Source organism: Flavobacterium sp. CR10 (assembly GCF_055814415.1).
This window is the reverse complement of record NZ_CP185985.1, coordinates 1,266,549-1,381,891: the sequence shown is the minus strand read 5'-3', so window position 1 is coordinate 1,381,891 and position 115,343 is coordinate 1,266,549. Positions and strand designations below refer to the sequence as shown.

The following is a 115,343-nucleotide window of genomic DNA, read 5'->3' as shown; positions in this document are numbered from 1 at the left end:
GTTGCGAGCAGCGTTCCATACGTAACGCACATCGCAAACTGCAAATCTTCTGGTTCAATATCCAGAAAACTCGCCGCATACGTTACGTTTGACGTATAAACTCCCAATAAAATCATGGAATGCAACAAACAGACAAACAAAATAATAATGATTGCCCATCTTGGAACCCATGATTTAAAAATACTTTTATCTTCCATTTTAGTGTGCTGCGATCACAGTAATATTCATTCCCGCTCTTAAAAAGTCGGCTTGCTTGTCGCTGTCTTTTAACTGAATTCTAACCGGAATTCTTTGTTCGATTTTTACAAAATTACCCGTTGCATTGTCTGGAGGAAGCAATGAAAATCTTGCCCCGCTCGCTGGCGATAAAGATGCAATTGTTCCTGTAAAAGTCTTATCGCTCAAAGCATCGGCTTTTATTTCAACATCTTGTCCAACTTTTAAATATTGCAATTGCGTTTCTTTAAAATTGGCTGTAATCCATTTTTCTTTACTTACAATAGAAAGCAAAGATTGACCTTCTTTTACCAATTGTCCTGGCTGTAGAGTTCGTTTTCCAACCCAACCGTCGTAAGGCGCTGTAATTATAGTGTATGAAAGAAATAAAGCAGCATTATCCGCCACGGCTTGTTTTGCAGCAATATTCGTTTGTGTTGTCGGAACGTTTGCTTCGGCAACAGAAGTGCTTAAAGCCGATGAATGAATTCTATTTTTCATTTCCTGAAAATGCGCCTGTGCTGACTCGTAATCTGCTTTTACTTTTTCTAATTGCTGAGAAGTTGCCGCTTCTTCGCTTACCAAAGCTTTATATCTTTCGTATTCCAATTTGGTTTTCCAAAGATTCGACTTTGCAGCTTCTAATTGCGCTTCGTTAATCGCTGTTGCGCTTGCCATATTTATGGCATTTTTCTCAGCCACAACGCTATTTTGTTTCGCATTCTGAACATCGGCAAGAGCCACATTCAATTTCGATTGATATTCTCTGTTATCAATTACGACCAAAGTATCTCCTTTATGCACAAACTGATTTTCGTTGAAACGAACTTCTTGCACATAACCCGTAATTCTAGACATAATTGGTGTTACATATTGTTCTACCTGAGCGTCATTGGTTTCTTCGTGATTTCGGTTAAATACATAAAACCAAATTCCCAAAATAACACCGCTTATAACAAGCGTGCACGCAATAATTGTTATTAGTATATGAAACGTTTTATTTCTTCTAGTTTCATTTTTAATCTTAACCATATCTTTCTTTTCTCTTTAACTTAGTTCTTTTCTAAAATGTCTTTTCTCTTGCTTCTTTCTTCTAAAAGGCTTTAGCCTAATCTCTCACCATCTAGCTTTGCGGAAGCATTCCCGCCGTATGAAGCAGCTCGTAATGTTTTAAAACCGCATCCAATCGCGTAGAAATTTTGTTGTATTTCGCCTGAAGCAAAGCATTATCGGCATCGACCATTTCGGTAATTAAAACCAATTGGTTTAAGTATTTCAGCTTTACAATTCGGTAATTTTCTTCGGCTAAATCCAAAGCTTTATCAACCACCACAAACTTTTCAAGGATTTCCTGATATTGCGTGTGTTCTTTATACAGCTTATCCTGAATTTCCTCTTTTACAATTTCATTCTGCATTTCCTGCCATTTGATTTTGGTATTGGCCTGCTCCATTTTGGTCTTGTTTTTATATAAAGACGAAAGATCAAAAGTGGCTTCGATCCCCACTTGTCCTAAAGTATACAGATACGGATTTGGCGGAAAGAATTTGTAGTTTGGATAATAAAAACCGTAGTTTCCAAAGAAATGAACGCTTGGCAGATAATTTCCTTTAACCAATTTCAATTCCGTTTTGCTGATGTTTAATTCTTGGCTTGCAATACGCATTTCTTCATTCTGCAAAGCTTTAGTCATATAAAAATCATACGGATCTAGACCGTTCATTTCATCAAGACTTGAAGTTGTATCGATTACAATTTCTTCATTTTCTGGAATTTGGATCAGCGTTTTCAGATCGTGAAGTGCGATTTTAATGTTTTTGGAGTTAGTTAACGCATTCAATTCGCGATCTGAAAGCTGTAATTCGGCACGAATAACTTCGTTTTTCGTAACCGTTCCATGTTTTTGAAGGGATTGCACTTCTTTCAGTCGGCTTTTTTCTTCTTTGATGTTTTCTTCGAATATTTTCTGAAGTTCCATCATTTTATAAATTGCCAGATAGTTTGCCACCACTTCAAGCTCGATATCATTTTCGGCCTTTTCTGTTTTTATTTTGGCGATTTCGTTTTCCTGATTGGCAATTTTGATGGCGTTATTAATCTTATTTCCAGCATAAATTGGCATTTTAAAGGTTGAATTTACCTCATAAATTTCAGGAATTGCCGGAGTTACTTCTTTGTCTTTAAGAAATCCGCTTCCTTTGAATTCGGTAATATTCGTGATGCGAGAATACATGCCGTTTAGCTGTACGTCTGGTAATCGAAGCTCTTTTCTTTCTTTAATGTTTTGCTCTGCGAGCGTGACCTCCAATTGAGATCTAAGGATTTTCTTGTTGTTTTCTTTAGCCAGTTTCAAAGCTTCTTGTAATGAAACCGAATGAACTTCCTGCGCTTGTAAGCCATTGAATGCTAATATCATTAAGATTAACAGCAGGATTCTGGAAAAACAATCGTCTGTAGAATTTGTTGTTTTAAGGAACATAAATACATTAATATTTGATGCTGCAAAGTTCCTTCATTTTTCTCGTGACTGATAATTCTAAAAAGCCAAGAACATATTCATTTCGGACAAACGTTAAAATTCTATTTTCCGAAAACGTTATATTAAAACACTGAAAAACAATTTATTACAAAATAGATTTTGATTGTGATATTTCACGCAGATTTTAATAGATTTTAACAGATGCGTGCAGATTTTTCTTTTTATTCTCGCAGATTCCGCAGATTATGCAGATTATAAAGCATTTAAAAATCTCTGAAATCTGCGGAATCTGCGAGACTTTTTTTTACGCATGGAATAAAAAAGAATCTGCTAAATCAGCTAAAATCTATTAAAATCTGCGTGAAATAAAAACTATTTACTTTCCAAAATCTCTTCACCATTTAAGTAATCTGAAGGTCTTTGGCCCAGAATTTTGAAAAAAGTGTTGCTGAAAGTTGGAACACTATTGTAACCAACTTCTTCGGCTACCTCTTTTACTGAAAGTTTTCTTTCCAATAAAAGTTCGATAGCTTTTAAGATTCTTCTAATGGTATAATATTGAATAAAAGACATTTTAAGATCTTTTTGAAACAAGCGATATAAAGAGCGTTCGCTAAAACCAAATTCGTGAGCTACATCAGCAAACAGAATCGTTTCTCCTAGATTGTTTTCAATATGACGCAGAATTTTTCCAAGACGTTTGTCTTTGGGTTGTGGCAATTCTAAAGGTAAATTATTAGTGCAAATTTGCGGAAGAATCGCTTTTATCGCTTTGGCAATGGTAAAATTTGGGGTTCCTTTTTTAAGATCTCCATTCCATCGATTGGTAAAAAGCATCATTTGCAACAACAAATTGTTTACTGGATAAATTCCTTCCACCTTATAAAAGTCATCTTCTTCTTTTTCAACCGGAAAATACAGATTTCGCATCGTAACACTTTCCGATTTCGGCTCGATACTATGCTCCACTCCACTCGGAATCCATATAAAATGCCTTGCTGGCAAAAAATAAGTTTTGGTTTCTGTAGTTACAAAAACAACATCGCCTTCTGCATAAAGTAATTGTGCTTTATTATGCTTATGTGGCGGAATAAACAATTCACCCATCAAATCGTGGTGGCAGTAAATGCTTTTTTTATCAGCATCTACTTTTTTGATGTAGTATTTATCGAGTTTTTGACCGGAGTGTTCCATAATATAAAGATAGGAAGAAATTTAACCGCAAAGCACGCAAGGTAAAAGCGCAAAGTTCGCAAAGATTAAATAAAACCTTTGCGAACTTTGCGTAAAATCTTAGCTCCCGATAACTATCGGGATTGCGGTAAAATTTAAAAACAAAAAAGCCTTTCCGTGAAGAAAGGCTTTTAACAACTTAGGCGGTCTGGACGGGACTCGAACCCGCGACCCCATGCGTGACAGGCATGTATTCTAACCAACTGAACTACCAAACCCTGCGTTATTGCGAGTGCAAAAATACAACAGATTTTCGTTTCTGCAAGCGTTTTTTCAAATAAAATTTGAGAAATTTTTAATTGGTTAAAATCCAATATTTTAAAAATTCACGTTTTAACCAAAAAGTAGGAACTTTCTTTTACTTAACCGCAAAGAGCGCTAAGATTTACGCAATCCCGATAGCTATCGGGAGCAAAGTTTTTTCGCGTAACATCATTTAGCCCGTTTTTAAACATAGCCCGTGGTTTCAACCACGGAAACGTATTGATTGATATAGATTGTGTCCCCATGGTTGAAACCACGGGCTATATTTTAATATATAAATGAAAAATCTTTGTGGAATTACTTGCGGAGATTTCTCCTTCGTCGAAATGATAAACTGTTCGTTGAAATCAGAATCAAGCAAAAAAATCGCAAAGCTTTCTCAATTGTAAGCTTTGCGAACTTTTCATTCTTAAAAAATATCTTTGCGAACTTTGCGTAAATCTTTGCGCTCTTTGCGGTAAAATTTCATCGGATTTAAGCAAAACCAAAAGTGTCTTAAATCAAAAAAGCCATCCACAAAAGTGGAAAGCTTTTCATTGGTCTAACTACTAAACCAGCTACGAGTTACAAAGTCGTAGCAAAACAACACAACTAATCTTAGATACCGTTTTTGGGCAAAAAAGCCTTTCTGTTAAGAAAGGCTTCTCCCAATATTGCGGTCTGGACGGGACTCGAACCCGCGACCCCATGCGTGACAGGCATGTATTCTAACCAACTGAACTACCAAACCTCTGCGTTATTGCGGTTGCAAAGATATAACAGAATTTCATTTCTGCAAGCGTTTTTATAAAAAAAATGAAATTATTTTTTAAAATATTATCCAAAGTTTTGTTTTTCAACCAAATATGTAGTCAATATTTTTTCAAAATTGTCGCCCACATTTACCGGAACGTACTTAATTTGGTTCTTTGCGCAGGTTAAAGCCAAATTTTTAAAGTACGCCTCTACCCTTTCTTCGTATTGCTCTTTTACGTTATCAGCAAAAATAGAAACCTCATCTCCCGATTCTAAATCGATGAATTTTCTAGGCGAATTATCAAAATCAAACTTCAATTCGGTTTCATTATCAACCACATGAAATAAAACTACTTTATGTTTGTTGTGTTTTAAATGTTGTAATGCGTTGAATAATTTCTCATCATCTTCTGTCTGAAACATATCGGTAAACAAAATAATCATCGAACGGCGATGCATTTTCTCAGCAATCTGATGCAAATATGTAATAGTATCGGTTGTTTTTTTGACTTTTGGCTGAACCAATAATTCTTCCAGTTTGTTTAAAAGCATTCTATGATGACGATCGCTTCCTTTTTCTGGAGCGTAATATTCGTATTTATCTGAGAAAACGCTTAAACCAACGGCATCACGCTGTTTCTTTAAAATATTCATCAAAACTGCCGAAGCCAGAACAGCAAATCCAATCTTTTTTTCGTAAAATGGCTGATTCGATTTTAATTCCGGATAATGCATTGATGACGAATTATCTACAATCAAATGACAGCGTAAATTGGTTTCTTCTTCAAAACGTTTCGTATACAAGCGATCGGTTTTGGCGAATAATTTCCAATCGATATGTTTGGTGCTTTCGCCTGCATTATAGACTTTATGCTCGGCAAACTCAGCTGAAAATCCATGAAACGGACTCTTGTGCATTCCCGATATAAAACCTTCCACAACCTGATTTGCCAGCATTTCCAGATGCTGAAAACTCGAGACTTTCTCTATTTCCGATTCAATTTTCATTCGGTTTCTTTTTTTATGTTTTGTGCTTTATAAAGCAAATCTGTCGCCTGAAACAATTTACGCTTCAAGATCGGACTAAAATTAGGGTTTTCTTTTAAGAATCGCTGCACTTCATCAAAAGCAAATTTCGAAGAATACTTCCCAACAGTATTATCCAACCAATCTTTCGGAAAGAAAATATCTCCCGTGCGCTGAATTTCATCAACCAAATCTAATGAAAATCTAATATACTTTTGCGCACTTTCCTGACGAAGCGGATGATGAATATTGGCCAATCCAACCGAAACCCAAGATTCTTTTTCGCGGTTTGAATCGTCTTTTAAAGATTCCATAAAAGCATTTCGAACCGATTCATCTTTTGATAATGAAGGTAATAAAAACTCAAAACGCTTTTGTTTATCAGGATTTGTAAACGAAGTTCTTGTTTTCTCCAAGATTCCATCAGCCAGTGGATGTTTAAAAATCGCCAGATTCATTGCCATATTGGTATAATCGTCTTCATTTAATTTCAAATTCGGAATCGAAATTTCTCTATTCCAAACCTTGTACAAACTGGCTTTCGCCGAATTAGAATACGCAATCGAACTAAACAATCCGAATAAAGTCTTTTTGATATTAGCCGATAAATTAGCCTGCAAACGTTCATTCAAAACCCCTTCGAGCTGTTTCTGGAATTTGTTTTGCTGTTTTTCCGTCAATAATCTCCAATAAATTGTATTCAAACTTCCTGAAACAATTCGCAGAACTAATTCATTTTGCTCCGTCTCAATTCCTTTTAGAAAACAATCAAAAGCTCTTTCTGGGGAAACATTCCCAATCAAAGTATTTTCGTAAAGATTACTATAAGCTGAAGCTCTTGCCATTTCATCTTTCAAAGAAGCAATATAATTTAAATTATTCCCATCAAGCGGAAAAACGCCGTATCCAAAACCGTTATAATTGTAAATAACAGCTAGCGGTTTTTCGAGTCCTTCAGCTTCTTTTACAACTGTATTTTTGTCATTAACATTAACCGATAAAATCTTTACTTCTTTGGCATAAACTAAACCAATCTGAAAAACCTGAGGCCAGATATTCTCTGATTTATCCTCGGCTTGTTGTTGAATTTCAAAACTTTTAATTCGGTTTTTAGAATCGTATTCAACTTTATCTGTAAAGATGGCTCTTCCAGATTTATTAACCCAGACATCGCTCCATTTTTTCATATCCAAAGGCGTTTCAGCATCTAGAAGTTCTACCAAATTATTCCAATCGGCATTGTCGTTGGCGTATTTCTGAATGTATTTTTGAATTCCTTTTTGAAACGCTTCCTTACCCATCGAAGCCTCTAACTGACGCATCATAATGGGTGCTTTGTTGTAAATAATAGCGCCGTATAGTGATCCCGCATTCTTCAAATTCGCCAAATGCTGTTTGATCGGATGTGTTCCTAAAGATCGATCTTCCGCGTAAGCGCTAGGATAATGCGCTGTAAAAAACTGCAGATTATGATTGACTTTCGGGAAAATCGGATTCATGATTTTATCGGCCATAAAGTTGGCAAAAACCTCTTTCATCCAAACATCGTCAAACCATTTCATAGTTACCAAATCGCCAAACCACATGTGCGAGGTTTCGTGAGCAATCAATTTTGCACGATTTAGTTTTTCGCTGTCGGTTGCGCTGTTATCCAAAAACAAAGTTGATTCTCGGTATTGAATCGCACCAACATGCTCCATTCCGCCATATTGAAAAACTGGAATTGAAGCGAAATCCAGCTTTTGAAAAGGAAATTTATAATTGGTATATTTTTCTAAAAAGTCTAAAGATTGTTGATGCAGATTGAAAATAGTATCAGCGCTTACGCGAAATTTCTCTGGGCTATTTTCACGATATAACATCGTCATTTCTAAACCTGGTTTCTGTGTCGCACTTTTAAATTTTCCTGCAACAAAAGAGAATAAATACGTACTCATTTTATCAGATTCTCCGAAAGTATAAGCCGTAAAATCGCCTTTTTCGAGTTTCTCTACAACATCAGCTCCAGCCAAAACAGACCAATCTTTCGGTACAGAAAGACTCAGTTTATAAGTCGCTTTTAAATCAGGCTGATCGAAACACGGAAACAATGTACTCGCGCGATCTGGAACTAAAAGAGTGTATAGGAAATCATCGTTTCGATTTAAAGATAAATTTCCTGCAATGAATGAAATTAAAACCGTATTTTTTCCAGAAACCAAAGCCGAAACCGGAATTACAATATGTCCGTTTTCGTGAACAATAGAAAGCTTTTTTCCGTTTGCTTCAACTGTTTTTATGTTGGAAGTTTTCTCTTTAAAATCTAAAATTAAGGGCTGACTTAAATCAGATAAACTCAAATTTACAATCAAATTAGAATTTATATTTTCTGATTTCTTATACGGAATTTCGAAAGACAAAATGTATTGAAGATCTGAAATCTGCTTTTTACGAAATTTCGCCAGCTGTTCTAAAACACCATTTTCTAATAATTCATTTTCTTTTACCTGAGAAAAACTATTGAAAATCAATATAAAAAAACAAAGAAAGCTGTAGAAAATTTTCATTTTTAAGGAATATAAGATTTGCTAAAATTAGCAAAAGCATTGATTTTTTACAAACAATTATCGCAACAACATTGCATTTAAAAATAAGATTTCTATATTTGCAACACTATTGCATTAATTCTGGTTGAAAATATCAGAAGTAATCTTAACGAATGAAAAAGAAGCTTAAATTTATAAATCTCTTCATGCCTTTGATTGTATTGTTCGCAATACTTTTTCCGGCTGTCCATTCGTATGAGCATATTTTGGATACTCATTCGGCAAAAGAGAAATTAGAATTTTCTGTCTCCGAAAAACCGCAATTCAAAGCCAAACTGCATTCGTTTCATAAATGTTCGATTTGCGATTTTAAGTTCAGCGCTGTTGGCACATTTGAGTTCCATGTTTTTCAGTTTTTCATGAATAATCCTGTTGTAAAACACACTAGTTTTTACAGCAAACCGCATTTTGCATTTTTTAAAGGGGCGCTTTTCTCACTTCGAGCCCCGCCTTTTACATTTTAGTATTTTTTGTGCTCTGTTTTGCTTTGGCAATTCGGCTATTTCATTGATTTTAAGCAACTAAACAAGATTGATATTGTAATTGTCATTGATTTCTGCTTTTTCCGCACAAGAAATTCTCTTTTCAACTTTATCGATTACAGCATTTGAACTAGACCGCTATTCAGGTTTTTAGTTCTGTTCTGTCGTTTTTCATTCATTTAAAAGATGTTTCACCCCGCTGGTGCTTTCTTCTAAATGATGAATTTATTTCTATAAATATTTCGTCCCTCTGGGACTTGAATATTGAAATCACAATGCTTTCGTAACCCAAATACTCTTTATAAAATGATCAAAATCAAATCAGAAAAAATGAAAACAACAAAACTCATTCTGGCTTCGTTTTTCGCGACAATTGCTTTTACAAGCTGTAGTAACGACGATTCAGAAAAAGAACAGGCCATTCCAGCTATTGACAAAATCGAACTGGGTCTTGGCAACAACGAAACGGCTACTATCGGACAAGATTTCCATTTTAATGCTGAAGTCACGGCCTCAGATAAAATTGAAAATGTACAGGTAAAAATTGTGCAGAAAAGTACCGAAACGTATTCAAAAGTTTGGTCGCATGAAATTACCTGGACACAATATGCAGGCGCAAAAAATGCCACAATTCACAAGCATTTTGACATTCCCGAAGATGCCGTTGAAGGTAAATACGATTTCATCATCATCATAAACGATCAAAACGGAACGAAACTAGAAATCAAGAAAAACCTAACGATTTACAAATTAGAAAATATTCCTGTAAACCCAGTTGCCTCAGTATTTACACTTTTTATAAATGATGCTTTTATGTACAGAAAAGGCAAATTTTCTGATGAAACTGCTAAATACAAAAACAACGATATTTTCAGTTCGCAGGTTACGCTTGAAGGTGTAAAAGGAGACGGAATTATGTATCTGCTTTTGATTAATAAAAATACCAAACACAATCCGGAAAGTGTGGATCAGATTGATTTTAGCAAAGTGATTGTGTATGATGTTTTCGAACATAAAAATATGGCCGAAGCTGGTCAGTTTTCGAACATTCCGTGGGACGGGACAAAGTTTTTGAGAGAGACACCAAAGCTTACAATTGGCGCATCAAAAGACAATAATTTACCTGTTCCGCAGGATTTGGTTGCTAATAAATCTTGGGCAACTGGCAATTATACTTTTCTGGTTTTGTATAAAAACACGACTTATAACATCAATTTTTCGCAATCTCTTGAGGTTCCATTTGCACTTTAATTCCAATCAAAAAATATGAAAAATTTAAAGTCTCTACTAGGCGTTTTTGCCCTTGTCTTTATAACATCTTGTTCAAGCGACAATGCTGAAATCGATACCGAATATCCTGTGATTGATATTACACAAAATGCTTTTCCGATTCAGTGCAGTACGATTGAACGCGGTCAGACGATCACTTTTAAAGCTTCTTTTAGCGATAACGTTGAGTTGGGTTCTTACAGTCTGGACATTCATCACAACTTCGATCATCACACGCATAGTACAGAAGTGACAACTTGTGAAATGGAAGCGGTAAAAAAGCCTGTAAAACCAATGCTTTTCATTAACAATTATACTATTCCGAACGGAATGAAAAGTTACGAAGCAACAGCACAAATCACCATTCCTGCTGATGTTGATCCTGGAGATTATCATTTTATGATTCGCTTGACGGACAAAGAAGGCTGGCAAACGCTGAAAGGTTTAAGTATTAAAATTTTATAAGATCAGATTAATGAAGAATGTCCTATCCAAGTATTGGAAATATTGTTTTTTACTCATCAGTTTATTGTTTTCAGCCGAAGCTTTTTCTCAAAATCAGCCTTCAGAAAAAAAATCAGAAATTAAAGAGCTAGAGGAAGTTTTAATCAGCAATAATACTGTTCAGAAACGCAAAAAAGAAGAATCGCTGAATGTTGAAACGGTAAACAATAGTTTTATTCAGCGTAATCTTGGCGGAAGTTTGATGCAGTCTTTGCAGAAATTGCCTGGCGTTAAAACCATTTCGATTGGTTCTGGAGGTTCTAAACCGCTTATTCGTGGTTTGAGTTTTAATCAGGTTATTGTGGTTGAGAATGGTTTGAAACACGAAGGTCAGCAATGGGGTGCCGATCACGGACTGGAAATCGATCAATATGCTGTCAATCGAGTAGAAATTATAAAAGGCCCTTCTTCATTTATTTACGGATCTGATGCTGTCGGCGGTGCGATAAATATTAAACCGCTTCCACTTCCGTTGCAAAATACTTTTGGCGGAAGCGTTGATCTTACAGGAAAAAGCAACAATGCGCAATTTGGAAGTTCAATTAATTTATTCGGAAGAAACAAAAACTGGTTCTTTGATTCGCGTGTTACCACAATGGATTACGGCGATTATCGCGTTCCGACAGATGTGGTTCATGTGTATAGTTACGCTGTCCCGTTGTACAAAAATCATTTGCGAAATACGGCTGGAAAAGAACTTGATTTTCATTTGAGCACGGGTTATTCTGGCGAGCATTTTAAATCGGTTTTCTATTTCAGTAATGTGCATACCAAAAGCGGATTTTTCGCGAATGCGCATGGACTTGAACCTCGAAATGTAGATCTTGAATTACACGACAAATCGAGCCGTGATATTTTGATGCCGTATCAGCAAGTCAATCATTTAAAGGTTAGCAATACAACTTCTTTTCAATTGGAAAATCATGATTTTGAAACGCAGATTGGTTTTCAAAATAACTTTAGAAGAGAATATAGCCATTATGTCAATCACGGTTATATGCCGCCAATTTATCCTGAAGATATGTACGCTCCGCAAGATTTGGAACGTCAATATAATAAAGATGTTTGGTCATTTTCGGCTAAAGATGAATTCCGATTGAATCGCCATCAGATTACTGTCGGAACCAATATTATTGGACAAGAAAATGCCATCGGCGGATGGAGTTTCCTTATTCCTGCTTTCACGCAATTCAACGCTGGCGCATTTGTTTATGATAAAATTGAACTGAATGAAAAATGGTTTCTGCACGGCGCTATTCGTTACGATTACGGAAAAATCAAAATGAAATCATATTACGATTGGTTTCAAAGTCCAGTTTCTGAAAACAATCAGACGGAATTGGAATATTTACAGCGTTCTCAAGATTTAACCAAAACCTTTGACAGTTTTACGTGGTCGGTTGGAGCAAATTATAATCCTGAAAATCTTTCGCTAAAAGCCAATTTAGGATCAAGTTTCAGAATGCCGATTGCCAAAGAACTGGCCTCAAACGGTGTAAATTATCATTATTTCCGATTCGAGAAAGGAAATCCAAATCTGGATGCTGAACGTTCGTATCAATTGGATTTGGGAATGGAATGGAATCAGCAAAACTGGTCTTTTCAGCTGACTCCGTTTGTGAACTATTTTCCGAATTTCATTTATCTGAATCCAACCTCAGCGCATGATATTTATTATGGAGCAGGAAATCAGGTTTTTGAATATGAACAAAGTAAAGTCTTTCGTTACGGTGCCGAATTACAAACGAGATATTATTTCCTAAAATCTTTAAGTGCAGAAATCGGCGCCGAATATCTTTATTCGGAACAAAAATCAGGAAGCAAAAAAGGCTATACGCTTCCGTTCTCGCCTCCGCCTTCTGTTTTGTTCGGATTGAATTATGAACCGCAAATTTCCTTTTTAAAAGAACCTTATTTCGGTGTTGATTATCGTTTTACGGCACAGCAAAATAATATTGTTCCGCCTGAGAAAAAAACGGCTGAAAGTCATGTTTTTAATGTGGCTTTTGGTTCAAAAGTAAAAACAGGAAAACAGGATATCAGCATCAATATTCAGATCCAGAATTTATTCAATACAAGATATTTAAATCACACCAGCTTTTACCGTCTTATCGAGCTTCCGGAAGCGGGAAGAAACATTATTGTTTCTATGAAGATTCCGTTTTTGATTTCGCGATAAGCAAACCATTCAAAACTCAATTATTTACAAATTTTAAATCCTTTATTACAATGAAAAACAAGTTTTACAAACTACTATTTTTATTCGCTGTATCGCTTTTTGCAGTTTCTTGCAGCAACGACGATGACAACCATGACGATCATGATCATGATCACGACACTTCAGAAGAACACACTTTTGTTCGAGTTTTACTTTCTGACGAAAAAACTACGGAGCTAACGCTTTTTGATCCGCATGAAGATAAAATCAGTTCTTTTACGGCAAAATTTGCAAAATCGTCTTTGTACACAACAGAATCTGGACGTTATGCAGGAATTGTTCACAGAGACAATAATTTCGTAGAAACTTTCGACAGCGGATTGGAATTGCACGGCGATCATATTGATGTTGATGATGTTCCGAAATTTGGAATTTTAGCCACAAGCGCTTTAAAACCAACGCATTTTAAAAGTAAAATTGGAGAAATCCTGACTTTTAACGATGGAGACGGAACGCTTTCTGTTGGTAAAGAAGCTGATGTAAACAAAGCTGGCGCAACATTCAAAACGATAAACGCAGGTTTATTGGCGCATCACGGTGCAATGGCGACTTTTACAAACGGAACTTATGCGATTACAGTAAAAGATAATTCGGTTACAGGAACGCTTCCTGAAAAAGTAAAAATCATCGACAATACCGGAAAAACCCTTTTTGATGCTAAAATTCAAACAAAAGGAATTCACGGAAATGCTTCAGACGGTGTTTATGCTGTTTTTGGTTCGTCAAGCGGCATTTTGGTTGTAGAAAGTAACGGAAACCAAAAACTAATCGATCATCCAGCAGATTTTGGAACGGCTTGGTTTGGGACTATTTTAGAAACGGCTTCTGCTGGAAAATTCATTGGCTACACTGCTGCAAAAGGCGCTTATTTAATTGATGTTGTGGCTAATACCGTAAAACCAATTATTCAGAACACAACCATTATGCAATGCAAAACAAGTTACGATCGTAAAAAACTGGCTGTTTTATTGCATTCAGGAGAATTTAAACTTTATGATATCAGCAGTTTGCAAGCGGTAAAAGAAACTAAAGCGACTGCAGAAACAGCTACAGATGCAACATTAAAACCTCAAATGGCAGTTACAGACCGTTTTGCTTACATTACTTCGCCAACCACTGGAGAATTAGTGCGAGTAAACCTTACTACATTGGAAATTAAAAAGACTAAAGTTTCTAGTACGCCTTATATGATTACGGTTTTGGGTTATGAAAACAGCGAAACTCACAGCCACTAATTAATTTTCGAACAACTATTGCAATTATTTTAACACATAGAAACATAGCTTATCTTTGAGTATAGAGACGTTTCACTTATTTAAAACCACATAGCTATGTGTAAAAACTAGTTTTCTCTAAACTCTTTTACGAGCATAAAATCTATGTTTCTATGTGTTTAAAAAATTCAACACATAAAAAAGGTCCAACTTTCGTCGGACCTTTTTTATATTAATCGCAATCTAAGATTACAATAAAGCGTCTAAACTATCTGCGTAGGCTTGTTTCGGAGCTACTCCTACTTGTTTTCCTACTACTTCACCATTTTGAAACACCAAAACGGTTGGTATGTTACGCACACCATATTTTGCAGCAAATTCTTGGTTAGCATCTACATCTACTTTACCAACAACTACTTTACCAGCGTACTCTTCGCTTAATTGGTCAATGATTGGACCAACCATTCTACAAGGACCACACCATGCTGCCCAAAAATCTACCATTACTGGTTTATCTGATTTTAAAACTACTTCATCAAAAGTAGCATCTGTTATTGCTAATGCCATAATATATTAAGATTAAAATTAGGTCTGAAATATCAACTTTCAAACTACAGTACAAATTTAAAAATTTAAAATAAATCAAACACCATTACTAAATTAGTTTTCATTATAAATGTATTGTCAATAATTATAAACTGTATAACGCTAAATTTACAATTTATTTACCTGAAAATCAAACCAATAAACTTTTTAGCATTTTTTTAGTATCTTTAGTATATCCAAAAACGCGATTCACATGAAAGAAACTCTATCCAAAACAAAATCCTTTCTGCAATCTGATTCTTTTAAAAAATATGCCAAACGCTTTGGATATTTTATTCTTGGCTTAATTGCGATTCTTCTACTTGCCTGCGGAGGACTATCGATATATTTTAACCGAAATAAAGCCGAAATTATTGCCAAAGTCAATACCAAAATCAATGAGAATATAAATGGCAAATTTCATATTGGCGATTTTCATTATAAGTTCCTAACGGGTTTCCCGAACTTCACATTGGCGCTAAATGATGTCGAAATAAAAGATAATCAATGGCAAAGCCACAAACATACTTTGCTGAGAGCAAAAGAAATTGAAGCGCGTTTGAATATTTTGAGTTTATTGAAACACGAAATCAATATTCATAAAATCTTGATCAACGACGCCGATATTTATATCTACAAAGCCGAAAACGGTTATTCTAATGCCAATATTTTTAAACCCAAAAAGAAAAAGCCTCAAACCGATAAAGAAAAACCCGAAACTACAATTGACGAAGTAAACCTCAACAAAGTTCATGTTATTATTGACAATCACTTGGGACATAAATTATTTGATTTTGATGTGGCTAGTTTAGATTCAAAAGTAAATTATGAAGATGACAGCTGGCAAACCAATTTGTTTTTGAAAACTAAAATCAACAGTCTTGCCTTTAATACCGTTCATGGAAGTTTTGCCAAAGAGAAAATTCTCGAAGGCAATTTTGATATTTCGTATGCCGAAGCCAATCAGAAAATAGATATTAAAACCAAAGGACTTAAAATTGGTTCTGATGTTTTTGACATTATCGCTTTCTTTAATATCGGAAAAAACAATTCGCTATTCGGAATCAATATCGGAACGAATATTTTATGGCGAAATGCTTCCAATTTATTATCGGCAAACATTAGTTCGAAACTTAACCAATTTGACATCAAAAAACCAATTAAGGTAAACTGCGATATCAAAGGCGATTTGAATGTTGAAGGCGATCCGAAAATTGTGGTTCAGGCAAATGTTCGCGATAACGAATTAACAATTCCTGACGGTTTGTTTACCAATTGCAGTTTTAAAGGAATTTTTACTAACACTTTTAAACCCGAGAAGGAATCCAGCGATCCGAACTCGGCTATTATTTTGACTAATTTTAAAGCCGAGTACGAAGATGTTCCATTGACAATTGCGCAAGCGGTTATCAATAATTTAGAAAAACCGATTGCAACAGGAGTTGTAAATTCCGATTTTGATATTTCGAAATTGAACGGAATGATGAACGAGAAAATTCTTCATTTTGAAAGCGGTCACGCACAAGCGAATTTGAAATTTCAGTTTGATATTGTTGATTTGTATATCAATAAACCCAAATTTACAGGCGATGTTGATATTGCTGATGCCACATTCGATTATCTTCCGAAAAGAATTCATGCCGAAAAAACTGCAGTTCAATTGTCCTTTACGCAAGAAGCGCTTTACATTAAAAAAATAGCCTACAAACACAAAAAGAACATTATTCGTATTGATGGAAAAATCGATAATTTCTTGAATCTTTATTACGATGCGCCAGAAAAAATGGTGGTAAATTGGAATATTTACTGCCCAAATATTGACGTAAAACAGTTTTTAGGCGTTTTAAAAAATTCTCCCAAACAAAAAGTAGTGGAGAAAAAACCCGTTAAGCAGAATGTCAATTTTACGAACCAATTAAGATCGGTAATCGAAAAATGTACCGCTGTGATTAATCTTAAAGCCGATAAAATCACTTATGGAGCGCTTACTGCAACCCATACACAGGCAACGCTGCAAATGCTAAATTCTAAGATTTTGCTTAAAAACGGAACATTAAATACTTCTGGCGGAAGCATAAACTTTAGCGGTTCTGTTGAGCCAAACGGCAATCGTTACGTTTTTACTTCAAACGCACAGGTAAACCGTGTGGATATTGCTAGCTTTTTAAGATCTTTCAATAACTTCGGAATCAAATCTTTCAGTCCGAAAAACATTCGCGGGCGATTAACTAGCAATGCCAACGTAACCGGTTTAATGAGCAACTCGGGTGATTTGATCATGAATTCTATGAAAGGAAAACTCGATTTTAATGTCAACCAAGGCGCCTTAATCAATTTTGAACCGATTATGAAAGTCGGCAAATTTGCTTTTCCGTTTCGCGATGTAGAGAATATTACTTTCAGCGATTTATCGGGTTCGCTCAATCTTCGCGGCGAACAAGTCGATGTCAATAAACTTACTATAAGTTCCAGCGTTCTTAACCTTGATGCTGAAGGCGTTTATTCTTTCGGCCGAGGCACCAATCTCGCGCTTACCGTTCCGCTAAGAAATTCTAAAAACGACGCCAAACTCGCCACCAAAGAAGAACGAAAAGCCGTTCGCGAAAAGGGTATTGTCCTGCATTTGATTGCTTATGATAATGAAGGAAAAATGAAGGTTAAGTGGGGGAAGAAGGATAAGGGGTAAAAAAAATTCTTGTTTTTTTCATTCCGAGGAACGAGGAATCTTCATTAATTATTCTTTACAATAAATCTCAAATCTCGTGGTTAATATCCAGTTGAAAACTAAATATTTTTGAGGCCAATTGTACGCAGGTCAATTGTACGCACAAAACTATTTTTATACACTATGAATATCAAAGAAAAATTCGGATTCAAGGTCAAAGAACTTCGAGAAAAAAACGGATACTCAATCGAGTATTTAGCCAATATTTCCAACGTTGATAGAAATTATATCTCAGATATTGAAAAAGGTCAACGAAATGTTTCCATAGAAATAATAGAAAAAATAATAACAGCTCTTAATACTGATTTTGGAGCTTTTTTTAACGATAACAATTTTAAGAAATGAAGAAAAAGATATATGCAGAAACCAAAGAAGTTATCAACGAAGAAGTAAACGAACCACAGTTTAATATCTTTTACGAAAAAGAAAACTGGGTTGATAAAAAATTTAGCAATCCCAATGCAACTATACGCTTAGCAACAATGTTTAGTGGAATAGGATCTATAGAACATGCTTTAGAAAGATTAGATTTAAAAAGTGAAATCGTATTTGCTTGTGATAATGATAAACATGTTAAACAAAGTTATTTTGCTAATTATGAAATTTCAGAAAAAAGCTGGTATGAAGATGTAAAACAAATTGACGGATCAAAATATAAAGGAGGCATAGATTTATTGGTTGGGGGAAGTCCTTGTCAATCATTTTCTATGGTAGGTAAAAGGAGAGGATTTGAAGATACGAGAGGTACGCTATTTTACGAATTTGCTAGAGTTGTAAAAGAAAGCCAACCTAAGGTATTTATATTCGAAAATGTAAAAGGATTAGTTAATCATGATAAAGGAAACACTTTTAAAGTTATCAAAGAGACTTTCAAAGAGTTAGGGTATAAAATTGATTACCAATTACTAAACTCAAAAGATTATGGCATTCCACAACATAGAGAACGAATTTTTGTGGTTGGATTTAGAGATACCGAAACTCAATTCCATTTTCCTGAAGCGATTCCATTAGAATATAAAATGCAAGATTTTCTTGAAGATTATATTGACAGTAAATATTATTTAAAAGAAAAAGGGGTAAAATTTGTTACAAGCACAAAAAACAGAAATAAAAGATACACTCAAATAAATGGCGAAATTGCTTTATGCCAAAAAGCAAATCAACAATTTAACTGGCATGGAGATTTTGTTTTTGAAGAAGCAGAAAGTAGTTTTAATGACTTCATTTTTAATGTAAATGATGTTGAAGAAAAATATTATTTGTCTGAAAAAACAAAGGCCTATGTGTTAGCGACTGGCACTAAATCATTTAAAACAACAGTTGGGACTGATTTAGAAATTGCAAGACCTATTTTACAGTCTATGCATAAAATGCATCGTTCAGGCGTGGATAATTATGTAACCCATAATAAAGGAAAAATAAGAAAATTAACCCCTAGAGAATGCCTACGCCTAATGGGATTTAAGGAAGATTTTAAACAAGTTGTTAGCGACACCCAAATGTATCGACAAGCTGGAAATAGCATTGTTGTAAATGTATTTATTGCTTTAATGAAACAAATGGATATAACTAAATTTGGATCTTAATGAAAGAAGAAAGAGGACCTGATCCTATTTGTCGTTGGCGAAATCCTAGTTTTCAAACTGCAAAAGAGTTGATTGAAATTTTACCAAAAGCAATAATGAATTCTGATTTAGCTAGAGAAATTACTAATGAAAATTATGGACAATATTTTTTCGACACACCATATCAGCTAGCTTGTCAATTAGGCCTTTATTATGAATCAAATGAAAATTATTATCCTAGATTTACATACATCCCTTCTGATAAAGAAATCTCTTCTTACTTAGAAAATTGGATTACAAAATATTATGTTCCTAATCCGTATACAAGAAGTTTTAAAAGATTTGATCTCTTTAAAACTCTAGAACCTTTTAGCATCCATAGTAAAGTCTGTGAAAAACTTTACAAATCTAAAACTCCATTACCTTGGCCTGATGCCTATTTTGAAATTTTTCCTGGTCATGTTAAAAACACAGATATAATTAAAAATGCTCTTAATCATTCTGATATAATATTGATTAGCAATGGCCAAATAATGTTGAAAGAATCTTTAAATTATTCAGACCTTTTAGAATACATAATCGATATACCAACCAATAACAGTGAAGATAAAGAATTCTTTTTTTTATATTTTAATTATAATTATCCCATTAAAAATGACATAAATCAAATTTTTTCCGAAATAGAAGAATTTAGCAAACAGGAAATTGAAACAGTTAGAGAGGCAATTATTAAGATACGAATTCGTCAATCAAATTTCCGGAAAAACCTTCTCAATTCAAACAAAAGTCAATGTCTTTTTACAGGAATAAATCATGAAAAATTATTAGTTGCGGGACATATTAAGCCCTGGTCCATATCCAACAGTGATGAACGAGTAGACCCAAACAATGGTATTTTACTAAGTCCGACATTCGACAAACTTTTTGACAAATATTATATTTCTTTCGATCCAAATGGCTATGTTTTATGGTCGAAACGTCTTGATCAAAAAACAATCGATCTTGTATGCAAAGGAATTGACAATTTATCAAGCATAAAAATTGAAATCACAGATAACAATAAAGAGTATTATAAACATCACCTAATAGAATTTTTAAAATTAGAAGAAAGCAGTAATGGCAACTATTAATGTTAATAATAACTTATTTGAAATTGTCGATACAATTGAAAAAATGACAATTGCAGATTCATTTGTAGCTCGATCAAATAAAATTGGAGGAGGGAATGGCGAAGCAAAATTTTATGTCGGAAATGAAAATGCAGAAACAAGAGCTTTCTTTGGAGAAAATGGCTTTCGTCTTAAATGTTTCTTATTAAAAAAAGATTTAAAAGAATTTTTAATTAATTCAGAAGGTGAATATAAAAATCCTGAACAACCTTATCAAAGAAAAGAAAACTTACCTGCTCTTTGGCAAGAAAGAATGAATACTGTAGAACAACTTGATGAGGTATTACCTTTTACTTTAATGGAACAGACACAAATTGCTGGACCAAGAATATACGTTAAAGCTCCTGACAACGATCCTATTTATAAATTAATTCGTGAAATTGCTTTACCAAATATAAGTTATCTCTCTGCAATTAAACTAATTGACCCAAATGGAAATTTCGTTTTTTATTTCAAACCTTTTGTAGATTATTTTGGCGAATATGAAAATCCTTTTGTAATTGAAGAAGAAATTAAAATTCTTGAAGAAGAAGAACTGCCAACAGAAGTTAAAACTCAATTATTAAGAGCAAGAAAAGGTCAAGGAAAATATAGACAAGCTCTTCTAGAAGAATGTCCTTTTTGCCCAATAACTTTAATATCCGATGATCGTTTATTAATTGCAAGTCATATTAAACCTTGGGTAAAATCAGATGATGATGAAAAAATTGATCCAAAAAATGGTTTTATGCTAACTCCAACTTTCGATTTACTTTTTGATCGTGGTTTTATTTCATTTAGCAACGATAAAAAAATTATAATATCTCCCTGGCTTTCAAAGATGACTTGTTCAAAATTAAGTATCTCACCAGAAAAACAATATCCTATGCTTCCTACTGCAGGAAGAGAAAATTATTTAGAATATCATAGAAATAATATTTTTAAAGGATAAGAACAACTCGAAAAAACAAAAAAAGCCACTTTCGTGGCTTTTTCTCATCTCTTACTCAATCCCCAAATAAGGATCAAGAATTTCTGCTAATTCATTTAACCAAAAGAAACCATCTTAAATATTTACGGTTTCAGTTTTCATAAATCCGTCTTCTCGTATGGCATTTAACGCAATTAGGAAATTTACCTGTCTAATGGTTTTTGCCATACTTTTTGAATCAATTGAATTGTTGAAGAATTCTGTTAACCTCAATTCGGTTTCTTTGGAAAGGGTGTTGGTACTCATAAATTTGAAGTTTAGGGAAAATAAAACCCGCACGGGTTAGCTGTCCTACGCCTTCAAATACGCGTTGCAGTTGTTTCCAATACCGCCAGCATTCCGCACGGGCAAAAAGTTTTTTTGTGTTCATTATTTGAAGTTTTAGGAACTCCAAATATATGAAAAACAAAAATAAATTGTAAGTTTTTTCTTTATTTAAAAAATAAGATACTATAAGTATATTTTCTCCAAATCGAAATTACAAAATTGAAAAAATAAATCTTCAGATAATTCATAATATTTCCTTAACTCACTTGCCTTTTTCCGCCAAAATGGATAAGTTTGGGAATGAATCATTAAATTTTATTTGTTATGAAAGTACAAATCAACACCGACAAAAACATTGAAGGAAGTGCAAGATTAGAAAGTTATTTTTCTGGAGAAGTAGAAAAAAGCTTAGACCGTTTTCAAGATAAAATTACTCGCGTAGAAGTTCACTTTGGAGACGAAAATGGAGAAAAGTTTAGCTTGCATGACAAAAAATGTGTGATTGAAGTTCGTCCTGTAAAATTACAGCCTATTACGGTTACAGAACACGCCGAAACACTTGAAAAAGCTTTCAGCGGTGCATTGGCCAAAGCTAAAAAAACATTGACTTCTACTTTCGAGAAAATAAAAGAACATTAATTTTTTTTAAACCATATAAGTGATATAAGTTCATTTTAAGTTTACATCACAAAGCAACGAAGCCGTAAAGTAGTACTTTACGGCTTCGCTTTTTATAGATAACAACAAGTGAAAATCTTAAATTACTTATATCACTTATATGGTTTACTTTATTTAGGCAACGGTGCACCAACTGCAATATCGCAACGGTGACCCGGTTTTCCGTGCGGCGGATTCATTCCGTCTGCAACTGTCGCCTCATTTCCTTCTGTGCTTAACAATGCAGGAACTGGGTTTGATGCTGGAGGAGTAACGCTAAAGTTTTGCGTAACTGTTCCGCTTTGAGCCGTATTTGTCGTTGTTGCAGTTGTTGTTGCTTTAGGCGAGTTTAAAGGCGCTCCGACAGGAATGTCACATCTATGACCTGGTTGTCCGTGTGGCGGATTCATTCCTTTTGCCACTTTAACTGGCGTTGTAGTTGTAGTCGTTACCATTTTCTGCTGAGGCTGATTTACCTGAACCGTTTGCCCTTGAGTTGCTTGAACTTGTTGTGTTGGCGCAGAATTTAAAGGCGCTCCAACCGCAATATCGCAACGGTGGCCTGGCTGTCCGTGAGCAGGATTAATTCCTTTCGTATCGCTTAAAACTGTATTTGGGTTTGCTGCAGGGTTTTGCACCACTGGCGCAGCTGGTTTAGTTGTATCTTTTGCAAGTCCTAACCTTACTAATTCGGAGTTTGCTGTACTTTCCTGCGGTTCTAATTCCTTTTTACAGGAAACGAACAATAGAGAAGTTACAGCGAGTGAACTTATAAGTAATTTTGCCTTCATGACTGGGGTATTTGTATTGATGAATCAAATATAGTAGTTTTTTGAGAGATTAAATGACATGAATATTGTTAATGATAATTTAATGAGGTACAAAGGTACATAGTTGCAAAGGTACATAGTCATTAGGCATCTTAAAATAAACTTTGCGCCTTGGTGCCTTTGTGGCAATAATTGGGTTTTCTTTAGTTTTCTTATATCACTTATATGATTCAAAAAAATTATACCTTTAAAGTCAAATAATATATCTCATGAAAAAAATACTTTTACTTCTTTTATTCGCTGCAACTTTTGCCAATGCACAAACCGACAAAAACAAAATCAATCAAATTCTTGACGCGTGGCATAAAGCTGCGGGCGAAGTAAAATATGATGCTTACTTTAATGTATTGGCAGACAACGCAATCTATATTGGAACCGATGCAACCGAAAATTGGACTAAAAAAGAATTTGCTGTTTGGGCAAAACCATTTTTTGATAAAGGAACAACATGGAATTTTAAAGCTTTAGAACGTCATATCTTTTTTGATAAATCGGGAAAAATTGCTTGGTTCGACGAATTGCTAGACACACAAATGAAAATCTGTCGCGGTTCTGGAGTTTTGGTTAAAGTGGGCAACGAATGGAAAATTCAGCATTATGTTTTATCGATGACGATTCCGAATGACGAAGTTGATGCTGTAACTAAGATAAAAGCGCCAATTGAAGACGCTTTGATTGCAAAACTTCAGAAAAAATAAAACATTTTACGGTTTTCTTATTATAAACGTAACTTTTTGAGCATATTAGAAGCGCTGTTAGCAGATTAATTTTAATTAATTCGGCAAAAACAGCGCTTTTTTGTAACTTTAGAATAAGATACTGTCAAAAAAATGAGCTGTATTTTACAAAATTGATCAAAATAAAACCCATACCTCTATTTTAACAGCCTTTAAAACAAGAATCTTTATTTTTTTCTAACTTTGACCCCAAAAAAAATAGGGTTAAACAAAGTATTTTAAAAATGAAAATAGAAAAACGCTGGATTATCTCCTTTATCATGATAAGCGTCGTATGTACGATAGGGGCATTTTGGCCAACAGTTACAGAAAATAATTATGTTTTATCAGAATTCGGAACTATAGATCATATCGTTCCTGCTGATGTTGCTTGGATGCTTACTTCGAGCTGTTTAGTTTTAATCATGACGCCAGGATTGTCTTTCTTTTATGGCGGAATGGTTGGCAAGAAAAACGTTATTTCGACCATGCTTCAAAGTTTTATCTGCTTAGGCGTCGTTACTCTTTTATGGGTTGTAGTGGCATTTAGTTTGGCTTTTGGAGAACCGGTTGGTTTTGGTTCTGGAGATCATTTTTATAGCTTTTTCGGAAATCCGACGACTTTTGCTTTTATGGATTATGTTGGCGTTCTGCCTCATAAACAATTGGCCAATACGATTCCGTTTATGCTTTTTGCTTTGTTTCAGATGAAATTTGCCATCATTTGTCCTGCCATTATTACGGGTTCGTTTGCTGAACGTGTTCGTTTTATTTCTTATTTAGTTTTCATTAGTTTATTCACGATATTCATTTATGCTCCTTTATGCCACGCGGTTTGGTACCCAACAGGTGTTTTAGGAAGCTATTTTGGCGTTAAAGATTTTGCAGGAGGAACTGTGGTGCACATGAGTTCTGGATTTGCAGCTTTGGCAGGAGTTCTGGTTTTAGGAAAAAGAAAAAACAGCCAGCATATTCCAACCAATATTCCATTTGTGTTATTAGGAACGGGAATGCTTTGGTTCGGCTGGTTCGGATTCAACGCTGGATCTGCTCTTGCTGCCAACGGAACTGCTGCAATGGCTTTTGCTACAACGACAACTTCATCGGCTGCAGCGATGTTAACTTGGATTTTCTTTGATAGAATGAACGGAAGAAAAGTTTCTGCTCTGGGAGCATGTATTGGAGCTGTTGTGGGGCTTGTTGCCATTACACCTGCTGCAGGATTTGTTTCTGTACCAGAAAGTATGTTCTTCGGTTTTATTACGGCTTTGGTTTCTAATACAGCTGTAAACTGTAAATATTCTAAAAAATTCGACGATACGCTTGATGTTTTTGCTTGTCACGGTGTTGGCGGAATTATGGGAATGATTCTAACTGCCATTTTCGCTCACGGCGAAGACGCAAGTTTACTTCACGGCGGATGGAATGTTTTCGGACATCACATGATGGCGTTGGTTTTAGTTTCGATCTTTACTTTCTTCGGAGCTTATTTCTTGTTCAAAGTAACCAATTTCATTATTCCGCTGAGAGTTTCAGAAGAATCAGAACACATCGGATTGGATTTGTCTCAACATGATGAATCTCTTGATCCAAAATTAAAACCAATTACAGAACCTCATTACGGTTAAAAAATATTTTTTTCCGCCACGAATTCACAAATTATTTTTAAAATAAAATTCGTGAATTCGTGGCGGAAAACTTTTTAAACCTAATTACGCTATTTTCATTCGTTTATATTCCTTAATTTTGCCGAAAATTTTTGTAAAAGTGGGAAGTAAAAATAAACTAAAAAGATTCAGAGAAAACGAAACATTTCAAAACGTTTTTCAACCAACCAGAGAAGAAGTTGTAGGCGATTTAATGCCTTTAAAAGGAAAATGGAACTCTGATTTCTTTAAAAATGACAATCCATTAGTTTTAGAATTAGGATGCGGAAAGGGAGAATATTCTGTTGGATTAGCAGAGAAATACCCAGACAAAAATTTTATCGGAATTGACATTAAAGGTGCGCGTTTCTGGCGTGGTGCTAAAACTGCTGTAGAAAACGGACTTCATAATGTGGCTTTCGTTCGTACTCAAATCGAATTGATCAATCATATTTTTGCTGAAGGCGAAGTAGACGAAATCTGGATTACTTTCCCAGATCCGCAGATCAAATACAAGAGAACGAAACACAGAATGACCAATTCTGAGTTCTTAAAACTGTACAAAAAGATTTTGAAAAAAGACGGTGTCGTAAACCTTAAAACCGACAGCGAATTTATGCATGGTTATACTTTAGGATTGCTTCACGGTGAAGGTCACGAAGTTCTTTATGCAAATCATAATGTTTACAAAAACGAAGGAAGCCCAGAAGTTGTGACTTCTATCCAAACTTTCTACGAAAAACAATATTTAGAAATTAATAAGGCAATTACGTATATTCGTTTCAAAATTAAAGACTAACTTTAATTTTGAAACCTTTATCTAACCGATTTTAATAACTAAATGACCTACCTTACTCCTTTACTTTCAGGTTTTATCGCTGCAGCCATTGGGACAATTCCACCAGGATTGCTCAACATGACAGCGGCCAAAATAAAAATGAAAGAGGGAAAAAAGAATGCATTGTCATTTGTAATCGGCGCTGTTATCGTTATTTTCTTTCAGGCTTATGTCGCTGTGTTATTTGCTCGCGTCATAGACAATCGTCCTGATGTTGTAACCTTATTGCGTGAAGCTGGTTTTATCATTTTTTCTATCTTAACCATTTATTTTTTGTTTTTTGCTAAAGATCCGATCGCAAAGAAAAAAACGAAAATAAAAAAGAGCAGCAAAAAAAGCCGTTTCTTTCTCGGAATGCTACTTTCTGGACTGAATTTCTTTCCAATTCCGTACTATGTTGTGGTGAGCGTAACTTTGGCTTCGTACAAACTGTTCATATTCGAAAATTCGATTATCCTAACATTTGTACTGGGTTCTGTTCTCGGAGCTTTTGGAATTTTATATAGTTATATAGCCTTCTTTGGAAGAATAGAAAAGAAAACCGATTACTTCATGCGAAACATGAATACTATTATAGGAACTATAACCGGATTGGTTGCGCTTGCGACACTTTTTAATATCCTGAATTACTACTTTGGTTAATTTTTATAGCCACTCCCGATAGCTATCGGGATAAAAATTAAAATGATTTTTTTACTTTGTGGTAAATAATTTTTCACGCAGATTTTGCAGATTTTAGTAGATAAATAGTAATTTTAAAATCCTTATAATCCTTTTAATCTGTGGCAAAATAATCATGGCAGAAGAGAATTTTTTCGAAAGAGTTTATGTAATCGCCAGACAAATTCCGTTTGGAAAAGTTACTTCTTATGGCGCTATTGCAAAGGCATTAGGCACAGCTCGTTCTGCACGAATGGTCGGCTGGGCAATGAATGCTTGCCATAATATGGACGATGTTCCTGCGCATAGAGTTGTAAACCAAAAAGGACTTCTAACAGGCAAACATCATTTTGACGGAACCAATTTAATGCAGCAACTTTTAGAAAATGAAGGAATCAAGGTAGTCAACAATCAGATTGTAGATTTTGAAAAACATTTCTGGAAACCGGAAGTTGAATCGTAAGAATCATTTTCACCATATAAGTGATATAAGTTCATTTAAAGATTTACGTTGTCATTTAATCTCGCAAAGACGCGAAGTCGCAAAGCTTATTTTAAATTTTCTTTGCGACTTCGCGTCTTTGCGAGCGATATAAACACAATGTTTAAATGAACTTATATCACTTATATGGTTCATTTTTTAAATCAAGCAAATCACGAAACTCGTTTTATCTTCATCCGTTTGATAGCTTAGATAACCTCCATGTGCTTCTATAATGTTCTTAGAAAGCGTTAATCCAATTCCCGCTCCATCTTTTCTAGTGGTAAAAAACGGAAGAAAAACTTTATCTCGAATCTCAGCATCTACTCCTTTTCCATTATCTGCAATCACAATAAAAAAGCGATTGTTTTCAGTATAACTCGAAATTATCAGTTTCTTTTCTTCTTTTTCTTTTAATGCATGAATACTATTGGTAATCAAATTAATAATCACTTGCTCCATCTGATTTTTATCAATCAAAATCGAACGTGAACTATGAATTTCATTTATCAATTCGATTCCTTCGTCTTTCAAAATCGGACTCATAATTCGCAAACAATCTTCAAACAAGGCATTGATGGGAGTCATTTGTTTATTTGGTGTTGGTAGCATCGCTAGTTTTCGATAATTCTCCACAAAAAACTGCAAATGATCGCTCCTATTTATGATGGTCGAAATGCTGCTTTTGATGTCTTCAAAATCATCTTCTTCTAACTCTTCCTGATCAACAATATGAAGTAGATTCTGCGAAAGCGCACGAATAGGCGTTAGCGAATTCATTAATTCATGTGAAATAATCTTCATTAAATTAATCCACGCCTCTTTTTCTTTTTTCTCGATCACACGCTGAATGCTATCCAGTAAAATGATAAAATACTCTTTGTTATACGTTTGAGTATGCGAAGTCTGAAGCATAAAAGTCTGAAGGTCTTGATCTTCAATTTTGATAGAAATGGCAGTCTTAAGTTCTGTAAAACCAACCTTTTCAATTTCATTGCATAAACTCGGAATATAGTTTTTAAGATATTGCCAATGGCTTACTTTTGGCACTTTGAAGAGCTTTGAAAAACAGTCATTCATTATAAAAACAGACCAAGAATCGTTTTCTTTCTCTAAAATTAAGGCTGCTGTATCTATACTGTTCAAAATCGAACGGTAGATTAATTCTTTTGAAGTCTGTTCTTGTCTCTGGTTTTTTAGCGTATCGTACAACAGATACAGACTATTGAAATTATCTCTTTTATGCTCTTCTGGAAAATGGGCAGAAAAGTCATCATGAAGAATTGAGTTTATCGTTTTATCATAAAACAGCAACTGATTTTTGACGAAAAAATACATTTCGAAAAGGAAAATCAAAACGAAAACTCCAGCCAAAATACCATTGAATCGAAATCCTTTATAAAACAATAATGCGCTGGCAAGGAAGAGTACCATGACAAACACGACTCTCAGAAACAAGGCATTATAAAACTTCCAATTCTTCATTATTTTTTTGAATTGCCTCCAGCTTTAGCTGGAGAGATACATTATTTACAGAAATAGGCTTTAGCCAAAACGCGTAAGTTTGGCTAAAGCCCCAATCTTATCTCAAAATAACATCCAGCTAAAGCTGGACGCTACATTTTCTTTAATTTTTTAAATCGTATTTTTCAATCCTTCTATAAAGTGCAGCGCGCGACAATCCTAATTCTTCTGCAGTTTTACTGATGTTCCCGTTGTGTTTGAACAATGCTTTTTCGATTGCGCCTTTTTCCATTTCTGATAATGGATTTTCATCATTTTCCTGAATCTCTTCAAAGTCCAAAATATCCAAATCCATTACAGAAATCGTATTGTTTTCAGCTAAAATCAAAGCGCGTTCGATTTTATTTTCCATTTCGCGGACGTTTCCTTTCCACGGATATTTTTCAAGATATGATGCCGCATTATCCTCAAAACGCCAGTTTTCCTGATTGTATTTTTCGGCAATCTGTTCTAGAATAAAATTTGCCATTGGCACAATATCATCTTTTCTTTCGCGAAGAGACGGGAGATTGATTTCCATTGTATTAATTCGATACAGCAAATCTTCACGAAACGTTTTATTTTTTACCTCAGTTTTAATATCGCTATTTGTAGCCGCTATTACGCGAACATTTAGCGGTCTTGGTTTACTTTCTCCCAAACGTGTTACGGTTTTGGTTTGTAAAACATGTAATAATTTAGCTTGAAGATGCAGCGGAATATTTCCGATTTCATCTAAAAAAATAGTTCCGTTTGAGGCATTTTCAAAACGTCCCGGAGTATCAACTTTAGCATCGGTAAAAGCTCCTTTGGCATAACCGAAAAGTTCGCTTTCGAATAGATTATCACTTAACGAACCCAAATCTACGTGCACAAAAGGCTGGTTTCTTCTTTCAGAATGCTGATGAATATATTCTGCAAAAACATACTTTCCTGTTCCGTTTTCGCCGAGAATCAAAACATTGGCATCTGTTCGGGCTACTTTTTCAGCAATAGAATACGCTTGTTTTATTTTTGCCGAAGTCCCGACAAAATATTTTTTCTCGGTCTTTTCTAATTTTTCTGAAGTTGTTTTTTTACTGTTTTTTCTGCTTTCGGCAACAGCCTTATCAATAACTTCTAATAGTTTTTCGTTGTTCCAAGGCTTTAGAACATAATCAAAAGCACCAATTTTAATCCCTTCTACAGCAGTTTCTATTTTACCAAAAGCGGTCATTAAAATCACAATAGTTTGTGGAGAAAGCTCTTTGATTTCTTTCAGCCAATGAATTCCTTCGCGCCCGTCTTCAAAACCAATTCGGTAATTCATATCCAGCAAAACCACATTTATTTCATTTTCGCTTAAAATTGAAATGATTTTTTTGGGACTATTGGTTGTAAAAATGGTTTCGAAATGCTTTTTAAGAATCATTTTTGCAGAAAAAAGAATTTCTTCCTGATCGTCGACAACTAATATTTGGGCTAGTTTTTTTCTCATGTGGTCTTTTTTCTGTCCGCTTCCGAACGGTCAACTGTTCATTATCGGACACTGCTTTTTTGAAGCGCTTTTTAAAGCTTCTTTAAAATCAACACTTTACAAATAATAAATTTTATGGCACAGTATTTACCTATTGATTATCAGTAAAATAAATTATAAAATGGACACGATAATTCCTCGTAAAAATAAAAAATTTAGATATTTCGCAATAGCAATTGCTGTTTTTTTAGTTTTGCTTACCATCTCGGTTTTTGCTTTTAACACTAAAAGAACTTTAAATGTAAAAGCAGACGAATTGGTAATTCAAAAAGCAGAAAAAGCCTTTTTTGAAGATTTCGTAGTTTTTCAAGCAAAAGTAGAACCTTTGAATGTGATGCTGGTAAACGTTACCGAAGGCGGTTCTGTAAAAGAGATTTTTGTAGAAAATGGCGCAATGGTTACCAAAGGGCAATCGCTAGCTCGTTTGTACAATCCGAACACAGAATTGAATTATCTGACTCAGGAAACTGCTATTATTGAACAAATCAACAATTTGAATACGGGGAAATTAAACATCAGAAATCAGGAATTAAACTTAAATAAAGATTTAGTTTTAATTGAACATGATTACAACGATGCCAAAAGATTGTACGATATGAATGCAAAGCTGTACGAGAAAGATGTAATTTCTAAAAATGACTGGAACACCTTTAAGGAAAGCCTTCGTTTTCAGGAAGAACGTAAAAGAACAATTCAGCAGAGCATTCAAAAAGAGAAACAAAGCAATCAGGTTCAAATTTCTCAAATAAACCGTTCGATCCAGACTATGGAAAAAAGTTTGGATATTCTTAGAAATAACAAAAAGAACTTTTTAATCACAGCACCAGAAACAGGACGATTGACTTCTTTTGAACCTGTTTTAGGAAAAACTTTTCAGGCAGGTGCGAGCATCGGAAAAATAGACTCTAATAAAGGATACAAATTGACTGCTGAAGTAGATGAATTTTATCTGGAAAAACTTAGAGAAGGATTAAAAGGACAAGTAGAATTTAAAGGCAAAAATCTTGAAGTCATCGTGACTAAAGTGATTCCTGAGGTTAAAGGCGGACGTTTTACTGTAGAGTTGGCTTTCGTTTCTAAAGAAAATATTGTGCTTCAGGATGGACTTAGCTTTGGGGTAAAATTGATTTTATCTGAAAAGAATAAAACTTTAGTGATCCCGAGAGGTGCTTTTAATCAGGAAGCAGCCGGAAAATGGATTTTTGTAGTAAACGGAAACAAAGCCGTGAGAAGAAACATCAAATTAGGACGCGAAAATCCTTCTTATTACGAAGTTTTAGAAGGCTTAAAAGAAGGCGAATCTGTAGTCACTTCTTCTTATACCGATTACAAAGACATCGAAGAGCTTTCTCTTGAGTCGCAGTCGCAGTAGATAGTCTCAGTTTTACAATTTACAATTATAAAAGATCAATCATCAATCAAAAAACGATTTTAATAACATTTCAAAACCTTAAAAATTATGATCACAATTCAGAATTTAACCAAAGTTTTTAGAACAGAAGAAATAGAAACTGCTGCTTTGAGCGGTATCAATTTAGAAATAAAAAAAGGAGATTTTTTAACTATCATGGGGCCTTCGGGATGTGGAAAATCGACTTTATTAAATATAATCGGTCTTCTTGACGGCGCTAGCGGCGGAAGCTACAAATTACTAGATCAAGAAATGATCGGGCTTAAAGAAAAAGGAAGAGCGCAGGTGAGAAAAGAAAACATTGGTTTCATTTTTCAGAATTTCAACCTAATCGATGAGCTTTCTGTTTATGATAATATCGAATTGCCTTTGCTTTACAATAATGTAAAAGCTTCTGAAAGAAAACAAAAAATTGAAGCTATTGCTGAAAAATTAAATATCTCTCATCGTTTAAAACATTTCCCGCAACAGCTTTCTGGAGGTCAGCAGCAGAGAGTTGCGGTTGCAAGAGCTTTGGTAAACGATCCGAAAATTATTTTGGCCGATGAGCCAACAGGAAACTTAGACAGTAAAAACGGTAATGAGGTAATGGAACTTTTAACCGATCTACACGCTAAAGGCGCTACCATTTTGATGGTTACCCACTCTGATTATGACGCTTCTTTTTCGCAGAGAACCATTCATATGAAAGACGGAGTTATATTTTCTGAAAAGTTAAATCAACGAAATGTTGATGTTTTTATGGACGCTAAATAATAAAGTGATGATTAAAATTATTGTTACTGCACTTGTGGTTCTGGTAGAACTAGTGTGCAAAATATTTACTATGATATAAACCGAAAGGTTTACCAAAACAGCCATATCAACTATAAAAAATATACATCAAAATGATTTTTAACTGGTTTAAAATATTTATATATCATTTAAAGCAAAGCAAACTGTTTTCGCTTTTAAATGTGCTCGGATTAAGCATCGGGATCGCTTCTGTTATTTTTGCGATTTTATATTGGAATAACGAACATTCTTACGACCAATGGAATCCTGGAAAAGAGAATACGTATATGGTTCTCAACAGAATAAGTTCTGGAGACACTTGGGGCTCTAACTCTATTCCGTTTGGAGAAACTTGTAAAGCCACAATTCCCGAAATTGAAAACATCTGTTTTTTTCACACTTGGTACGATCAAGATATCATTAAATATCAAGATCAAAAACTGATGACTAAAGACATCACTATGAGTGATGAAAATTTCTTCGATTTTTTTCCTTTTGAAATTGTAAAAGGTGCAAAAACCAATATTTTAAAAGAAAAAAATAGCGTTGCTATCTCTGACGAACAAGCCAAACTACTTTTTAAAAACGAAGATCCTATTGGCAAATCTATCTCTTACGGCAATAAAAATTATACTATAAAATCGGTTTACCGCATTATTAAGCCTTCATCTATAGAACCTTCTTATGTTTTTAGTGGCGTAAAAAGAGAAAACGACTTAAATCAATGGGGAAATTTTAATTATGGTTTATTAATTAAAATCAAAAAAGATGCTGCTGTCGCCTCTGTTTTAAAGAAAATGCAGAATGTTTATTTTGTAAACAGAACAGTAAAAGATGCCAAAGAAAGTGGGATGACAGTTGAGCAGTATGTAAAAGAAAATGGCGAAGTAAAAGTCATTTTAGATCAATTAAAAACATCTCGTCTGTACGGAACCAAAAGTTCTGCCGGACAAAATTATCCTGAAGGAGTTGGCAATCTAAAACTGCTTTATATCATGAGCGGTTTATCTATTTTGATTCTAGTTTTATCATTGGTAAACTACATCAATTTGGCAACAGCATCGGCAATAAAGCGTGCAAAAGAAGTCGGTGTACGCAAAATTGTGGGCGCTACAAAAAACCAGATTATTACTCAGTTTATTTTTGAAACTGCTATAATTGTTACGCTGGCTATTTTATTTGCTTTAGCAATTGTGGAGCTTTCCTTGCCTTACTACAATAATTTCTTGAACAAAACACTGACCATGAATGGCAGTGAGTTTTACCTGCAGCTTATTTTAATATTTGGATTAGTAATCATTTTTGCGGGTATTTTCCCTGCCATTTATATTGCAAATTTCGAAACTTTAAAAGTTTTGAAAGGGAATTTCTCAAGAAGCAAAAGTGGTATTTGGATTCGTAATTCGATGCTTATTTTTCAATTCGGAATCGCTGCCTTCTTTATCATTGGAGCACTAATTGTAAATTCTCAAGTGAAGTATATGATGGAGAAAGATTTGGGCTTTAGCGGTGATCAGGTGCTTTCGGTTCCTTACTACACTTTAGACAGAAACAAAAGAACTGATGAATATTTAGTCGCCAAACAAGAAATTAAAAAAATTCCTGGCGTTGTAGACATTTCTACGTTTGCAGGGGTTTTCGGAACAACAAGCGGTTCAAGTTCAGGATTTAAACATAATGGCATTTTTGTACAGCCAAAAAACATCGAAATGGATTTTGGTTTCCTTGACTTGATGAAAATAAAAATAGTCAAAGGACGAGATTTATCTCCTCAATTTGCTTCAGATACTATAAGTAGTATGCTTATGAACGAAACGCTGGTTAAAGCTCTTAACCTGAAAGACCCGATTAATACAGTTATAACTTCTGGATGGAGCATAAACGGCAGCGATAATTTAAAATTTAAGATTGTTGGAGTTGTGAAAGATTTCAATCTAACTGGATTGCAAAATAAAATTCCGCCAATGGTTTTTATTAATCTTAAAACTTTAAAGTGGAATAATTTTAATAATGTACTTATAAAGGTATCTCCAAATAATTTAACAGAAACGTTAGAAAATTTGAAATTGTATTGGGAGAAAAATGTAAACCCAGACTATCCATTTGAATATGAATTTGTTAATAAAGGATTTGCAAAAACATATCAAGAACAAATAAAACAAAAAAATCTATTTTTTATTCTAAATTTAGTTGTGATTATAATTGCTATATTTGGATTGTTTGCTTTGGCATCATTTTCGATGGAGAGAAGACTGAAAGAAATCGCCATTCGAAAAACATTGGGAGCCGAAACAGATATACTCCTAAAAGAATTATCGAAACAATATATTGTTTTCTGTTTAATAGGATTTGGAATCGGAATTGTTCCTGCTTATATATTATTACAGAAATGGCTTGAAGATTTCGCTTTTAGAATTGGAATATCATCAATTCCGTTCCTAATCGCCTTGATTTCTCTTTTGCTCTTAACTTTAATAATTGTTTTAACAAAAGCGTTTCAGGTCACCAAAATCGATGTATTAAAATATTTAAAATACGAATAAGCTTGTAGACCATTTTTTTTTAAAGAAGCCCGACAGATTTCAGTAAAATCCGTCGGGCTTTTATGTTTAATCCCTCATTGTTACAGCATCATTATAAATCAGCTTGTCTAAACTCTGATCTCGATCATATACGTCTGGGAAAAAATTTACTTCTCCATTGTCCTGAACCCAGCACGTAAAATAACCTATATAAACCGGAATTTTACGTTTGAGCATACAGGTTGTTTCTTTTTCGCCGCTCATAGCGCTTTCAATTTTATCTACTGGCCAATCAGGATCGTCTTTCAAAATATGCAATGCAAGCTGTTTGGCTTCTTTTACATTTATGCAACCGTGGCTAAAAGTACGTTTTTCAAATTCAAATAAGCTTTTTGCAGGCGTATCATGCATATAAATATCATTCGGGTTTGGGAACATAAATTTTACTAATCCCAGAGAATTTTTTGGTCCTGGTTTTTGTCGTACTTTCCCACCATTCCATTCCATATTATGATCTGCCAAATAATTTTTATCATTTGCGATCTGGAGTTTTAATTCATTTTGAATAATACTTGTTGGCACGTACCAATATGGACTAAACACAATCCGATCCATATTTCCGCTAAAAATTACTGTTTCACTAAGCCTGTTGCCAACAAAAATATCCGAAACGAGATCATACTTTCCGTCCTTAACATAAAACAGTCTAAATGATGGAATATTAACCATAACATACTCTTCAGCTTTGGCCAATTTGGTAGGAATCCATCTGCATCTTTCCATATTCAACATAATGGTTCTGATTCTTTTACCGATTGGCTCATTCATTTGGTTGATAATATCTCTCGTTAGGGCATAATTAATTTTTAAATTATATCTTTTTTTATAATTCAAAACTCCCGCCATTAATTCTTCATCATAAATATCACTTCCAGAATCTCGTTTTAGATCTCCTACTACATATAAGCGATTTCTAATTTGTTTTATGGCAATAGCTGTGTCATCTGGTCTTAAATCCTTAAAATTAGCACTGTCAATTGTAATTTTCTGCCAAAGATTATCGGTTTCGATTTTACGATATTTTTTCAATGCATCTTTCAGTTTGTAATATTGGCTGAATAAAAGATTATCATCTTTATCTAATCGATCTGTATCAACCATCAATGAATCCAGAATGTGAGCATACGAAATAGATTTTGCAGGCAAGTACCATCCTATTTTTTTTAATGTTGCAGGATCAACTCCAGAATACACATTGCTTGCATAAAATACGTACATACTAGTTAGCAGTAATTCGGTGTCCAGCTGCGATGGTTTATTGGAAGTACTTTCATTAAAAGCCTCATCTATCTGTTCTTTGTAAGGCATTTTATCTTCAATTCCTTGATCTTTCAGAACATTTACTTTCTGATACAATAATGATCCAAATTCGGTAATGCTTTTATCATCATACCAAATAGATTTATACTGTTTGGTTTTATAAATATCCTCAACATCTTTCTGATACTTTTTAAGCTTAGGATATTTTTTAAAAAAGGCATTAATTGATGCTGCATCGATAGTAATAATCGAAACAGTTTTTCGATTTGTTAAGTCAGCTCTGCTTTTGGCATTGTTAGATAATGAATTAAATGAAAATGCAAAAAAACTGACTGTAATAATAATTAAAGAAAAAGTAAAATTTCGCATATTTTTAAAGTTTTAAATTGGTAGAAACAACTTTTAAAAAAAATACCGAAAACCCAATAAATTACTCAAAAACCTTAGTCTTCACATATTTTTTTCATGTCTGGCAATCATCGATTTGGGCTATCAAATATAGCGAAGTTTTGTGAGAATTTTATTTAATTGGAAGAAAAACTTACGCAAAAAATATTCGTTTAAATTGGAAATACTTTTCTCCCAACATTAAATCGATGAATCATTCTTGATTATGATTTTCAATACAAAATACTTTTAAATAATTTTGAATAATCTCAATATCAATAATTACAATTCAAAAACGCTTAATTTCCGAACTTAATCTGTTATCTTTGCACCCTGAAATCAGTTTAAATAAATATAATCTTATAAGATTGATTTTGGAGAATAAAAAAATAGCCCATTACAATGAAACTAGATAGAAAAGAAATTCTAAAAGCTTTAGAGACTATCACTATTGCTGGAGAAGGAAAAAATATGGTTGAAAGCGGTGCCGTAACCAATGTGATCACGTTTGGAGACGAAGCTGTTGTAGACCTTGTATTGCATACACCTGCTATGCACATCAAAAAAAGAGCAGAAGATGATATTAGAAAAACAATCCACGATTTAATATCACCTGACGCGAAAGTAAAAGTAAACATTAAAGTTGAAGCTCCAGAAAAACCGGAAATTAAAGGCCGTGCTATTCCTGGAATCAAAAATATTATTGCAGTTGCTTCTGGCAAAGGAGGAGTAGGAAAATCTACTGTAACTGCAAACTTAGCTGTTACACTTGCAAAAATGGGCTTTAAGGTTGGTGTTTTAGATGCTGATATTTATGGTCCTTCAATGCCAATTATGTTTGATGTTGAGAACGAAAAACCAATTTCTGTAACAGTTGACGGAAAATCAAAAATGAAACCTATTGAAAGCTATGAAATCAAAATGCTTTCAATCGGATTTTTTACGGCGCCAAGCCAAGCTGTAATCTGGAGAGGGCCAATGGCCGCAAAAGCATTAAACCAAATGATTTTTGATGCAGATTGGGGAGAATTAGATTTTATGCTTCTTGATTTGCCTCCTGGAACTGGTGATATCCACCTTTCTATAATGCAATCGCTTCCAATTACAGGAGCTGTTGTAGTAAGTACTCCACAAGCAGTTGCACTTGCAGATGCTAAAAAAGGAGTAGCTATGTTTATGCAAGACAACATCAACGTTCCAGTTTTAGGAATTATTGAAAATATGGCATATTTTACACCAGAAGAATTGCCAGAAAACAAATATTACATCTTTGGACAAGAAGGTGCTAAAAACCTTGCTGAAGATTTAGGCGTTCCATTTTTAGGAGAAGTTCCTATTGTACAATCTATTCGCGAAGCAGGAGATTACGGTCGTCCTGCAGCATTGCAGACCGCCTCTCCAATAGAAAAAGTGTTCGAAGGAATTACTAGAAATGTTGTACAAGAAACAGTAAACAGAAACGAAAGCTTGCCTGCAACAGAAGCTATCAAGATTACAACAATGGCAGGCTGTTCTGCAGTTAAAAAGAATTAGATAATTGAGATAATGAGATAATTAGCTAATTTTAAAGAATTTTCTAATTGGCACATTTTCTAATTGACACATTAATATTATGACAACAGAAGAAATAACAAGCAATGTTTTATTGGCCTTAGACGAGATAAGACCATTCTTAAAATCGGACGGTGGAGATATTTCATTAATCTCTATTGAAGACGACAAACATGTTAAAGTTCGTTTGGAAGGAGCTTGCATTAGCTGCAGTGTTAATCAAATGACACTGAAAGCAGGTGTTGAAACCACTATAAAAAAATATGCGCCACAAATAGAAACTGTGGTAAATGTAATGTAACAAATCGTAGTTTTTCCTCAAAATTAAAGCATCATAGTTTAACAAGAATAGTAAGTGTTTTGTTATTTAATTAAAGAAATAATAAAATAACACCGAAAAAAGGATACTTTTTGCCACATTCACAAAAAACAATACAAAGTTTTAAGAGTTTCTGTTAAGGAATTGTTACATTTTTAACTTAAATTTGTCAGCATAACCCTTAAATCTTAAACTATGAGAAACTTTTACGCTCTTTTTTTATTATTTTTTGTAAGCGCTGTAAATGCACAACAGGGCCAAACACTTTTTGCTGATAAAGCTTGGGTAAATGAATCAGAAGAATGGTCAGATTTCCAGTATTCAGGCCAAATCATTTTTTCTACAAATGGAAAAACTGAAGAAGGTGCTTTAAGAATTGGAAATTATGATTTCCTATATGACCTTTGTGATGGAAAGGCAAAATTCTCAAATAAAGCAACATATAGCTCAGCCGATTTTTCGCATCCGAGAAAACTTAGTGCGCAAACTGATAAACAAGGAATTTTAAACTCTACTTATGAAGGGACCTTAATATTCCAATCTGACAAAGATTACTATTCTGTCATCTCTCTAGTAACAATACTAGAAAAAGGAGGCAACATTATTGGCGTAAAAATGCGCATTAAAGACAATAGTAGAAAAGAATATGCTTTTAGCTTAAAAGAGAAAAGTTAAAATTAATAGAGAATTTGAACACGTTTTTCAAATTCTACACAAAATTCCAATAATTAAAATGGATGTATTAATAAAGATTAAAGATCGTGAAGGAGTTGTACATGAGCTACAAGCTCCAACTGATATGGCAATGAATATAATGGAGTTATGCAAAGCATACGAACTTCCTGTTGAAGGAACCTGCGGAGGAATGGCAATGTGCGCTTCTTGCCAGTGTTATGTTCTAAATGATGTTGCATTACCAGAAATGGGTGACGATGAAGAAGCCATGCTTTCGGAAGCATTTTATGTAAAATCTAATAGTCGTTTAGGCTGCCAGATTCCAATTACTGAAGACTTAGAAGGCTTGGAATTAGAATTGGCACCAGAATACTAAATAATAGAAAAGCGAGAATTTTTGGTTCTCGCTTTTTCTATTTATGAATATTCTTTAATCAAATTATCCAAAGAAAACTCTTTTAATAATTTATCTAAATATTTACCTCTACTGCTTGTTTCACGTTGATAGGGCGCAAACAAACTTGTTGATTTGTTGAATTCTTCATTAAGCTCTTGTAATTCTATTTTTTCATCGTTTGTTAAAAAATTAGATTTCTTTTCTATGAAATTTAAAATTCTTTTTATTGCTATTTCTTTATCGATAATTGCTTCTTCATTATTATTTAAAGTACATATTCCGTAGACGCCTTTCAAAAAATAATTCCATTCTTCTTCTAATGCATTTTCTATTTTTTCATTGTCGATGTTATCATTTCCATCAAAAACATTTCCGTATGCAAAGGCTTTGTAAGCATGATTTTTCAGATTTGACAGTAAATTTTCTATAAATTCAGATTTGAATTTTTCAGGATTTATATTCTGGGCATTATTTTCAATAAGCTGTAAAACACTTGGGTGAAAATACCTCCTTTCAATACTAACTTTATGAGTATCACTTAAGGAAGAACTGATTGTAATATCTGAATTTATAACATAAGAAGGCTCGGGAACAAGTTTATTTTCAATTAATTCATTCAGCTTGTCTGAAGAGATATTTGCCATTTTAGTTACTTCTTCAAACACTATATAATTTTCTACGATGTATTTTAGATTTTGATCCATTTTTAATTTTTTGTTTGATGAAATTAGGGTTTTATTTCCATTTCCAATCTAACTCTGATATAAAATCAATTTTCAAGTTTTCAGCAATTGATTTTAGTTTATTTCGCAATTTTTCAGCATCTTCTATTTTATCTTTTGGAATCATTAAACTTTCACCCGTTTTGAAAGCAATGAAAAAATAATCTTTGATTTCGCTTATATTTTTGAAATTAGAAAAGTTAACGCTTGAAATTCCTACTCCCCCTGTTAATATATCCAAAACTTCTTCATTAAATAATACTTTTATATTAATACCTATTCTATTTTTAAAATTTTCGTTTACATATTTCTTTAAAAAAAATTGATGCCTTTTTTTAAAATATAATGGGAAAAAGAAAAAAAATACAACACTAGCACTTCCAAAGCAATACCCTTCAAATTTATTTTTATTAATATAAAGCCCTAATCCTATCATAAACAATGATAAAATTATAAGTAGTTTAGTTTTCTTCCTTTGTTTCTTGACGAATTCACTTTTTGAAGCAAGATATAATTGTTGCTGTAAATAATCGTTTTCTGTTAGGCTGTATATTAATTCCATGAATTTAATTTAAATTGTGCTAAAATTTCTATTATCCTTTATACTTAAAATATACAACAGCATTCTTCTGTTCATCTGAGGTTATTTTAATTTCATACTTTTTATCTCCAGCTTTTATTTTCATAAGTGATGTATTTGGCGGAATATCTCCTAAATTTTCTGCGACTAGGATTACTTCATGAAAATTGTTATAATCATCCATTTCTAGATTTATAAGTAAAGGCTTCTTTGTAAGCTCTTCTTTCACAAGGACTGGCTCTTTATCTACATAAACTGAAACAATATCGTGATCAATCTGTCCATAATCGTAAATGCTTATTTCAACTTGTTTGCTATTTACTTTGATAGTTTTAAGTGTCTCGTTTTTTCTTGTTTTTATGTCAATTGGAACTGCTTTACTATCTGATATAAAAATGGGTCTTAATGAAGCAATTCCAGATTTTTCAAAATTCAAAAAAAACGGAGCAGATGCACTTGAAACTTGTGAAAGTGAATTTTTGTTTATAAAAAAAGATTGTGAAGGAGTAAGAGTCTCACTTTCTCTTGTTAATCTTATAGACATAATATTTTCATAACCATCATTGCAACCGTTGCTCGTTGTATCGAAGTCATCCATTTTTCCTTTAAATATAATTCCTGAAATACTTTCTTTTTTATTGTGATATGGCGTATTATAATAAAGCACATAATGAACTGGTAGGCATACTTTTTCCCTATCTAGTATCGTACAGGAAATTTGTTTACAATCTGCAATTTTTATAGCTCCGCTAATATCATTGTAACCTATTCTAAACTTTTTTTCCAGTGAATTAAATTCCTGATCCGAAATATCGAAACTATTACATTCAGAAGATGCTATACTTTTTTTTGTCAATTCTGATCCATAATCGCATCCTGTAGCGAACAAGCTGTAAGTTACTAAAGCCTTTATCGATAAATCCGTTTGAATAATCTGCATCTCAAACTGATTTGTTATAAGTTTTCGCTCAACTGTATGCTCATTAATAGTACCTTTCCAGACACCTGTTAAATTCTGTGCATTGCTACTGATACACAATAATACCATAAGAATAAGTGTGTGAAAAAAATTCATAATTATAACATTTCTAGTTCTTCAAAAAATAATTTACTTTACAATCAAGAATACACTTTCTTAATCCACATACTTAAATATAAATACTGCTTTTTTCTTTATTCTTTCAGAAGTTAAGTCGATCTTTTCATTTAACTTCCCAGCTTTTATATCCATTTCTGCTGTATTAGGTAGAACGGTACCAAGATTTTCCGTTACAAAAATTACCTCACAATTAACCGTTTTATCCATTTCTAATACAATTTCAAATGGATCATCCAAAAGTTCTTTATTAAGAAAGACAGGTTTTCTATCAACATAAATTGAAACTCTATCACGATCTACCCTACTGTAATCAGAAAAATTTAATTTTACTTCCTTCGTATTAACAATTACTTTTTTCACCATTTCATAGTCTTCATCTAGTAAAGTATTAATAATCAATTTTTCTACTTCTTTTTTTCTTTTTTTTATACCTGTTGCAGTAATTCTTGCCTTTATTAAAGAAGATTCAGAAGGAATAATTTTATCAACTTTCTCTAATTTTATATATGCATCAGTATATTTATTTTGATAATCATAATAATTACTGAAATTTTTACGAAAAGTCCTGCCTAATAAATACTGTTTACCTTTATTTTTATACCATTTCAGACTGCATCCAAAACCGTTTTCTGAAAATTGTATTCGGCTTAAATGTTCGCTATTATCTTTTGATTCTGGTATTAAATCACAATCACAATTTACACCATCAATAAAATCATCAAAATCTTGTAATGCTATTATTTTTTCTTTTAAACCTCCTTGATAATCAAAATTCAAAGCCGCTCCAATAGCAGAATCATTTTGAATAATTTGCATTTCGAAAAAGTTTGTTAAAGATCTGCCACGTGAATCTTTTATAGTTCCTCTCCAAACACCAGTGAGGTTTTGCGCCGATATAATATTGAAGAAAAAAATACAGACTGAAATAGATAAAAGCCTCATAATAAATTGAATAATTTTCAAAATTAAATTGAAAAAGAAACTCAAGTAGCCCTTATAAGTTTTAAAAACAACATATTAAGTTATTTCATAAATCTAATACTCGTTCAATTATTATTCTTTATACTTAAAATTAATCACAGCATTCTTCTGTTCATCTGAGGTTATTTTAATTTCATACTTTTCTCCAGCTTTTATTTTCATAAGTGCTGTATTTGGCGGAATATCTCCTAAATTTTCTGCGACTAGGATTACTTCATGAAAATTGTTATAATCATCCATTTCTAGATTTATAAGTAAAGGCTTCTTTGTAAGCTCTTCTTTTACAAGGACTGGCTCTTTATCTACATAAACCGAAATAATATCGTGATCTATCTGACCATAATCGTAAATACTTATTTCAACTTGTTTACTATTGACTTTAATAGTTTTTAATTTTTCATTTTTTCTGGTTTTAATAACAACCGGAATTTCTTTTTTATCTTGGAGATATACATTTCGCAATGCCAAATCTGATCTTTCATATTTTACAATTTGTGGCTTAGCTACTATAGATGGAATCTTCTGTAATGTGTTTCTCTTTATAAAAAAACTTTGAGAGGAATTAATTGCACCTATTTTTTTAAGTTTAACAATACCTTCAATTCTTTGATAATTAGTAATTGGAAAAAACTTACCTGTTAGAAATTCATCATTTCCTTTTTTAGACCATTTAAGATTATAATTTATGTAGTTGCAATACTTATGGTTCTCTGACATATTACACCATATATGTTTGTTTTCTGTAAATCGTATATCTTTTGAAGAATACTTTATATTTTCGAAAATTGTACCTGGCATAATAACACATCCACAATCAGAATTATGTGCAAAATTATCGCTTTGAACGGCTATTATTTTGGCTGTCTTTATTACTCCATCACTTTTATACTTATATACAACCAAAGCGTTTAAAGATGATTTTGTTTGCAAAATTTGCATTTCAAAATCATCAATCCATACATTGCCTCTAGAATCAGATAATTCGCCTTTCCCAAACTCCACTCAAATTTTGCGAATTGGTTAAGTTGAAAAACATAACAAAAATTGAAATATAAAACTTCATATCAAAGATTTTGAATAATGCATCAAAACTAATTCAACATAAAAATTCAAATAGCCATTATAAGACTTAAAACTATCACATTAAGTCAATTTAAAAATGTCTTATCATGATATTCTAATATCTTTTAGAGAGCATTAAATAAAAGTCCTAAAATTAATTTTGTCTAATAAATTTTGAATTAAAATGAATAAGACAAAATACTGCTTTAGTTTACTATTTTTATTTACAATATTCGCTTGTGGAAATAAAGACAACACAGTCTATGATAAAGAAACTCAATCAAAAATTGCGAAACCTACCAAATCTGAAAATCAAGTTACAGACAACGAAAGTGTTCCTACAGAAGATTTATGGGAAAACTGGAATCCAAAAATCGAAGCTTATTTCATGAAAAAATTGAAAAACAGTTTAACGCAAAAAGGAATTAAAGACGAAGATGCTTTAAAATTTGCAGAATGTTCAATTTCAAAAATGAAAGAACAAAATCTAAAACCTAAAGCTGTTCGAGATTCTAAAAATGCTGGAAAATTATTATCAATATCGGTTAGCTGTTCACAAAAAATCGAGAAAAAATAGTTTTAAAACCTCTAATAAGAATCTTATCGTATTAGTAATTTGACTTTTACTGGTAATTTAAAAAAGACTTCAAAATACATTTGCAAAAAAATTAAAAGCCCGGATTTCTAATTTCAAATCTAGGAAAATTAATAAAATTATAAAAAATGAACAAATTTTTAAATTACATCACTATTGCATTAATTGCCGTTTCATTATTTTCATGTAAAAAGAAAAATGAATGGACGTCAGAAGTAGAAAAAGAATTTAAAGAAGGCATGAAAGAAAGCATGCTGAAAAAAGCAAACGGTGTACTATCTGAAGAGCAAGTTGTTTTTATAACCGATTGTACAGTTGAAGGCATAAAAAAACAAGGTATAAAACCTTACGATGTTGAAAAGCCCGAAAATTCAGCATTCTTAATAGAAAAAACTAAAGAATGCACACAACAATTGATGACCAATAGCACAACTAAAGAAAATAGTTGGAATGATAAAAATGAAGAACATTTCAAATCTATCTTAAAAGAAACCTTCATTAAAAGTGGAGCAAATAGTAAAGACGCCACTTTTTTAGCTGAATGCGCTATCACTAGTTTTAAAGAAAAAAACATAAGTCCTGCTGATTTAGAAGATCCTAAAAATGGTAATTTAATCCAGAAAATTGGTCTTTCTTGTCGACAGGAATTAGTTAAAAAGAAATAACGCTAAAATGCACAAATTTCTAAAACCTATTTGTTTTTTGTTTTTAATAGCAGCTGCATTTTCTTGCTTAGATAAAAAAACGAAACAAACAGAAATCAAAAATTTATCTCAGTCAAGTATAGATCTGGATAGTACTTGGAGTAATGAAAATGAACAAAACTTTAAAGCAACTTTAAAAAACAATTTTGTTCGAAAAGGAATGTCAAATAAACAAGCTTCAAACTTTGCAGATTGCGCAGTTGCCAAAATGAAAGAACAAAATCTGAAACCTAAAGATTTGCAAAACTCGAGGTATTCTAAACAAATTCTTGATATTTCTGTAAGTTGTGCAAATGATGCAACTTCTAAATAGTTTTTAAAAATGAATAAAATTATAAATTATCTAAGTATTCTAATTATAGTCTTCACATTATTTTCATGTAAAGAAAAAAATGAATGGACACCAGAAATTGAAACAAATTTTAAAGAGCAAGTTAAACAAGTCGTGCTGAAAAACTGGAAATATTCAACAGAAAAGGACGCTGATTATGTAACGAACTGTATTGTAGAAAAATATAAAGCAAGAGGTCTAAAACCTTACGGCGAAAACTCAGAAGGTGTATTAGAAATTACTAAAATCGGCAAAGAATGTTTACAGCAATGGCATAGAGATAATGATATTAAATCTTCTGAGTTAGATAGTTGGAATTTTAAATCCGAAGTATTTATCAAATTAAACTTAACAAAAATCTACCTCAAGATAGGTTTGAAAACAAAAGATATTGATACTCTATCTGATTGTATCATTACTAAAATGAAAACACAAAATTTAAAGCCTAGCGATATAAATAACGCTACAAAAGCGAAAAATATACTTAAAATTGAAAAAAGTTGCGCTCAAGAACTTGATTTGATTGAAAACAAATAATTTTAATCAAAAAAACCGTAATTACATTCCTGTAATTACGGTTTTCTCTTTATAACAATTTTAATTAATCTCTCAATTATACCAAACCTGCTTTAATTAAATATTCAGCGATTTGGATTGTGTTTGTTGCCGCTCCTTTTCTTAAGTTATCAGCAACAATCCACATGTTTAATGTATTTGGCTGGCTTTCGTCACGACGAATTCTTCCTACAAAAACATCATTTTTACCTTCCGCATACAATGGCATTGGGTAAGTAAATGTATCTAAATTATCTTGTACCACTACTCCATCAGTATTATGTAAGATTTCACGAACTTCATTTACATTAAAATCATTTGTAAACTCAACATTTACTGCTTCACTGTGTCCGCCTACAACTGGTACACGAACAGCAGTAGCCGTAACTCTAATAGTATTATCGCCTAAGATTTTTTGAGTTTCGCGAACTAATTTCATTTCTTCTTTAGTGTACCCGTTTTCTTCAAAACTATCACAATGTGGAATTGCATTTCTATGAATTGGATATTTGTAAGCCATATCACCTTGAATTCCTGCGTATTCGTTTTCTAATTGTTTTACCGCTTTAACACCAGTTCCTGTGATAGATTGGTAAGTAGAAACAATGATTCTTTTAATGTTATATTTTTTATGCAAAGGAGCCAAAGTCATTACCATTTGAATAGTAGAACAGTTTGGGTTTGCAATAATTTTATCTTCTTTAGTCAAAACATCAGCATTGATTTCTGGAACTACCAATTTTTTAGTAGGATCCATTCTCCATGCAGAAGAGTTGTCGATAACAGTTGTTCCAGCAGCAGCAAATTTTGGCGCCCATTCTAATGAAGTATCTCCTCCAGCAGAGAAAACAGCAATATCAGCTTTCATATCAACAGCTGTTTGCAATCCTACTACTTTATATTTGGTTCCTTTGTATTCAATTTCTTTTCCAACTGATCTTTCTGATGCAACAGGAATTAATTCTGTAACAGGAAAATTTCTTTCTGCTAAAACTTTAAGCATTACTTCGCCTACCATTCCAGTAGCGCCTACAACTGCAATTCTCATTTTTATATTTTTAAATAATCAATTAATCTAATTTGTTACGCAAAAGTAAGTATAATAAAAGTCTCCACAAGGCGATTCACAAAAAATAACAAATTGTTACAAAATAAACATTTTGTAAAAAAACCGCCTCTTTAGAAGGCGGTTAAATTAGACTTAGTGTAGCGGTATTATATTTTTATTTATTTTTCAATAAATCTCTAATCTGTGTCAATAATTCTTCTTGAGTTGGTCCAGCTGGAGGCGGCGGTGCAACATCTTTCTTTTTCGCGTGATTCATAGCCTTAATTATCAGAAACAAAACAAAAGCCACAATTATAAAATTAATTACTGCGGATATAAATACTCCGTACTTTACACCTCCAAAAGCAGTTAATTGTTCAATAGTCGATAAATGTGCAGCATCTAAAGCTGGTTTCAACAGCAATGGCGTGATTACATCTTCAATAAATGAGCTGACAATTTTACCAAAAGCAGCTCCAATGATCACCCCGACAGCCAGGTCAACCACGTTGCCTTTCATTGCAAATTCCTTAAATTCTGAAAAAAATCCCATATCGTATCTGTTTATATTTATAATTAAGCAATATCGAAAATACGCATTTTTATTGAAAATTCTTAATGTTATCTAAAAAATACCCTCTTAACACGTTGCGAAATACTCGTCATTATCTCATACGGAATTGTTTTTAAGGCCACTGCCATCTCTATTACTGTTGGACTTTCGCCAAAAATAATTACCGAATCTCCTTCTTTGCAATCAATATGGCTTACATTGACCATCAGCATATCCATGCAGACACTTCCCACGATTTTTGCTTTCTGATTTTTAATAGTTACATAGCCGACTTCATTACCCCATAATCTCGAAATTCCGTCTGCATAACCAATGGGAATTGTAGCAATTTTGGTTTCTTTATCGGCCATAAAACGACGTCCGTACCCTACGCTATCGCCTGCAGGAATTGTTCTAATTTGAGAAATTATAGATTTCAAAGTTCCAACATTCTCTAAATATTTTTGTTCTGCAGGATCATTTGAAACTCCGTATAATCCAATTCCTAAACGAACCATATTATATTGCGAATCAGGAAAATTACTAATTCCTGAAGTATTCAAAGTATGTCGGATTGGATTAATGTTTAACTCTGACATTAATTTTGAAGACAGTTTTTCGAACAAAGCAATCTGCTGTCTCACAAAATCAAAATGTTTCGGATCATCGCTTGTCGCCAAATGCGATAAAATACTCTGAACACGAACTGTCGAATTGCCTTTTAAAGTCGCAATCAGTTCATCGATTGTATTGTTTTCAAAACCTAAACGATGCATTCCCGTATCCATCTTGATATGAATCGGATAATCTTTTAAGTTTTTTTCTCGGGCAATTTTCAAAAAGGCATTCAATCCTTTCAAACTATAAATTTCAGGTTCTAACTGATATTGAATCATAGATGGAAAACTCGTCGATTCTGGATTCAAAACCATAATTGGCACTTTTATGCCACCATTTTTTAGCGATATTCCTTCATCGGCGAAAGCCACACCCAAATAATCTACTTTATGATGTTCTAGAAGTTTAGCAATTTCTAAACCTCCGTTTCCGTAACCAAATGCTTTTACCATAACCATCATTTTGACACTTGGCGCCAACTTTGATTTATAGTAATTAAAATTATGGCTTATAGCATCGAGATTAATCTCTAAAATTGTCTCATGCGTTTTTTCTTCCAACAGCGAAACGATTTCTTCAAACTCAAAAGATCTTGCTCCTTTTATCAAAATCGTTTCATTGTGAAAATTAAAATTATCAATTGCTGCAATAAAATTGGCTGTATCTTCAAACATGGTACTATTTGGAAACTTAGCTGCAAATGAAGAAATCGTTGGGCCGATACCAATAACACGGTTTATTTTATTATCTGAAATTAACTGGGCAACTTTAGAATATAATTCTTCATTTGTAAAGCCGCTCTGAAAAATATCTGATAAAATAACGGTTTTTGAAGCGCCTTTTTTCTTTTGGCTTTCTAAGAAATCCAAAGCAATTTTAAGAGACTGAAAATCCGAACTGTAACTGTCATCAATAATACTGCAATTGTTTATTCCGTTTTTTACTTCCAAACGCATTCGAACTGGATACAGCATCTGAATTCGATTCTGAATCGTTTCCTGATCATAATCAAAATGCAGTAAAACCAATAGACATGAAATCGTATTTTCTATAGAAGCCGAATCGTTAAACGGAATTTCTAAATTGAAAGTTTCATTTTTGAATTGATATTGTATGAAAGTGTGATCGTTTTTATGCTCTCTTTTTTCAATAAAAACATCTGCATTTTTATCTGTAAAACTCCATGAAAAAAGTTTTCGAGGATGCACCATATATTCTGCTGCAAACTGAGTCAGGCACGATTCTACAATATCTGTTTTTTGATAGATGATTATCGGACAGTCTTTAAACAAAAGCAATTTTTCGTCGATCTTCTGCACTAAATTCAAAAACCCTTCATCATGTGCACTTCCGATATTGGTAAGCACGCCTATTGTTGGTTTGATTATTTTTTCAAGGTGAACCATTTCGTTAACTGTCGAAATTCCAGCTTCGAAAATGCCTAAATTATGTTTTTCATTAATCCCAATTACCGAAAGCGGAACTCCAACTTGAGAATTATAGCTTTTTGGACTTCTAATAATATTATAGTCAGGGCTCAACAAGAAATTAAGCCATTCTTTTACAATTGTTTTACCGTTGCTACCTGTTAACCCAATAACTGGGAAATGGAAAAGACTTCTGTAATACGCGGCAAATTCCTGAAGTGCAAGAAGCGTATTTTCTACCACCAAAAAATTAGCTTTATCAGCATAACCCTCTGGAATATATTGAACAACAAAATTCTGAACGTTATTTTCTATTAAATCGGGAATAAAGGAATGAGCATCGTTGTTAACACCGGCCAGAGCAAAGAATAATGTTTTAGATCCGTTTTGAAGTGAACGGCTATCAATTGAAATATGATCGATTAAAACATCAGCATTTGAGCCAGTCCATTTGGCGTTTAATACTGAAAGCAGGCTTTTTATATTTATGCTCATTTAGAAATTTCTTTTTTTCAAATTTAAAAAAAGGTTTGCCACTAATTTCCCAAATTTTCACAAATTAATGTCGTGCAGATTTAAAAAGATGCATGCAGTTTTTTTTATTAATTAAATTGGCTTAAATCTGCAGAATCTGCATGAAACACTAAAAAAATTAGTCACAGATTAAAAGATTATCGCTGATTTTAATTCTGAAATCTGCAGCAAAAAAATAATTCGTATGAATTAGTGTAATTCGTGGCAGAAAACATTTATTGAGTATATTTGTTTTTAGACCACAAATTTGCATGTTTTGAAAAAATTACTTCCACTCTTCTCCTATATTTTACATCCGATTTTTATATCGCTATATGCCACTTTGTTTTACTTATTTTACAAAGATGATGTTTTCAGTACGAACGAAAAGTATTTTGTTTTAATTCAGATTTTAGTAATTAATATAGTCGTCCCTGTTTTATTTTATTTACTTCTAAAATCGACTGGACATGTAAAATCGATAATGCTGAGCCAGACATCAGAACGAACCATTCCGCTCATCTTGCAATGTTTTTTATATATTCTATTGGTAAAAAGAAGCATCATAATCACTCGTTACCCAGAGCTTCATTTCTTCTTCCTTGCTGCTTTATTTAGCACTATTTTGGCATTAGTATGCGTGTTATTTAAAACAAAAGCGAGTTTGCACATGGTTGCTATTTCAGGTTTAACGATTTTTGTTATCGGACTAAACATTCATCTTCAGTTGCATAATCCGTATTGGCCAGCTTTGCTTATTTTATTGTCGGGAATTGTAGCTTCTTCCCGTTTAGAAATGAATGCTCATACTTCTAGGGAAATATTAATTGGATTATTTATTGGAATAATGCCGCAACTTTTATTTTTATATCTGTGGTTATAAAATATAAAAAATCAGTCCTGCATTTAAGGTTTTCATATTAATTTTTTCGCCATTCAAAGTGGTCGCTGACTTAAACAAAGGGCTTAAGCTATAATACACATAAAGGTTCCATGTATTGTACCCTGCCGAAATGTAAGGGCCATACTGAAATTTATTAATGTCTGCGTTATTCTTGATTTTATATGTTTTCTCACCATCATTAAGAGTAGAAGCATTCGAAAAAACATAACTCAGTTTTACTCCACCATAAATACGCCAGAATTTAGTGCTTTCGTAAGTCGAATTACGCCATCTAAATTCGATTGGAAGATCTACAGAATATTGCCTATAACGATTGGAAACAAATTCTCCGTAACTGTTAACCCCATATATTATAGATCCCGAGCCGTCTTCAGAAATAGTAAGATTCTGGTAATAATTTTGATAACTCAAACCTAAACCTGCCGCAATTGCAACAGTTCTGGATTTATTAACGGGCATATCGCGCAAAAAACCTCCCGAAAGTCCAAGAGAAAACTTGTTTTGTTTAAAATCAATGGGAATATCGGTAAACATATTATAAGTAACCGAAAAATAAAATTGGTCTTCTCGATACAGAGAATCTATTTTTATAACTGGTTTTATTTCAGGCTTAACGTCTTCTTGCGCAAAAGAGTCAAAAAAAGTGAGCAGAAATAAGCAGCCAAAAATAAATCGCATATCGTAATTTTAGTTTTAAAAGAGATAATTATAAATAAACGTACTTCGAAGCTTATTTATTTCACTTACAAATATAATATAATGCTTTCTGTAGTAAAGATAAGAAGTGAAAATATTCTCGTTTTGACTGCGAATAAAATTAATTGCTGCATTATTTTCAATAAATCAATACGTTGAAACAAAAAATTAATCAATTTTGTTTTTATCTTTTATACCTTTGCAGAGCATGAAAAGAAAGCAGCTCATATTAAGTTTATCTTTTGCTGTAACAATATTGTTCTCGATATTGTTTCAGTCAATACATAGCTATGAGCATATTGTAAAACAGCTTTCAGAAAAACAATGCCATCATAATTACAATGATCCGAGCGGAGAAATAACGCACCAGCATCATGATTATGACGTTTGTTTTGTTTGCCATTTTGCTTTTGAATCTTTTATTCTTCCGCAAAATTTCTCTTTTGAGTTTCATTCATTTGATAAAGAAACGCCTTATTTCTTCCCGTTTTCAGAGAAGATTTTTTCAATCTCAAACACTTCGTATTTCTTACGAGGACCTCCTGCAGCTATAGTTTCTTAAGTTTCGATTATTCGAAAAAAAATACATTTCTTTCAATTCAAATTCAAAAAACATTGAGTTTCCTAATCCTATTTTCATCAATTAGGATCAGAATGCTTTATTGTACGTTTTTGGTTTTCATTCGAAGAAAAAATTCCATTTAACTATAGCATCATTTTCAAATGAAAAAATTTATAATTGCCCTTATTTTAGGGTTTTCGGGCGTACTTACTGCTCAAAATTCGGTTTCGGGAACTGTAACCGATAATCAAAATAATCCATTGCCAGGAGTTTCTGTTTATGCTCCAGAATTACATAAAGGAACAACTACAGACGCAAACGGAAAATACGAATTGAATAATCTTCCAAACGGAAGTCTTCGCATTGCTTTTACATATGTTGGATATGCCAATCAAAATAAAACTATTGCAAAATTGCTTAAGCAAAACACATTGGACATTGCTCTTGAAGAATCTATTTTAGAAATGGATGAAGTTGTGGTTTCGACTCCTTTCAACAAATTGCAATCGCAAAACGTAATGAAAATTGAGCACGAAAGCATTAAAACACTACAGCAAAAAGGAACCTCAACTTTGATTGAAGGTTTGGCGACAATTCCAGGAGTTTCTCAGATTTCGACGGGAACTTCTATCGGAAAACCTGTAATTCGCGGACTTAGCGGTAATCGTGTTTTAGTGTATTCTCAAGGTGTTCGTATCGAAAATCAACAGTTTGGAGACGAGCATGGTTTAGGTTTAAATGATGCGGGAATTGAAAGCGTTGAAGTTATCAAGGGCCCTGCTTCTTTATTGTATGGTTCTGATGCATTAGGTGGAGTTTTATACTTTAATCCTGAAAAGTTTGCTGATGCGGGCGATTTTAAAGCTAATTTCAGCCAAAAATATTTTACCAATACACAAGGAAGCAATTCTTCTATTGGATTAAAAACTTCTACTGATAATTGGAAATTCTTAGCTCGCGGAAGCTATAACACACATTCTGATTATAAAATTTCAGGTGGCGACCGCGTTACAAACTCTCGTTATAATGAAACAGATTTTAAAACTGGTATTGGCTACAGCAATTCAAGCTTCTCAAGTGTTTTAAGATACAACTATAACAAACTGGATATTGGAATTCCAGAAGACGGAATTGCAGAACAATCTTCAAGTAAAGACACTCAATTTCCGAGACAGGGAATTTTCAATCATTTATTGAGTTTAAACAATGTTATCTTTTTTGAAAATTCAAAATTGGATGTTGATTTAGGTTATATCGCCAATGATAGAAGCGAATTTGAAGACAGCAATGAGGCTTCTCTTCACATGAAATTGAATACATTCAATTATAATGCTAAATATCATTTCCCGAAATTCGGAAAAATTGAAACTATTTTGGGAGTTCAGGGAATGCATCAAACAAACAAAAATTCTGGTGAAGAATATTTAATTCCAGATGCCACAACGAACGATTTCGGCGTTTTTGGAACTGCAAATTACGAATGGGACAACAGCGTTATTCAAGCAGGATTGCGTTTTGACAACCGAAATATTACTTCGATCGCTCACGGAATTGAAGGTGAAGAAGGCTATTTTCAAGCTTTAGACCGATCTTTTGACAGCTTTAATGCTTCTTTGGGGTATAAAACCAAATTTGCAGAACCTTTAACTTTCCGTTTGAATGTTGCGACAGGGTTTAGAGCACCAAACTTAGCTGAATTGACTTCAAACGGTGTTCACGAAGGAACAAATCGTTACGAAATTGGAAATGCAAATCTGAAAACAGAACAAAACGTTCAGACCGATTTAAATTTAGAATACAAAAATTCACACTTCGAATTTTTCGTAAACGGATTCTACAATCACGTAAACAATTATATCTATACTTCGCCAACCGGAGAAGTTCGAGATGATAATGATGTTTTTGCCTATGTTCAAGATAACGCTCAATTGTACGGAGGTGAAGTTGGTTTGCACTTTCACCCGCATCCGTTAGATTGGTTACATTTTGAAACTAGTTTTGAAACGGTTACTGGTAAAAAAGATAACAAAGATTATTTGCCTCTAATTCCTGCAAACAATTGGAACAATACTTTGAGAACTGAATTTAATATCAAAAATTGGTTGAGCGAAGGTTTTGCTTCTCTTAATGTTTCTTCAACTTTCAATCAAGATAATGTAAGTGGTTTCGAAACAGCTTCTAAAGGTTATACTTTGGTAAATTTAGGTTTTGGCGGAACCGTTAAACTAGGAAAAACAGCTTTTGATATTAACTTAAACGGAAACAATTTATTTGATAAAAAATATATTGCGCACCTTTCTAGATTAAAAACAGATGGTATTCCAAACATTGGAAGAAATATCGTTTTGGGAGTTAACTTTAATTTATAATTTTTACTTAACCGCAAAGAACGCAATCCCGATAGCTATCGGGATTGCGTTCTTTGCGGTTAATAACACAACAATCTCACAGAAAGTGCTATTTTTGTTACAACAGATAAAAACTAACTATGAAAAAAACATTTTTATTAATGGCAATTACAACCGCAGGAATTTCGTTTGGACAAGGCAAAATGCAATATCCGCAAACTAAAAAAGGAGAAACTGTTGATGTTTACTTTGACACCAAAGTAAGCGATCCGTACCGTTGGTTAGAAGATGATAAATCTGCTGAAACTGGCGCTTGGGTAAAAGCTGAAAATGAAGTTACTTACGCTTATTTAGATAAAATTCCGTTTCGTGAAGAACTTAAAAAGAGAATGGAAAAACTTTGGAACTACGAAAAAATTGGAGCTCCATTCAAAGAAGGAAAATTTACTTATTACTCTAAAAATAACGGTCTTCAAAATCAATCTGTTGTTTATAGAAAAGATGAAAGCGGAAAAGAAGAAATTTTCTTAGATCCAAATACTTTTTCTAAAGACGGAACAACTTCTCTTGGCGGACTTGATTTTTCTGAAGATGGAAGCAAAGCTGCTTATGCCATTTCTGAAGGAGGAAGCGACTGGAGAAAAGTAATCATCATCGATGCGCTTTCTAAGAAAGTTTTGGAAGATACTTTGGTTGACATAAAATTTAGCGGTATCTCTTGGCACGGAAATGAAGGTTTCTATTACTCTAGTTATGATAAGCCAAAAGGAAGTGAATTATCTGCTAAAACAGATCAGCACAAATTATATTTCCACAAACTAGGAACTTCTCAAAAAGACGATAAAGTAATTTTTGGAGCTGACCAGAAAAGAAGATATGTTGGTGGATATGTTACCGAAGACAATCGTTATTTGGTGATTACAGCTGCAAATTCTACTTATGGAAATGAATTATACATTAAAGATCTAACTAAAGCAAATAGCCCAATTGTTACAATCGTTGACAACTTTGATAGTGACAATAGCATCATTGACAACCAAGGAAGCAAATTGTTTATTGAAACAGATTTTAATGCTCCAAACAAACGCATTGTAACGGTTGATGCGGCAAATCCGAAACCGGAAAATTGGAAAGATTTTATTAAAGAAACCAAAGATATTTTATCGCCTTCAACTGGTGCCGGCTATTTCTTTGCCAATTATACCAAAGATGCTGTCTCATTTGTACAGCAATATGATTACAAGGGAAAATTAGTTCGCGAAATCAAACTTCCTGCAGTTGGAACTGCTGGCGGATTTAGCGGTAAAAAAGAAGATAAAATTTTATACTACAGCTTTACCAATTATACAACTCCAGGAAGCATCTATTCTTTGGAGCCAAAATCTGGTAAATCTGAAGTGTACCAAAAACCAAAAGTAGACTTTAAAAGCGAAGATTACGAGTCTAAACAAGTTTTCTACACTTCAAAGGATGGTACAAAAGTTCCGATGATTATTACGTATAAAAAAGGAACAAAACTGGATGGTAAAAACCCGACAATTCTTTACGGTTACGGCGGATTCAATATTAGTTTGACGCCAAGTTTCAGCATTGCCAATGCGGTTTGGATGGAAAACGGCGGAGTTTACGCAGTGGCCAACTTAAGAGGCGGTGGTGAGTATGGAAAAAAATGGCACGATGCAGGAACAAAACTCCAAAAACAAAATGTATTTGATGATTTTATCGCTGCTGCAGAGTATTTAATTGCACAAAAATATACCTCATCTGATTATTTGGCTATTCGCGGAGGATCTAACGGAGGATTATTGGTTGGTGCCACTATGACTCAGCGTCCAGACTTAATGAAAGTGGCTTTACCAGCAGTTGGAGTTATGGATATGCTTCGTTACAATGCGTTTACGGCAGGTGCAGGATGGGCTTTCGATTATGGAACTGCTCAAGACAGCAAAGAAATGTTCGAATATTTAAAAGGATATTCTCCTGTTCATAACGTTAAAAAAGGAACTCATTATCCAGCAACAATGGTTACTACTGGAGATCATGATGATCGTGTAGTTCCTGCACACAGTTTTAAATTCGCATCTGAATTGCAGGAAAAACAAACAGGAGAAAACCCAGTTTTAATTAGAATTGATGTAAAAGCTGGACATGGCGCAGGAAAATCTGTTGCGGCTACTATTCAAGAGAATGTAGATATTCAAGCTTTCACGCTTTACAATATGGGTTTTAAAGCCTTACCGAAAAAGTAAGACTTTAAGCTGAAATTTTTTAAGCCACGAATTCACGAATTATTTTCTGAATATCGTGGCTTTTTATTTTGCCACAGATTAAAATGATTTTAATATCTATGCGCTTACTTTAGTAATCTGTGCAAATCCTTTTAATCTGTGGCAAAAAAAGAATTCGTGGAAATTCGTGCAATTCGTGGCAAACCTTTTTTAAATTTGAGAAACCTAAAACTTACACAATGGAAATTATAAAATGGGGAATTATTGGCTGCGGGAATGTGACCGAAGTAAAAAGCGGACCTTCTTTTCAGAAAGCTCCAAACTCAGCTTTAGTCGCAGTAATGCGAAGAGATGCCGCTCTCGCTGAAGATTACGCAAAACGTCATAACGTTCCGAAATGGTATTCAAATGCTGAAGATTTAATAAATGATCCAGAAGTTGATGCTATTTATATTGCTACTCCGCCATCTTCTCATAAAGAATATACAATTTTATGTGCCAAAGCAGGAAAACCTATTTACGTTGAAAAACCAATGGCTTTGACTTTTGAGGAATGCAACGAAATGATCAGCGCTTGTAAAGAACACAATGTTCCTTTATTTGTAGCTTATTATAGAAGAGCTTTACCACGTTTTTTAAAAATAAAAGAAATTATCGATCAAGGAAAACTTGGAACTATAAGACATGTCAATTGTGTTTTGTATCATCCTTTTGAAGCACGTTATGATGACGAAATCAATCTTCCTTGGACCGTTTTACCGCATATTTCAGGAGGCGGAATCTTTGTTGATTTAGCTTGCCACACTTTAGATTTCTTAGATTTTGTTTTAGGTCCGATAAAATCAGTTCGCGGACATGCGACTTCTCAATTAATGGCTTATCCAGCCGAAGACGCTGTTTCGATGTCTTTTTTATTCGAAAACGGAATTCATGGATCTGGCATTTGGAATTTTGCAAGTTTTGAACGTTATGATAACACCGAAATTGTAGGCGATAAAGGAAAAATTTCGTTCTCCACTTTTGGAAACGATCCGTTTCACATTCAATATGCAAATGGAGAAAAAGAAACCATTACTATAGAAAACCCGCTTCACATTCAACAGCCGTTTATTGAAACTGTTATCGCTGAATTATTAGGAAATGAAGGGGTTTCTCCGTCTAAAGGAACTTCTGGCGCAAGAACCACTTGGGTTATTGATCAAGTTTTGAAAGAGTTTAGAGAGAATTCAAAGTAGTATATTGTTGAATTGCCTCCAGCTTTAGCCGGAGAAATAATTTCAAAAAAATCATAGGGCTTTAGCCAAATTAATAGTTTGGCTAAAGCCTTTTTCTATTCCCATCAATTTAAACAACCTCCAGCTAAAGCTAGAGGCAATTCATAAAAATCTAAAGACAAAAAAAGAGGATATTCTTTTAGAATATCCTCTTTTTGTAAACTAATAAACTATAAAAAACTTTGGAAAAATTATAGGCTGTATTTGATACCTAATGTTAATCCTAAACCTGAAATACCAACGTAAGAACTTAACTCGTCCATTGGCTTATCTTTATTAACACCGTTTGGATTAGTTGCTGCGTTGTTAGAATTTACATCTAATCCATCTCTATAATTAGTATGAACTTGAGCTGTGGTTCTAGAAGCTAAAGCATCTTTTCCGTTCACCGTGAATTCAGTTGTTTCCTTTGTTTTACCATGTACTGTAAAGTTACGGTACTCTAGTTCTGCAAAAGCTGAAAGATGTGAAGTAAGTTTGTAAGTAGTACCTATTGCTGCTGTAAATCCGATAGTAGGGTTTGGTTTTACTTTATCAACGCTGTGTACGTTTCCAAAAGCTACTGGAGCTCCTGTATTTGGATTAAAAGCAATTGGAGCGTAAGCATCAGAAGTGATTTCTAAATCTCCATGAATAGGAACTAAAACCCCTACTTTAGTATAAGGCTCAAAACCATGAGCTTCTCCTAAAAACATAACAATTGCAGGTGCTATATCAAAAGCTGTAATTTGACCTACAGATTTAAAACTGTATTCTCCAGATGGAGTAATTGGCGTATCTGTAGTTGTTTGTGCCATTTTTTTATCATTACTCGTGTAATAGTTTACACCCAATTCAACTCCCAAACGAGTAGAAAATCTATAACCTGCAGTAATACCAGTTCTAAAACCTTGACCAAAAGAACCAGTAATGCTTTTTTCTGAAACTAATTTTCCTCCTACAAATGTTTTATCTAACGGTGCATGTCCACTTACAGTTGGAAACTCAGTAGAAGCAGTTTGGTTAAAATATGATCCTCCTAATTTGAAATACCAGCTCTCTGGTTTCTCAGCTTTTTCTGTCTGCGCCACTGTCGCCATTGAGCAAACTAATAATCCTAATAAAAATAGGTTCTTTTTCATAATTTTGATTTATTGATTAGTACAAACATAGAATATTTCAACACATTCTTACAGTTTGTAAAGTTAGACTTGGAACGAAAACGTTGTAATTTGGCGCAATATTACTAAAAAAGTATTATGCATGCATATTTTTAACATAAAAAATTAACATCTGTTTAAATTTTAACTGTTAATTTTTTAGTTCAATTTAAAATTAATCTGCATTTTCTCCAGTTCCTGCAATAATTCAGCTGAAATTTTAACCTTCAAGCGGCGGCTAGGCATGGTTAATTTGGTTACCACTTTTATTTCTTCGACCTCGTTTACCTCTTGAATCTTTGTATCTTCCATCGCACTATCTTCATTTTCATTCTCAGCTTCAAAAACAGCATCTTCGGCTTCAAAATCGGTTGGAGTTTCTACCTCAACCAATCGTTTTATTTTCTCTAATTCCATTATTTCAAAAGTCACAGAATTCTCTCCTTTATTTTCTGCAAACAAATGGCTCAGTTTATGAATAAACTCTGGATGAAGATCTTTAATGTTCAATAATACAATCAATTTCTTGGCAAAAGCTTCCAGAATGTCCTGCAATTGGCGAATCTCCACAAACTGCATTCTAGGATCTGATTTTTTACCGGTATCATGATTTACCCATCCGTCTTTAATTAATATTTTTATAAATGCAAAATTGTTCTGAATTAAGAAATGGCGGAACTTCAAATATTCTTCTCCAAAAATCTTAAACTCATAACTCTCATCGTAACCTTCTAAATTGAAAGCGGCCCAACCTTTTCCGTTTTTAGCCACACGATGCTGAACGTTGTTGATAATTCCGGCAAACATTAGGTTTTTTCCAACATATTCGTTCATGCTTTTCAGCGCTTCTAAACGAGAATTACAGAAATATTTCATCTCAAACCTAAAATCATCGAGCGGATGGCCAGAAATATAAATTCCGACAACCTCTTTTTCTTTGGCCAATTTCTCCATTGTACTCCAGTCTTCACATGGTGGCACAACTGGCTCTGCAATTTGTACTTCACTGGTTTCTCCAAACAAACTTACTTGAGAAGAGTTTTCATTTTCCTGAAACTTAGATCCGTAACGCATTGCTTTTTCGTAGAAAGTGATTCCGTCTCCATCGTCATGGAAATATTGCGCTCTGGTTGTTCCTTCAAACGAATCGAAACCTCCTGCAAGTGCTAAATTCTCGATCGCTTTTTTGTTTGCTGCGCGAAGGTCAATTCGCTTAGCTAAATCAAAAATTGATTTATATCTTCCGTCTTTTCTGTTTTCTACAATGGTTTCAACAGCTCCTGACCCAACACCTTTGATAGCTCCCATTCCAAAACGAACCGCATAATCATCGTTTACGGTAAATTTATAGTACGACTCATTTACACATGGTCCTAAAACCTGCAATCCCATACGTTTACATTCTTCCATGAAAAACGAAACCTGTTTGATATCGTTCATGTTATTCGAAAGTACCGCTGCCATATATTCGGCAGGATAATGCGCTTTCAAATAAGCGGTTTGATACGCGATCCAAGCGTAACAAGTTGAGTGCGATTTGTTGAAGGCATAACTCGCGAAGGCTTCCCAGTCTTTCCAAATTTTTTCTAGAATCTTAGCATCGTGTCCTTTTGCGGCCGCTTGCTCAACGAACTTCGGCTTCATTTTATCTAGTACGTCTTTTTGTTTCTTACCCATCGCTTTACGCAAGACGTCGGCCTCACCCTTTGTAAATCCTGCCAAAGACTGAGACAAAAGCATTACCTGCTCTTGGTAAACTGTAATTCCGTAGGTTTCTGATAAATATTCGGCACAGGCATCTAAATCGTATTTGATTTCTTCGTCGCCATTTTTTCTTCGAACGAAAGATGGAATATACTCCAAAGGTCCCGGACGATACAAAGCGTTCATAGCAATTAAATCTCCAAAAACCGTTGGCTTCAGATCTTTCATGTATTTCTGCATCCCCGGTGACTCGTATTGGAAGATTCCAACAGTTTCACCTCTTTGGAAAAGCGCATACGTTTCTTCATCATCGATTGGGAAAGTATCTGGATTCAGCTCAATTCCTGTTCTATATTTTACCAGTTTTACGGTATCTTTTATCAGCGTAAGGGTCTTCAGACCCAAGAAGTCCATTTTCAGCAATCCAGCACTTTCTGCAACCGAGTTGTCAAACTGTGTTACATATAAATCGGAATCTTTTGCAGTCGTTACAGGAACGTAATTTGTAATATCCGACGGCGTAATAATTACCCCGCAGGCGTGGATTCCCGTGTTACGCATCGATCCTTCGAGGATTTTTGCCTGCTGAATGGTTTCTCCTGCCAAATCATCTTCATTGGCAATCGCAATTAGTTCTTTGACGTTATCAAATTCGTCCGAACGAAGGGCTTTTTTGACTTCTTCTTCACTTTCAGAAATAAAACGCGCCAAATTCCATTTTGACGGCATCATTCCCGGAATCAGTTTCGCAATTCTGTCGGCTTCAAACAATGGCAAATCCAGTACACGTGCCGTATCACGAATCGCCGATTTGGTTGCCATTTTACCATAAGTGATAATCTGCGCCACCTGTTTTTGACCGTATTTGTTGATTACGTATTCCATGACACGTCCACGACCCTCGTCATCAAAGTCGATATCAATATCGGGCATCGATACACGGTCAGGATTTAGGAAACGCTCAAAAAGTAAGTCGTATTTAATTGGGTCAATATTGGTAATTCCGAGACAGTATGCAACGGCTGAACCCGCTGCAGATCCACGACCCGGACCAACCGAAACGTCCATTTTTCTTGCCTCGGCAATGAAATCTTGTACAATCAAAAAGTAACCTGGATAACCTGAGTTTGAAATTGTCATTAACTCAAAATCAAGACGTTCTTGAATCGATTCGGTAATTTCACCATATCTTCTTTTGGCACCTTCCATAGTAAGGTGTCGCAAATAAGCATTTTCACCTCGAACACCATTGTCTTTTTCATCTTCAGGATCAACAAATTCGTCTGGAATTTCGAATTTCGGAAGCAATACATCTCGATATAATGAATATCCTTCGACCTTATCAATAATTTCCTGAATGTTGATAATCGCTTCTGGCAAATCAGCAAAAAGCTTTTTCATCTCGTCTTGCGACTTGAAGTAATATTCTTGATTTGGAAGTCCGTAGCGGTAACCACGTCCACGTCCAATAGGCGTTGCCTGCTTTTCACCATCTTTTACACAGAGTAAAATATCGTGAGCATTGGCATCTTCTTTATTTAAATAATAAGTATTATTGGTTGCAATTAATTTGACATCGTGTTTTTTTGAAAACTCAATCAGGGTTTTGTTGACACGATTTTCATCTTCCTGATTGTGGCGCATTACTTCCAGATAGAAATCTTCGCCAAATTGTTCTTTCCACCAAATTAAAGCTTCTTCAGCTTGATTTTCACCGATGTTCAAGATTTTACTCGGAATTTCTCCATATAAATTCCCAGACAAAACCATGATATCGCCTTTGTATTGCTCGACAATTGTGCGGTCAATTCTCGGAACATAATAAAATCCGTCTGTATAGGCAATCGAAGCCATTTTAGCCAAATTGTGATAACCGGCTTTGTTTTTAGCCATTAAAACAACTTGATAACCGTTGTCTTTTTTGCTTTTATCTAAGTGATTTTCACAGATATTAAATTCACAGCCTACTATTGGTTTTACTTCGGTTTCTGTTGGTTCTTCTCCAGCTTCAACCAAAGCTTTATTTTTTCCAGAAGCCGCTTTATTGTGGTTCATAACAGCGCTCACGAAATGGAAAGCTCCCATCATGTTTCCAGTATCCGTCATCGCAACAGCCGGCATTCCGTTTTTTGCTGCCGCTGCTACAATATTTCCAATTCCGATAGTAGATTGAAGAACCGAAAACTGTGTATGATTATGTAAATGTGCAAATTTTGCAGCTTTAAAATCAGCCTTATCTTCTTCTGAGACAATAGTTTCTTTGCCTTCTCCAGCTAAAGCTTTAAGCTGTTCTCTGATTTTATCAGAAGCCGCTTTTAAGTTGATATGTTTTAAGCCAATTAACTTAAATGGCTCTGGGTTTCTTTCCTGAAAATCTTTGAAATATTCTTTTGGAACGTCAAGCTCTTCTTTGGTGAAAACCTCTCTTCTAACCAATTCCAAGAAACAACGCGTAGTTGCCTCAACGTCTGCAGTTGCGTTGTGCGCTTCCGCGAAAGGAACGCTGAATAAATATTCGTGAAGCTCGGTCAAAGTTGGCAATTTGAATTTTCCTCCACGACCTCCTGGAAGTTGTAATAACGAAGCAGTAACTTCGGTACAAGTATCCAAAACTGGCATTGAACTCATTTGAGATTCCACTCCCATTCTATGGAATTCGGCTCCCATAATATTCACGTCGAATCCTAAATTCTGTCCAACGATATATTTGGTTTTGCTTAAAGCAATATTGAATTTCTCTAAAACTTCGGCCAAAGTGATTCCATCGGCTTCAGCCAATTCAGTTGAGATTCCGTGAATACGTTCAGCATCATACGGAATGTTAAATCCTTCTGGTTTTACCAAATAATCCTGATGCTCAATAAGCTGTCCCATTTCGTCATGCAACTGCCAAGCAATTTGTATACAGCGAGGCCAGTTATCAGAATCGGTTATTGGGGCATCCCAGCGTTTTGGTAATCCGGTTGTTTCGGTATCGAATATTAAATACATAGAGTTGTAAAAAGTCAAATTTTAAATTGCTTCGCCAGTTCGCTTCGCTCGTGTCCAAAATTTCATATCTTTCACATTGTAAATTACTGACAACATGAAACATAGCAAAATGCGTAATGAAAAATGGAAGGAATTCAAATTTACACTTTTTTTAGGGAAATAAAGAAGCTAAAGTTGTTAACAAAAACGTTAATTAAAACTCGTTGATTGCCATTCGTAAAAAAATTAAACACATAGAAACATAGATTTTAGTTCTGTAAAAAAGAGATTTTAGAAAATCTAGATTTTCACACATAGCTATGTGTACTTTTAAATAAGTGAAACGCCTTTGTAGACAAAGAAAAACTATGTTTCTATGTGTTTAAAATAACTAAACTCAAAACTTTTTCTTCAATTATCCATTTTGGATACTCATTACTCCAAAATGAACACTTTTAAACTGCAGTGTATCATGAACTTTGCTTCATCAAATTATAACAATTAAAAAAAATAATAATCATGAAAACAATTTTTATCACAGGCGCATCATCAGGTTTAGGAAAAGCAACAGCAAAATTATTCCATGAAAAAGGATGGAATGTAATCGCTACCATGAGAAACCCTGAAAAAGAAACTGAACTTTCTCAATTAAAAAACGTTACGCTTTTGGCGTTGGACGTTACTAATTACAACCAAATCCAATCTACAGTTAAAAAAGCACTTGAAATTAGCGACATTGACATCGTTTTTAACAATGCTGGTTACGGATTAATTGGTCCTTTGGAAAGTTTAACAGATGATCAAATCACAAAACAATTAAATACTAATTTATTGGGAGTAATCAGAGTTACAAATGCATTCATTCCATATTTCAGAGAAAGAAAAAATGGTTTATTCATTTCAACGACTTCTATCGGTGGATTGATCGCTTTTCCTTTAGGATCAATTTATCATGCTACAAAATGGGGATTAGAAGGCTGGAGCGAAAGTATGGCTTACGAATTAAATCCGTTTGGAATAAACATTAAAACAGTTTCTCCTGGAGCAATTAAAACTGAATTTTTGCATGGTTCACTTGACACAAGCACTCTTCCAGAATACGAAGCAATGACCAATAAAATGTTTGGAAGCGTTGACGTTATGTTTGAAATGGCTTCAACTCCCGAGCAAATTGCCGATGTTGTTTACGAAGCTGCAACTGACGGAAAAAACCAATTAAGATATGTTGCCGGAGAAGATGCAAAAGCATTTTACAAACAAAGACTAGAAGTTGGAGACGAAGTTTTTCGTTCTGAATTTGGCAAACAATTTTTTGGAGAATAATTCATTTCAGACTAATACCGTTCAGGTTTCAAGAAGCCGAACGGTATTAGTCTTTTAAATTTTCATTACTTTTATATCATGGAAAAGAAAAACAATAATCCGGCAAAAATCTCTTCTATATCGCAATTTCATGATTTGCTTCGATTGCCAAAACCACTTCATCCGATGGTGAGTTTAGTAGACAATACGAAGTTAGTCATTAATGAAGATTTAGCGAATCATGCCTTTTTACTTGATTTTTATAAGATCTCTTATAAGTTTTCTACCAAAGGAAAAATGGGCTACGGTCAAGGTTATTATGATTTCAACGAAGGCGGACTCATGTTTGCTTCTCCAACTCAGTTAATTTTTACTGAAAATGAAGAAGGTGTTGAATATGGAGGCTATACCCTTTTATTTCATCCTGATTTTATTCGAAATTATCCTTTGGGAAAAAGCATCAAAAAATATGGCTTCTTTTCTTATGATACCAATGAAGCACTGCATCTTTCCGACAGTGAAAAAACAATTATTATTGGATTATTACAAAGTATCGACAACGAACTCAATACCGCAATTGATGAAATGAGCCAAGATGTGATTGTTTCTTATATTGATGTTTTGCTGAACTACAGCAATCGTTTTTACAAACGCCAATTTATTACCAGAAAAACCATCAGTCACGATTTATTATTGAAAGTTGAAGAAACTTTAGACAATTATATCAGCAACTCAGAAACCTTAAAAAGAGGATTGCCAACAGTAGAATTTCTGGCTTCACAGATTAATGTTTCGAGCCATTATCTTAGCGACATGCTTCGCAATTTGACTGGATTAAATGCGCAGCAGCACATTCATTCAAAATTAATAGAAAAATCAAAAGATTTCTTGATTACTACCAATCTTTCGGTAGCAGAAATTGCTTATCAATTAGGTTTTGAGTATCCGCAATCGTTCAGCAAATTATTCAAAAAGAAAACCAATCTTACTCCATTAGAATTTAAAAATTCATTGAATTAGTTTTCAAAAACACTTCTTTCAAAAAATCAGTTTTTTGCTTCAAAAAAACATAAAATTTCATAAAAATACACTTCTTGGATGTCGTAGTATTTTGATGTTTTATTGAATCTAAATAACGTCCAAAAAACTCCTTTAAAAGCTTTAAAAAACTCAAAAAGCACTCTTTTAGCAAAAATTTCAAAACTAACAATTATTACTATTTTTATGTAATTTGTTAGATTTTTTCGATCAAATTCTTATATTTTGTATTGATTTTGAGATAAATTTGCAAACTATTAAAACAAAAAACAATCAGGTAAAATTGAAGCCGAAAAAGAAAAAGCAAATCCATTTCTTAATCATTTTTCTTTCAAATTTTAGTCTTCAAAAGCCATTTGGCAATTTGTAAATTAGTTTGGGTATCGTATATAATGAAATATCGAAATTGACGCTTTTTTATCTTTTTTTACTTTTGTTTTGCTATTATAATGAACAGGAAATTGCTGTGGTTATAGAAATTACAATTTAAAAAAATAAAAAATGAGTAAGACATTATTTGACAAAGTATGGGATTCACATGTTGTGCGTAAAATTGAAGATGGGCCAGATGTGTTTTTTATTGACCGCCATTTCATTCATGAAGTTACGAGTCCTGTTGCTTTTTTAGGATTAAAATCAAGAGGCGTTAATGTATTATATCCTGAACGTACTTTTGCAACTGCAGACCACAATACACCAACCATAAACCAACATTTACCAGTTCAGGATCCGCTTTCTGCAAACCAGCTTAAAGCTCTTGAAGACAATGCTAACGAATACGGAATTTCGCACTGGGGATTAGGTCACCAAAAAAATGGAATTGTACACGTAGTTGGTCCTGAAAACGGAATTACTTTGCCAGGTGCTACTATTGTATGTGGAGATTCGCATACGTCTACTCACGGTGCTTTTGGAGCTATCGCTTTTGGTATCGGAACATCTGAGGTTGAAATGGTGCTTTCTACTCAATGTATTATGCAGCCTAAACCAAAGAAAATGCGTATTAACGTAAATGGTCAATTAAGCAAAGGTGTTGGTCCAAAAGACGTTGCACTTTATATTATTGCTCAATTAACTACTTCTGGAGGTACAGGATATTTTGTTGAATATGCTGGTGATGTTTTTGAAAACATGACTATGGAAGGCCGTATGACAGTTTGTAATTTAAGTATCGAAATGGGTGCTCGTGGAGGTATGATTGCTCCTGACCAAACTACTTTCGACTTCCTTGAAGGAAGACTTTACGCTCCAAAAGGAGAAGCTTGGACAAAAGCTGTTGAATACTGGAAAACGCTAAAAACAGATGCTGATGCTGTATTTGATGCTGAATTAAACATCAAAGCAGAAGACATCGAACCAATGATTACTTACGGTACAAACCCTGGAATGGGAATCGGTATCACAAAACATATCCCAAGCGCAAAAGAAGTTGAAGGCGGTGAGGAAACTTACAAAAAATCTTTAGCTTACATGGGCTTCAACGAAGATGACGTAATGATTGGAAAACAAATCGACTACGTTTTCTTAGGAAGTTGTACAAACGGACGTATTGAAGATTTTAGAGCTTTTGCTGAAATTGTAAAAGGAAGAAAAAAAGCAGATAATGTTACGGCTTGGTTAGTTCCGGGTTCTCACGTTGTTGAAGCACAGATTAAAGAAGAAGGAATTTTAGATATTTTGACTGAAGCTGGTTTTGTATTACGCCAGCCGGGTTGTTCTGCTTGTTTAGCAATGAACGATGATAAAGTTCCTGCTGGAAAATATGCAGTAAGTACTTCAAACAGAAACTTTGAAGGTCGCCAAGGTCCCGGTTCAAGAACGCTTCTTGCCAGTCCAATTATGGCTGCTGCAGCTGCTGTTACAGGAAAACTAACAGATCCGAGAGAGCTGTTCTAGTCAATGATAATTGCAATAACAATTTCAAAAATTCATTAAAATTGCTTTTAGATTTAATATAGATTCTCACATTCAGAAAATCTAAAATCTAAAATCCAAAATCTAAAATTAAAATGGCATACGATAAATTTAATATACTTACAAGCAGCGGAGTTCCGTTGCCAATTGAGAACGTAGATACAGATCAAATCATTCCAGCACGTTTCTTAAAAGCTACAAAACGTGAAGGTTTTGGAGACAATCTTTTTAGAGACTGGAGATATAATGGAGACGATACTCCAAAAGCAGATTTCGTTTTAAACAACCCAACCTACAGCGGAAAAATTCTTGTTGGAGGAAAAAACTTCGGTTCTGGATCTTCTAGAGAGCACGCTGCATGGGCAGTTTACGATTACGGATTCCGTGCTGTCGTTTCTTCTTTCTTTGCAGATATCTTCAAAGGAAACTGTTTGAATATTGGTGTTTTACCAGTACAAATCAGCCCAGAATTTTTAGCTAATATTTTCAAAGCTATCGAAGCTGATCCTAAAACAGAATTGGAAATCAATCTTCCAAACCAAACCATTACTTTGTTATCAACTGGCGAGCAAGAATCTTTTGCTATTAACGGTTACAAAAAGAACAACCTGATTAATGGTTTCGACGATATTGATTATTTACAAAACATGAAGGAAGATATTAAAGCTTTTGCTGATAAACTTCCGTACTAATAGAAATATCATTCAGTCTATTAGACCCGAAAGGCTTCGAAACCTCTCGGGTCTTTCTAGAATATAGAACGCGGATGAAACTGATTTGCCATCGCAAAAGCACGGATTAACACAGATTTTTATTTTATTCAATAATAAAAAATCCGTTTTTATCCGTGCTTTTGCGAAAGCGAATCCGTAAAATCAGCGTCAAATCACATCAGAATTATAGAATATCAATATGGAAAAAAGAAAAATTGAAATAATGGATACGACACTTCGTGATGGTGAGCAAACCTCAGGAGTATCATTTTCTGCTGCAGAAAAACTGACCATTGCGCAATTGTTGTTGGAGGAATTAAATATTGATAGAATCGAAATTGCTTCTGCACGCGTGAGCGAAGGAGAATTTCAGGCCGTGAAAGGCATTACTTCTTGGGCTGAAGAAAAAGGATATAGTAACAGAATCGAAGTTCTAACGTTTGTTGATGGAGGAGTTTCAATTGACTGGATGAAAAAAGCTGGCGCCAAAGTGCAGAATTTATTGACCAAAGGTTCAATGAATCACTTAACGCATCAATTGAAAAAAACTCCAGAACAGCATTTCTCTGAAATCGCCCAAATCATTTCTTTAGCCAAAGAAAACAATATTGAAACCAATGTTTACCTGGAAGACTGGAGCAACGGAATGCGAAATTCTCCAGATTATGTTTTTCAATTTTTGGATTTCTTAGCAACTCAACCAATCAAAAGAGTTTTACTTCCTGATACTTTAGGCGTTTTAATTCCGTCTTTAACTTTTGAATTTATTTCAAAAATTAGAACAAAATATCCAAGCATTCATTTTGATTTCCATGCACATAACGATTACGATTTAAGCGTTGCCAATGTTATGGAAGCGATAAAAGCAGGAATCAACGGACTTCACGTAACGGTAAACGGAATGGGAGAACGCGCCGGAAACGCACCGCTTGAAAGTACTGTTGCCGTAATTAATGATTATCTGCCAGAAGTAAAAATCAATATTAAAGAAACGTCTTTGTATTCTGTAAGCAAACTGGTTGAAACTTTTACAGGTTATAGAATTCCTGCAAACAAACCAATTGTCGGTGATAATGTTTTTACCCAAACTGCTGGAATTCACGCCGACGGAGACAACAAAAACAATCTTTATTTTAACGATTTACTTCCCGAACGTTTTGGAAGAAAAAGAAAATACGCTTTAGGAAAAACTTCTGGAAAAGCCAATATCGAAAAGAATCTTCAGGAATTAGGTTTAAAACTAAACAATGAAGATTTGAAATTGGTTACCCAAAGAATTATCGAATTGGGCGACAAAAAAGAAACCGTAACGAAAGAAGATCTTCCATACATTATTTCAGATGTTTTGGATAGCCACACTTACGAAGAAAAAATTACGATAAATTCTTATATGCTGGTTCATTCTAAAGGAATGCGCCCATCTACGACTTTATCTTTAAATTTAAACGGAGAAATAATCGAAGAAAACGCACAAGGAGACGGTCAGTTTGATGCTTTTATGAATGCTTTATCTAAGATTTACAAAAGCAAAAAACTAACGCTTCCGAAATTGATTGATTATGCCGTGAGAATCCCGCCAGGAAGTAGTTCTGATGCGTTATGCGAAACTATTATTACCTGGGTCAATAACGGAAAAGAATTCAAAACCCGCGGATTAGATTCGGATCAAACTGTTGCAGCGATTATTGCAACGCAAAAAATGTTAAATATAATTACATAGGTTCTAAGTTGCTAAGATTCTAAGCTACTAAGTTTTTCTCCTTTGAACTCAGAATCTCAGCAACTCAGAATCTTAAAAACAAAACTAAGTAATAAGAATAAAAACTTAGAATCTTAGCAACTCAGAACCTTAGAACCTTTTAAAAAATATAGAATGAAATTAAACATAGCCCTTTTAGCCGGAGACGGAATCGGACCAGAAGTAATAAATGAAGCTGTAAAAGTATCTGATGCTATTGCAAAAAAATTCGGACATGAAATCACTTGGAAACCAGCTTTAACTGGTGCCGCTGCAATTGATGCAGTAGGAGAACCTTATCCGGATTCAACACACGAAATTTGTAAAAATGCTGACGCTGTTCTTTTTGGAGCAATCGGTCATCCTAAATATGATAATGATCCTTCTGCACCAGTTCGTCCAGAGCAAGGCTTATTGAAAATGCGTAAAGCATTAGGTTTATTCGCAAACGTAAGACCAACTTTTACATTCCCATCATTATTAGATAAATCTCCATTAAAAAGAGAAAGAATTGAAGGAACTGATTTAGTTTTCTTAAGAGAATTAACAGGCGGAATTTACTTTGGTGAAAAAGGAAGAAAAGATAACGGAGACACAGCTTACGACAACTGTGTTTACACTAGAGCTGAAGTACAGCGTTTAGCTAAAAAAGGTTTCGAATTGGCAATGACGCGTTCTAAAAAATTATGCTGCGTTGATAAGGCAAACGTTTTGGAAACTTCACGCTTGTGGAGAGAAACAGTTCAGGCAATGGAAAAAGATTATCCAGAGGTTGAAGTGAGCTACGAATTTGTTGACGCTGTTGCAATGCGTTTGGTACAATGGCCAAACTCTTATGACGTATTAATTACTGAAAACTTATTTGGAGACATCTTAACAGACGAAGCTTCTGTAATTTCTGGTTCAATGGGATTAATGCCTTCTGCATCTATGGGAGCTGAAGTATCGTTGTTTGAACCTATTCACGGTTCTTATCCACAAGCTACAGGATTAAACATTGCAAACCCAATGGCTACTATTTTATCTGCTGCTATGATGTTCGAAAACTTCGGATTAATGGAAGAAGGAAAAGCGATGAGAGATGCCGTAAACAAAGCTTTAGAAGCTGGAGTAGTTACCGAAGATTTAGCAAACGGAGGCAAAGCATACGGTACTAAAGAAGTTGGTGACTGGTTAGCTGCGAATGTATAAATTTTGTTTCACGTTTTAATTGTTTCAAGTTTCAAGTTGGAAAAACCTGAAACTTGAAACCTGAAACAAAAGCAACAAAAAAAGGGATAAACATAAGTTTATCCCTTTTATATTTTAGAAAAAAAACATTAATATTCTCTTCTGTTTCCGCGATCTCCGCCACGGTTGTTTCCGTAACCACCACGATCGTTTCCTCCGCGGTTGTTATTAAAACTTCTTCTTTCGCCCTCTGGTTTTGGCTCAGATTTATTTACAACGATTGTACGACCTGAAACAACAGCACCGTTCAATTCATCGATAGCTTTCTGTGCTTCACTATCATTTGGCATTTCAACAAAACCAAAGCCTTTACTTCTTCCAGTAAATTTATCAGTAATAATTTTAACAGAGTCAACTGTTCCATAAGCCTCAAAAGACTCTCTTAAATCTGCTTCCTCAATACTGAATGGAAGGCTCCCAACGAAAATATTCATAGATATTTATTTATAATAAGAAGCAAATGTAGTCTTATTTATATCTAATCTACTATGTTATGGATTTATTTAAGTTTTTATTCTGATTTGATAAGGCTCAAATTAGGAAATTAATTGTTGACTGGAACAAAGTTAGGCCCCTGTGTCACGGGAATTTTATAAAAAACGCCTTCCGAAAAATGCATAGTTTGTTTTTCAGCATTTTGATCAGTATTAACTGCTGTAAATTTAAACGTTCCTGAAATAGTATTATCAACAGTATTGTATTCTGTAACGATAATTTCTCCCGTTCCTTTGCCAGTTCCAGTGCTAAATTCTGCTTCCTGTCCTTTATATGTATTTTTATAAATGGCTTTTATATCATCATTTATACCTAAAACATACGTTTTCTCAGCTGGTTCAGGAAGTTGAAATTTTATCTGTTCGTAACCTAAAGAACCTTCAATAGTAAAAAAATCATTCGATTCGGTTCCAGCTTGATAGGTTTGTGCTCTCCAAAAACTATTATCCTTTAAGGTCTGAAAAGCCGGATTATTAAATCTTATATCCTCTGTACAAGACATAAGCAATAGTAAAAGTGATAAAAAGTAAAAGTATTTTTTCATATTTAAAATGAATTTGATGCAAAAGTATCGCATTAAGAACTAAATACTTAAATTAAAAAGTCAAAAAAATGCTAAAAAAACAACTCAAATAGATTTAATCTCTTTTAAAACGCATTTTTCATAAAAAAATTATATCTTTGCGCCCTTAATTAACAGAGGTCGAGTACCTCAAAATTTAATCACTAGATTATGTCAGTAAAAATTAGATTACAAAGACACGGTAAAAAAGGAAAACCTTTTTACTGGGTAGTAGCTGCAGATGCACGCTCAAAAAGAGATGGTAGATACTTAGAGAAAATCGGTACTTACAATCCAAACACTAACCCAGCAACTGTTGAGTTAAACCTTGACAGCGCAGTTAAATGGTTACACAATGGTGCTCAACCAACTGATACTGCTAGAGCTATCCTTTCTTACAAAGGTGCTTTATTGAAACACCACCTTGATGGAGGAGTTCGTAAAGGTGCTTTAACACAAGAGCAAGCAGATGCTAAATTAACTGCTTGGTTAGAAGCAAAAGCTGGTAAAGTTGATGCTAAAAAAGATGGTTTATCTAAAGCAAAAGCTGATGCTAAAGCAAAAGCTTTAAAAGCTGAGCAAGAAGTTAACGCTAAACGTGTTGCTGATGCTGCTGCTGCACAAGCTGAAGCTGCTGCCGCTGCACAAGCTGCTGAGGCTACTGAAGAAGTTGCTGAAGCTACTGAAGAAGCTCCTGCCGCTGAAGAGAATAACGAAACAACTGAAGCATAATTTTTACTTAGCGATAATGCGTAAAGAAGATTGTTTTTATTTAGGTAAAATCGCTAAAAAATTTAGTTTCAAAGGGGAAGTCTTAGTCTATTTAGACACAGATGAACCTGAGTTATACGAAAATCTGGAATCAGTGTTTGTTGAAAACAACAAACACTTGGTTCCTTTTTTTATTGAAACTAGCTCATTGCACAAGAACGACTTTCTTAGAGTTCGTTTTGAAGATGTAAATACTGAAGAAGATGCAGATGCTCTTGTTGGCAGTCCTATCTATCTTCCTTTAACTATGTTGCCAAAACTTACCGGTAACAAATTTTACTTCCATGAAGTTATTGGTTTCGAAATTGAAGACAAACGTTTAGGCGTTTTCGGAAAAATAACTTCTATAAATGATTCAACTGCACAGCCTCTTTTTGAAGTTTTAAATGGTGAAGTCGAAATCTTAGTTCCTATGATTGATCAATTTCTAGTAAAAATCGATCGTGAGAACAAAAAAGTAATCATGGATCTTCCTGAAGGCCTTGTGGAAATGTACTTGTAAAAGCATTCAGTCACAGTTTTCAGTCATTACCTATCGTAAATTTTATTTATTCAGAAATGTCTTTATTTAGCTTCAAGCAATTTTCTATTAAGCAAGACAAAACTGCTATGAAAGTTGGCACCGATGGCGTTTTATTGGGTGCTTGGACTCCTATTTCTAATAATCCATTTAGTGTTTTGGATATTGGTGCGGGAACAGGAATTATTCCTTTAATGATTGCGCAGCGTTCAAACGCAGAACAAATTGATGCTCTTGAAATTGATGAAGATGCTTATGAACAGGCTGTAGAAAATTTTGAAGCTTCCCCATGGGGCGATCGCTTATTTTGTTTTCATGCCGGTTTAGATGAATTTATTGACGAGCCAGAAGATGAATATGATTTGATCGTTTCAAATCCTCCTTTTTATGCTGAAGACTATAAAACAGAAAACGAACAACGCGATTTAGCCCGTTTTCAAGATGCAATGCCTTTTGAAGAATTAGTTGAAGCTGCCGATTTACTGCTTTCAGAAAACGGAATATTTGCTTTAATTATTCCTTTCAAAGAAGAAGAAAAATTTATTGCTCTGGCAAAAGAATCTGAATTATATCCTCTAAAAATTACTCGAGTAAAAGGAACTCCAAAATCTGAAATAAAACGCAGTTTATTGGCTTTTAGCCGAAATGAAGTTTCTGAAATTGAAATAGATGAACTTGTTATCGAAATAGACAGACACGTTTATACTCCTGAGTATATTGAATTGACTAAAGATTTTTATTTGAAGATGTAGAAAACATCTTTGAATAAATCACTCTTTTTGCAGACACACTCCTCTTTGAAAATCTATTCCATTCGGGTTTTCTTCATTAAAATATTCTATTGAATAAGTAACACATTCATCGTCCGTATAAATTATTTCTGCTACACTTTTATCTCCAATTTTAACATTCTCGGCTCCTACGTTTTTTATACAAACCCTTTCAAGTTTACAATCACTAAGCCATTTGACACTCCAAACGGTTTGCAATTTACTATCAAAATAACACTCTTCAATAGAATCTCTTCGAATAGCATATTCATCTGGAAAAGCTGGAGCCGCAAACTTTCCATTCTTAAATTTAGTGCAATCTAATTTTTGAGAATAACTAATAGTCCCCAGTAAGATTAGACAAAAAATGATGATTTTTTTCATGATACTTTTACTATTATTTTTAATTATTTGCCATTTTTCGCAAAAAGAACAGCCCTTTCCAAAACTTCATCTCTTCCTTGTTGAATTCCTAAAATAGTAGGCCTAACTTCAATATCAGGAACAATTCCGATTCGTTGGGTTTCTTTTTTATTTGGATAAAAAACACCATAGCAAGTAAATGAAGTATAAAATCCTTTAATAAGTGGAAATCCATAATTTGCACCATCCGCACCACCTGTTTGACTACCAATCACTTTGACTTTCGGAGCTGTCTGCAAACTCATGGCATTAAATTCTGCATGACTCACAGCTTTTTCATTTATTAAAACAATAACTTTTCCTTTATAATATTCTGGATTTCTTTTACCACACTTTAAAATTTCATTTCTCCACAAATAACGCCCTGGATAGCTTACATCAGGATCTAAGAATTTTACAAACTCTTTCGGCTCAGGATTTAGCCAATCTGAAATTGCATACATAACATCATGCGGGCGTTCTCGATTATCAAAAATAACAGCATTTGTATTATTTAATGCCGATATCAAAGCTGGAACATCACTTTCTTCTAATGCATCATAATTAACATAACCAATATTACCTTCTAATATTTTCCATTTTTCTTGATCTGGAAACTGAATTTTTAGGTCTTTGTATTTGTAACGTTTAATAGATTTTGTTACAGCTTTTCCGTTTCGAATGAACTCTACCTCTACTGCATCTGATTTTCCATTAAAAATCGTCCAATAAGCATTTTTCAAAACAGATGGTTCATTAGATCCTTCGACATATTTTCTGTTTTCTTTTAAAAGTTCTGCTATCGTTTTCCCTTCTACTTTTGTAATTATATCTCCAATTTTAATATCGCTAACTCTTGCTAGAGAATCATTTTTTAAACCAATAACTATTGCTTTCTCATCTATAAAACTAACATCGGCCGGAATAAATTTATCTCCAAAATACTCAAATAATTGAGGCATTTGAGTAGAAGCATGAGTATCATTTAGCTTAATTGAAATTTCTCGCATTGCTAAAGCAAAATCTTTTTCAGATGTTGGCGCATAGAATCTTGGAAGCATGTCTGTTAAGACTTTATCCCAATTTTCATCCATTTGATATTTATATGGAAAGAAATATTCAATATAATTCCAATATCTAAAAAGTGCTAAAAGACGCATTTTTTTATCTTCCCATTTAAATTCTGAATACTTTACTTCATTTTTGAATTGCAAAGGCATTCCTCCATCAAGCTTAAAGTCAACGTAGTATTGTTTACCTTGAATTCTGTTTTCTTCAATAAACTTTAATTTTTTAGAAAGAGATTTCGAAAACAAGTCATTTTTATTGAACCAAGACAAGTCAAAGTTTTTATCAAAATATTCTTTTTTTGACTTTACCACTTCTGCTTTTTTAATTTCACCTAAAGAAACAATCCAATTTTCTATTACTAAAGAAAATGCTTCCGAAGTCTTCGCTTCTTCAACTTTTGGCAGAATTTGGAATAGTTGTTCATCCCAGTTTTTACTGCCATTTGCAACATTTGGATGATAATATTTTAAAAATCCCCAAACTTTGCAAGTTGCTGCCAGTTTTTGAGTTTCTGTTATTGGTTTGGAAAAAGAGAATTGAAATAAAAATAGTAAAGCAATAAGTAGTGTTTTTTTCATTTAAAATTTATGGTTTAGGTTAAATAGTAGATTAAACTTGTTCAAAAATATTTTTAAACTGATACAGAATTCTTTCGATTAAACGCAGATCTTCGGTCACAATCTCTGCACTTCCTTTCATTTCCTGCTGAAATGTAATCTGTTTATTATACGATGTTTTCAGTCCATTTGGAAGCGCAACATCTATAAGAAGATTGCCATCCTTATCGGGCACCAATGAAATATTTTTGATTTCGCCTTTCAAAACGCCAAATTCTCTGTCGGGATAATTCGCTAAACGGATATTGACACGCTGCCCCACTTTGATTTTTCCTGAATTTAAAGCTGGCGCTTTTACCTTTCCTATAAAGCTGTTCTTAGCATCTGGGATTATAGAAAATACATTATCTCCAACATTTATGGTCTGATTTTCATTCCACACTTGCAGAAAAGTTACTTTACCGCTGATAGAAGATTTTAATGCATAAGCCAACTCCCAATCTCTTATCACTTTTTTTAGCTGATAGAAAGATTGAGAAACATTGCGCCCAAGGTTAACTTCTTCTCTAGTACTGTTTATCTGCGAATTCTGACTTGATTTTGCATTGTCAATCAAAGAAGACCTTAATTGAGAAATTGACGACAACAAACTCCTGTAATTCTTTTGTGCCTGCAGGAAACTAAGTTTTTTAGCTTCCATTTCCTGAGCCGAAATAATCCCTTTATTGAATAAAGTTTCAAAGCGCGCCACTTCATTCTTCTGAAGTTCGAGTTCACGCTCATTAATTGTTTTCTGCTGTTGCAGGATTTCTATTCTTTCGGTTATCTGGATTTTTTCGGACTTCTGCGCCCTGCTTTCTACTTGAAAAGGATGCAGATCTTTATTTAATTCCTGCGCCTGATAATCCTTCTGAAATACCGCAAAAGCACTCTCTATTTCGCCTAACTGTTTATTTTGTAATAATCCAAAAGGAAACTCTTTTTTTGAACTGTTAATATCATAATCTTCAACAATCTTTTTCAATAAAAAGACATCTTTGTAATTGGCTGTATTTTCTATAATTGCCAGGGTACTGTTTTTTGCAACCAGCATTTTATTCTTAACCAAAATAGCTTCGATGCGCCCAGAAGACTTTGATACTATTTTCTCTGGAGGGATATTAGTTGTAATTACAATTTCTGTTTTTACGACATCCGGATATTTGACAAACCAGGAAACAAAAAACAGCATAATGATAATGGCAAATATCAGAACGGTTCCCCATCGTATCATCCAATGCGGAACTTTGGTCAAGATATCCTGAACCTCTTCGCTTCTTAATTCAAATGTATCGTTGTTTTCTGCCATAATTAATTCCCTAACTGCAATTGATTTTTAACCAATTCAAAATAATTCCCTCTCTGCTCAACAAGTGTGGTATGGTTTCCAATTTCGATAATTTTTCCTTTATCCAACACCACAATCTGATCGGCATTCATAACTGTACTCAATCTATGAGCAATTACGATTACTGTTTTGTTCTTAAAAAAAACATCAAGTTTCTGCATAATTGCTTTTTCATTATTCGCATCTAAAGCTGAAGTCGCTTCATCAAAAAACAAGATTTCAGGATTTTTATAGACTGCTCTGGCAATCAGCAGTCGCTGTTTCTGCCCAGTGCTCATTCCTAATCCTTCTGCCCCTATCTTGGTATTGTAGCCCAATGGAAGTTCGCTTATATATTGCTTGATATTAGCCACATCCGATGCATAAACCAATCGTTCTTTGTCAATTTTGTCGACCCCAACCGCAATATTATTTGCAATTGTGTCGCTGAAAATAAAGCCTTCCTGCATTACTGCTCCGATATTAGATCTCCACGCCTTCTGGGAAATATTTTTCAGCTGGGAATTTCCAATATAGATTTCACCTTTATCAGGATCATAAAATTTCAATAACACTTTCATCAAAGTTGTTTTTCCGCTCCCGCTTACCCCCACTATTGCGGTTACTTTATTAGCTGGAATTTTCAAACTCAAACTATCCAAAACAATAATATCCGAACCTAAATATCTATACGAAATATTCTTTAATTCTATATCTGAATCATACGGCACATCATTGGACAGATTCTCCTCTTCTTGTGTTTCATCTTCTTTTTCGTGAATTTCAGATAATCTTGCCAATGAAATTTTAGCATCCTGAAGCTCTCTTACAAATTGGATAAGCTGTGTAATTGGCCCATTTAAACTGCCTACAATTGAATTAATGGCCAGCATCATCCCCAGCGTGATTGAACCGTCGATAACCAATTTTGCTGATAAAAAAGTGATGAAAATATTTTTTAATTCATTTATTACTGATGAACCAATAGTTTGCGACTGTTCTAATACCAAGCCTTTTATTGAAACCCTAAACAATCTGGCCTGAACATATTCCCAGCCCCAGCGCTTCTGTTTTTCGGCATTATGAAGCTTAATTTCCTGCATTCCGTTTATCAACTCCATCACTTTGCTCTGCTCATTAGAAACTTCTGAAAATCGCTTGTAATCTAAAGCTTCTCTTTGTTTCAAAAACATGCTTATCCAACCAAAATAAAGAAGGCTTCCCACAAAAAAGACCAGAAATATCTTGAGATTAAAATAAGCCAGAACTGCCCCCAATACAAACATGTTGATAACAGAAAACAACACATTTAAAGATGATGTAGTAAGTATTTTTTCAATTCTATGATGATCATTTATCCGTTGCATGATATCACCTGTCATCCTTACATCAAAAAAAGAAATCGGGAGATTCATTAATTTGATAAAGAAATCAGAAATTAATGATATATTAATGCGAGTGGAGAGATGAAGCAGTATCCAACTTCTTATGAGTTCTAAACCTGTTCTCCCGGCAAAAAGGAACAGCTGGGCAAAAAGGATCAGATAAATAAAATGAATATTCTGATTCTGGATCCCGACATCGACAATGCTTTGGGTTAAAAATGGAAATATCAATTGCAATAAACTGCCTGCAACAAGCCCTATAGCAAGCTGAATAAGAAATGATTTATATTGAAATAGATATTGTGAAAGGAATCTGAATCCCAATCCTGAATTTTCCTCTTTATCGAAATCAGACTGAAAAAATTTTGGCGTCGGTTCTATCAATAATGCAACCCCTTCTCTTGTTTCGTCGTTAGCATTATTTCCTATCCAAAATTTTAAAAAATCCTCTTTATTATACTTAATCAACCCAAATGCAGGGTCTGAAACATAATAAATTCCCTTCTTAATTTTATAAAGTACAACATAATGATTATTATTCCAATGCAAAATGCATGGTAACGGAGCTTCTTCCAGCCTTTCCAAACTTAACTTTACCCCTAAAGTTCTAAAACCGATTTTTTCGGCGGCATCACTCAGAAAAAGCAAATTACTTCCTTCGCGAGTTGTTTCGCTAATATTTCTCAGCTCCTGAATATTGATTGTTTTACCGTAATATTTAGCAATGATTTTTAAACATGTCGGTCCGCAATCTTTATTATCTGCTTGTTTATAATGAGTGAATTTTTTCAATTTATTATGATTTATTCTAGACCAAATTAAGAAAAAAATTTCTTGTTAATCCATAAAAAAACAGAGAAGACCTAAATCTTCTCTGTTTCAGTATTTAAAAACAAATTTTTAGCAACACAATTTCTTTAGGACATGGCCGCTGGTTACCCTAACCAAATAAAAACAACCTTGCGGCCAACTCCTAAGAATCTCAGTACCAATCATCAATACTGAGAATATGCTCAATGTTCCACGATCGAGCGCCTATACATTCAAAAAAAACATGACTAAATTCTAAATAAGGCTATATCGTATTACTTTTAAAAAAGTTAAAAATCAACAACAAAGACGACTTGTATCACAAATACCTGATGATGTATTTAGCGGACAAGTTTCGCCTGTCGGTATTAAAAAACATCCTGCTTCTAAGGCATGAACCCAACATTCTGGAATTCCTCCTTTCATGGTTTTCTGTTCATTTTTGTTAATGGACTGAGCACCTTCAAGACTTAAAATTTTCTTTAACATAATAATACCTTTTATCTAGTACGACAGTTTGTTCTGTCTCACTATTTAATATTTTTCAACAACAGTATCATGGCAATTGATATCTTCTGAATATTCATTCCCCAAGATGTTTTTCTGCTCTTTTTTTGTCAGCTTTCTTGTTTCCTTACTTTTTAAAATCTTTTCTAACATAACTGGCTATTTACATTTTTTGGTTTAAGCCTCAAATCTGCAATAACTTGATGCTTAAAAAAATCCTCTTTAGCAGCTTCCGACATAATTATTTGGAATGCAGTTCCAGTACGCTGGCACAGTTCCAAATTCTGTACATCTTTTAGCTTTAAATCCATCTTCACAAATAGGAGCATGATCTCCGTTCATTGTTTTCAGTTCATTAGCAGTCAATTCCACTGCACCTTTCAATTTCAAAACGTTCTTCAACATAACTGCAGGTTTATTGGGGTTACTTGTTTCTATTTGACAGTCGAAACTTCTGTTTTTTTAAGCTATTTTTTCCAAGACTTGAACTTCCTCTACATAATCATTTAAGAAATATTTCAATTCGTTTAGCTCATATTCATTGGGAAATAGCCTTTCGTTTACAATTTTAATCGGTGTGTAATTAAAATTGTTCATAGAGCACCAATCATATTGTTTCTGAATTTCTTGATTTATCATCATGCTAACAGAATCAACATTCCATTTTTTTAACCACTTTTTGTGAGTCATTCTTTTAATGTACCAATCTGAAATCGCTTCAACTGTCTTACCTGGTGTTGTTCTGTTAATAGTTAAAAGCCTTTCAACAACTGCTTTATAAGGATTGTCATTATTTTCTGGATTGATATTAAAAAGAACGTTCAAAAATATTTTATCTGGAAACTTCAGTACTAAATCAAAAGCTTCTTGAAAAGTTTTATAACAGTGACCGCAGCTTGGACTAAGAATTACAGAAAGTCTAACCCCTGCATTTCTATTTCCAAATGTCAAGCCTCTTAAATCTTCAAATCCTTTGTTATATTTTACTTTTTTAGATAAGAAATTCAACAAAGAGTAATTTCTTTTAAATTTCTTAAGCTCTTTTAAAGAGTTTTCATTGTCAAGCATTTTTCTAATCATCACTTTAACCGCCGCCCATATTGGGATTAAAAGCAATAAAGAAAATACATACGGGAAAATTTCATTAAAACTGAAACTCAATGTAAAAAGATCTGACGAAAACCAAACAATGCTTTGTGCCAATATTAAAAATGATATTGCCAGACACATTATGCACCATTTCTGAATCTCAAATTTTTGAATCCATATTGAACAAACTATTATAGGAATAGCCAATAGACTTAAGAATCCAACGAAAATTGATGAACTTAAAGGCTGAACTAGTATTGCAATAATGCTTGAACTAAAGAAAAGCAAAGGCAAATCTGAAAAACTCACCCATCTATTTGCAATATCATCATTAAAACTTATTACTGAGTGGCAAGAAGAATTAGTACTTAAATTACAGAATTTTGAAATTACAGTATTTTTAACTCCCCATTTCTCTTGAACAATAAAGATACTTACAACTAAACCGAGAACTGATGTCACCAAAAATGAAGCGCTAAACCAATCAAAACGATTATAGAATAAAGACAATCCTGCTACAAGCGCAAGAGGCAGAAAATATTTTAGCCAATTGTATTCTATTTTTAAATTATCTCTTGCTACAACATTGTTTGGCTCGATGGCCACAATTACTCCATTCCAATCTAAAAGGAATTTATCATAAGACAATTTTTGACTTCCTTTTTTTGAAGTTGTGATTCTAACACCGCTTTTTATTTTTTCAACGAGTGTCAATTCATCTTTGAAATATGCCAAAAAGTTAGATGGCAAATCTTCAATCTGTTCTTTCGAAACTCTTACAGCGGCATTCTCTACAGAAAGCAAATCAAACGAGTCTGTAATGGCAAACAAACTCGGATAATTTGGATGAGACAAAAACAGATCCTTGAACTCATTTTTGATGTCTGAGTAGCGGTTGATTTGTAGAAATTTTTGGACAAGTTTTAACATCGCTTTTGATCGTTTTTAAATCATTTTACAATGCAAAGATTGGAGATTTTATTGATAAAAATTGCATGAACACATACATTTTATTAATTATACCACATACAATTTATAAATTATACCAAGTATAGTAATCCACACAACATACTAAAAATCAATTAATTAGATTAGTTTTTTTTTGATAAAAAGCTCAGAAAGGGCATTTTCGATTAACGGTTTTGCTTTTTATCTAGTTTTGGATAGGCAATAATCTAAACATGAAAAAACATGAAAAATAGGCTCATAAAAACAGATGATTTTGGAAGAAAAAGACAAATGAAAAAAAATCTATAAAAGCCCAAATCGGAAGCAAAAGTTGCTGATAAAAATCAAAAAAAAAGATTCTTATTTAACAGGTTTTGCCTTATAAATAAATTCCATTTTTATCGCTCTTGATTAATAATTCAAAAAACTTTTTAGTGTAATTCCGCTTTTTAGCATTCCCTTTTGCCTCCTTTAGCGAAACCTTAAAATATAGTTACGAGATAACATTATAAAAATATATAACTAAAATTCAAAAAGATGAAAAATAATACATCAACATTAGCAGATTTCGAAGTAGAAAAAATAGACTTAAAAACTCAAAAAATTATCAGAGGCGGTGGTACTGACTCTACCAATCCTTCCACAAGTGATCCTCTAAAAACTAATGGTGGGGGAAATGGCTGATTCTCATTTATAACAATATAAACGAAACTAAAAACTTAAATCATGAAAACGAAAAAGATGACATTTAAAGATTTTGAAGTAAATAAAATAGACTCAAAAACTCAAAGAATTATTCGAGGAGGCGAGAACGAATCTGTTGACCCTCCTATTGTAAACTATCCTATTAAAACTAACGGAGGAGGAAATGGCTGATTCTCATTTATAATAATATAAACAAACCTAAAAATTTAAATCATGAAAACGAAAATAATGACATTCAAAGATTTCGAAGTAGATAAAATAGACTTAAAAACTCAAAGAATTATTCGAGGAGGCGAGAACGAATCTGTTGATCCTCCTATTGTAAGCTATCCTATTAAAACCAACGGAGGAGGAAATGGCTAATAATTCAGTTTTAAATATTGTTCGCAAATTGAGCTGGAGATACTCCAGTTCTTTTGCGAAACGATTTTGCAAATGAAACTGCATTTTTAAAACCGACACTTTCTGCAATTGCCTGAGTTGAATATTTTCGATATAAATGATTTGTAATCATTTGGTTAATAACATAATTAATCTTTAATTCATTCGAATATTCTCCAAAAGATTTCCCGAATCTTTTATTGACTACATAGGACAAATAGGTAGTATTGGTTTTAATTTTTTTAGCAACATACGATAGTGTAAAATCTGCATTTAAGTATTCTAATTTTTCTTCTAAGGCCAGCAATTTTTCTACAATTTTATTTTCTTTAGCCTCATCAATACTAAGGTTTGCATTTTCTTTTTTAAGCTGACCATCTTCTAGCTCTAGAAATTCTCCCGAAACTTTAGTTTTATCTACTGCTGCTTTTCCAATATCATCTTTCTCGATTTGTTTTTTCTCAAGATTAGCTTTAAATTCTTCAATCAAAGCGTTCATTTTTTTCTGCGCCTTATTCTTATCTCGAATATTTTTAATCAGGAAAAATACAATACCAACAACCAAAATAACGTATAAAATTTTTAGCGCTTTATTCCATAAAACCTCATATTTATACTTCTCCCGAATACTCAACATTTCATCACTCAGATTCGCAGTACCTAATTTGTAATTAACTTCCAAAGCTTCTTCTCTTAATTGTCCTTGATATTTTTCATAAGAATCTAAATAAATCTTAGAATGCTTAAAAGCTAATTCAGGTTCATTTTGAATATTATAAATTTTAGCTTGGATATAATTAGATTGAAAATAACTCATATCTATTTTCTTTTCCTTTTGATAAAGAGAATCAACTTTTTTTAAGAAAATTAAAGCTTTATCGTATTTTTTTTGAGAATAGTAGAGATCTCCTAGATTATAATTTGCTGTTTTATAATAACTTTCGTCGTTATTTTGTTTCGCATACATCGAAATATCAAAATATGCTCTCTCTGCATTTTTAAAATCCTTTTTCAACAAATAGATATTTCCTAGACTTAAAGTAGCTGTCATTTTATTATCTATATAGTTTTGCGAATAGGTTATCGCTCTTTTGTAATAGTATTCGGCCGAATCGAGTAAAACTAATTTACTTCGGTTCTTCATATAGTAGCCTTCATACACATTTCCTAAATTGGTATAAATATTACTTTTACTATTTTGAAATTGGTCTTTCTCATAAAGACTTTCATTTTTATCCAAAAAATCACTGTTCTGTCTAAGGTTTTTAATAGCAAGTTCATAATTCCCTACAGCTTCATTAACTAAGGCAATATTGCTTTTAAATTTTACAATCTGAATAACATCCTTAGTTTTAATGGAGAGCTTAATTCCTTCTTGATAATTGCTAAGAGCATTACTAAAATTTCGTCTTTTCCATTCTATCAATCCTCTATAATTATATAAATAAGCTCTAAGATTTATTTTTTGAACAGATTCTGGGAGTTTACTATAATGAGCTAATGCCTTGGCAAACCATTCATCACATTTAGCTCTATTGTCTTTCAATTGATATAGATAAGATCCTGCTCCATAAGCAAAAGCTTTGTGCTCATCATTATTAGATTTTTTTAATTCAGTTGCATATTCAAGTCCTTGATCAAAATTACCATTCATGCTAAAACGAATTTTATCCTGTAATTCTAAGTACTTTTGTTCCGTGAGCTCTCCTGTAGTTTGAGCAGTCCCACTGGAAAATAGTAGTAGTAAAAAGAAAAAAGAGATGATCAGCCTCATTAAGTTTGTTTTTGGAATTCAAAAATAGTCTATAAATTATCAAAAAACTACAATTTATTTGCCAAATTCCTATTAATTTTATTTTTACCATAAAAAAATATAACAATTTCATTTGTATTTGTTATATTTTTATTGTGTAAATTTGTTTTGCTAAAAATTAAAAAAATGAAACCAGACCTATTTCAATCTCCAGATTATTTTAACCTAGATGATTTATTATCAGACGAACATAAATTGGTTCGTGAATCTGCTCGTGCATGGGTAAAAAAAGAAGTTTCTCCTATTATAGAAGAATATGCTCAAAAAGCGGAATTTCCTAAACAAATTATTAAAGGTCTTGGAGAAATTGGCGGTTTCGGACCATATATTCCTGTAGAATATGGCGGAGCAGGATTAGACCAAATTTCTTATGGTTTAATTATGCAGGAAATAGAAAGAGGCGATTCTGGTGTAAGATCTACCTCATCTGTTCAATCTTCTCTAGTAATGTATCCTATTTGGAAATATGGAAACGAAGAACAAAGAATGAAATACCTGCCAAAACTAGCTACAGGAGAATACATTGGATGTTTCGGTTTGACAGAACCAGACCATGGCTCTGATCCTGGAAGCATGATCACTAATTTTAAAGATATGGGAGATCATTATCTTTTAAATGGTGCTAAAATGTGGATTTCTAACGCCCCTTTTGCTGATATTGCGGTTGTTTGGGCTAAAAATGAAGAAGGACGAATTCATGGTTTAATTGTAGAACGTGGAATGGAAGGTTTTACAACGCCTGAAACGCATAATAAATGGTCATTACGTGCTTCTGCGACTGGAGAATTAATTTTTGATAATGTAAAAGTTCCAAAAGAAAATCTGCTACCAAATAAATCTGGTCTTGGCGCCCCTCTTGGCTGTTTAGATTCTGCGCGTTACGGAATCGCATGGGGAGCAATTGGAGCTGCAATGGATTGTTATGATACAGCTTTAAGATATTCAAAAGAAAGAATTCAGTTCGGAAAACCAATTGGAGGAACTCAATTGCAACAGAAAAAACTGGCAGAAATGATTACAGAAATCACAAAAGCACAATTATTAACTTGGCGTTTAGGAGTTTTAAGAAACGAAGGCAGAGCAACTTCTGCTCAAATTTCGATGGCAAAACGCAACAATGTAAACATGGCAATCAACATTGCCAGAGAAGCAAGACAAATGCTCGGAGGTATGGGAATTACTGGCGAATACTCAATTATGCGTCACATGATGAACCTTGAAAGTGTTATTACTTACGAAGGTACTCACGACATACATTTGCTTATAACAGGAATGGATGTGACTGGAATTCCAGCATTTAAATAATCTACAATTATTAAAATATACATAAAATCAATACGAAAAGCTTCTTCTTCACGGAGAAGCTTTTTATCTTTGCATCAAAATTTTTTCAAAAATGAATATCGAAACGATAAACAAAAGCATACAGCCACAAAAAGACCAATTATTAAATCACTCTTTATATAATAAGATTCAAAATATAAATGACCTTCACAGTTTTCTTGAAACTCACGTTTTTGCTGTTTGGGATTTTATGTCACTATTAAAAGCATTACAAGCCAAACTTACTTGCACAACAACACCTTGGTTTGCTACTAAAAACCCGGAAACACGTTATTTAATTAATGAAATCGTTCTTGCAGAAGAAACAGATTTAAGTATTGATGGAAGAAGACAAAGCCACTACGAAATGTATCTTGAAGCTATGGAAGACTGTGGTGCAGATACAACTGGAGTTTTAAAATTCTTATCAGAGGTGACTTCTCTTCAAAATATATTCGTAGCAATCAAACAAAGTTCACTACAGCCAAATGTAAAAGCCTTCTTAGATTTTACTTTTAGAGTTATTGAAGAAGGAAAACCTCACGAAATTGCCGCAGCATTTACTTTTGGAAGAGAAGATCTAATTCCGAGTATGTTTACTCAGATTTTGAAAAATTTTCAAAAAAACCTTCCAGAAACAGATTTAGCAAAATTGCTTTATTATTTTGAAAGACATATCGAATTGGATGCCGATGAACACGGACCAATGGCAATGCAAATGATTACAGAATTGTGTGAAGAAGATGCACAAAAATGGAAAGAAGTTGAAGAAGTTTCAATTCTTGCCCTTGAAAAACGCATCGGACTTTGGAATGCTATCGAGGAAGAAATTTTGATGAAAGCCGAAATGGTTTAAAAATTACTATAAGTTATGTAACATAACTTATTTCTTAAAAATTCCAATAAATGAAACTGTTTAATGACAGATAAGTTATTGGAATTTTGTTTTTTCATACCTTTGACATTCAGCCTGTTGAAAATACTTTCAAATGAACATTATCGATTTCATTCCAACAGAACAGTTAAGACCTTTTATTAAGACTTACAGAATTATCGAAAGCGAAGACGAATTGGTAAACCGGGTTTTACCCAGCACCTCTCTAGCAATTGCTTTTCGCTGCAAAGGCTATGTTAATTATATTAAAGAAAATCAGCACGAAAAACTGCCCGTTTCTACAATTTCAGGTATTCGCAAATCAGTACGATTAATTAATTACGCAAAAGATACGGCAACTCTTATCATTCAGTTTAAAGAAGCTGGAGCTAAAGCTTTTTTTAAAGAACCGCTTCATGAATTATTCGAAGAAAGTGTTTCGCTCGACAACTTTATTCCACAGCAAAAAATTGCCATTATCGAAGAACTTTTAGCGGAAGCCAAAACCAACAATCAAAAAATTGCGGTTATAGAACAGTTTCTTTTATCAAGGTTGCACAATTACAAACCCGACAATTTAATCTCTGCAGCCATTACTATCATACAAACTAAAAAAGGCGTCATTAAAATAAAAGAACTTGCCGATACGCTTTTTATCAGTCAAGACGCATTTGAGAAAAGGTTTCGAAAAACAATCGGATCTTCTCCAAAACAATTTTGCTATGTTGTTCGCATAAAATCAATTATCGATCTCAAACAGAAAAATCAAAACCTCATCGATCTGGCTTTTGATGCCGGATATTTTGACCAGCCTCATTTTAATAAAGATTTCAAATTATTTACAGGACAAACTCCAACAGAATTTTTCAACTTTCCTTCTTTTTGGTAAATCAATGATTTTTTACAAGGATTCCGTTTTCGCAATTCTGAATTTTACATCAATAAAAACAGGAACTATGAAAACAAATCTTTTAATCGGAATTGTCTTTTTGACATTATTCAGCTATAGAACAAATGCTCAATCAACAACAATCAATTCAGAAATTGAACCTAAAAAATCAGAAACCATGCAACAAATTTTTATCGATAAATTTATCGTTCCCGAAAAATCAAAACAAGAATTTTTAGAACGAGTAAACATCAACCGAAACCTCATAAAACACTTAAACGGCTTTGTAAATGACAACGCATACGAACGTATTGACGAAAACGGGAATTTAATTTATATAACAATTGCTGTTTGGGAAAATGAAACGGTCTTGAAAAGCGCCAAAGAAGCTGTACAAGCTTACTACAAAAAAGAAGGTTTTAATATCGCCGAAATGCTCACAAGATTAAACATCGTCATGGAAAGAAATATTTACAGCGAAGCTACAAAACCGTAACCAGCTATTTAACGTAACTATTTGTTTAAAACGACCCAATCTAATTTAAACAAATTATGAAACCGCATTTTAAACAAATAGTTATCGTTATTCTTTCAGTATTTCTTCTTAGCTGCAGTTCAGATGAAACCTCAACTCCTATTATCACTACTCCACCCGTTGTAACTCCTCCACCAACAACAAATCCACCGATCGCGGGTACTGTAAATTATTTGGCCTTAGGTGACAGTTATACTATTGGTCAAAGCGTTTGTGCAACCTGTCGTTTTCCAGAACAACTAAAAGCGAGTTTAAACACGATGTATTCCAGCACCATTTCGCTAAAAATAATTGCTACAACCGGCTGGACAACAACCAATTTACTTTCGGCAATTGAATCTCAAAAACCAGAATCCAACTATGATTTGGTAACACTTTTAATTGGCGTAAACAATCAATATCAGCATAGAAACTTTTCAGTTTACGAAAAAGAATTTCCAGAACTAGTCAATAAAGCTATTATGCTAGCCAAAGGCGACCGAAAAAATGTTGTAGTTATTTCTATTCCCGACTATGCATATACTCCATACGGGCAAGCTCTTGCAGGAAATCAAAGCAGTACGATTTCATTAGAAATAGATCAATACAATACATTTGCAGAAAATTATTGTACAAATAATCAAGTCGCTTTTGTATCCATTACAGATATTACCCGTATGGGATTAAGCAATCCAAATCTTGTCGCTTCAGATGGCTTACATCCTTCTGAAGCTGCTTATAAAATGTTTGTGGACAGAATGATGCCGAAGATAAAAACAGCTTTGCAGAATTAGTTTTTTCAATTTTTAGAAGCAGAAAAAGTCATTTTCAAAAACACGTTTAGTCCCGCTATTCACTATATCTTTTGTTCTGAACCCCAGAACAAAAGGATATCGTTCCTATCGGGGCTAGATTAGAACTTTCATTTTTCAAAAGGACGAAAGATATTTACTTTTTAGACTTCCAAATAAAACCATCCAATAAATAATGCGTAAACTGTGGCACCGTCAATAAAGGAACTAGCAAAATCTGCCAGCTCGAAAAATCAAAATTTGTGATGTTAATATTCTCATTCCAAACAAAAAGCTCCCAGAGAAATTCTTCTGAAAAGGCAATTAAAAGCAAAATTCCAATGTAAATTAAAAGTCCTTTGTATTGTTTTAAGAAAGACAAACGCCCTAATTCTGTTTCCGATTTTCCGTCAATTTCTTTAAAATAAACCAAAGCCATATATGGGATTCCATGTGAAACGACATTCAATAAAGTAAAAATCAAATCGTCATTAAAATAGACAATTCCGAAATACCACGACAAAGCTGTTCCCAGAATAATACTATTTTTTGGAATATTAAAAAATCGATTCTGGATAGATTTTACAGCTGTGTAAACGATATAAAAAATCAAAATTCCAATATAAACCCAAAACAGGATTTCGAGAATTCTTTGGTTTTCAAACCTAAAAAATTCATTTTCTACAAACCAATTGAACTTTCGCTTTGACGAAAAAAACCAATACAGCATTGGATATCCCGTTGAAGCATAAATCGTAAGATTATCAATCCAAACCGAAATTTTGGTCTTCGTTTCTTTTCTCGCATACAATCTCATAAAGCCATATTGCTGTCTGATGAAATGAAAAACAGCCACATAAGCCAGAAACGACCAAAAAACTAAACTGCCGAAAGAGAAAAGCACAATTCCGGTTACGAAACAAAAAAGAGGCAATAGAATCAATCTTCTTTTTTGCTTTTGAAACTCATCAGCAACAAAATAAGTTTTGAATAATGTCGCATAAACATGCGCCACATCAATAAAAACAATAAGGAAAAGCCAAGTGTAAAAAGAATAATTTTCTTCAATCTGGACAATATAATCCTGAAAAATAAAGATGATCGCCAAGACAAAAAATGACGGACCAATTATAAAAGCTAAATCAGTTTTGGCTTTATGAATCCAAGGTTGCTCCATCTACAATTTCATTTACAACATTAATTCCTTGATGAAAAGCTTCTTCAAAAATCGAAATTCCAGATAAATCGCTGTGTGCAAAATAGATCTTCTTTTCAATATTTTGTTTAGCCTGTCTTTTTGATTCTCCGAAAATAAATCCCGGCGCAGGCGAAATCATTCCGTGACCTAAAAGAAAAACTTCAATGTCTTCTGTATATTCTTCAATATCTGGATGCGCTACTTTTAAGTCATTCAAAACAAAGTGCTTCCAATATTCTTTATCTTTTTTATAAAGCTCTTTTCTGGTTTTCTTTAAATCGGCAGACGAAAAACTATAATAATACGTAATCACTTTTTTGTCCTGAACCTGATTCACAGTCTGATGCTGATCGTAAACATATCCTAAACCTTTCGCATCATAAATTACATTATCCCAAGAAAGCGGAAAACTAAAATTATCCGTTAAATCATTAACGACTAAAGTTGCCAAAAGCCAAGGTGTGTAATGGAAATCTTTGGTAAACGCTTTTCGGTCTTCAATCAAATATTGATTTACAAACTGCGGAGAACTCATAATCACTTTATCGGCAATAATTTCAACCGACGTTTTATTGACATCATCAAAGGCTTTTGCGATTACTTTATTCTTTTCGACTTTAACTTCGTAAACCAAATGATTTTTCAGCGTCTTATCTGTAGTATATTTTTTTAAATGATTGGCTAAACGCGAATTTCCTTCTGGCCACGTTAAAACGCTGTCGTGTTTTTCGGGTGTCGAATCTTGTTTTCTTCCAGCAAAATAATGAATTCCAGCCCAAGCCGAAACGTAGTCAATTCCTAAACCGAAATCGTCTTTACAGCAATAATCGATATAATTAAACAAAGGTTCAGAAGTAAATTGATTGTTTTTGAACCACTGTTTCATCGTGATTTTATCTAAAGCTCTTGTTTCAATATCAGACGAAGAAAGATAAAGCGGAATATCAAACAGATACTTTTGATCTTCGCCTTTGGCAGTTCTAAACGCATCCATTTTTTTGAAGAATTTATCAAACTCTACATCATCAGAAATCAAATTCCCTTCTTTTGGAACTACACCTTCCTGCCAGTTATTTTTATAGAACAAACGTTCGTCTGGCGCAAAAGTCAATTGTAATTCATCAAAAATTGGAAAACCTTTTTCGTTGTAACCTAATATTATTTTTTCTTCTTCCAGAAAATGAAGCAGTTCTTTATCCTGAAAATTCGGCAATGGCAAATAATGAGCACCCAAAGGATATTTGGAATATTTATTTTCTCCGTTTGAAGAATTTCCACCCAAATGATTTTCTAATTCTACTATTAAAAAATCTGAAATTCCTTTTTTATGAAACTGGCGTGCCGCACTTAAACCAGAAATTCCTCCGCCAACAATTAAATACGGAATCTGGATCTGTTTCGTCGGTTTAGGAAAATCCTTAATCCATAAACGATGTCCAAGCAAGTGCTTAGTGCCCGATAAACGAATCATCAGTACGGCAATTTTATCAGAACAAAATTGCAGAAACGGAACCGCAATTAACGCCGCTCCGACTACTTTTATAAAACTCCTTCTGGATTTATTGCAGTTTTCCCCACTCTTCATCAAAATAGCGTACTAAAATCTGGTTGTCTAAACGATTGATTTCTATTTGGTTTGAAATCATATCATTTGTAAAATAATTAAAACGATCAAATTGATAATTGTAAAACTTCAATCCGTCTGCTTTTCGGTTTACAGAATTAAAAGTCGTTCCAAAACCGTTTATGGCAATCGTATAACCCCATTCTCCAAAAGACGGCACATACGCATGATATGCATCGACCTGCGGGAAAACCTGCATGACCGTTTTATTAATACACCAAAAAGATTTAGGCGCAAAATATGGTGAAGTCGTTTGTATAACCACCGCAGCATCTGGTTGTAAAATGGTTTTTATGGTTTGATAAAAATTTAGCGAATATAATTTTCCCAAACTATAATTGGATGGGTCTGGGAAATCGATTATTGCTACACCGTATTTCTCTTTATTGTTTTTCGCCCAGATATAAGCGTCGGTATTGATTACGGTAACTTTAGGGTTATTCAAAGAATTCTGATTGAAATTGGTCAATACCGAATTGGTTTTGAACAGCTTTGTCATTCCTTCATCCAAATCTACCAAAATCACTTTTTGGACGTCTTTGTATTTCAGAATTTCACGAACAGCCAAACCATCACCACCGCCTAAAACCAAAACGTTTTTTACACTTTTTGCCATCGACATTGCGGGATGCACAAGAGCTTCGTGATAACGATATTCGTCCGCAGAACTGAATTGTAGGTTGTTATTCAAATAAAGTCTGTAATCGCTTTTGTTATGCGTTAAAACGATACGCTGGTAAGGTGTTGAATTGGTATAAATGATATTCTCTCCATACAATTTCCCTTCCGAATAAGCGAGAATATCATTCGAAAAAATAAAAACAACCAATAATAATACAAAAGAGAAAACGGCTTTTGCTCTTAATAAAGAAGGTTTCCTTAATTCTCTTTTTAATAAAAAGCATAAAGCAATAGCAATGCTCACATTAACCATTCCGAAGAAAAGAGAGGTTCCCATAATGCCTAATTTTGGTACTAAGACCAATGGGAATAGTATCGAAGCCAAAAGTGCTCCGATATAATCAAAGGTAAAAACATTCGAAACCAAATCTTTAAACTCGACTCTGTCCTTTAAAATATTCATTAAAAGCGGAATCTCCAATCCAACCAAAAATCCGGTTACGAAAACAAATAAATATAAAATGAATTGAAAAGAACCCACATTTTCAAACAGCAGAAACAAAATTACTGAACTCAAACCTCCGATAAGTCCGACCAGAATTTCAATTTCTACAAATGTGTTAAGCAGATTCTTATTGAAAAACTTCGAAAAAAAAGAGCCTATACCCATAGAAAACAGGTACACGCCGATAATAAATGAAAACTGTTTTACCGAATCGCCTAATAAATAACTCGCCAAAGTTCCTGCAACCAACTCATAAATAAGTCCGCAAGTGGCAATTATAAATACGGCAAAGAGTAAAAGAAATTCAAACCTAAGAAACTTTTTACCCATGAATTGCGGCACTAATAATCATGGAAATCCCGATGATAAATGCTGCCAAAACAATGGCAACAGCAACATTATTTTTTTCTACAACCTCTTTCCAAGTATTTTCTGGAGTCAGTTTTTCGATAATATAATATCCTATTAATAGAATTACAATTCCTAAAAAAGAATAAAGAATTGAGTTTACTATTGGCTGTACGTGAAATAATTCCATATTTGATAGTTTTTATTTGTGGTAAAAATGATTGTATGATGAACGGCTTCCGCTCGTTGTTGATCGGTAGCTTTCTGTAGTTTCGCAATCGCAGATTCTATTTCCTGCAAGAGTAAAATACATATAAACGCCAAAGCAAAAAACTCCAATTATGAAAGGAGCTAAATTTTGCAGTATAAAATCAGATATTTTCTTCATGTTAATTTTCAGGATAAGGAGAATAAGAGCTGTCTGCCCATCGGTTTTTTTCAGATTGATACTTAAAGAAATAGATCACCGCAAATATACCCGCCATAAAAAGAATTACAAACCAAGCATTACGGCTAGAGGGCTGATTCCAGACTGCTGTAACCTGCATTTCAGTATTGGTCAAATCTTCTGGTGCTTTAAGAGGTGTAATCAAAAGATGATATTTACCAGATTTTACACCGCAAATATTAAATTTTTCAACAGAACTTCCTTCTGTCCAAGATTCGCCATCAGAATAGCCGTGGTAATATTCGATGTCTTTATTGGCATAAATTTCGTCATTTGTTTCTTCGTTGATCAAAGCCACATTTACATTTGCCCAGGAATTATCAACACCTGTAGAAACTTGTATTGTCATAGGCGACGATCCTCCATTAAGCACAAAACTTTCGCTTGTAATTTCTTTATTGTCAAACTCGGTAAATTTCATAGTTTTCGAGAAAACCTGCTGTTCTACCTGATCTCTGTAAATAAACCAATTCGTAATAAGAATCAACAGAGCAATGAGACAGAAAATAATAGCTGTATTTTTTATATGAAATGGAAAAGGCTGAATCATATTTGTCCCTGTCTGATAAGGAAGCACAGCCTGTGGAAATGCTTTTTTGATCTCGCTTTTATTAACATACTCTCCATAATAGGCTATTTCGACGCCATTCATTCTTTCTACAGAAATGATGTTTGGAGGATTGATATATTCAACTAAGTGAATTAATTTGTTTTGAGGAAGTTCAAAATCAAAAAATCCTTTTGCATTTATAATTTCAGCATCAGAATATTCAAATATATCAAAATACACTCCTTCGTGGTCTAATACTTTGGGATGATCATGAACGACAAAAGTTTCCTCCATTTCTCTTAACATCATCCAGTGTCCATTAGAAACCGAAAGATAGATAAACTCTTTAGCGTCGTTTTGAAGTATAAATTCAATCCAATCAAAATCGGGATGAATATTCTTTCTTAGAATTCCGGTAACTTTATATTCGCTTCCTCTAAAATTTCCAACTTCGCCAATTACAAGCGGACATGCAAAATAAATATTTTTATATTGAGATCTTTGGAGAAATTGCCCATCTTTATCAGTAGCATATAAAGTCTGACAATGCGGACAGACAAAATTGACTACTTCAAAATCAACATCTAATTCGGTTTCGATATCACAGATATAACAAGGAATCTTCATATCTTATCGGTTAATTTCAAAATCCTTAATAATTTCTGCTTCAAAATAGGCAATATAATCGGCCATAACGGCACGCACTTTATGCGAGTTATCCTGAAGATAATTGCACAAATAAACATCCAAAGTCAACTGATTGTATTCTGGCCAAGTGTGTATACAAATATGTGATTCTTTTAAGCAGTACGAGATTGTAAAACTTTCGTTATCAAAGTCATGAACAACAACTCCAACCTTCTCAAGTTCGTATTTTTCTAAAATGGAATCGGTAATTGCAACAAAGCCTTTGCTGTTGGTAAGCTTAGAAATTTCATCGACATGTAGAGTAACCAGTTTATGCAATCCTGGCGAATAAGGAGGTAAATCCATTAAGTTATTTATATTACACAGGAGCCAAATATATAATATTTCTAGAATAAAAAAATGCGGGAAACCGTATTTTGAAAATAACTTTTTAGGACTATGTTTTTATGGTTTTTTCTTTATTTAGATTTTTAGAAAGATCTGATAAATCAAGATGTTTTAATTATAATTATCAAATTCTTTTTGTTCTAAATCAATATCTTCAAAACTGATTCTATTTTTAATTGAATAATCTCTTTAAAAATAGAGCCGCAATTAATCTCTCTAAAAAAATCGAGACGCGATGAATCTCTTTAAAAATAGAGACGCGATTCATCGCGTCTCTACCGTTATTTCGGATTGTTTTGGTTTAATTTTCCATAAAATTTGTCTTTATTCCAATTCAACGGATTGTTTTCTATATAATTTTGTATGGTTTCAAAAGATTTTTCATTTCTAATGATATGATCATGAAAACGCGGTTGCCAACCGAAATCAGCATGTATTTTTTTCATCTCAAAAGAACATCTTCCTTTATACCATCTTATAATTCTCGAAATATTATCGTGCAACATGGGGTTTTTATTTCCGACAAAACCACCTATTTTATATATTGTTTCGGGTAGAGACGCGAATAATCGCGTCTCTACCCGAAACCGATGCGTTTTTATCAATAATTAAAATCCCATGAACGTGATTTGGCATAATTACAAAATTACCCAATTCGACATACGGAAAATGTTTTGGAATATCTAACCAATATTTTTCTGCCAATATTCCTAATTCCGATGCCTCCAATTTAGAATCAATAATATCTCCAAAATAACATTCCCTATTTTGGGTACAAATAGTTATAAAATAAGCACCTTTTGCACCATAATCCCAATTTTGCAATCGCGAAGATGGAATTCGATATTTATTTTTAAATTTTTGAGACATTGTTTGACAGATTTTTCGAAAGGTGTTCGTAATAATATAATCCTGAAATTAATTGTCACTGATCCAATGCAAATATTGTAAAATCAAAATTGCACAAAGTTTTTGTTCAATAAGTTTTTTTGGAACGTTTGATATTGTTATTTATAATTTGGTAATAGAGACAATAAATAAAAAAACCTCGAAATATACATTTCGAGGTTTGGTATTATTTAAACTGAAATTTTGCAGAGAAGAAGGGATTCGAACCCTCGATACAGTTACCCATATACTAGCTTTCCAGGCTAGCTCCTTAAACCACTCGGACACCTCTCTATTTTGGTCTGCAAATAACACAAAAAAAACTGACTTTACAAAAGTAAAATCAAAGTAACTTTAAATGCTTTTCTTAAATTCTTCCATAAACAATTTTACAGCCTTTTTCTGGTAACCACCCATCGCGAGCATATAAGATTCTCTTTTTGTAGAAACTCCCGTAATCTGAATGGCTTTTAAACTATCCCAGTTTTTTAGTGCTTTTTCGGCCACAATGGTTGCCCAATCGCTATTTTCAACCATTTGCAGTAAAGCATGAATGGATTGCAGTTCTATCGAAATTTTAGGTTTCATGTTAAACTTCTGAAACAGTTCTTCAACATATTCACGAGAATTTGATCCTTTTCCAGGCAATATCAGCGGAATCTCTTCTATTTTCTTGAAAGGCATTTTCTCTAAATGGGCTAAAGCATGATTTTTAGAAACTGCCATGACCATATTTGAAGTAAACAAAGGTACTTTTTGAATTGGAGCGCCAATTTCGTGTGACGAAATAACTAAAACTAAATCCAATTCATTATTAATCAGTTTTTGCTCTAAAGCTTCTGAAGTACCGTATTCTACAATTATCCTCAAATTCTGGTATCTTTTGGCAAATGCATTTACAACAGGCAAAATCAGTAGTCCGAAAATGTACGTTACGCCAATTCGGAGTTCTCCGCCAATCATTTCGTTTAAATCCTCAATGGCCTGTTTTCCGTTTTCTACATTTTCGACCACTTTTTTGGCATGAATTAGAAAAACAGCACCAGCTTCTGTCAGTTGAACTTTCTTTCCAACTCGCTTAAACAATGGCATTCCAAGTTCTTCTTCCAGTTTTTTTATTTGCTGTGAAAGTCCCGATTGTGTTACAAAACAGAGTTCTGCTGCTTTTGTAAAGTGCAATACTTCAGCAGTTTTGATAAAATATTGCAGTTGATATATTTCCATATTGATAAGTTTTACTACTTATTATCAGTAAAATTATTAATTTTTCTAATGCTATCATAATCCCGACCTTTGTATTAAATATTTAGAGTCATGTTTAAAGCCTTAAAATCAAAAAATTTCAAATTATTTTTCTACGGTCAATCTGTATCAGTTATTGGGACTTGGATGCAGAAAACAGCAGTAAGCTGGATGGTTTACAGTATTACGGGATCTGTATTTTTATTAGGTTTAGCCACTTTTTTAAGTATGATTCCGTCTCTGTTTCTCGCTCCTCTGGCAGGAAGTATTATTGGACGTTACGACAGACACCGCGCTATGATGGTACTGCAGTCTTTAGCAATGCTGCAGGCAGGAACTTTAGCTTTACTGATTTATCTCAAAATTTATAATATCAATTTTATTCTTGCTTTGAGTCTTATTCAAGGGATTATCAATGCTTTTGATATGACCTGTCGTCAGACTATGATGATTGATATTGTTGACAATAAAGAAGATCTGCCAAACGCAGTCGCTCTTAACTCCACCATGAACAACTTTGCTAGAATTGCAGGTCCTGCGCTTGCGGGAATCATCTTGCATCAATATGGAGAAGATATCTGTTTTATCGGAAATTTTATGAGTTATGTGCCTGTTTTAATTTCGCTAATGCTAATGAAAATTACACCGCATGTTAAAGCCGAAAACAAGCTTAAAATGCTGGATGATCTTATTGAAGGACTGGATTACGTAAAGAAAGAAGCTGAAATGGCAAGAATGCTCTTGATGTTAACTTGTAGCAGTTTATTTGTAATTTCTTTTAATACTTTGATGCCCGTTTTTGCGAAAGATATTTTTAGCGGAAACGCCCAAACTTTCAGCTGGTTTGAAAGCGCTGCCGGAATTGGTTCTATTTTATCTGCAATTTATTTAGCCAATCTAAAATCTGCCGAAAATATGAGCAAATTGATGATTTCTGCAAGTTTACTTCTCGGTTTTAGTGTAATTATTTTGGCCGTTTCAAACAGCATCACAATTGCTTTGCTTTGTATGACTCTAAGCGGAATCGGAATGATGGGACAAACTTCATCTATTAATATCTACATACAAACACATAGCTCTGTTAATATGCGTTCCAGAAGTATTAGCTATTATATGATGGCATACCAAGGAATGATTCCTGTAGGAAGTTTAATTATTGGGTATGTTTCTCACTTTTTAGGTGTAAGAGCTACGGTTGCGATTCAGGGAGTTATCTGTATTCTTTCTGTTCTGGTTTATATCTATTACAAAAAACATAAATCAACGGAAAATTTGGAAACTTGTCCAGTTACTTATAAAAATTCCAAGTTTTAAAAGGAAATCCCAAATTCCAATTATCCGTAATCGTGTCATTTCTGTAAAAGTTGGCTTATTGGAACGGTGTTACTTGTGAAGATTTCTCCTTCGTCGAAATAACAAACTGCGTGATTAAGCAAAAATTTTCAATAAAAAAATCCCAAATTCGAACTTTAGATTTTGTTGGAATTTGGGATTTTTTAATATTGAAATTTAAACTTTAAGATATTTCCCCGCGAAGCGCTGTCTCGAAAATATCTTTAAACTCGTTTTGCGGAATATTATGCCCTAACAAATACATTAATTTAGTAATGGCAGCTTCTGTAGTAATGTCTTTTCCTGAAATAACCCCTAGAGATTTCAAAGCCGTACTCGTTTCGTATTGTCCCATGTTTACGCTTCCGCCTGAGCATTGGGTTACATTTACGATATGCATTCCAGATTTGATGGCTTTTTCTATTAGGTTTAAAAACCAATCTTCTGTTGGAGCATTTCCAGAACCGTAAGTTTCTAGAATAATTCCTCTTAAACCTTTAGTTGCAAGGATTGAAGCCAAAACAATTTCGCTCATTCCTGGGAACATTTTTATAATTGCAACGTGATTGTCTAATTTTTTATGAACGATCAGTTTTGCATCTTTATTTACAGGAAGAAATAAATGTCTGTTTAATTTTAAATGAACACCAGATTCTACCAATTCAGGATAATTTGGTGCTGTAAAAGCTCTGAAATGCTCTGCATTTACTTTTGAAGTTCGGTTTCCGCGATATAATTTATATTCAAAATACAGACAAACTTCTGTGATAACCGGTTTTCCGTTTTCTTGAAGAGAGGCAATCTGAATTGCTGTAATTAGGTTTTCTTTTGCATCGGTGCGCAAATCTCCAATTGGCAATTGCGAACCGGTAAAAACAACAGGTTTTGCCAAATTCTCGAGCATAAAACTCAATGCCGAAGCCGAATACGACATGGTATCAGAACCGTGAAGCACCACAAATCCATCATACGCGCTGTAATTTTCCTCGATAATTGTGGCAATCTTCGTCCACATTTCAGGATTCATATTTGAAGAATCTATTGGATGTTCGAACGAAATGGATTCGATTTCGCAATCCAATTGTTTGATTTCGGGAATCTTCTGAATTAATTTACCAAAATTGAAAGCTTTAAGCGCTCCAGTTTCAAAATCTTTGCTCATACCGATGGTTCCTCCGGTATAAACCAATAATATTTTTGCTTTAGATGACATCTTGGTATTTTAATTTGTTGACAACAGGATTTGCGTACATAGCTAAAAATCCTTGTCTTGTAATAGGATTATCGCTTCCTATTCTCATTTCTAAACGACGCTCAAAAAGCTGTTTTTCGCTTTCTTTGTATGTATGTGCGAATTTGTCTGTTTCGTTTAAAATATCGTAAGCAATAAAATTTGTCGGCCACAATTGATAATTTGTCAAGATTACATCATCGATAGTTTGTGCCAACGCTTGAACCTGCTTGTTTACATTATCATTTTCAGCTACAATCTGATCGATTTCTGTATCTAAAACATCTCCAACAGAAATATGGATTCTTTTTTTAGTTCCCATAATTCCACTTAAAATGGTCATGAAATCTTCGTTTTTATCTTTTATATAAACCTCATTGTTTGCTTCTGCCATTAATTGTGGCATTTTCAAAACATCTGTCGGATCATATTCGTAAGAAATAGAAACTGGAACGATTTTCAGTTTCTTAAAATAATCCATTAAGTTTTCTTCGTCAGAACCCATTCCGATCATTTTTAAAACGCCTGGATTGGTTTCGTCGTTTCCATCTTTTGTTCTTCCTTCTCTTTGAGCAATCCAAACCGAACGATTTTCGCGAAGCAGTAATTGCCCCATATATTCAGACAATAATTTTGAACTTTGAAGCATTTCTCTAGGAGACAAACCTCTCAAAACCAAGAAGTTTCTATTCAATTTTGCTAAAGTTGCCAAAAAAGCTTTTTTAACCAAATTATCACCAATTGCAGATGCTGTCATCACTAAACCATGTTCGAATAAACAAACATTCAATAATGTCGTATCCAAAAGAATATCTCTGTGATTTGAGATAAATAGATAAGAAGTGTTCGGTTCTAATTTTTCAAAACCTGAAGTTGTAAGGCCTTCAGAACTTTTTTCAAGAACTTTCTGAATAGTGTTGTAAATAAAATTGCACTGAAAATCACGAATAGAATGCGTTTTCTTTAGTTGTTCCTTCCAAACCTCATCTTCTACATCCGGAAAAGTAAAGTTCATCATGGTTTTCATCATCGGATGATTTACCACACCACGAAGTGCTTCATTTATTTCGGAATCATAAAACGGTCGAATGGCATCAAATCTCTGCATTATTTATTTGGGTTTAAGTGGGCAAAAGAACAAAAAAAAAATTAAAGTTTTGTAAGGCTTAAGTTAAATACCAAAAACGTCTTTTGAATTTTGCGTTGTAATTGCTGCAATTTCTTCGGCAGAAACACTATAAATTTCGCTTAATTTAGCTATAACATTGACTAAATAACTGCTTTCATTTCTTTTTCCTCTATATGGAATTGGTGCTAAATATGGCGAATCTGTCTCTAAAACGATATGTTTTAAATCGATTTGATTTAAAAACTGATCAATTTTTCCGTTCTTAAATGTAACAACACCGCCAATTCCTAATTTCATATTGTAAGAAATGGCACGCTCTGCTTGTTCTAAAGTTCCGGAAAAACAATGAAAAATCCCAAATAAATCTTCAGATTTTTCTTCTTCTAAGACTTCGAAAATCTCATCAAATGCTTCACGACAATGAATTACGATTGGCAATTTGTATTGTTTTGCCAGTTGAATTTGTCTCTTAAAAGCAATTTGCTGTTCTTTTAAATGTGTTTTATCCCAATACAAATCGATCCCGATTTCACCGACAGCGTAGAATTTTCTTTTAGACAATTCTGTTTCCACATGCGCCAATTCTTCCAGATAATTATCTTTCACGTAAGTGGGATGCAAACCCATCATTAGGAATATATTTTCAGGATAATTTTTTTCTAAATCGTACATCGATTGTGTAGCAGCAGCATCAATTGCAGGAATAAAAAAACGTGTAATTCCGGCATCAATAGCACGTTGAATCATTTCGTCACGATCCTGATCAAATTCTTCAGAATATAAGTGCGTATGGGTATCGGTAATAATGGGTGTTGAATTCAAGGCTGTAATTTTAAAATGCCAAAATTACGACAATATTAAAAGAATAGCAATTCTGTGCGAGTGGGGTACGAGGATGAAACGGATTCACTTTGTGAAAACACGGATTGTGACGGATTTTATTTTTGTCAGACTGAGCGGAGTCGAAGCCCTAATCGCTAATCTTTGTGGATTCTCAATGCGATCCTTCGACTCCGCTCAGGAAAACAAAAAAAAACCTTTATCATAGATTAGAACTTTGACAAAGGCCAGAACAATAATCACCTAATTTTCTTATTCTGACGAACGAAGGACCTCACAAGAAGCTTCGAGGAGAAAACCCCCATTTTTTCTCTCGATCAGCTAGTGCGATCCCTCGTTCCTCAGTACAACAACCGTTTTTATTTTCCTGTTTCTATATATAGCAAAGCGCGTTCCAAAACTTCATCTTTGCCTTGTTGAATGCCTAAAATTGTTGGTTTCACTTCAATATCGGGTACAATTCCTACACGTTGTGTTTCTCTTCCGTCTGGGTAATAAACCCCAATTCCTGAAAACCCTGTATGAAATCCACTAAAATCAAATTCAAACACATTGCCATCTGCTCCCGCAGTCTGACTTCCAATTATTGTGGTATTTCCCGCTGTTTGGAAACACATCGCTGTCCATTCTGACTGGCTTATCGAATTCTCATCCAATAATACAATCACTTTTCCTTTATAATGGTCTTTATTGTCAAAACCTGCATTTCTTCCATCCGTCCAATAAAACTTACCTGGATAATTTAAATAGGGATATGTATAAATTACAAATTTCTCTTCTTTAGCATTTAGAAAGTCTGAAATTACTTTATAAGTCCCTTGCGGATAATTTCTTAGATCAAAAACTATAGCTTTGGTGTTTTTTAAAGCTTCAACCATCTCTGGAACATTTTTAGGTTTTATAACTCCCATATTAACATAGCCAATATTATTGTCGAGAAGTTTAAATTTATCTTTCTTTTTCTGAGCACCTTTTTTAAATTCATTTCTATGCGAATCGTGATAGTTAAACCAAGTCATTGACTTTGTTTCGTACTTTCCATCTTTTAGGAATTCTACGTTTACTTTTTCAGATTCGCTCACTAAAATTGTGCGCAGAACTTTATCCAGAAAAGCAACCTCGTTTGAAGCTGAAACAATATCTCTTTTCTCTTCAATAATTTCTTTAATGCTCTTATCGTTTATTTTAGTAATTACAGTTCCAATTTTAATATTGTCTGCCTCTGCCAAACTATCTCCTAAAATCTCAGTAATCACTAGTTTTTCATCTATTACTTTACCTGTTGCAGGAAAATAATTAAAACTCTTTTTTGCTGTTGCAGAAGACGGGTAAATATGAAACTGGACATGAGTATCATTGAGTTTTGCTGCTACTTTTCTTAATACTTTAAAAAAATCTTCTGGAGAGTTAGACTGAACAACAGAAGGAATCACTTCATTTAAAGCTTCATCCCATTTCTGATCCATTATGTATTTGTATGGAAAATAATACTCCACTACGTTCCAGTATGCATACAGCATTAAAAGCTTTGCATTTTTGTCTGTGTAATCTAGATTAAAATAATTTTTCAAGTTTTTAAAACCGTCAAAAGTAGGTCCAAATTCTTCATTGCTTTGAAACCTATTTTCTTCAATAAACTTTAATTTCTTCGAAAGTTTTTTAGAAAACAGCTTACTATTAAACCAGCTTAAATCAAAATTTTTATCAAAGAACTTTACGTCTTTTGGTATTACAATTGGCGCTATTTCTTTTACAGGCCCCAAATCGTCAATCCAATTTTCTATAATTAAAGAAAACTCTTCTTTGGTTTGTGCTTTATCTATTTTAGGCAATTTCTCCAAAAGCTCATTATCCCAATTCAATTCTCCACTAGCAACCTTAGGATGATAATATTTTAAAAATCCCCAGACTTTACAGGTAGCATAAAGTTTTTCTGTCTCTGTAATTTTAGCAGCGCTAAAAATACTTTGAGAAAAAACAACAAAAAGCAACAATGCAAACTTTTTCATTAAAGGGGCTGGTTTTGGTTAAATGTTTTTTGGCAATTCTTTTAAAAAGAAAATCGAATTTAGAACTAAAATTCCAAATTCGATTGAGGTTTCCCGTAAACGGATAAAATTTTTCTTAATAATTAGAATTTAATCCAATTCTTCCAAAAGCTGTTCTACTTCATCATAATCTTCATAGTCTTGCGAAATAGTCTGTAAAATGGCTTTACAATCATCGTATTTCCCTTGTTTTAGCTTAGACAACGCCAGATTCCATTTGGCCTTTTCTTTATAAACAGAATTTCCCGCTTCTAATTCTTTGAAGATACTTTCTGCTTTTACATATTTGCCAACCTGCAATAATGAAACGGCATAGAAATATTTAATCTCCTCTGAATTGTTTTCTTTCAAAATCATTTCAAAAATCGGAATTGCCGTATCGTATCTTCTCCCATTAAAATTATTCTCTGCCTGCTTTAAAATAGCTTCAGACACACCTCTTTCTGTAAAATAAGCGCTTTCTGGATGATTATAGTCTTCAAAGTTTGGATAATGCTTATAATCAAAGAAAAACAATCCGAACATAATAATTACCGAAGCTGCGGCCGCAAAGTACCATGGTTTAAGAGAAACCACATTCTGTTTATTCTTATTGAAATATTTATCTGAAATTCGAGTTAGATTTTCTTCAAAATCCGCTCTTTCTTGCTCTCTTCCGAATTTATTTTCCAGCTGAAAATGCATTTCTTTGAAACTCTCAAACTCCGAAGCCATTTTTGCATCCTCAGATAATTGTTTCTCCAAATTGTTTTTTTCATCAACGGTCAGTTCGCCTTGAAGATATTGGTCAAATAATATATAGCGTTCTTCGTTCATGATTAATTGTTTTTTAAAGAGTTAAAATTTTTTGCTTCTTGAATCCATTGCGTCAGTTGGCCTACGCATAACGATTTCTTTTTTCGTACATAACCATAAGTTACGTTTAGTTTTTCGGCCACTTCTTCCATTGATTTTAGAGAAAAACTGAGTTTCAAAACTTCCTGACATTTCTCTCCCAGTTTTTGGAACATGGTTTCAAAAAGTTTTTGTTTTTCATCAAATTCTTCTGCCTGAGCGATCAATTCGTGAGCAGATTCATTGATAGATACTACATTCTCATAAATTGTTACCCCTTTATTCGCAGAATTTTTCAATTCGTTCAGCCAGCGTCTTTTGCACAACAAGAAAAAATAGGCGTCAAACGGACAAGTAAGCTGAAGTTTTCCGGCTTTCGCCTGATTAAAAAGCAAAATCATGATTTCCTGAATCACATCCTGTGCCTGGTCTTTATCCCCAGAATTATTGGTGATAAACTGAACTACTTTGGGCGCAAATTTTTTATATATCATTTCGATAACCACTGAGTCATTTGCGGCAAGTCCTTCGATATATTTTTGATCAGGATGAATTCTATTTTGATCCATAAAAAAACATTTTACAGCTAATTTAAAAAAAAGAATCTTAAAAAATTTCAAAAATAAGAGGTAACAATATTACAGTCAATTGTATATAACGAAACAAGAATCTTTTAAAAACCTTTAAAAAATTAAAAGAAATGGAAAGTTATCAATTTATAGATGAAAAAAACCTGGATCGTTTTTATGAAATAATTGCAGCCAAAACACGTAACGGTTTTGTAATTACAGAACAGAATGAAAAACTGCCTTATGTGGTTTTGTCTAAAGAGAAGAAAATCATAAATCATGCTTTCCATCTTTTTCTAAGCGTACTAACTTTTGGCCTATGGCTAATTGTCTGGATCTATTTGACTATTAAATTTTCACGTAAAAAAGACATTTTGGTTGCTGTTGACGAAGATGGAAATCTGTTTGAAGACAAATGCATTTCTATTTAAAAACTAAAATGGGGTAACAAATTTCCAACTCAATTGATATAACGATATAAATGCCTTAAAAATATTTTTTGAAAAAGAGGGTAACAAAATCAAACCCGAATTGATTTAACATTAAAATTAATTAACCAAATCTGAAAACTACTTGAAAACAATCAAGACAGATTTTATAAAAACTAGAAAATTATGAAAACAAATTTTAAAAAAATCGGACTTTTAATATTAGCAATGGCAGCATTTGCAAGTTGTGACAATAGTGACGGAGAAGATATTAAACTTTCGCCTCCTACTTCGGCTGCCTTTAAAAGCATTAGTGAAAAAGGAGTAAAAAGAAATACTCAAAATTTTACTATGACCGCTGGAAATGGTGTTGTTACCTTAACTTCAGCAAAGGGTGTAAAGCTTTACATTAACGGAGATTGTTTAACCAAAAACGGAAATCCAGTAACAGGGCAAGTCGATATTGAGTACATAGAACTTTTTGACAAAGGAAATATGTTGGTTACTAACAAACCAACTATGGGAATTACAGCAGACGGAAAGAAAAATCTTTTAATTTCTGGAGGAGAATTCTTCATCAAAGCAACTCAGGGGGGAGTCGAATTAAAAACTTCATGCACTATGAACATGATTGTTCCAACAGCATTGACAAATGGTTTTGATAACTTAATGACTTTATGGACTGGAGTTATAGATGAAGATGGCGAATTGGCTTGGAGAGAAGCAAAAGCAAATGCTGACGGAACTGGCGGAAAAGGCGGCGTACAAGGCGAAGGAAATAATTATTATGTCACTTTCGGCAATTTCGGATGGACAAACGTAGACCGTTTTTATAGCGATCCAAGACCAAAAACAACTCTTTTGGTTGATGTCCCAGATGGATACAATAATACAAACAGTGCAGTTTATCTTTCTTATGACGGAGAAGGTACAAATGCTCTTGCTAAACTGGATACGTTTACTTCTGAAGGTTTGTTTAGCGAACACTACGGACAAATTCCGATTGGATTAGCGTGCCACATCATTTTTGCGACTGAAGATAATGGCAACTGGCGCTACGCTATAAAAGGAGTTACAATCTCTGCAAATGCGGTTTACGAATTTAATTTAGCCGAAACAACAGTCGGTACAGAAGCTCAACTAGTTGCTGCTATTAATGCCATACAGTAACTTCTAAATGCTTTTTTTGAGAAAAAGTGGTGATTTGCTCATCACTTTTTTTTACATTTAATCTTGTTTGAGATTTCAGCCAGAAATTTTAAACCTCAAAACTATCTAGTTATGAAACCACAACTGTCTATTTTCTTTATTCTATTTTCTATTTTTTCAATAGGACAAACCAAAGTGAAAGACACCATAACACGAAGAGCCAATATAGGTTTTATTCAAAACGGAAATCAGGTTTCTTTTAAACCAGAAACGCCGCCTTTGATTCCGATTGCAGGTGCGCCAAAGCCAAGTTATTCTTATTTATGGGAATTGGGAGACGGCCATTACAGCAAAGAAGCCGAACCTAAACATGTTTATAAAAACAAAGGAACTTACACAACAAGACTTGCTGTAACGAATAATTACGATAACGGAAAACCTCCCGCAACTCGCCCGAAGAAAGTCGCCATAAACGATGTTACAGACACCAATTATAAAGACATTGCTTCTATCGCCGATCAGAATGGTTTTGCGATTATTAAAAACTGTGATCCTATTCCAGAACAAGAAATGGTAGTTGTAGTAAGTTATCAGAATCTTGAAAATTATGTTTCCAGCGGAAAGCTTTATTTGTTTTATAATGAAAAGCAATTTAAACACAATAATTTCGAATTAAGCGATTTCAGGACGTATGCGGGCGAACGTGAAGTGAAAGAAACCTTAGTCGCTTCTGTTGATGATCTAAATGATTCGAATACTTTTTTGGCTTCCGCCGAAGGGAATTTCAAAACCAAAAAATATAGAAATACCACAACTGAAGAAGATTTGGATGCTTCGCTTTCAGATGCCAATAAAATCTATCATAATGTTTCTATTTTAGAATTTGATGATGCGAATCCGGGAGAAACCCGAAATATTTTTTATACTTTCAAAACTACTCCCGAAATGATAAAAGATACCAGTGCAACGGTTACCATGCGCGGAATTTTTGTTCCAAACAGAAGCTATAAAAACCATAAAGTGAAAAATCTGGAAATGGAAATTGTAACTTCTCACGATCCAAACAAAATGGGTTCTAACGGAAGTTTTATGAATTACAGATTAGTGCGTTTCAAACGAGTAAATTTTAAAACCCGTTTTCAGAATAATGGTGAAGGTCCTGCGAGAAAAATCCGTTTGGAAACCGATGTTCCTGACATGTTTGACAAAAAAACTTTTCAGATTGAAAGCATGTATCCCGAATGTCCGATTTGTCCAAAAGGTGAAGAACCAACTGTAAGCTGTCTCGATACTATTATCAAACAGAAACAAATCATTTTTACTTTTAAAAACATTTATCTTCCTGGAAGCGAACAGAAAAATGTACACGAAAAAGATTCCACAAAAGGTTATGTGAAATACTCGATGAAGTTTGGCGAAGATTTTCATAAGGTGAAAACCAAAAGCCGAACCGCCATTATTTTTGATAAAAACGAACCTATTATTACCAATTATGCCACTACTCGATTCCTTCCTGGAATTTCGATTGGTGCAAAAGCAGGTTATAATTTCTATCCTGATTTAGATAAATCGACAAGCTATTTTGTCGGCGCTACGCTTTCGCCTTTTAAATCGTATCGTTTTTATTGGCAAGTGGAATGGGAAAATGCTTTAAACAAATACGATAGTAAAGTAAACGTATCGGAAGAATTTAATACAAATGCCAACGGAACCAGACAATTGATACGCACCACAACTGCCACTGAAAATAAAAATGTCAATTGGGAAATCCCTGTTTTAATTCGATATAACATTAACAATTATATTGGAGTTGGAGCGGGAATTCAAGCGAATGTGAATGTGTATTCAGAACAGAATCAAACGATCACGGTCGATACTTATGAAGGCGATAAAGGAAACTTTTTAATCAGTTCAACAACAAGTTCTAATACGATAAAAAACAATTTCTCAGGCTTTAAAACGGGGCTTTTATTTGATTTAACAGCTGGTTTTGCTAGAATCGGACCTAGCTTGGGTGCGCGTTATGTGATTAATTTTGAACAGAATTTTAATTATTTTCAGGTTTATGGAATTTGGAAGTTTTAGAGGTTATACCGCAAAGATTCGCAAAGGTTACGCAGAGACACGCAAAGAATATTTTGCCACGAATTTCACTAATTTCCACTAATTTTAAGTAATGCTATTTTGAGTTTCGATTTGTGAAAATTCGTGAAATTCGTGGCAAAAACAATATAATATGAACTTACATCACTTATATGGTTTCATGTTTCTTTTCCTGTGTCTGAATGTTTTCGGACAAAGTCAGGAAGTTAAAATATATAATGCAGTTGATAGTTTTACCGCAAATCCTTCCGCGGAAGCGTTGCAGAATTTAAGAAACATAGAAAGTGATTTCTGGAAAAGTGCCAAGACCAAAACCAAAGATGAATTATTGGCAATTGTCATTTTAAATTGCAATAAAGCGTATTATGAAAATCAGTTTGGACAGAATTTAGATGCGATAAAAAGCTACGAAAAAGCTTGGATGATTTACCAGAAAAACAAACTGAAAAATTATGATATAATTGAATTCTGCCTGAAACCTTTGGGCAATTTATATACCGTTTTGGGCGATTATGAAAATGCCGAAAACACTATCAAACAATATTATTTTATTGCCAGCCAGCAGAAAAACAAGAGCCAAAAAACGGCCGCAATTCTTAATCTTTCAAATGTTTATCAAAATACCGGTAACGTTTATAAAGCAATAGAATTGATTGAAAAAACAATCCAGACCGAAAAACTTTCTGCTGTTGAAAAAGGTCTATTATTGAATAATTTGGGAACAAACTATGTTTTGTCTTCTAAAAAAACTGAAGCAGAAACTTCATTTTTAAAAGCTGTCTCTCTTTTAAAAAATGATAAAACACAAACCGAAACTTTGGCAAATGCGTATCGAAATTTGGCACAGCTAAAAGTAGATCAAAACGATTTTAAAAAAGCTTCCGAATTTTTCGAAAAGGCGAAAACAGAATTCAATAAAAATCCGAAACGAGAACCTCGAAAAATAGGACAGTTTTATTATGAAGCCGCTTTTATTGCTTTCAGCGAAGGAAAATTAGTGGAAGCGCAAGAAAATATTACGATACTATTTAAAACACTACTTCCGTCCTTTTCGAATTCTAAAAACAGATTACCAAATCAGAATTCACTTTACGCAGAAACCGTTTTATTAGATGCTTTAGATTTGCAGGCTTTGATTTTTTTAGCTGAAAATCAGCCAAAAAATGCACTAAAAAGTTTCGGGCTTTCCTTTAAAATTGAAGAAATGATCCAATCTCTTTTGGTATATGAAAATTCTAAAATTATAACACAAGTAAGAAACCGAAACAGAACAGAAAAATGCATTGAAATTTATCTTTCACTGTTTGAAAGAGAACGAAAAATGAATTATATAGAAAGTGCTTTTTTATTGTCTGAACATACAAAATCTGTTGTATTAAAAAGACATCTCAAAAATATTGAAATAATCTCGAGAGAAGAAAAATTGATTTTTCAACAGCTCCAAAACTGGAATACCATAATTCTGAAAGAACAGCAGAAATTAGAAGCGGCGAACATTTCTAAAATCAATGAAGCCGTTAAAAAGCAAAATGAATTGATGCTGCTTTTGAAAACGAAACGAAGTAAATCGGATTCAAAAAAAAATTCTAGCCTTGATCTTTCTGGACTTTACGCCAAATTAGAAAAAGACAATGCCATATTAATAGAATATTTTTTTGGAGCTCATTGCATTTATAATTTTACTCTGGAAAATAAAAAAATTACACTGCACAAAATTGAAACATTTGATAAAGAATTGCTTTCATTCATTGGGCTTTTTAAAGATCCTTCGGCAATTGCCAACAATCCTAAAAAGTATAATTTACTTGGAAATAAAGTCTATCAGAAGCTTCAAATTCCAAAACTTGAAAAGCATAAAAATTTGATTCTCGTTCCAGACGGTATTCTGTCTTTTCTGCCTTTTGAAGCTTTAATAAGCGAAACTTCAAACACGTCAAATTTTACCAAAATGCATTATCTGCTGGATAAGTTTGATGTTGCCTACAACAATTCTGCAGAATTATATTTGAATGCGAATACGCTTTCAAATGGCAAAAACAATATTTTAGGCCTTTTCCCTATTTTCGAAAAGACCAATTATGAACTTCCGTTTTCAAAAAATGAACTGCAGTCTATAAAACACAATTTTGATGGGCAGTTTTTTGAGAATAAAAATGCTGATTTCTCAAATTTCAAAAACAATGCAATAGGAAAGTCGATTATACATCTCAGCACACACGCTTCTTCGGGCGATTTGGAAACTCCTGCGAGCATCAAATTCTACGATCAAGAAGTTTTATTTTCTGAATTGTATAATTTACAATTCAATCCTGATTTGGTAGTTCTGAGTGCCTGCGAAACAGGAATTGGAAAACTCTATAAAGGCGAAGGCGCCATGAGTGTCGCAAGAGGTTTTCAGTTTGCAGGAGCGCAAAATCTATTATTTTCGTTGTGGAATGTAAACGATTATACAACTTCTGTGTTTATGGATTATTTTTATAAAGAAGTAAAACACAATTCGTCTTTTGTACATGCAACGTCAAATGCAAAAAGGGAGTTTTTAAAAGATGAAAACGTTCCAAATGCAAAAAAGTCTCCTTATTACTGGAGCGCTTTTGTGTATTACGGCACGCTCGAAAAACCTGAAAAGCAAACCAATTATATCTTATATATCATTAGTTTTTTGGGTTTAATTGGCTTATTTTTGGGTTTCAATCATTACAGGAATGGAAAATCTTCACGAAATTCTCAAAATAGAGAAATACAAAAAAATAAAGTTCAAAATAACTAAAACACAGCATTTGCAGATAAAAGCCAAAATTAATGGCATTTCTGGAAATTTCATTTTAGACACGGGTGCATCCAATACTTGTGTGGGTTTTGAGTCTATTGAACGTTTTGAACTTTCTGCTAAAAACTCTAAAACAAAAGCATCTGGAGCTGGAGGAACTGGAATGACAACACAGATTTCGTCTCAAAATAAACTGCAATTGGGAAGCTGGAAAAGCAAAGGCTTTAGTATCGTAATTTTTGATCTTTCGCATGTTAATGAAGCTTTAGAATCTTTTAAAGCCAAACCTGTTCATGGCATTATTGGCGCTGATGTTCTATTGGAAGGAAAAGCAATTATTGATTATTTTAACCATTATTTGTATTTGAAATAGAGAAACAAAATGGTTTATTACTAAATTCCTTTTTAAAAACAAACAAAAAGTTGTTAACAAAAGATACGTCTTATTTGATCGTTATTTGACAAATAGAAGTATTTTTACATTGAAAGCCAGTAAAATCAAGGCTTTCTTATTTGATGGTTATTTGATTATGGAGCAAAAAAAGTTAATAAATATCGTAAATGAATTAATAATGCAGCCTAATGAAAGTGAATGGGTTGAATTTAAATTGAATTATCATTCTTCTGAAGAAATAGGAGAGCGCATTTCTGCATTATCTAATGGAGCCTGTTTGCATAATCAGCCCTATGGATATTTAATTTTTGGAATAGAAGATAAAACTCATAAAGTTGTTGGCACAACTTTTAAAATAAAATCTCACAAAAAAGGAGGAGAAGATTTAGAAAGTTGGTTAATTAATCGATTAGCTCCAAAAATTGACTTTAGATTTCATGAATTTGAATACGATGAAGGAATACATATATCAATGATTATAATTCCTTGTGCGGAAAATCGTCCTGTGGATTTTCTTCATACATCATATATTCGAATTGGAAGTTATACTCGAAAATTAAGCGAATTTCCTGAAAAAGAGGGCAAAATATGGAGGAAAGCTCCAGACAAACCATTGGAAAATCGTATTGCCAAAGAGAATGTTTCTCCTTCAGAAATAATAAGCCTATTAAATTCCCAAACTTATTTTGAACTTTTGAAACTCCCATATCCAAATACTCAGGAAGGTGTTATTGAAAAATTTGTTTCTGAAAAATTTATAACAAAGAATAAAGAAAGATATGATATAACAAAATTAGGAGCTATTCTTTTAGCTAAAAATCTTGAAGAATTCGATGAAATAGGTAGAAAAGCCGTCAGAGTAATTGTTTATAAAGGAAAAAATAAAGTTGAGACAATAAGAGAGCAAATAGGAAAAAGAGGATATGCTGTTGGTTTTGATGGTTTAATAGATTGGATCAATGGACAACTTCCTGCAAATGAAGAAATAGGAAAAGCTTTTAGAAAAGAGACTAAAATGTATCCAGAAATTGCAATAAGAGAATTAGTTGCTAATGCTCTTATTCACCAAGATTTCAATGAAAAAGGTTTTCCCATGATTGAAATATTCTCTGACAGAATTGAAATTTCAAATCCTGGTCTTCCACTTATAACACCACAACGCTTTATAGATGAATATATATCAAGAAATGAAAAATTAGCTGATATTTTAAGACGATTTGGAATATGTGAAGAAAAAGGAAGTGGTATTGATAAGGT

At 33.6% G+C, this 115,343-nt stretch carries 105 protein-coding genes and 3 tRNA genes (2 of these 108 cut by a window edge); 56 read left to right on the top strand and 52 right to left on the bottom strand.

Annotation, left to right across the window (positions count from 1 at the left end; genetic code table 11):
- The 8 genes from ACNRYB_RS06320 to ACNRYB_RS06285 all read right to left on the bottom strand — a co-directional run.
- A protein-coding gene (locus ACNRYB_RS06320) for an MFS transporter (RefSeq protein ID WP_473729552.1) crosses the window boundary here: on the bottom strand, positions 1-197 show its 5' end (the start). 1,387 nt of this gene lie to the left of the window's left edge; only the first 197 of its 1,584 coding nucleotides appear in the window; the start codon lies at positions 195-197; its stop codon lies beyond the left edge, outside the window.
- Between the two features lies 1 nt (position 198).
- Complete coding sequence (locus tag ACNRYB_RS06315; RefSeq protein WP_473729551.1) at positions 199-1,248, bottom strand: HlyD family secretion protein; 1,050 nt, start codon at positions 1,246-1,248, stop codon at positions 199-201.
- Positions 1,249-1,339: 91 nt separating this feature from the next.
- Positions 1,340-2,632: a TolC family protein gene (locus ACNRYB_RS06310; RefSeq protein WP_242502480.1), complete on the bottom strand. Its 1,293-nt coding sequence runs from the start codon at positions 2,630-2,632 to the stop codon at positions 1,340-1,342.
- Positions 2,633-3,067: 435 nt separating this feature from the next.
- Positions 3,068-3,889 (bottom strand): helix-turn-helix transcriptional regulator, encoded by an 822-nt coding sequence (locus tag ACNRYB_RS06305; RefSeq protein ID WP_369013464.1) that lies wholly within the window; start codon positions 3,887-3,889, stop codon positions 3,068-3,070.
- Between the two features lie 183 nt (positions 3,890-4,072).
- Positions 4,073-4,146 (bottom strand) — tRNA-Asp (locus ACNRYB_RS06300).
- 702 nt (positions 4,147-4,848) lie between these two features.
- Positions 4,849-4,922: transfer RNA gene (locus tag ACNRYB_RS06295), tRNA-Asp, on the bottom strand.
- Between the two features lie 86 nt (positions 4,923-5,008).
- A complete protein-coding gene (locus tag ACNRYB_RS06290; protein ID WP_473729550.1) occupies positions 5,009-5,935 on the bottom strand; it encodes a DUF58 domain-containing protein in 927 nt (308 codons plus the stop codon).
- Positions 5,932-8,499, bottom strand: coding sequence for a M1 family aminopeptidase (locus ACNRYB_RS06285; protein WP_473729549.1), 2,568 nt, complete (start codon positions 8,497-8,499; stop codon positions 5,932-5,934). The genes ACNRYB_RS06290 and ACNRYB_RS06285 overlap by 4 nt, the downstream gene beginning before the upstream one ends.
- 152 nt (positions 8,500-8,651) lie before the next feature.
- Between ACNRYB_RS06285 and ACNRYB_RS06280 the strand changes: the two genes are divergently transcribed.
- From ACNRYB_RS06280 to ACNRYB_RS06260, 5 genes are all read left to right on the top strand, one after another.
- Positions 8,652-9,002, top strand: a complete 351-nt coding sequence (locus ACNRYB_RS06280; protein ID WP_129746048.1) for a hypothetical protein — start codon at positions 8,652-8,654, stop codon at positions 9,000-9,002.
- Between the two features lie 348 nt (positions 9,003-9,350).
- Complete coding sequence (locus ACNRYB_RS06275) at positions 9,351-10,271, top strand: DUF4625 domain-containing protein (protein ID WP_165352410.1); 921 nt, start codon at positions 9,351-9,353, stop codon at positions 10,269-10,271.
- A gap of 15 nt (positions 10,272-10,286) precedes the next feature.
- Complete coding sequence (locus ACNRYB_RS06270; protein ID WP_129746046.1) at positions 10,287-10,754, top strand: DUF4625 domain-containing protein; 468 nt, start codon at positions 10,287-10,289, stop codon at positions 10,752-10,754.
- Positions 10,755-10,764: 10 nt separating this feature from the next.
- On the top strand, positions 10,765-12,972 hold the full coding sequence (locus ACNRYB_RS06265) for a TonB-dependent receptor (protein ID WP_473729548.1): 2,208 nt from the start codon (positions 10,765-10,767) through the stop codon (positions 12,970-12,972).
- Between the two features lie 50 nt (positions 12,973-13,022).
- On the top strand, positions 13,023-14,246 hold the full coding sequence (locus ACNRYB_RS06260; RefSeq protein WP_473729547.1) for a hypothetical protein: 1,224 nt from the start codon (positions 13,023-13,025) through the stop codon (positions 14,244-14,246).
- 228 nt (positions 14,247-14,474) lie between these two features.
- Here the strand turns inward: ACNRYB_RS06260 and trxA are convergent, their stop codons facing one another.
- Positions 14,475-14,792: a thioredoxin gene (trxA, locus tag ACNRYB_RS06255; protein WP_008466289.1), complete on the bottom strand. Its 318-nt coding sequence runs from the start codon at positions 14,790-14,792 to the stop codon at positions 14,475-14,477.
- 232 nt (positions 14,793-15,024) lie between these two features.
- Here trxA and ACNRYB_RS06250 point away from each other — a divergent pair, with 232 nt between their 5' ends.
- The 5 genes from ACNRYB_RS06250 (at position 15,025) to ACNRYB_RS06230 (ending at position 21,200) form a co-directional block, all read left to right on the top strand.
- Positions 15,025-17,496, top strand: a complete 2,472-nt coding sequence (locus ACNRYB_RS06250) for an AsmA family protein (protein ID WP_473729546.1) — start codon at positions 15,025-15,027, stop codon at positions 17,494-17,496.
- 162 nt (positions 17,497-17,658) lie between these two features.
- Positions 17,659-17,880 (top strand): helix-turn-helix domain-containing protein, encoded by a 222-nt coding sequence (locus tag ACNRYB_RS06245; RefSeq protein WP_286968200.1) that lies wholly within the window; start codon positions 17,659-17,661, stop codon positions 17,878-17,880.
- Positions 17,877-19,121, top strand: a complete 1,245-nt coding sequence (locus tag ACNRYB_RS06240) for a DNA cytosine methyltransferase (protein WP_473729545.1) — start codon at positions 17,877-17,879, stop codon at positions 19,119-19,121. Before ACNRYB_RS06245 ends, ACNRYB_RS06240 begins: the two co-directional genes overlap by 4 nt.
- On the top strand, positions 19,121-20,230 hold the full coding sequence (locus ACNRYB_RS06235; protein WP_473729544.1) for an HNH endonuclease: 1,110 nt from the start codon (positions 19,121-19,123) through the stop codon (positions 20,228-20,230). Before ACNRYB_RS06240 ends, ACNRYB_RS06235 begins: the two co-directional genes overlap by 1 nt.
- Positions 20,217-21,200: an HNH endonuclease gene (locus ACNRYB_RS06230; RefSeq protein WP_473729543.1), complete on the top strand. Its 984-nt coding sequence runs from the start codon at positions 20,217-20,219 to the stop codon at positions 21,198-21,200. Before ACNRYB_RS06235 ends, ACNRYB_RS06230 begins: the two co-directional genes overlap by 14 nt.
- Before the next feature lie 114 nt (positions 21,201-21,314).
- Here ACNRYB_RS06230 and ACNRYB_RS06225 read toward each other — a convergent pair whose 3' ends face one another.
- On the bottom strand, positions 21,315-21,485 hold the full coding sequence (locus ACNRYB_RS06225) for a hypothetical protein (protein ID WP_473729542.1): 171 nt from the start codon (positions 21,483-21,485) through the stop codon (positions 21,315-21,317).
- A gap of 345 nt (positions 21,486-21,830) precedes the next feature.
- Here ACNRYB_RS06225 and ACNRYB_RS06220 point away from each other — a divergent pair, with 345 nt between their 5' ends.
- Entirely contained in the window at positions 21,831-22,145 is a 315-nt protein-coding gene (locus ACNRYB_RS06220) for an HPF/RaiA family ribosome-associated protein (protein ID WP_473729541.1), read from the top strand.
- 149 nt (positions 22,146-22,294) lie between these two features.
- Here the strand turns inward: ACNRYB_RS06220 and ACNRYB_RS06215 are convergent, their stop codons facing one another.
- Positions 22,295-22,954 carry a hypothetical protein gene (locus ACNRYB_RS06215; RefSeq protein WP_473729540.1) on the bottom strand — a complete coding sequence of 220 codons (660 nt, stop codon included), beginning with the start codon at positions 22,952-22,954 and terminating at the stop codon, positions 22,295-22,297.
- 248 nt (positions 22,955-23,202) lie between these two features.
- On the opposite strand from ACNRYB_RS06215, the gene ACNRYB_RS06210 reads away from it, so the two are divergent.
- The 5 genes from ACNRYB_RS06210 (at position 23,203) to ACNRYB_RS06190 (ending at position 27,316) form a co-directional block, all read left to right on the top strand.
- Positions 23,203-23,691 (top strand): nuclear transport factor 2 family protein, encoded by a 489-nt coding sequence (locus tag ACNRYB_RS06210; RefSeq protein WP_473729539.1) that lies wholly within the window; start codon positions 23,203-23,205, stop codon positions 23,689-23,691.
- 263 nt (positions 23,692-23,954) lie between these two features.
- On the top strand, positions 23,955-25,337 hold the full coding sequence (locus tag ACNRYB_RS06205; protein ID WP_473729538.1) for an ammonium transporter: 1,383 nt from the start codon (positions 23,955-23,957) through the stop codon (positions 25,335-25,337).
- Positions 25,338-25,476: 139 nt separating this feature from the next.
- Positions 25,477-26,154 carry a tRNA (guanosine(46)-N7)-methyltransferase TrmB gene (gene trmB, locus ACNRYB_RS06200; RefSeq protein WP_091490651.1) on the top strand — a complete coding sequence of 226 codons (678 nt, stop codon included), beginning with the start codon at positions 25,477-25,479 and terminating at the stop codon, positions 26,152-26,154.
- Between the two features lie 42 nt (positions 26,155-26,196).
- Entirely contained in the window at positions 26,197-26,835 is a 639-nt protein-coding gene (locus tag ACNRYB_RS06195; protein ID WP_473729537.1) for a lysine transporter LysE, read from the top strand.
- Positions 26,836-26,989: 154 nt separating this feature from the next.
- A complete protein-coding gene (locus ACNRYB_RS06190; RefSeq protein WP_111286436.1) occupies positions 26,990-27,316 on the top strand; it encodes an MGMT family protein in 327 nt (108 codons plus the stop codon).
- A 177-nt stretch (positions 27,317-27,493) separates the two neighbouring features.
- Here the strand turns inward: ACNRYB_RS06190 and ACNRYB_RS06185 are convergent, their stop codons facing one another.
- Positions 27,494-28,819, bottom strand: a complete 1,326-nt coding sequence (locus ACNRYB_RS06185; protein ID WP_473729536.1) for a sensor histidine kinase — start codon at positions 28,817-28,819, stop codon at positions 27,494-27,496.
- Between the two features lie 142 nt (positions 28,820-28,961).
- Positions 28,962-30,314: a sigma-54-dependent transcriptional regulator gene (locus tag ACNRYB_RS06180; RefSeq protein ID WP_473729535.1), complete on the bottom strand. Its 1,353-nt coding sequence runs from the start codon at positions 30,312-30,314 to the stop codon at positions 28,962-28,964.
- A 160-nt stretch (positions 30,315-30,474) separates the two neighbouring features.
- On the opposite strand from ACNRYB_RS06180, the gene ACNRYB_RS06175 reads away from it, so the two are divergent.
- From ACNRYB_RS06175 to ACNRYB_RS06165, 3 genes are all read left to right on the top strand, one after another.
- Complete coding sequence (locus ACNRYB_RS06175; RefSeq protein WP_129746032.1) at positions 30,475-31,725, top strand: efflux RND transporter periplasmic adaptor subunit; 1,251 nt, start codon at positions 30,475-30,477, stop codon at positions 31,723-31,725.
- An 87-nt stretch (positions 31,726-31,812) separates the two neighbouring features.
- Positions 31,813-32,520 carry an ABC transporter ATP-binding protein gene (locus ACNRYB_RS06170; RefSeq protein WP_008466269.1) on the top strand — a complete coding sequence of 236 codons (708 nt, stop codon included), beginning with the start codon at positions 31,813-31,815 and terminating at the stop codon, positions 32,518-32,520.
- Positions 32,521-32,651: 131 nt separating this feature from the next.
- Positions 32,652-35,081, top strand: coding sequence for an ABC transporter permease (locus ACNRYB_RS06165; protein WP_473729534.1), 2,430 nt, complete (start codon positions 32,652-32,654; stop codon positions 35,079-35,081).
- 66 nt (positions 35,082-35,147) lie between these two features.
- On the opposite strand, the gene ACNRYB_RS06160 is transcribed toward ACNRYB_RS06165, so the two are convergent.
- Positions 35,148-36,749 carry a L,D-transpeptidase family protein gene (locus ACNRYB_RS06160; RefSeq protein ID WP_129746030.1) on the bottom strand — a complete coding sequence of 534 codons (1,602 nt, stop codon included), beginning with the start codon at positions 36,747-36,749 and terminating at the stop codon, positions 35,148-35,150.
- 420 nt (positions 36,750-37,169) lie between these two features.
- Here ACNRYB_RS06160 and ACNRYB_RS06155 point away from each other — a divergent pair, with 420 nt between their 5' ends.
- The 4 genes from ACNRYB_RS06155 to ACNRYB_RS06140 all read left to right on the top strand — a co-directional run bounded on the left by ACNRYB_RS06155 (position 37,170) and on the right by ACNRYB_RS06140 (position 39,688).
- The gene (locus ACNRYB_RS06155) at positions 37,170-38,300 is read left to right on the top strand and encodes an Mrp/NBP35 family ATP-binding protein (RefSeq protein ID WP_129746029.1); all 1,131 of its coding nucleotides are present in this window, start codon (positions 37,170-37,172) and stop codon (positions 38,298-38,300) included.
- Positions 38,301-38,379: 79 nt separating this feature from the next.
- Complete coding sequence (locus tag ACNRYB_RS06150) at positions 38,380-38,619, top strand: NifU family protein (RefSeq protein WP_008466263.1); 240 nt, start codon at positions 38,380-38,382, stop codon at positions 38,617-38,619.
- Between the two features lie 213 nt (positions 38,620-38,832).
- Positions 38,833-39,312 (top strand): hypothetical protein, encoded by a 480-nt coding sequence (locus ACNRYB_RS06145; protein WP_129746028.1) that lies wholly within the window; start codon positions 38,833-38,835, stop codon positions 39,310-39,312.
- Between the two features lie 58 nt (positions 39,313-39,370).
- Positions 39,371-39,688, top strand: a complete 318-nt coding sequence (locus tag ACNRYB_RS06140; protein ID WP_008466258.1) for a 2Fe-2S iron-sulfur cluster-binding family protein — start codon at positions 39,371-39,373, stop codon at positions 39,686-39,688.
- Between the two features lie 41 nt (positions 39,689-39,729).
- Here the strand turns inward: ACNRYB_RS06140 and ACNRYB_RS06135 are convergent, their stop codons facing one another.
- The 5 genes from ACNRYB_RS06135 to ACNRYB_RS06115 all read right to left on the bottom strand — a co-directional run bounded on the left by ACNRYB_RS06135 (position 39,730) and on the right by ACNRYB_RS06115 (position 44,093).
- On the bottom strand, positions 39,730-40,413 hold the full coding sequence (locus tag ACNRYB_RS06135) for a DUF6058 family natural product biosynthesis protein (RefSeq protein ID WP_473729533.1): 684 nt from the start codon (positions 40,411-40,413) through the stop codon (positions 39,730-39,732).
- A gap of 31 nt (positions 40,414-40,444) precedes the next feature.
- Entirely contained in the window at positions 40,445-40,993 is a 549-nt protein-coding gene (locus ACNRYB_RS06130; protein ID WP_263523971.1) for a YcxB family protein, read from the bottom strand.
- 31 nt (positions 40,994-41,024) lie between these two features.
- Positions 41,025-42,059: a hypothetical protein gene (locus ACNRYB_RS06125; protein WP_473729532.1), complete on the bottom strand. Its 1,035-nt coding sequence runs from the start codon at positions 42,057-42,059 to the stop codon at positions 41,025-41,027.
- Positions 42,060-42,146: 87 nt separating this feature from the next.
- Positions 42,147-43,052 carry a hypothetical protein gene (locus ACNRYB_RS06120; protein ID WP_129746023.1) on the bottom strand — a complete coding sequence of 302 codons (906 nt, stop codon included), beginning with the start codon at positions 43,050-43,052 and terminating at the stop codon, positions 42,147-42,149.
- A gap of 111 nt (positions 43,053-43,163) precedes the next feature.
- The gene (locus ACNRYB_RS06115) at positions 43,164-44,093 is read right to left on the bottom strand and encodes a hypothetical protein (protein WP_473729531.1); all 930 of its coding nucleotides are present in this window, start codon (positions 44,091-44,093) and stop codon (positions 43,164-43,166) included.
- Between the two features lie 244 nt (positions 44,094-44,337).
- Here ACNRYB_RS06115 and ACNRYB_RS06110 point away from each other — a divergent pair, with 244 nt between their 5' ends.
- The 4 genes from ACNRYB_RS06110 to ACNRYB_RS06095 all read left to right on the top strand — a co-directional run bounded on the left by ACNRYB_RS06110 (position 44,338) and on the right by ACNRYB_RS06095 (position 46,320).
- A complete protein-coding gene (locus ACNRYB_RS06110) occupies positions 44,338-44,730 on the top strand; it encodes a hypothetical protein (RefSeq protein WP_473729530.1) in 393 nt (130 codons plus the stop codon).
- A 146-nt stretch (positions 44,731-44,876) separates the two neighbouring features.
- Positions 44,877-45,413: a hypothetical protein gene (locus ACNRYB_RS06105; protein ID WP_473729529.1), complete on the top strand. Its 537-nt coding sequence runs from the start codon at positions 44,877-44,879 to the stop codon at positions 45,411-45,413.
- 37 nt (positions 45,414-45,450) lie between these two features.
- Complete coding sequence (locus tag ACNRYB_RS06100; protein WP_473729528.1) at positions 45,451-45,765, top strand: hypothetical protein; 315 nt, start codon at positions 45,451-45,453, stop codon at positions 45,763-45,765.
- Between the two features lie 9 nt (positions 45,766-45,774).
- The gene (locus ACNRYB_RS06095; protein WP_473729527.1) at positions 45,775-46,320 is read left to right on the top strand and encodes a hypothetical protein; all 546 of its coding nucleotides are present in this window, start codon (positions 45,775-45,777) and stop codon (positions 46,318-46,320) included.
- A gap of 76 nt (positions 46,321-46,396) precedes the next feature.
- Here the strand turns inward: ACNRYB_RS06095 and ACNRYB_RS06090 are convergent, their stop codons facing one another.
- The 3 genes from ACNRYB_RS06090 to ACNRYB_RS06080 all read right to left on the bottom strand — a co-directional run bounded on the left by ACNRYB_RS06090 (position 46,397) and on the right by ACNRYB_RS06080 (position 50,479).
- Entirely contained in the window at positions 46,397-47,386 is a 990-nt protein-coding gene (locus ACNRYB_RS06090) for an aspartate-semialdehyde dehydrogenase (RefSeq protein ID WP_263523968.1), read from the bottom strand.
- Positions 47,387-47,561: 175 nt separating this feature from the next.
- Positions 47,562-47,939 carry a large conductance mechanosensitive channel protein MscL gene (gene mscL, locus ACNRYB_RS06085; protein ID WP_111286112.1) on the bottom strand — a complete coding sequence of 126 codons (378 nt, stop codon included), beginning with the start codon at positions 47,937-47,939 and terminating at the stop codon, positions 47,562-47,564.
- Between the two features lie 68 nt (positions 47,940-48,007).
- Positions 48,008-50,479, bottom strand: a complete 2,472-nt coding sequence (locus ACNRYB_RS06080) for a bifunctional UDP-N-acetylmuramoyl-tripeptide:D-alanyl-D-alanine ligase/alanine racemase (protein ID WP_473729526.1) — start codon at positions 50,477-50,479, stop codon at positions 48,008-48,010.
- Between the two features lie 295 nt (positions 50,480-50,774).
- Here ACNRYB_RS06080 and ACNRYB_RS06075 point away from each other — a divergent pair, with 295 nt between their 5' ends.
- On the top strand, positions 50,775-51,380 hold the full coding sequence (locus tag ACNRYB_RS06075) for a hypothetical protein (RefSeq protein ID WP_242502479.1): 606 nt from the start codon (positions 50,775-50,777) through the stop codon (positions 51,378-51,380).
- Here the strand turns inward: ACNRYB_RS06075 and ACNRYB_RS06070 are convergent.
- Positions 51,375-52,079, bottom strand: coding sequence for a porin family protein (locus tag ACNRYB_RS06070; protein ID WP_473729525.1), 705 nt, complete (start codon positions 52,077-52,079; stop codon positions 51,375-51,377). The two genes, ACNRYB_RS06075 and ACNRYB_RS06070, sit on opposite strands and share 6 nt — an antisense overlap.
- A gap of 226 nt (positions 52,080-52,305) precedes the next feature.
- On the opposite strand from ACNRYB_RS06070, the gene ACNRYB_RS06065 reads away from it, so the two are divergent.
- The 4 genes from ACNRYB_RS06065 (at position 52,306) to ACNRYB_RS06050 (ending at position 58,470) form a co-directional block, all read left to right on the top strand.
- Entirely contained in the window at positions 52,306-52,659 is a 354-nt protein-coding gene (locus ACNRYB_RS06065; RefSeq protein WP_165352407.1) for a hypothetical protein, read from the top strand.
- 161 nt (positions 52,660-52,820) lie between these two features.
- Positions 52,821-55,028, top strand: a complete 2,208-nt coding sequence (locus ACNRYB_RS06060) for a TonB-dependent receptor (protein ID WP_473729524.1) — start codon at positions 52,821-52,823, stop codon at positions 55,026-55,028.
- Between the two features lie 119 nt (positions 55,029-55,147).
- A complete protein-coding gene (locus ACNRYB_RS06055) occupies positions 55,148-57,256 on the top strand; it encodes a prolyl oligopeptidase family serine peptidase (protein WP_129746015.1) in 2,109 nt (702 codons plus the stop codon).
- Positions 57,257-57,474: 218 nt separating this feature from the next.
- Positions 57,475-58,470, top strand: a complete 996-nt coding sequence (locus ACNRYB_RS06050; RefSeq protein WP_473729523.1) for a Gfo/Idh/MocA family protein — start codon at positions 57,475-57,477, stop codon at positions 58,468-58,470.
- Positions 58,471-58,700: 230 nt separating this feature from the next.
- On the opposite strand, the gene ACNRYB_RS06045 is transcribed toward ACNRYB_RS06050, so the two are convergent.
- Complete coding sequence (locus ACNRYB_RS06045) at positions 58,701-59,630, bottom strand: outer membrane beta-barrel protein (RefSeq protein WP_473729522.1); 930 nt, start codon at positions 59,628-59,630, stop codon at positions 58,701-58,703.
- A 177-nt stretch (positions 59,631-59,807) separates the two neighbouring features.
- Positions 59,808-64,343: a DNA polymerase III subunit alpha gene (gene dnaE / locus ACNRYB_RS06040; protein WP_473729521.1), complete on the bottom strand. Its 4,536-nt coding sequence runs from the start codon at positions 64,341-64,343 to the stop codon at positions 59,808-59,810.
- A gap of 498 nt (positions 64,344-64,841) precedes the next feature.
- Between dnaE and ACNRYB_RS06035 the strand changes: the two genes are divergently transcribed.
- From ACNRYB_RS06035 to leuB, 6 genes are all read left to right on the top strand, one after another.
- Positions 64,842-65,645 carry an SDR family oxidoreductase gene (locus tag ACNRYB_RS06035; RefSeq protein WP_473729520.1) on the top strand — a complete coding sequence of 268 codons (804 nt, stop codon included), beginning with the start codon at positions 64,842-64,844 and terminating at the stop codon, positions 65,643-65,645.
- A 78-nt stretch (positions 65,646-65,723) separates the two neighbouring features.
- Complete coding sequence (locus tag ACNRYB_RS06030; protein WP_473729519.1) at positions 65,724-66,644, top strand: helix-turn-helix domain-containing protein; 921 nt, start codon at positions 65,724-65,726, stop codon at positions 66,642-66,644.
- A 519-nt stretch (positions 66,645-67,163) separates the two neighbouring features.
- The gene (gene leuC, locus ACNRYB_RS06025) at positions 67,164-68,558 is read left to right on the top strand and encodes a 3-isopropylmalate dehydratase large subunit (protein WP_473729518.1); all 1,395 of its coding nucleotides are present in this window, start codon (positions 67,164-67,166) and stop codon (positions 68,556-68,558) included.
- Positions 68,559-68,671: 113 nt separating this feature from the next.
- Positions 68,672-69,268, top strand: coding sequence for a 3-isopropylmalate dehydratase small subunit (leuD, locus tag ACNRYB_RS06020; protein WP_073413234.1), 597 nt, complete (start codon positions 68,672-68,674; stop codon positions 69,266-69,268).
- 220 nt (positions 69,269-69,488) lie between these two features.
- On the top strand, positions 69,489-71,009 hold the full coding sequence (locus ACNRYB_RS06015) for an alpha-isopropylmalate synthase regulatory domain-containing protein (RefSeq protein WP_473729517.1): 1,521 nt from the start codon (positions 69,489-69,491) through the stop codon (positions 71,007-71,009).
- 153 nt (positions 71,010-71,162) lie between these two features.
- Entirely contained in the window at positions 71,163-72,218 is a 1,056-nt protein-coding gene (gene leuB / locus ACNRYB_RS06010; RefSeq protein WP_129746006.1) for a 3-isopropylmalate dehydrogenase, read from the top strand.
- A 128-nt stretch (positions 72,219-72,346) separates the two neighbouring features.
- Here the strand turns inward: leuB and ACNRYB_RS06005 are convergent, their stop codons facing one another.
- Positions 72,347-72,691, bottom strand: coding sequence for an RNA recognition motif domain-containing protein (locus tag ACNRYB_RS06005; protein ID WP_012023384.1), 345 nt, complete (start codon positions 72,689-72,691; stop codon positions 72,347-72,349).
- A 110-nt stretch (positions 72,692-72,801) separates the two neighbouring features.
- A complete protein-coding gene (locus tag ACNRYB_RS06000; RefSeq protein WP_343705258.1) occupies positions 72,802-73,296 on the bottom strand; it encodes a DUF6252 domain-containing protein in 495 nt (164 codons plus the stop codon).
- A 189-nt stretch (positions 73,297-73,485) separates the two neighbouring features.
- On the opposite strand from ACNRYB_RS06000, the gene ACNRYB_RS05995 reads away from it, so the two are divergent.
- The 3 genes from ACNRYB_RS05995 to ACNRYB_RS05985 all read left to right on the top strand — a co-directional run bounded on the left by ACNRYB_RS05995 (position 73,486) and on the right by ACNRYB_RS05985 (position 75,357).
- The gene (locus tag ACNRYB_RS05995) at positions 73,486-74,046 is read left to right on the top strand and encodes a 30S ribosomal protein S16 (protein ID WP_008466226.1); all 561 of its coding nucleotides are present in this window, start codon (positions 73,486-73,488) and stop codon (positions 74,044-74,046) included.
- Between the two features lie 16 nt (positions 74,047-74,062).
- On the top strand, positions 74,063-74,587 hold the full coding sequence (gene rimM / locus ACNRYB_RS05990) for a ribosome maturation factor RimM (protein ID WP_129746004.1): 525 nt from the start codon (positions 74,063-74,065) through the stop codon (positions 74,585-74,587).
- Between the two features lie 107 nt (positions 74,588-74,694).
- Entirely contained in the window at positions 74,695-75,357 is a 663-nt protein-coding gene (locus ACNRYB_RS05985) for a tRNA1(Val) (adenine(37)-N6)-methyltransferase (protein WP_473729516.1), read from the top strand.
- Between the two features lie 18 nt (positions 75,358-75,375).
- Here ACNRYB_RS05985 and ACNRYB_RS05980 read toward each other — a convergent pair whose 3' ends face one another.
- The 7 genes from ACNRYB_RS05980 to ACNRYB_RS05950 form a co-directional block, all read right to left on the bottom strand.
- On the bottom strand, positions 75,376-75,759 hold the full coding sequence (locus ACNRYB_RS05980; protein WP_129746002.1) for a hypothetical protein: 384 nt from the start codon (positions 75,757-75,759) through the stop codon (positions 75,376-75,378).
- 23 nt (positions 75,760-75,782) lie between these two features.
- Positions 75,783-77,426: a S41 family peptidase gene (locus ACNRYB_RS05975; RefSeq protein WP_473729515.1), complete on the bottom strand. Its 1,644-nt coding sequence runs from the start codon at positions 77,424-77,426 to the stop codon at positions 75,783-75,785.
- Between the two features lie 31 nt (positions 77,427-77,457).
- On the bottom strand, positions 77,458-78,753 hold the full coding sequence (locus ACNRYB_RS05970) for an HlyD family secretion protein (protein ID WP_473729514.1): 1,296 nt from the start codon (positions 78,751-78,753) through the stop codon (positions 77,458-77,460).
- A gap of 2 nt (positions 78,754-78,755) precedes the next feature.
- Positions 78,756-80,948 carry a peptidase domain-containing ABC transporter gene (locus tag ACNRYB_RS05965; protein WP_129745999.1) on the bottom strand — a complete coding sequence of 731 codons (2,193 nt, stop codon included), beginning with the start codon at positions 80,946-80,948 and terminating at the stop codon, positions 78,756-78,758.
- 315 nt (positions 80,949-81,263) lie between these two features.
- Positions 81,264-81,455, bottom strand: coding sequence for a hypothetical protein (locus ACNRYB_RS05960; RefSeq protein WP_129745998.1), 192 nt, complete (start codon positions 81,453-81,455; stop codon positions 81,264-81,266).
- 240 nt (positions 81,456-81,695) lie between these two features.
- Positions 81,696-81,878, bottom strand: a complete 183-nt coding sequence (locus ACNRYB_RS05955) for a hypothetical protein (protein ID WP_129745997.1) — start codon at positions 81,876-81,878, stop codon at positions 81,696-81,698.
- 57 nt (positions 81,879-81,935) lie between these two features.
- The gene (locus tag ACNRYB_RS05950) at positions 81,936-83,492 is read right to left on the bottom strand and encodes a vitamin K epoxide reductase family protein (protein ID WP_473729513.1); all 1,557 of its coding nucleotides are present in this window, start codon (positions 83,490-83,492) and stop codon (positions 81,936-81,938) included.
- 555 nt (positions 83,493-84,047) lie between these two features.
- Here ACNRYB_RS05950 and ACNRYB_RS05945 point away from each other — a divergent pair.
- Genes ACNRYB_RS05945 through ACNRYB_RS05935 form a run of 3 tightly spaced genes read left to right on the top strand, consistent with a single transcriptional unit; the run spans position 84,048 to position 84,578 of the window.
- A complete protein-coding gene (locus ACNRYB_RS05945) occupies positions 84,048-84,194 on the top strand; it encodes a hypothetical protein (protein WP_165352406.1) in 147 nt (48 codons plus the stop codon).
- A gap of 42 nt (positions 84,195-84,236) precedes the next feature.
- Positions 84,237-84,386, top strand: a complete 150-nt coding sequence (locus tag ACNRYB_RS05940; RefSeq protein ID WP_165352405.1) for a hypothetical protein — start codon at positions 84,237-84,239, stop codon at positions 84,384-84,386.
- A gap of 42 nt (positions 84,387-84,428) precedes the next feature.
- Positions 84,429-84,578, top strand: coding sequence for a hypothetical protein (locus ACNRYB_RS05935; RefSeq protein WP_165352404.1), 150 nt, complete (start codon positions 84,429-84,431; stop codon positions 84,576-84,578).
- Positions 84,579-84,588: 10 nt separating this feature from the next.
- On the opposite strand, the gene ACNRYB_RS05930 is transcribed toward ACNRYB_RS05935, so the two are convergent.
- Positions 84,589-86,370: a helix-turn-helix domain-containing protein gene (locus ACNRYB_RS05930; protein WP_129745995.1), complete on the bottom strand. Its 1,782-nt coding sequence runs from the start codon at positions 86,368-86,370 to the stop codon at positions 84,589-84,591.
- 165 nt (positions 86,371-86,535) lie between these two features.
- Here ACNRYB_RS05930 and ACNRYB_RS05925 point away from each other — a divergent pair, with 165 nt between their 5' ends.
- From ACNRYB_RS05925 to ACNRYB_RS05905, 5 genes are all read left to right on the top strand, one after another.
- Positions 86,536-87,714: an acyl-CoA dehydrogenase family protein gene (locus ACNRYB_RS05925; RefSeq protein WP_129745994.1), complete on the top strand. Its 1,179-nt coding sequence runs from the start codon at positions 86,536-86,538 to the stop codon at positions 87,712-87,714.
- Positions 87,715-87,805: 91 nt separating this feature from the next.
- Positions 87,806-88,588, top strand: coding sequence for a DUF3050 domain-containing protein (locus tag ACNRYB_RS05920; protein WP_473729512.1), 783 nt, complete (start codon positions 87,806-87,808; stop codon positions 88,586-88,588).
- A 133-nt stretch (positions 88,589-88,721) separates the two neighbouring features.
- Positions 88,722-89,495 carry a helix-turn-helix domain-containing protein gene (locus ACNRYB_RS05915; RefSeq protein WP_473729511.1) on the top strand — a complete coding sequence of 258 codons (774 nt, stop codon included), beginning with the start codon at positions 88,722-88,724 and terminating at the stop codon, positions 89,493-89,495.
- Between the two features lie 67 nt (positions 89,496-89,562).
- Positions 89,563-89,991, top strand: a complete 429-nt coding sequence (locus ACNRYB_RS05910; RefSeq protein ID WP_129745991.1) for a hypothetical protein — start codon at positions 89,563-89,565, stop codon at positions 89,989-89,991.
- A 56-nt stretch (positions 89,992-90,047) separates the two neighbouring features.
- Positions 90,048-90,803, top strand: a complete 756-nt coding sequence (locus tag ACNRYB_RS05905) for an SGNH/GDSL hydrolase family protein (RefSeq protein ID WP_473729510.1) — start codon at positions 90,048-90,050, stop codon at positions 90,801-90,803.
- A gap of 154 nt (positions 90,804-90,957) precedes the next feature.
- Here the strand turns inward: ACNRYB_RS05905 and ACNRYB_RS05900 are convergent, their stop codons facing one another.
- From ACNRYB_RS05900 to ACNRYB_RS05850, 11 genes are all read right to left on the bottom strand, one after another.
- The gene (locus tag ACNRYB_RS05900) at positions 90,958-91,977 is read right to left on the bottom strand and encodes a hypothetical protein (protein WP_129745989.1); all 1,020 of its coding nucleotides are present in this window, start codon (positions 91,975-91,977) and stop codon (positions 90,958-90,960) included.
- Positions 91,955-93,583 carry a flavin monoamine oxidase family protein gene (locus ACNRYB_RS05895; RefSeq protein WP_473729509.1) on the bottom strand — a complete coding sequence of 543 codons (1,629 nt, stop codon included), beginning with the start codon at positions 93,581-93,583 and terminating at the stop codon, positions 91,955-91,957. Before ACNRYB_RS05895 ends, ACNRYB_RS05900 begins: the two co-directional genes overlap by 23 nt.
- Complete coding sequence (locus ACNRYB_RS05890) at positions 93,558-95,078, bottom strand: polyamine aminopropyltransferase (protein ID WP_473729508.1); 1,521 nt, start codon at positions 95,076-95,078, stop codon at positions 93,558-93,560. Before ACNRYB_RS05890 ends, ACNRYB_RS05895 begins: the two co-directional genes overlap by 26 nt.
- A complete protein-coding gene (locus tag ACNRYB_RS05885) occupies positions 95,071-95,286 on the bottom strand; it encodes a DUF350 domain-containing protein (protein WP_091128719.1) in 216 nt (71 codons plus the stop codon). The genes ACNRYB_RS05890 and ACNRYB_RS05885 overlap by 8 nt, the downstream gene beginning before the upstream one ends.
- Before the next feature lie 12 nt (positions 95,287-95,298).
- Entirely contained in the window at positions 95,299-95,484 is a 186-nt protein-coding gene (locus ACNRYB_RS05880; protein ID WP_129745986.1) for a hypothetical protein, read from the bottom strand.
- Position 95,485: 1 nt separating this feature from the next.
- Entirely contained in the window at positions 95,486-96,721 is a 1,236-nt protein-coding gene (locus ACNRYB_RS05875) for a DUF4178 domain-containing protein (protein ID WP_473729507.1), read from the bottom strand.
- 3 nt (positions 96,722-96,724) lie between these two features.
- Positions 96,725-97,087 (bottom strand): S-adenosylmethionine decarboxylase family protein, encoded by a 363-nt coding sequence (locus ACNRYB_RS05870; protein WP_473729506.1) that lies wholly within the window; start codon positions 97,085-97,087, stop codon positions 96,725-96,727.
- A gap of 323 nt (positions 97,088-97,410) precedes the next feature.
- Positions 97,411-97,635 carry a transposase gene (locus tag ACNRYB_RS05865; RefSeq protein ID WP_207214055.1) on the bottom strand — a complete coding sequence of 75 codons (225 nt, stop codon included), beginning with the start codon at positions 97,633-97,635 and terminating at the stop codon, positions 97,411-97,413.
- A 31-nt stretch (positions 97,636-97,666) separates the two neighbouring features.
- Positions 97,667-97,999: a transposase gene (locus ACNRYB_RS05860; RefSeq protein ID WP_207214054.1), complete on the bottom strand. Its 333-nt coding sequence runs from the start codon at positions 97,997-97,999 to the stop codon at positions 97,667-97,669.
- Between the two features lie 225 nt (positions 98,000-98,224).
- Positions 98,225-98,311: transfer RNA gene (locus ACNRYB_RS05855), tRNA-Ser, on the bottom strand.
- A gap of 60 nt (positions 98,312-98,371) precedes the next feature.
- Complete coding sequence (locus tag ACNRYB_RS05850) at positions 98,372-99,241, bottom strand: LysR substrate-binding domain-containing protein (RefSeq protein ID WP_473729505.1); 870 nt, start codon at positions 99,239-99,241, stop codon at positions 98,372-98,374.
- 90 nt (positions 99,242-99,331) lie between these two features.
- Here ACNRYB_RS05850 and ACNRYB_RS05845 point away from each other — a divergent pair, with 90 nt between their 5' ends.
- Complete coding sequence (locus ACNRYB_RS05845) at positions 99,332-100,573, top strand: MFS transporter (RefSeq protein ID WP_129745982.1); 1,242 nt, start codon at positions 99,332-99,334, stop codon at positions 100,571-100,573.
- A 202-nt stretch (positions 100,574-100,775) separates the two neighbouring features.
- On the opposite strand, the gene ACNRYB_RS05840 is transcribed toward ACNRYB_RS05845, so the two are convergent.
- From ACNRYB_RS05840 to ACNRYB_RS05815, 6 genes are all read right to left on the bottom strand, one after another.
- Positions 100,776-101,804 (bottom strand): asparaginase, encoded by a 1,029-nt coding sequence (locus ACNRYB_RS05840; RefSeq protein ID WP_129745981.1) that lies wholly within the window; start codon positions 101,802-101,804, stop codon positions 100,776-100,778.
- Entirely contained in the window at positions 101,794-102,930 is a 1,137-nt protein-coding gene (locus ACNRYB_RS05835; protein ID WP_473729504.1) for a 1-acyl-sn-glycerol-3-phosphate acyltransferase, read from the bottom strand. Before ACNRYB_RS05835 ends, ACNRYB_RS05840 begins: the two co-directional genes overlap by 11 nt.
- A gap of 63 nt (positions 102,931-102,993) precedes the next feature.
- Positions 102,994-103,773: a TatD family hydrolase gene (locus ACNRYB_RS05830; RefSeq protein ID WP_473729503.1), complete on the bottom strand. Its 780-nt coding sequence runs from the start codon at positions 103,771-103,773 to the stop codon at positions 102,994-102,996.
- A 377-nt stretch (positions 103,774-104,150) separates the two neighbouring features.
- Complete coding sequence (locus ACNRYB_RS05825) at positions 104,151-105,800, bottom strand: S41 family peptidase (RefSeq protein WP_473729502.1); 1,650 nt, start codon at positions 105,798-105,800, stop codon at positions 104,151-104,153.
- A 129-nt stretch (positions 105,801-105,929) separates the two neighbouring features.
- The gene (locus ACNRYB_RS05820; RefSeq protein WP_473729501.1) at positions 105,930-106,655 is read right to left on the bottom strand and encodes a tetratricopeptide repeat protein; all 726 of its coding nucleotides are present in this window, start codon (positions 106,653-106,655) and stop codon (positions 105,930-105,932) included.
- A 2-nt stretch (positions 106,656-106,657) separates the two neighbouring features.
- Entirely contained in the window at positions 106,658-107,242 is a 585-nt protein-coding gene (locus tag ACNRYB_RS05815) for an RNA polymerase sigma factor (RefSeq protein ID WP_473729500.1), read from the bottom strand.
- A gap of 131 nt (positions 107,243-107,373) precedes the next feature.
- Here ACNRYB_RS05815 and ACNRYB_RS05810 point away from each other — a divergent pair, with 131 nt between their 5' ends.
- The 6 genes from ACNRYB_RS05810 to ACNRYB_RS05785 all read left to right on the top strand — a co-directional run.
- Positions 107,374-107,673, top strand: a complete 300-nt coding sequence (locus tag ACNRYB_RS05810) for a hypothetical protein (RefSeq protein WP_473729499.1) — start codon at positions 107,374-107,376, stop codon at positions 107,671-107,673.
- A gap of 183 nt (positions 107,674-107,856) precedes the next feature.
- The gene (locus ACNRYB_RS05805) at positions 107,857-108,840 is read left to right on the top strand and encodes a hypothetical protein (RefSeq protein WP_473729498.1); all 984 of its coding nucleotides are present in this window, start codon (positions 107,857-107,859) and stop codon (positions 108,838-108,840) included.
- A gap of 111 nt (positions 108,841-108,951) precedes the next feature.
- Positions 108,952-110,904: a DUF7849 domain-containing protein gene (locus ACNRYB_RS05800; protein WP_473729497.1), complete on the top strand. Its 1,953-nt coding sequence runs from the start codon at positions 108,952-108,954 to the stop codon at positions 110,902-110,904.
- A gap of 151 nt (positions 110,905-111,055) precedes the next feature.
- Positions 111,056-113,692, top strand: a complete 2,637-nt coding sequence (locus ACNRYB_RS05795) for a CHAT domain-containing protein (RefSeq protein WP_473729496.1) — start codon at positions 111,056-111,058, stop codon at positions 113,690-113,692.
- Complete coding sequence (locus ACNRYB_RS05790) at positions 113,628-114,065, top strand: retropepsin-like aspartic protease (RefSeq protein WP_129745971.1); 438 nt, start codon at positions 113,628-113,630, stop codon at positions 114,063-114,065. The genes ACNRYB_RS05795 and ACNRYB_RS05790 overlap by 65 nt, the downstream gene beginning before the upstream one ends.
- A gap of 109 nt (positions 114,066-114,174) precedes the next feature.
- Positions 114,175-115,343, top strand: partial view of an RNA-binding domain-containing protein gene (locus ACNRYB_RS05785; protein ID WP_473729495.1) — the 5' portion only. It continues 331 nt past the right edge of the window; 1,169 of the gene's 1,500 nt are visible here — the first part of the coding sequence; its start codon is at positions 114,175-114,177; its stop codon lies off the right edge, out of view.

Excerpts from the sequence above, each read along its gene's own strand:
- ACNRYB_RS06315 (WP_473729551.1), bottom strand. The coding sequence starts at position 1,248 with ATGGTTAAGATTAAAAATGAAACTAGAAGAAATAAAACGTTTCATATA.
- ACNRYB_RS06310 (WP_242502480.1), bottom strand. The coding sequence starts at position 2,632 with ATGATATTAGCATTCAATGGCTTACAAGCGCAGGAAGTTCATTCGGTT.
- ACNRYB_RS06305 (WP_369013464.1), bottom strand. The coding sequence starts at position 3,889 with ATGGAACACTCCGGTCAAAAACTCGATAAATACTACATCAAAAAAGTA.
- ACNRYB_RS06290 (WP_473729550.1), bottom strand. The coding sequence starts at position 5,935 with ATGAAAATTGAATCGGAAATAGAGAAAGTCTCGAGTTTTCAGCATCTG.
- ACNRYB_RS06285 (WP_473729549.1), bottom strand. The coding sequence starts at position 8,499 with ATGAAAATTTTCTACAGCTTTCTTTGTTTTTTTATATTGATTTTCAAT.
- ACNRYB_RS06280 (WP_129746048.1), top strand. The coding sequence starts at position 8,652 with ATGAAAAAGAAGCTTAAATTTATAAATCTCTTCATGCCTTTGATTGTA.
- ACNRYB_RS06275 (WP_165352410.1), top strand. The coding sequence starts at position 9,351 with ATGAAAACAACAAAACTCATTCTGGCTTCGTTTTTCGCGACAATTGCT.
- ACNRYB_RS06270 (WP_129746046.1), top strand. The coding sequence starts at position 10,287 with ATGAAAAATTTAAAGTCTCTACTAGGCGTTTTTGCCCTTGTCTTTATA.
- ACNRYB_RS06265 (WP_473729548.1), top strand. The coding sequence starts at position 10,765 with ATGAAGAATGTCCTATCCAAGTATTGGAAATATTGTTTTTTACTCATC.
- ACNRYB_RS06260 (WP_473729547.1), top strand. The coding sequence starts at position 13,023 with ATGAAAAACAAGTTTTACAAACTACTATTTTTATTCGCTGTATCGCTT.
- trxA (WP_008466289.1), bottom strand. The coding sequence starts at position 14,792 with ATGGCATTAGCAATAACAGATGCTACTTTTGATGAAGTAGTTTTAAAA.
- ACNRYB_RS06250 (WP_473729546.1), top strand. The coding sequence starts at position 15,025 with ATGAAAGAAACTCTATCCAAAACAAAATCCTTTCTGCAATCTGATTCT.
- ACNRYB_RS06245 (WP_286968200.1), top strand. The coding sequence starts at position 17,659 with ATGAATATCAAAGAAAAATTCGGATTCAAGGTCAAAGAACTTCGAGAA.
- ACNRYB_RS06240 (WP_473729545.1), top strand. The coding sequence starts at position 17,877 with ATGAAGAAAAAGATATATGCAGAAACCAAAGAAGTTATCAACGAAGAA.
- ACNRYB_RS06235 (WP_473729544.1), top strand. The coding sequence starts at position 19,121 with ATGAAAGAAGAAAGAGGACCTGATCCTATTTGTCGTTGGCGAAATCCT.
- ACNRYB_RS06230 (WP_473729543.1), top strand. The coding sequence starts at position 20,217 with ATGGCAACTATTAATGTTAATAATAACTTATTTGAAATTGTCGATACA.
- ACNRYB_RS06225 (WP_473729542.1), bottom strand. The coding sequence starts at position 21,485 with ATGAGTACCAACACCCTTTCCAAAGAAACCGAATTGAGGTTAACAGAA.
- ACNRYB_RS06220 (WP_473729541.1), top strand. The coding sequence starts at position 21,831 with ATGAAAGTACAAATCAACACCGACAAAAACATTGAAGGAAGTGCAAGA.
- ACNRYB_RS06215 (WP_473729540.1), bottom strand. The coding sequence starts at position 22,954 with ATGAAGGCAAAATTACTTATAAGTTCACTCGCTGTAACTTCTCTATTG.
- ACNRYB_RS06210 (WP_473729539.1), top strand. The coding sequence starts at position 23,203 with ATGAAAAAAATACTTTTACTTCTTTTATTCGCTGCAACTTTTGCCAAT.
- ACNRYB_RS06205 (WP_473729538.1), top strand. The coding sequence starts at position 23,955 with ATGAAAATAGAAAAACGCTGGATTATCTCCTTTATCATGATAAGCGTC.
- ACNRYB_RS06195 (WP_473729537.1), top strand. The coding sequence starts at position 26,197 with ATGACCTACCTTACTCCTTTACTTTCAGGTTTTATCGCTGCAGCCATT.
- ACNRYB_RS06190 (WP_111286436.1), top strand. The coding sequence starts at position 26,990 with ATGGCAGAAGAGAATTTTTTCGAAAGAGTTTATGTAATCGCCAGACAA.
- ACNRYB_RS06185 (WP_473729536.1), bottom strand. The coding sequence starts at position 28,819 with ATGAAGAATTGGAAGTTTTATAATGCCTTGTTTCTGAGAGTCGTGTTT.
- ACNRYB_RS06180 (WP_473729535.1), bottom strand. The coding sequence starts at position 30,314 with ATGAGAAAAAAACTAGCCCAAATATTAGTTGTCGACGATCAGGAAGAA.
- ACNRYB_RS06175 (WP_129746032.1), top strand. The coding sequence starts at position 30,475 with ATGGACACGATAATTCCTCGTAAAAATAAAAAATTTAGATATTTCGCA.
- ACNRYB_RS06170 (WP_008466269.1), top strand. The coding sequence starts at position 31,813 with ATGATCACAATTCAGAATTTAACCAAAGTTTTTAGAACAGAAGAAATA.
- ACNRYB_RS06165 (WP_473729534.1), top strand. The coding sequence starts at position 32,652 with ATGATTTTTAACTGGTTTAAAATATTTATATATCATTTAAAGCAAAGC.
- ACNRYB_RS06160 (WP_129746030.1), bottom strand. The coding sequence starts at position 36,749 with ATGCGAAATTTTACTTTTTCTTTAATTATTATTACAGTCAGTTTTTTT.
- ACNRYB_RS06155 (WP_129746029.1), top strand. The coding sequence starts at position 37,170 with ATGAAACTAGATAGAAAAGAAATTCTAAAAGCTTTAGAGACTATCACT.
- ACNRYB_RS06150 (WP_008466263.1), top strand. The coding sequence starts at position 38,380 with ATGACAACAGAAGAAATAACAAGCAATGTTTTATTGGCCTTAGACGAG.
- ACNRYB_RS06145 (WP_129746028.1), top strand. The coding sequence starts at position 38,833 with ATGAGAAACTTTTACGCTCTTTTTTTATTATTTTTTGTAAGCGCTGTA.
- ACNRYB_RS06140 (WP_008466258.1), top strand. The coding sequence starts at position 39,371 with ATGGATGTATTAATAAAGATTAAAGATCGTGAAGGAGTTGTACATGAG.
- ACNRYB_RS06135 (WP_473729533.1), bottom strand. The coding sequence starts at position 40,413 with ATGGATCAAAATCTAAAATACATCGTAGAAAATTATATAGTGTTTGAA.
- ACNRYB_RS06130 (WP_263523971.1), bottom strand. The coding sequence starts at position 40,993 with ATGGAATTAATATACAGCCTAACAGAAAACGATTATTTACAGCAACAA.
- ACNRYB_RS06125 (WP_473729532.1), bottom strand. The coding sequence starts at position 42,059 with ATGGTATTATTGTGTATCAGTAGCAATGCACAGAATTTAACAGGTGTC.
- ACNRYB_RS06120 (WP_129746023.1), bottom strand. The coding sequence starts at position 43,052 with ATGAGGCTTTTATCTATTTCAGTCTGTATTTTTTTCTTCAATATTATA.
- ACNRYB_RS06110 (WP_473729530.1), top strand. The coding sequence starts at position 44,338 with ATGAATAAGACAAAATACTGCTTTAGTTTACTATTTTTATTTACAATA.
- ACNRYB_RS06105 (WP_473729529.1), top strand. The coding sequence starts at position 44,877 with ATGAACAAATTTTTAAATTACATCACTATTGCATTAATTGCCGTTTCA.
- ACNRYB_RS06095 (WP_473729527.1), top strand. The coding sequence starts at position 45,775 with ATGAATAAAATTATAAATTATCTAAGTATTCTAATTATAGTCTTCACA.
- ACNRYB_RS06090 (WP_263523968.1), bottom strand. The coding sequence starts at position 47,386 with ATGAGAATTGCAGTTGTAGGCGCTACTGGAATGGTAGGCGAAGTAATG.
- mscL (WP_111286112.1), bottom strand. The coding sequence starts at position 47,939 with ATGGGATTTTTTTCAGAATTTAAGGAATTTGCAATGAAAGGCAACGTG.
- ACNRYB_RS06080 (WP_473729526.1), bottom strand. The coding sequence starts at position 50,479 with ATGAGCATAAATATAAAAAGCCTGCTTTCAGTATTAAACGCCAAATGG.
- ACNRYB_RS06070 (WP_473729525.1), bottom strand. The coding sequence starts at position 52,079 with ATGCGATTTATTTTTGGCTGCTTATTTCTGCTCACTTTTTTTGACTCT.
- ACNRYB_RS06065 (WP_165352407.1), top strand. The coding sequence starts at position 52,306 with ATGAAAAGAAAGCAGCTCATATTAAGTTTATCTTTTGCTGTAACAATA.
- ACNRYB_RS06060 (WP_473729524.1), top strand. The coding sequence starts at position 52,821 with ATGAAAAAATTTATAATTGCCCTTATTTTAGGGTTTTCGGGCGTACTT.
- ACNRYB_RS06055 (WP_129746015.1), top strand. The coding sequence starts at position 55,148 with ATGAAAAAAACATTTTTATTAATGGCAATTACAACCGCAGGAATTTCG.
- ACNRYB_RS06050 (WP_473729523.1), top strand. The coding sequence starts at position 57,475 with ATGGAAATTATAAAATGGGGAATTATTGGCTGCGGGAATGTGACCGAA.
- ACNRYB_RS06045 (WP_473729522.1), bottom strand. The coding sequence starts at position 59,630 with ATGAAAAAGAACCTATTTTTATTAGGATTATTAGTTTGCTCAATGGCG.
- dnaE (WP_473729521.1), bottom strand. The coding sequence starts at position 64,343 with ATGTATTTAATATTCGATACCGAAACAACCGGATTACCAAAACGCTGG.
- ACNRYB_RS06035 (WP_473729520.1), top strand. The coding sequence starts at position 64,842 with ATGAAAACAATTTTTATCACAGGCGCATCATCAGGTTTAGGAAAAGCA.
- ACNRYB_RS06030 (WP_473729519.1), top strand. The coding sequence starts at position 65,724 with ATGGAAAAGAAAAACAATAATCCGGCAAAAATCTCTTCTATATCGCAA.
- leuC (WP_473729518.1), top strand. The coding sequence starts at position 67,164 with ATGAGTAAGACATTATTTGACAAAGTATGGGATTCACATGTTGTGCGT.
- leuD (WP_073413234.1), top strand. The coding sequence starts at position 68,672 with ATGGCATACGATAAATTTAATATACTTACAAGCAGCGGAGTTCCGTTG.
- ACNRYB_RS06015 (WP_473729517.1), top strand. The coding sequence starts at position 69,489 with ATGGAAAAAAGAAAAATTGAAATAATGGATACGACACTTCGTGATGGT.
- leuB (WP_129746006.1), top strand. The coding sequence starts at position 71,163 with ATGAAATTAAACATAGCCCTTTTAGCCGGAGACGGAATCGGACCAGAA.
- ACNRYB_RS06005 (WP_012023384.1), bottom strand. The coding sequence starts at position 72,691 with ATGAATATTTTCGTTGGGAGCCTTCCATTCAGTATTGAGGAAGCAGAT.
- ACNRYB_RS06000 (WP_343705258.1), bottom strand. The coding sequence starts at position 73,296 with ATGAAAAAATACTTTTACTTTTTATCACTTTTACTATTGCTTATGTCT.
- ACNRYB_RS05995 (WP_008466226.1), top strand. The coding sequence starts at position 73,486 with ATGTCAGTAAAAATTAGATTACAAAGACACGGTAAAAAAGGAAAACCT.
- rimM (WP_129746004.1), top strand. The coding sequence starts at position 74,063 with ATGCGTAAAGAAGATTGTTTTTATTTAGGTAAAATCGCTAAAAAATTT.
- ACNRYB_RS05985 (WP_473729516.1), top strand. The coding sequence starts at position 74,695 with ATGAAAGTTGGCACCGATGGCGTTTTATTGGGTGCTTGGACTCCTATT.
- ACNRYB_RS05980 (WP_129746002.1), bottom strand. The coding sequence starts at position 75,759 with ATGAAAAAAATCATCATTTTTTGTCTAATCTTACTGGGGACTATTAGT.
- ACNRYB_RS05975 (WP_473729515.1), bottom strand. The coding sequence starts at position 77,426 with ATGAAAAAAACACTACTTATTGCTTTACTATTTTTATTTCAATTCTCT.
- ACNRYB_RS05970 (WP_473729514.1), bottom strand. The coding sequence starts at position 78,753 with ATGGCAGAAAACAACGATACATTTGAATTAAGAAGCGAAGAGGTTCAG.
- ACNRYB_RS05960 (WP_129745998.1), bottom strand. The coding sequence starts at position 81,455 with ATGTTAAAGAAAATTTTAAGTCTTGAAGGTGCTCAGTCCATTAACAAA.
- ACNRYB_RS05955 (WP_129745997.1), bottom strand. The coding sequence starts at position 81,878 with ATGTTGAAGAACGTTTTGAAATTGAAAGGTGCAGTGGAATTGACTGCT.
- ACNRYB_RS05950 (WP_473729513.1), bottom strand. The coding sequence starts at position 83,492 with ATGTTAAAACTTGTCCAAAAATTTCTACAAATCAACCGCTACTCAGAC.
- ACNRYB_RS05945 (WP_165352406.1), top strand. The coding sequence starts at position 84,048 with ATGAAAAATAATACATCAACATTAGCAGATTTCGAAGTAGAAAAAATA.
- ACNRYB_RS05940 (WP_165352405.1), top strand. The coding sequence starts at position 84,237 with ATGAAAACGAAAAAGATGACATTTAAAGATTTTGAAGTAAATAAAATA.
- ACNRYB_RS05935 (WP_165352404.1), top strand. The coding sequence starts at position 84,429 with ATGAAAACGAAAATAATGACATTCAAAGATTTCGAAGTAGATAAAATA.
- ACNRYB_RS05930 (WP_129745995.1), bottom strand. The coding sequence starts at position 86,370 with ATGAGGCTGATCATCTCTTTTTTCTTTTTACTACTACTATTTTCCAGT.
- ACNRYB_RS05925 (WP_129745994.1), top strand. The coding sequence starts at position 86,536 with ATGAAACCAGACCTATTTCAATCTCCAGATTATTTTAACCTAGATGAT.
- ACNRYB_RS05920 (WP_473729512.1), top strand. The coding sequence starts at position 87,806 with ATGAATATCGAAACGATAAACAAAAGCATACAGCCACAAAAAGACCAA.
- ACNRYB_RS05915 (WP_473729511.1), top strand. The coding sequence starts at position 88,722 with ATGAACATTATCGATTTCATTCCAACAGAACAGTTAAGACCTTTTATT.
- ACNRYB_RS05910 (WP_129745991.1), top strand. The coding sequence starts at position 89,563 with ATGAAAACAAATCTTTTAATCGGAATTGTCTTTTTGACATTATTCAGC.
- ACNRYB_RS05905 (WP_473729510.1), top strand. The coding sequence starts at position 90,048 with ATGAAACCGCATTTTAAACAAATAGTTATCGTTATTCTTTCAGTATTT.
- ACNRYB_RS05900 (WP_129745989.1), bottom strand. The coding sequence starts at position 91,977 with ATGGAGCAACCTTGGATTCATAAAGCCAAAACTGATTTAGCTTTTATA.
- ACNRYB_RS05895 (WP_473729509.1), bottom strand. The coding sequence starts at position 93,583 with ATGAAGAGTGGGGAAAACTGCAATAAATCCAGAAGGAGTTTTATAAAA.
- ACNRYB_RS05890 (WP_473729508.1), bottom strand. The coding sequence starts at position 95,078 with ATGGGTAAAAAGTTTCTTAGGTTTGAATTTCTTTTACTCTTTGCCGTA.
- ACNRYB_RS05885 (WP_091128719.1), bottom strand. The coding sequence starts at position 95,286 with ATGGAATTATTTCACGTACAGCCAATAGTAAACTCAATTCTTTATTCT.
- ACNRYB_RS05880 (WP_129745986.1), bottom strand. The coding sequence starts at position 95,484 with ATGAAGAAAATATCTGATTTTATACTGCAAAATTTAGCTCCTTTCATA.
- ACNRYB_RS05875 (WP_473729507.1), bottom strand. The coding sequence starts at position 96,721 with ATGAAGATTCCTTGTTATATCTGTGATATCGAAACCGAATTAGATGTT.
- ACNRYB_RS05870 (WP_473729506.1), bottom strand. The coding sequence starts at position 97,087 with ATGGATTTACCTCCTTATTCGCCAGGATTGCATAAACTGGTTACTCTA.
- ACNRYB_RS05865 (WP_207214055.1), bottom strand. The coding sequence starts at position 97,635 with ATGTTGCACGATAATATTTCGAGAATTATAAGATGGTATAAAGGAAGA.
- ACNRYB_RS05860 (WP_207214054.1), bottom strand. The coding sequence starts at position 97,999 with ATGTCTCAAAAATTTAAAAATAAATATCGAATTCCATCTTCGCGATTG.
- ACNRYB_RS05850 (WP_473729505.1), bottom strand. The coding sequence starts at position 99,241 with ATGGAAATATATCAACTGCAATATTTTATCAAAACTGCTGAAGTATTG.
- ACNRYB_RS05845 (WP_129745982.1), top strand. The coding sequence starts at position 99,332 with ATGTTTAAAGCCTTAAAATCAAAAAATTTCAAATTATTTTTCTACGGT.
- ACNRYB_RS05840 (WP_129745981.1), bottom strand. The coding sequence starts at position 101,804 with ATGTCATCTAAAGCAAAAATATTATTGGTTTATACCGGAGGAACCATC.
- ACNRYB_RS05835 (WP_473729504.1), bottom strand. The coding sequence starts at position 102,930 with ATGCAGAGATTTGATGCCATTCGACCGTTTTATGATTCCGAAATAAAT.
- ACNRYB_RS05825 (WP_473729502.1), bottom strand. The coding sequence starts at position 105,800 with ATGAAAAAGTTTGCATTGTTGCTTTTTGTTGTTTTTTCTCAAAGTATT.
- ACNRYB_RS05820 (WP_473729501.1), bottom strand. The coding sequence starts at position 106,655 with ATGAACGAAGAACGCTATATATTATTTGACCAATATCTTCAAGGCGAA.
- ACNRYB_RS05815 (WP_473729500.1), bottom strand. The coding sequence starts at position 107,242 with ATGGATCAAAATAGAATTCATCCTGATCAAAAATATATCGAAGGACTT.
- ACNRYB_RS05810 (WP_473729499.1), top strand. The coding sequence starts at position 107,374 with ATGGAAAGTTATCAATTTATAGATGAAAAAAACCTGGATCGTTTTTAT.
- ACNRYB_RS05805 (WP_473729498.1), top strand. The coding sequence starts at position 107,857 with ATGAAAACAAATTTTAAAAAAATCGGACTTTTAATATTAGCAATGGCA.
- ACNRYB_RS05800 (WP_473729497.1), top strand. The coding sequence starts at position 108,952 with ATGAAACCACAACTGTCTATTTTCTTTATTCTATTTTCTATTTTTTCA.
- ACNRYB_RS05795 (WP_473729496.1), top strand. The coding sequence starts at position 111,056 with ATGAACTTACATCACTTATATGGTTTCATGTTTCTTTTCCTGTGTCTG.
- ACNRYB_RS05790 (WP_129745971.1), top strand. The coding sequence starts at position 113,628 with ATGGAAAATCTTCACGAAATTCTCAAAATAGAGAAATACAAAAAAATA.